Below are 112,236 nucleotides of genomic sequence, written 5' to 3'. Positions count from 1 at the left end.
CGGTGTGGTTGAGGTCCACCACGCCGGGGCTGCGTCGGTAGCTGGCGACGCAGAGCTGGCCGTCCACGGTGGCCTCGAAGCGCGAGGCCGCTTCGTTGTGGGTGACGGGGAAGGTGGCTGCGGTCATGTAGTCAGCGCTCTGAAGCGGTCCAGGGAATGTCGATCACCGGAGGAACCCGGCTGTCGGTGTCGCGCGGCACGACGCCCGCGCGGTCGATCGCGTCCAGCACGGCCTGGTCCCAGTCGGCCTGGCCGCTGGACTTGATCAGCTCGCGCGACAGGATGGTGCCGTCCGGCGCCACGCGCAGGCGCACTACCGCCGGGATCGAGCCAATGTTGCGGCCGGTGTAGACCAGCTTGGGCTTGAAGTAGGCGCGCAGGCGGCCGGCATAGCCCGCGGACGGGCCGGAGGACTGCGCGGCGTTGCCCCCACCGCTGCCGGTGCCCGGCGTGGCGCGGGACGAGGTCGGCGGCGCGGCGTCATCGCTGCCTTCGCCGAGCTGTTTCTGCAGGCGCTTGAGGTTGTCCTCGCGGGCCTTGGCGGTCTTCTCCTGCTGCGCGGCGGCTTTGGCTTTTTCGGCGGCTGCGGCCTTGTCGGCTTCCTTGGCGGCGGCCTTTTCAGCGGCTTTCTCTGCAGCTTTCTCTGCCGCCTTGCGGTCGGCTTCCTTCTGCTCGGCCTTCTCCCGCTCGCGTTCCTTTTCTTTCTCTTTTTCCTTCAGCTTGTCCTTGGCCGCCTTGTCGGCTTTGGCCGCTTTTTCGGCTTTCTCCGCCTTGTCCTGTCTGGCCTGTTCGAGCTTCGCCAGCTTCTCGGCCTCTTCGGCTTCGCGGCGGCGCTTGTCGGCCTTCTCGCGGGCGATGTCGGCCTCGCGCGGGGCGGGCGGCGGGGGAGGTTCGGCCGCTTTCGGCGCAGGGGCTGGCGGTGGGGGCGGCGGTGGCGGTTTGACGACCGGTGCCGGTGGCTCGGGCGCCGGTGGCGGAGGGACGGGCTCTGCCTTGACCCGCGGGGCAGGCGCGGGCGGCGGCGCCGCGGGGGCCGCCTGCTGCGGCACGGCCGACCACAGCTCGGCGCTGACCGTGGCGATCTCCTCGCGCTTCCACGCCACGCCGAAGGCCAGCGCGGCGATCAGCCCGGCGTGCGCCAGCAGCGCCACCGTGGTGCCGATGCGCAGGCTGTCCGCCGAGGGCGGGTGGCGGATCGGGTCGCGCAGGTGGTCCGGCGGTGGCGGTGGAGGTGACATCGGCCGGGCCATCGTCGCTCAGGCTCCGGTGGTGCGCACAGCCAGTCCCACGCGGGCGATGCCGGCCTTCTGCAGCGTGTCCATCACCTTGACGACGGCTTCATACTTCACACCCTTGTCGGCGGAGATGATGACCGGCGTCTGCGCGGCGTTGGCCCCATCGCCCTGCAGCGCCTTGATGCGCTTGGCCAGCTGCGGCAGCGCGATGCGCTCGCCCTCGGCGTCCGGGTTGCCAGCGTCGGCCTTGCCATCGACCTTGATGCGCAGCAGCTCGCCCGCATCGAGCTGCACCTCGACGATGCGGTCCGGCTGGCGCTGGGCCTTGCCGACGGTGGGCAGGTCGATCACGCCCGGTGTCATCAGCGGCGCGCTCACCATGAAGATGATCAGCAGCACCAGCATCACGTCGATGAACGGGACCATGTTGATCTCGTTGATGGTGCGGCGGCGGCCCGAGCCGCGGCTGCTCACGGCCGGCATGTCAGAGGCGGCCCGGTGCGGAGACCGGGGCAGCGGCAGCGGCGGCGCCGACCGACTGGTTGGCGTTGCGGGCCAGGATGTTGGAGAACTCTTCCATGAAGTTGTCCTGCTGCATCGCGATGCGGTCGATGTCGCGCGCGAAGCGGTTGTAGGCGATCACGGCCGGGATGGCGGCGAACAGGCCGATCGCGGTGGCCACCAGCGCCTCGGCGATGCCGGGGGCCACGGTGGACAGCGAGACCTGCTGCAGGTTCGCTAGTCCCGTGAAGGCATGCATGATCCCCCAGACCGTGCCGAACAGGCCAACGTAGGGCGATACCGAGCCGACGGTGGCGAGGAACGACAGGTGCGACTCGACGACGTCCAGCTCGCGCTGGCAGCTGGCGCGCATGGCACGGCGCGCACCGTCGAGCAGCGCGCCGCCGTCGCTGACCTTGCGCTCGCGCAGTTTCAGGAACTCGCGCATCCCGGCGGTGAAGATGCGCTCCATCGGCGCGGCGTGCTGGGCGTTGCGCTCGCTCTGCTGGTAGAGGTCGTTGACGTGGCGGCCGGACCAGAAGTCGCGCTCGAACTGGTCGTTGCCCTGGCGGACCTTCTTCAGCCCGACGATCTTGCCGAAGATCACCGCCCAGCTGGCCAGCGAAACGGTCAGCAGAATGGCCATCACGAGTTGCACCACCACGCTGGCGTGGAGGATCAGTTGCAGGATATTCAGGTCCTGGTTCATGCGGTTCCGATGGAGGCGAGGAGGTTGGAGGGAATGCGGCGCGGCCGCAGCGTCTGGGCGTCCACGCAGCCGATGCGGATGCGGCCCTCGGCCAGCACCTCGCCGCCGCGCAGCGCCTGCTGGTCGAGCGTCAGACTGGCCTTGCCCGACTCGGCCAGCCGCACGGTGACGACGACCTCGTCGTCCAGGCGCGCCGGGCGCAGATAGCGCACCGCCGTTTCGCTGACGACGAACTGCAGGCCTTCGTCGCGCCGCAGGACTTCCTGCGAGACACCCAGACTGCGGAGCCACTCGGTGCGGCCGCGCTCGAAGAACTTCAGGTAGTTGGCGTAAAAAACCACCCCGCCGGCGTCGGTGTCTTCCCAGTAGATGCGCAGGGGCCAGTGGAAGCTCGGGGGCGCGTCGGCCATGTCGGTCTCGGTGCTCAGGTGTTCAGCCACAGCATCGCCACCACCAGCAGGAGCAGCACGAGCACGGCAGCGAGCAGGGTGCTCAGGACCCAGCTGGGCCGCTCCAGGGTCGTGTCCGGCGGGTCGGGCATGGGTGCCGGGGCGATTGGTGGCGGTGGCTCTGTGCTCAGCAGCAGGGGTGCGACGGTCGATGGCGACTCGGTGAGCGCGCCGGGCGTGGCCTGCGTCGCCAGCCAGGCGCGCAACTCGCGGGCCACCGTGCCGGCGGTGCGCTGGCGCTGCACGGGGTCGATGCTGATGGCCTGCAAGGCGATGGCGGCGAGTGCGGTGGGCACCTCGGGGTTGTACTCGCGGGGTGGCCGCGGGCGGGCGGCGCGCACGGCGGCGCGGATCTCCGCCAGCGAAGTGCCGCCGTAGGGGCGATGACCAGTGAGCAGCTCGTACAGCACGACGCCCAGCGAGTACACGTCCGTGCGCGGATCGCATTCGAGGCCGTCGAACTGCTCGGGGGCGGCGTAGAAGGGCGAGCCCAGCGCCGGCCCGCCCACGGGGTCGGTCTGGTGCAGCAGCTGGGCGATGCCGAAGTCGAGCACCACCGGCCGCGTGCGTCCGACCATGAAGATGTTGGCGGGCTTGATGTCGCGGTGGACCACGCCCTTGCCGTGTGCGTAGCTCAGCGCGTCGGCCACCCGGCGCACGATCAGCGCCGCCTGCTCGGCCGTGGGGCGCCAACCTCCGCGCAGCATCTGCGACAGGTCCTTGCCCCGCAGCAGCTCCATCGCGATGTAGGCGCCGTCCGGGCTGACGCCCGCGTCATGCACCGTCACGATGTGGGCGTGGCTGAGGCGGGCGGCGGCGCGGGCCTCGTCGAGCACGCGCTCGGTGAGGTGCTTGCGCTCGTGTTCCGGCACCGCCAGCGGCAGGGTCTTGACGGCCACGCGACGGGCCAGCACGGTGTCGTAGGCGGCCCAGACCGTGCCCAGCCCGCCCGCGCCCAGCGGCCGCTCCAGCACGTAGCGGCCCATCTGGCCGCTGTAGGCGGGGGTGTCTTCGTCCTCGGCCAGCAGTGGCAGCGGCGAGGGCACGGTGTCCGGCGCCAGACCGGTCGGGTCGGTGCCGAGCAACTGGGTGGATTCGGTGGGCGCCGCGCTCCGCCGCCGCGGTGGCAGCCCGAGGGCCTCGCCGATCTGTTGCTCGAAGGGGATGCTGTCCGGCGGCAAGGCGTCCTCGCCGGCATCGGACAGGCTGCCAGGATTGGTGGGCAACCAGAGGCCGGACACGGTATCGGGCGAGAACGCGTCCGGGGCGTCAGGACGGGTGTCGTCGGGCGTGTGGATCGTCGGGGGCATCAGGCGGGTCATGGGCGGGGACGCTGGGCAGGCCCGGAGGTCGTCAGCGCCCCAGCTCGCGTTGCAGGCGCCGCACGGCCTCGTGCAGATCGCCCATCGAACTGGCAAAGGACAGGCGGGCGTAGCGGCCCGTCTCGGCGTGGCCGAAGTCGCGGCCCGGCGTCAGCGCGACGTGGGCGCGCTCCATCATGTCGAAGCAGAACTGCCAGCTGTCGGGCGCGTGGGTGGTCACGTCGAACCAGACGTAGAACGCCCCGTCCGGCTGCACCGGCACCGTCAGGCCGAGTGCGTTCAGCGCGGGCACGATGTAGTCGCGGCGGGCTTTCATCGTGGCGCGGCGCTCCTCGCACACGGCCAGCGTTTCGGGCGTGAAACAGGCCAGCGCCGCCTGCTGCGCGATGGTGGAGGCGCAGATGTAGAGGTTCTGCGCCAGCTTTTCGACCGGCGCCACCAGGGCTTCGGGCAGCACCAGCCAGCCCAGGCGCCAGCCCGTCATGCCGAAGTACTTGGAGAAGCTGTTGACGACCAGCACGTCCTCGCCCAGCGCGAGCGCGGTCTGCGCATCGGCGTCGTAGCTCAGGCCGAGGTAGATCTCGTCGACGATGGTGATGCCGCCGCGGGCGCGCACGACCTCGACGATGCCGGCCAGCGTCTCGGCGGGCACCGAGGTGCCGGTCGGATTCGACGGCGAGGCCAGCATCACGCCGCGCGTGGCCGGTCCCCAGGCGTCGGCGACCGAGGTGGCGTCGAGCTGGAAACGCTGGGCCGGTGTGGTGGGCAGCAGCCGCGCCGCGCCGCCCGACGCCGTCACGAAATGGCGGTTGCAGGGGTAGCACGGGTCGGGCATCAGGAATTCGTCGCCCGGCTCGACCAGCGCGGTGCACAGCAGCTGCAGCGCGGCCGAGGCCCCTGCGGTCACCACGATGCGGCCGGGGTCGATGTCCACGCCCCAGCGGCTGGCGTACCAGCCCGACAGCGCCTTGCGCAGCGCGGGCAGGCCGACGGCGTGGGTGTACTGCGTGCGGCCGGCGTCCAGGCAGGCCTGCGCGGCCGCGACCACCGCGGCTGGCGCCGTTTCGTCCGGCTCGCCGATGTTCAGGTAGAGCATCCGCTCGCCGCCCTGCGCGGGATCACAGGCCGCGGTGCGGGCGATGGCGTCCGCCGCCTTGGCGCACTCCATCACCCAGAATGGCTCGATGCCGGCCACGCGTTGGGCCAGGCGCAGCGGATCGGGCGTCGACGCGGGACGCACGCTCATTCGCCGCGGGGGGCCGAGCGGGCTAGGCGCTGCGCGGCCACTTCGACCGGACGCAGGTCAACCGCGGCCTTGTCCAGCACGCCGTTGACGTACTTGTGGCCATCCGTGCCACCGAAGGACTTGGCCAGCTCGACCGCCTCGTTGATGGCGACGCGGTAGGGCACGTCCACGCAGTGCTGCAGCTCGTACAGGCCGATCAGCAGCACGCCGTGCTCGATCGGCGACAGCTCGGCGATCGGGCGGTCCAGGTGCGGCGTCAGCAGGCCGTCGAGCGCGGGGGCCTGTTCGATGCAGCCTTGCAGCAGGGCGTCGAACATGGCGCTGTCGCACTTGCTGAACTCGTCCTGCTCGCGCATGTGGGAGCGCACGACGCTGGTCTCGGCGCGGCTGATCTGCCACTCGTAGAGACCCTGCAGCGCCAGTTCACGGGAACGGCGGCGGGCGGATTTGGGACGTGCAGCCCCCGGGCCGGTGGTGCCGCCGCGGGGTTTAGGGGTCGGGTTCAAGTCAGGTCTTCCAGCAAATTGGCCATTTCGACGGCGACGCGGGCAGCGTCGCGGCCTTTCTCTTCGGTGCGTGCCCAGGCCTGGGCTTCGTTCTCGACCGTGAGGATGGCGTTGGCGATCGGCACGCCGTGGTCGAGCGACACGCGGGTGACCGCCGCACCGCTCTCGTTGGCCACCAGCTCGAAGTGGTAGGTCTCGCCGCGGATGATGCAGCCCAGGGCGATCAGCGCGTCGTGGTCGTCCGAGTCGGCGAGGGCCTGCAGGGCGATGGCCACTTCCAGCGCGCCGGGCACGCCGACGTGGCGGATGTGCTTGCGCTGCACGCCGAGCAGCACCAGCTCGTTCACGCAGTGCTCCGCGAGCGCGTCGGTGATGGCCGCATTGAAGCGGGCCTGGACGATCGCCACCCGCAGGTCGCTGCCGTCGAGGCGGGGGGCCGAGCCCTTGTCTGCGCCTTGCATGGTCGGTTCCTTGGGTTGGAGGTTGGAGTTCAGATGGCCACGGGCATGAAGCCGGTGACTTCGAGGCCGTAGCCGACCATGCTGGGCATGCGGCGCTGGTTGCTGAGCAGCTTCATGCGGCGGATGCCGAGGTCGCGCAGGATCTGGGCACCGACGCCGTAGGTGCGCAGGTCCATCGTCGTGCGCGGCGGCTCGCCGGTGGGGGGCAGGGCCACGCCGAGCAAGGCCTGCGCGTCCTGCGCCACGTTCAGCAGCACGGCCACACCGCGGCCGGACTCCTGCAGCGTGGTCAGCGCCTGCGGCAGTGACCAGGAATGGCGGGCGCGGCCGATGTCGAGCAGGTCCATCACCGACAGCGGCTCGTGCACGCGCACCAGCACCTCGTCCTCGTCGGTCCAGCTGCCCGCGCTCAGGGCGAGGTGGACCTGGCCGGTGCGGTCGCGGTAGACGCGGCTGTCGAAGGCGCCCCAGGGGGTCGTCAGGCGGTCCTGGTGCAGGCACTCGATCAGCGACTCGTTGCCGCTGCGGTAGGTGATCAGGTCGGCGATGGTGCCGATCTTGATGTTGTGCTCGCGGGCGAATTCCTGCAGGTCCGGCAGGCGCGCCATCGTGCCGTCGTCCTTCATGATCTCGCAGATCACGGCGGACGGCGACAGCCCCGCCATGCGGGCCAGATCGCAGCCGGCTTCGGTGTGGCCGGCGCGCATGAGCACGCCGCCGTCCTGCGCCTGCAGCGGGAAGATGTGGCCCGGCTGCACCAGATCACGCGCCACCGAGTCCCGCGCGACCGCGACCTGCACGGTGCGGGCGCGGTCGGCGGCGGAGATGCCGGTGGTCACGCCGGTGGCGGCCTCGATCGAGACGGTGAACGCGGTGCTGTGCTTGGTGCCGTTGCGCGCCGCCATGGGCGGCAGTTGCAGGTACTCGCAGCGCTCGCGGGTGAGGGTCAGACAGATCAGTCCACGGCCGTAACGGGCCATGAAATTGATCGCTTCGGGGGTGACCAGATCGGAGGCAAAGACCAGATCGCCTTCGTTTTCCCGGTCTTCTTCGTCGACCAGGATGATCATGCGACCGGCCGCCAGCTCGGCGACCAGCTCGGGAATGGGTGAAATCGGCATCCCGCGATTGTAGGCGGCTCAGGCGGGAGAGCCGAACCCCGTTGCAGATCGTGCCATCAGTCGCACGTCGCCACCGACGCGGGTGAGGTCGGTGAACACCAGCGGCGTGGTGTCGGCCAGCGTGGCCAGCGGGCCGAAGGCGGCCATGTCGCGGCCGGCGCCGATCAGCTTGGGGGCGAGGTAGACGAGGTATTCGTCGACCAGCCCGGCCCGCACGAAGCTGCCGTTGAGGTGCTGGCCGGCCTCGATGTGCAGCTCGTTCACGCCGCGCTGCGCCAGCGCTTGCAGCACCGCCGGCAGGTCGATCCAGCCATTGCTGTCGGTCAGCACCGGCGCCAGGGTCACGTTCGAGCGCGCGAGCGCCGAGGCCCGCGTGCTGTTCAGCGCCGACGCCGCGCAGTACACCAGGGCCTCCCCGGGCGCTTCCAGCAGCCGGGCCGTCGGCGGGGTGTCGAGCCGCGCGTCGAGCACCACCCGCAGCGGCTGGTGGGCGGTCGGCACGAGCCGCACGTCGAGCCGCGGATCGTCCTCGCGCACCGTGCCGATGCCGGTCAGCACGGCGCCCGCGCGGCGGCGCCAGGCGTGGCCGTCCTTGCGGGCCTCCGGGCCGGTGATCCACTGGCTGGTGCCGTCGGGCAGGGCGGTGCGGCCGTCCAGGCTGGCGGCCACCTTCAGCCGCACCCAGGGCCGCCCGCGCAGCATGCGCGAGAAGAAGCCGATGTTGAGTTCGCGAGACGCGTCGGCCATCAGCCCGTGCGCCACCTGGATGCCGGCGGCCTGCAGGCGCGCCAGCCCCTGTCCGGCGACCAGCGGATTCGGGTCCAGCACGGCGGCGACCACCCGGCCCACACCCGCGGCCACCAGCGCGTCGGCGCAGGGCGGCGTGCGGCCGTGGTGCGCGCAGGGCTCCAGCGTGACGTGCACGGTCGCGCCGCGCACATCGTGGCCATCGGCCTGGGCGGCGCGCAGCGCCATGACCTCGGCATGCGGACCGCCCGCCTGCTGGGTGTGGCCGGCGCCGAGGATGCGGCCCCGCCCGTCGCTGATCACGCAGCCCACCCGCGGGTTGGGATCGGTCAGCCCGATGCCCAGCGCGGCCCAGGTCAGCGCCTGGGCCATCGCCACCTGGTCGTGGGCCGTGAAGGAGGAGGTCGGTGTGTCGCTCATGGCGTGATTGTCTGCGCTGGCGCCCCGCCTTCCTTCATGGTTGATGGGCCAGCGTGCTGTCGTCCACCGGATTGCCCGTGGCGAACGCACCGAAGGGGCCGGCGTCGAGCGGGCAGCGGGCCGCCGCCCGGATCACCAGGAAGTTCTGGTTGCCCAGCGCCGTGGTCACGACGCTGTAGCTGGCGGGGTGTTCGGGGTTGTCGATGCGGCCGTTGCCATCGTGGTCGGCGCTGTAGCGGCAGATGCGATAGCGCCCGGTGTTGCCCCCCGTCGCGCTGACCAGCAGCCAGTCCTGCGGCACCAGATCGAGCCGGCCGGACCAGCGGGGTGTGCCGCCCGATGCCGGAGGGACGGGCTGGACGACGCAGTGGTACGCGATCGAGGTCCGGAGCGGGTTGGCGGGGGTGGAGCTGGTCGGCCCGTCCTGCGCACACTCCCAGGCCGGGCTGGGGTGGCCGGTCGTGGTGAGCGTCAGCCGCAGGCCGGTGGCCATGGCCGGGCTGGAGGGCTGTTCGGCGTCGGTGCTGGTGAGGCTGTCGCGGTCGGTGGCGAAGCGGATGTGCCCGCTGAGCAGCAGGCCGCTGAGCGCCCGGCAGTTGCCGAGGCTGGCCGCGTCCAGCACGGACGCTGGCACGCCGACCGCGCTGTCGCAGCGGCCGTTGACCTCGCCGGAGCGGCTGTCGAACAGCCAGACCAGCGCCTCGTCGGTGCGGGGCTTGAAGGCATGGCGGCCATCGCCGAGATCGCGCGCCGCGGCGGGGATGCGCAGCGAGCGTTCCGGCGTCCCTGGCCCGGTGTTGCCCAAGGGCAGCGTGCGGTTCAGCAGCGTGGCGGCGCCCAGTGCAGGATCGAGTGCGGTGAGCGCCGTGCCCAGCGTCACGGTGTGGGCGAGGGCCTGTCGATCCTCCCAGCGCACGGTGGTGGTGATGGTGCGCAGATGCCCGGCGGCATCCGTGTGCACGCTGCGCTGCAAGGTGTAGGCGGTCGGCGTGGCCGTGATGACCGGTGCGGGGCCGGTCGCGGCGATGTCGGCCGGCCCGCTCCAGCGCAGTTGCTCCAGATCCTGCGCCGCGTGGCGGACGGCTTCGCTGCGCTGGCGGGAGAGGTCGGTGGTGCGGCGCAGTTCGAGGTGCAGTTGCAGCAGGGACGCCGTGCCCAGACCGAGCAGGGCCACGGCCACCAGCAGCTCGATCAGTGCCAGGCCGGCTCGGGTGTGTCCCTGCCTCATCGGGTGTGCGGATCGAACCAGCTGCCGGGCACAGGAACCAGCGCGCCGCCCAGTGCCATGGCACGCGCCAGCACGGCGGCATCCCGCACCACGTCGATCGGCCCGCGCAGCACGGTGCTGCCCAGACTGACGAGCCCGCCGCGGAGCAGGCTGCGCGGACTTGCCGCCACCTGCACATCGACGCGATCGGCCACGACCAGCCCTTGCACGGCCGCGTCCGGACCGATCCGCAGCGTGCCGCGCACGACCAGCAGCAGCGGTGCCTCGGCCGTGCCCCAGCGGCCATTCGCCAGCGTCAGATCGCCGTCCAGCCAGAGCGCCCGCGCCCCCTGCGCCCAGGCCGTGTCCAGCGCGCTACCGGCGCAACCGCCCGCGCAGGCGAGGACTTGCCACGACGGCAGCGCCTTCAGTGCGGCGACGTCCAGCCCGAACAGGCGCCGCCAGAGCGCGTCGCTGCCCGCAGCGAGCGGCGGGTCGTCCGCGACCAGTCCGGCCGCCGCGGGCTGCCCGGCAGGGCCGAACACCTTGGCCGGTGCCTGCACGGTGACCGTGCTGCCACTGTCGATGGCGACGCCCCCGCTGGCATGGTCGGTGTTGAGGACACCGGCCCCGTCCGCGATCGTGACTGAGCCAACGCCCGTCAGTGCAGCCAGCGGCGCCTGCACCACCTGCCCGAGTGCGGCCAGTGTGGTGCTGACGCGGTAGCGGGCGTCGGGTTCGGTTGCGCCGGCGTCGCCACAGTCCGGGCCGGGGTTCGCGCAGCCCTCGGCCGTCAGTGACCACAGCCCGGTGCGCGGGCCGTTCTGCATGGTCACGGCAAAGGCAGGCGCCTCCCGATCAGCGGCCGGAGGCGAGACCCGGCCCGCGCCGCTGTCGGGGCAGTGGCAGGACCAGTCCGGGCCGGCGTCGTCCAGCACGCAGGCGGGTTGCAGGGCCACGGCGCTGGCGAGGCTGCGGTCCCAGCGGGCGCGCAGCGCGGCGGGGGCCGCGGCGGTGTCCTGCGCGGTCGGCAGGCACCGGCTGTCCAGCGCCCGCGGGTCGTTCAGCCGGGACACGGCCCAGTCGATCCCGGCCTGCGCGGCCTCCTGCGCACGCACCGCGCGGACCTGACCGGCGCTGGCGCGCTGCTCGAACAGCAGCGCCCGGTGGCTGTAGAGCAGGCTCAGGTGGGCGATCAGCAGCAGGGTCATCACCATCGCCAGCGTGCCGAAGCCGGTGGTGCGCTGTGGCGCCTCAGACCGGGCAGGCACCGGTGACCTCGTCGTTGCGCAGGCGGGTCTCGGTGGCCAGTTGCCGCTGCACGCGGCTGTCGCGGGCATCCTGCGCGTCCAGTTCGACCCGGACCTTGCGCTGCACCCGTTCGGGCGGGCAGCCGGCCTGTCCGTTGCAGGTGGTCCGCGGACAGAGTGCAAGCAGGCTCTGCCGCTGTTCCTCGACCCGGATCGACAGGCGCGTGACACGTGCCAGCGCCGGGTCGGTCAGTGCCTGCCAGCTGTCGCGCTCGTCCGGGGCGATGGCGCTGCCGGACAGGCGCCACTCGATCACCTGGCTGGTCGTGTTCAGGCGCAGGCCGAACTTCTCCTGGTTGCTGTTGACCTGGTCCTCGGTGAGGTCGCGGCTGTAGCTGTAGCCGAGCCAGGGCGCCGCCGCGGGGCCGTTGATCACCACGCCGCGGTAGGGGTTCGTGGCGAGCGAGGCAGACGGACGGGCGCTGTCCCAGGCCCCGCCAGACACATCGGCCCAGTAGCCCGCGCGCCGGACATCCCGGGAGACCAGCTCGATCGCGGCGCGCAGGTCCTGCGTCAGGCGACTTTCCAGCAGCAGCCGGCGCTGCTCGTCGATGTGCGCCGCAGCCAGTTGCAGCAGGCCGGACAAGAGCAGCAGACCGAGGGCGATCGCCAGCATCAGCTCGACGAGGCTCCAGCCGCGTGCGCGCCGGCGGTGGCTGCTCATGATTTCCAGCATTGCCGGTTCTGCGATTCGGCGTTGCCCACCTGCGCATCCGGCCCGGACCGGTGGTGGAGCTGACCCGACTCGACGTCCAGCACGAGCCAGCGGCACAGGCGGTCATCGGCCTGGGGGCCTCTGGCGACGGCGGTGACCCGGTAGTCGCGCGGTGCGGTGTCCGGCTGGACGGAGGTGCTGACGTCGTAGTGGCCCGCGGGGCTGACCGAGGGCAGATCAAGCCCGTCCTTGCCCAGTCCGGTGGCGTAGACCGGTCGCTGCGAGCGCCAGCGTTCTTGCGCCTGCTGGAGCTGGGCCAGCGTGACGATGGCGTCGCTGCGCCGCATCCGCTGGATCTGGCTGGTCCAGCTCGGTGCGGCCAGCGTCGCCAGGACCGCGACCATGAGCAGCGTGACGACCAGCTCGATCAGGGTCATGCCGCGCTGCGGGCAGGTGCTCAGCATGCGCTGTAGCCCGTGAACTGCGGCCCCGGCGCACAGGTGCGGACGCGCCCCAGGATGTTGACGATGTGGCGCAGGGCGCTGCTGCCATCCGTGGCGGCCACATCGATGCTACCGGTGGGTGTGACGGTGCCGTGCCGGGGATCGATGCGCAGGCTCGCCACGTTCGACTGGAGCCGGATGCGCCGCGATACCGGCACGAGCGCAGCCCGCAGCAGCTCGGTGCCTGCGGTGCAGCTCACCTGCGGTTCGGACTGCGCATCGGCGCTGCAGCGGCAGGCATCGGCGTCGCCGCTGTGCAGGAGGTAGCAGGTGCCGGCGGGGGTGTCCTGGAAGCTCAGGCGCAGGATGCGGTGGCGGGTGACGGCGGCGGCGCGCAGGCTCTGCAGGTCGGCATTGAACTGCGCGGAGATGCCCAGCAGGTGCTGCCGCAGCAGCCAGTTCGAGAACGACAGCGTGGCGCCTTGCAGCAGGACGGCGGTCACTGCCACCACGACCAGCAGCTCCACCAGCGTCAGGCCATGGGCCGCAGGGGAGGTCGGTGAGTGCGCCTGTGCCGTTGTCCGGATCATCCGTGTCCCCCTTCGCCTGTGCTGGTTCGGTGGCGACCAGTCTAGGCAGGCGAGGGTGGCGGGCGCGTCCCTCCGAAGAGGGAGCGATCCGGGTATTTCGGGGGGGTCAGATTTCCCGGATGAGCTGGTTGAAGGCGTCCACGTCCTCGAAGCGCCGGTAGACCGACGCGAAGCGGACGTAGGCGACCTTGTCCAGCCGCTTGAGTTCGCGCATCACCAGCTCGCCGATGTGGGAGGTGGTGACTTCGCTTTCACCGCTGGTGAAGAGCGTGCTCTCGATGCGGGCGATCGCGGCCTCGATCAGGTCGACGCTCACATTGCGCTTGCGCAGGGCCAGCATCATCGACGCGCGCAGCTTGGCGCGGTCGAACTCGATGCGGTTGCCGTTTTTCTTCACCACCGCGGGCATGGCCAGCTCGACCCGCTCGTAGGTGGTGAAACGCTTGTCGCAGGCGCTGCAGCGGCGGCGCCTGCGCATCGCGTCGCCTTCGTCCGAGGCGCGTGTCTCGACGACCGTGGTGTCCTGGTGACCGCAATAGGGGCAGCGCATCGTCAGGACACGGTGCCGATCAGCCGCGGTAGACCGGGAAGTCGCGCGTCAGCGCGGCGACCTGCTCGCGCACACGGGCCAGCACGGCGTCGTCGGTCGGCGCTTCCAGCACGTCGGCGATCAGGTTGGCGGTCAGCACGGCCTGTTCTTCCTTGAAGCCACGCGTCGTCATCGCCGGCGAGCCCAGGCGGATGCCGCTGGTGACCATCGGCTTCTGCGGGTCGTTCGGGATGCCGTTCTTGTTGCAGGTCATGTGGGCACGGCCCAGCAGCGCCTCGGCTTCCTTGCCGGTCAGACCCATGGGGCGCAGATCGACCAGCATGACGTGGCTCTCGGTGCGGCCCGACACGATGCGCAGACCGCGCTTGGTCAGCGTCTCGGCCATCGCGGCGGCGTTCTTCACGACCTGTTCCTGGTAGGCCTTGAACTCGGGCTGCAGCGCTTCCAGGAAGGCCACGGCCTTGCCGGCGATGACGTGCATCAGCGGGCCGCCCTGGATGCCGGGGAAGATGGCCGAGTTGATCTTCTTGGCGATGTCGTCGCCGCGCATCAGGATCAGGCCGCCGCGCGGGCCGCGCAGGGTCTTGTGCGTGGTGGTGGTGACGACGTCGGCGTGCGGCACCGGGTTCGGGTAGACGCCTGCGGCGATCAGGCCGGCGTAGTGCGCCATGTCGACCATGAAGTAGGCACCGACGGCCTTGGCGACCTTGGCGAAGCGCTCGAAGTCGATGCGCAGTGCGAAGGCCGAAGCGCCCGCGATGATCAGCTTCGGCTTGTGCTCATGGGCCAGGCGCTCCATCTGCTCGTAGTCGATGTCTTCCTGGGCATCCAAGCCGTAGGAGACGACCTTGAACCACTTGCCGGACATGTTCAGCGGCATGCCGTGCGTGAGGTGACCGCCTTCGGCCAGGCTCAGGCCCATGATGGTGTCGCCGGGCTGCAGCAGGCCGAAGAAGACGGCCTGGTTGGCCTGCGAGCCGGAGTTCGGCTGCACGTTGGCGTGGTCGGCGCCGAAGAGCTGCTTCGCGCGGTCGATGGCGAGCTGTTCGACGACGTCGACGTGTTCGCAGCCGCCGTAGTAACGCTTGCCGGGATAGCCTTCGGCGTACTTGTTGGTGAGCTGCGAGCCCTGCGCGGCCATGACGGCGGGCGAGGTGTAGTTCTCGCTGGCGATCAGCTCGATGTGCTCTTCCTGGCGGCGCACTTCGGCGTTGATGGCGGCGGTGATCTCGGGATCGACGGCGGCGAGGGTGTGGGTAGCGCGGTCAAACATGGGGAGGCAGTCCTGTCGGTGATGTCCGGCCCCGCCAGCCTCGTCTGCATCGCAGGTGGAGGCGGTGGGCTGCCCAGGCGCACGGCAAAGAAACTGCTGACGAGCCCCGAAGCGGGCTGGCAGCGACCGCGCTCCCTGGTGGTTGACCCACCTCGGACCCCGGGCGGGGTCCGTGAACGCCAGTTGCGCGGTCCGCGGAGTTTACAAGATCACGTGCTCAGTAGCTGAGCGCGGCCACGCGGTCGGGCTTGCCCTGCAGGACCGGGTTGGCACCCGCGGCCGCGGACGGACGGTTGCCCTGGTTGACCGGCGTGGTCAGCGTCGGGGTCGATCCCGGCACCGGTTCGGACGACGTCGACACCGGCGGCACCGGCAGGCGCGCGGTCACGGGCACCGAGCGGCCCTTGATGAGCTGCTGCAGGAACTCCTGCTCGGCCAGCACCTTGAAGGCGTAGCCGCCGTCGTTGGCCAGGTTGGCGGCGCCAACGTAGTGCCGCAGCCCGCCTTCGACCGAACCGGCCTTGGCGATGCAGTCCTTGAGCACCTGCACGCCCACGCGCAGGTTGGTCAGCGGATCAAACGCGGCGTGGTTGCCACCGAAGGCGACGTACTTGTCGTCGTGCACCCGGGTCAGCACCTGCATCAGTCCCTGCGCGCCGACAGCGCTTTGCGCGAACGGGTTGAACGAGGACTCGATGGCGACGATGGCCAGGATCAGCGTCGGCTCCAGACCGACACGCTTGCCCAGCGACCAGGCCTCCTGGACCAGGCGGCCGACCGGCTCCGGTGCGACCTTGTAGCGGCGCGACAGCCATTGCGCGACCGCCGCCTGCTGCCGGTTCAGCTCGCTGGGGTCGACCGCGGTGGCGCGGTCCACAGCCGAGAAGTCTCCCTGGGCCAGCAGGCTGGGTTCGTCCATCTGGGTGGCTGCGGCCGAACGGGCTTCCTGGCGCTCGACGAGCCAGTCCAGTGCACGTTCTTCCAGCAGGCCCCGCACGTCGGCGCGACCGCCAATGACAAAGGTGACACTAAGGACAGCCAGACCGATGACGGCCAGACTGTTGTGGCTGACGGCCAGCAGGCCGTTGCCGAGATCCGCGATGAACACCCGCACCGATTGCGCGGTGGCGGTCTGAACTCGCTTCCAGGATCGGGGTGCAGTCATGCAACTCCTCTTTCGATCACTGCAGGCGCCGTGTGGCCATTGGCAGGCGCCCAGATAATCCCCGTTGCGCAACAGCCGGCAGCCCTCGTTCGAGTGGTCTTGCCGGGTGGTCGACCCCCTCCATGCAACGGGATCGAAGGGGGCAGCTGCGCACTTGCGGCAGGCCACAAGCCCCCTGTGTTCGAAAACGGCCGAATTTTAGAAGTCGGCCAAATAACCAGTCAACAATAAGAAATAACGTAATGAGATTGTAAAATTATGAAATACCGCGATTTGAGGGACTTCCTGGCCTTGTTGGAGCAACGTAAGGCCCTGCTTAAAGTGAAAGAATCGGTGGCGACCGAATTGGAGATGACCTGGCTGTCCGACCGCACCTTGCGCGCTGGCGGCCCGGCGCTCCTGTTCCAGAACCCCACTACCCGGGGCCAGGTTTCGTCAATCCCGGTTGTTACCAATCTTTTCGGTACGCCGGAGCGGGTAGCACTCGGCATGGGCGCCGAACACGTCTCCTCGTTACGTGAAATAGGTGAGCTTCTGGCGCGTCTCAAGGAGCCGGAGCCCCCCCGAGGTCTGCAGGACGCCGGTCATTTGTTACGAATGGCCAAGACCTTGTGGGACATGAAACCCTCCGTGGTTCGCCATCCTGCGTGTCACGAAATGATCATTTCGGGTGATGACATCGACCTGGGCAAATTGCCGGTACAACATTGCTGGCCAGGCGATGTCGCCCCTTTGATCACTTGGGGATTGGTGGTAACCCGCGGTCCACAGTCCGTTCCCCGACCCCGGCGGCGGCAGAATCTGGGGATCTACCGGCAGCAGGTGATCGGGGCGCGCCAGACCATCATGCGGTGGCTCGCCCATCGTGGAGGAGCGTTGGATTTCCGTGAATTTGCGCACGCAAATCCTGGAAAGCCCTTTCCAATGGCAGTGGTATTAGGCGCTGATCCGGCCACGATTCTGGGGGCGGTCACGCCAGTACCGGACAGTCTGTCCGAGTACCAGTTCGCAGGATTGCTGCGTGGAGGGCGCACGGAGCTGGCGGAGAGTGGCGTTGGTGAGGGCGATCTGAAGCTCCAGGTCCCTGCGTTTGCCGAGATCGTGCTCGAAGGACACATCCCGACCGCCCCACCGGGCTATGAAGGCCGCAGCGAGCAAGGTATTCCGCTGAAGGAAAAGGATGGTTACCTGCACGCCCTGGAAGGGCCGTACGGCGACCACACCGGTTACTACAACGAACAGGATTGGTTCCCGGTCTTCGAGATCAGCCGCATGACGACGCGCAAGGATCCGATCTACCACTCGACCTACACCGGCAAGCCGCCGGACGAGCCAGCCATCCTGGGGGTCGCGCTGAACGAGGTGTTCGTGCCGATCCTGCGCAAACAGTTTCCGGAGATCACCGATTTTTACCTGCCACCCGAGGGCTGCAGCTACCGCATGGCCATCGTCAGCATCCGAAAGAGCTACCCCGGCCACGCCAAGCGGCTGATGTTCGGGATCTGGAGCTTCCTGCGCCAGTTCATGTACACCAAGTTCATCGTGGTGGTGGACGACGACGTGGACATCCGCAGCTGGCAGGAGGTGATCTGGGCCATCACGACCCGGATGGACCCGGTGCGCGACACGACGCTGGTGGAGAACACGCCGATCGACTACCTGGACTTTGCCTCGCCCGTGTCGGGGCTGGGCGGCAAGATGGGGCTGGACGCCACCAACAAGTGGCCGGGCGAGACCAGCCGCGAGTGGGGGCGCACCATCGAGATGGACAAGGCGGTGACCCAGCGCATGGAAGGACTCTGGTCCCAGCTCTTCACGCCGGGCGGCACGGCGCGCTGAGCCCCCGTTGTTCAGTTGCCGGCGATCAGCCCGAGGACTTCGTGCAGCGCGGTGTGGACGAGCTGGTAGCCGTGCTGCGATGGAAGCCAGTCCAGTACCGGCAGGTCGTCGCGGGTCACGGCGGAAACCGGCGCGGGCACGATCACCATCGACTTGCCGGCGGCATCGCGGAATGCGCGCATGGCGCGCGGCATGTGCGAGGCGTGGGTGACCAGCACGATGCGCTTTATGCCGGCGCTGTCCAGCATCGGCACCATCAGGTCCGCGTTCTCGCGGGTGTCGCGCGAACGGGATTCGGTCCAGCGCAGGCTGGTGCCGTAGTCTTCCTGCACGATCTGGGAAGCGGTCTCCGCCTCGGAGCGTTCACCGATCTGCCCCCAGCCGACGCCGCCGGCGTAGGCCAGCGGCTGGCCGGTATGCCGCGCCAGCCAGACGCCGTAGCGCAGCCGCACCATGGCCTGCTGGGTGAGGTTGGAGGTGCCGTACTCGGCGGCAAGCCGGTGGCGGCCGGCACCCAGCACGACGATCGCGGTCGGGGGTGACGCCGAGGCCTGGTTCTGTCCGCGCATCAGCGCGCGGACCTGGGCGGTGCTCAGCGCCGGGGGCGGACGCAGCACGGCGTCCTGCAGCCAGTGCGCCGTCGCGAGGCAGCACATCAGCCACAGCCCGACCGTGGACAGCACGATCAGACCGCCGCCCAGGCGTGGCCGGCGTCGCATCAGCCACAGGCCCAGCAGGATCAGCAGCAGCAGGCTGGCCGGCGGCTGGAACAGCGCGGACAGCAGGGGTTTCCAGGACGGATCAAGCAGCACGGGGGGCGCGGCAGCAGCCGGGTTGGTGGGTGGTGGATCGGGGCGGGCGGATTTTGCCCGAGCCGGGCACCGTCACGGACGGGTTCAAGGGGCCAAGCGCTCGCGCAGCCAGCGGCCGTCGGCATCCTGCCGGTAGACCAGGCGGTCGTGCAGACGCGACTTGCGGCCCTGCCAGAACTCCCAGCGCTGCGGCGCGAGCCGGTAGCCGCCCCAGTGCGGCGGACGCGGCGGATGCAGGCCGTGCTGGGCGGCTGCGCGGGCGGCATTGGTGACCAGCACGGTGCGCGACGGGATCGGCTGGCTCTGCGGCGAGGCCCAGGCGCCCAGACGCGAATCGAGCGGACGCGAGGCGTAGTAGGCGTCCGACTCTTCGGCGGACACCTTCTCGACCGGCCCTTCGATGCGCACCACCCGCTCCAGTTCCACCCAGTGGAACTGCAGTGCGGCCCAGGGGTGCAGCGCCAGCTCCTGCCCCTTGCGGCTGTCGTAGTTGGTGTACCAGACCAGCCCGCGCTCGTCATAGCCCTTGATCAGCACGATGCGGGTCGAGGGGTGTCCGTCCGCGCCGACGGTGGCCACCGTCATGGCGTTCGGCTCCGGCACGCTGGCCTGCATGGCCTGCTGCAGCCACAGGTCGAATTGCTGCAGGGGGGCGCTGGCCGCGCTGTGCTCGTCGAGTTCCCCGGCTTCGTAGCTTTTGCGCAGATCGGCAATGTTCTTCATGGCGCCGAGTATAGGAATGTCCTGTGACCGGCGCACTGCTCCAGCGCAACACACCTGTCTGACGCCGGACTGATCCAGTCTGGCCAGCGTGGCTAGCAGTTCTCCTTAAGTGAAGGCACCAGTTCACTTCGGGAGCAATGTGGGTTCCCATGGCGTCATGGAAGGCCACGCCCGCGAGGGTGTGGCGAACCAGGATCAACAGGGAGGGATGGACCATGGACGCCGACGACATCGAGACGAGGAACACGACATGAGCCCCACCCGGAGCATGCCGACCGTGGTGGTGCTGGCGGCGGGTGGAGGCGCGCGCTTCGAGGGCGCCGGCCCCAAGCTCGGGCAGACGCTCGGTCCCGCCAGCGTGCTGGCCCACACCCTGGACGCCGTCGTGTCGGCCGGGCTGCCGCTGGTGGTGGTGACGGTGGCGGCGCTGGTCGACGTGGCGCGCAGCGTCGTGGCGTCCCGCGACATCGTCCTGCTGCCGCCGGTGGGTTCGGCCAGCCGGGAGCCGCTGGGCGTCGGATTCTCCATTGCCGCCGGTGTCGGAGCGCGCCCGCACGTGCCGGGCTGGCTGATCCTGCCGGGCGACATGCCGCTGGTGCGGCCGCAGACGCTGCGTGCAGTGGGGCGTGCACTGGATTCGGCCCCGGTCGCCTATGCCCAGTACCGCGGCCGGCAGGGCTTTCCGGTCGGGCTGTCGGCGGAGTTGTACTCGGAGCTGGTGCTGCTCAGCGGCGAGGAGGGCTTGCGGCGCCTGCTGGCACGTTATCCCTCGAACGCGGTCGAGGTGGACGATCCCGGCGTGCTGCAGGACATCAACACCACGGCCGATCTGGAGCGCCTGCGGGCCTCAAGCACCGTCCTCGCCTGGCAGCAGGCCGTGTCGGCGGGCCAGCCGAACGAGGCGTGACACCTCGGCGTCGTGGATGGACAGCGCCTGCAGGCACTGTGCGGTGCGGTGCAGGTAGTCCACGGTGCGGCCGTAGCGGCCCTCGGCGTGCTGGAAGATCTCCAGATGGGTGGCGTCGTCCAGCCGGCCGGTGTGCGACGGGTGGGCCGGATTGAGCGTGAAGGCCAGCGCTTCGACCGGGCCTTGCGGCGTGTGGCAGCGCAGCCAGCGCGGTGCATAGACGCCGTTGGGCATCTCGCGCTCCCAGAGGGCTTCGAGTTGCTGCACGGCGTCTTCGGAGCTGGCCCGGTGGACCTGTCCGACGCAGGAGCCGCCCGGCAGCAGCGCGAACACCAGCCCCGGGCAGTCCGGGGAGCCGCGGTTGACCCGCGAGCGCATCCGCAGCGCCCGGTGGTGGCCCCAGAGCCGCGCCGGGCGGATCTCGGCGGGATCGAACTGGGGCCGCCAGAGCAGCGAGCCATAGGCGTAGAGCCAGAACGGATCGCCCCGGTCCAGGCGCTCGATCAACTGCTGCCGGGTGGTCTGCAGCAGCTGCAGGGAATGTGCCGAACAGCCCGAAGGCGCAGCCGGCGAGGGCGGGGGAAGGCTCATGGCGCTGCAGTGTCACCGCAGTGGTGCAGGTGCGACAAGCCCGCGCTGTGACCGGATGCGTCACGCACCGGCAAGGCGCAGGCCTTTAAACTTGCGCACCTTTTAACGATGAGGAGAATTCTCCATGAGTGACGACGATCGCGACGACAGCCGCAAGGTGGGCCTTTGGGTGGTGTTTTCCAGCGTGGCCGTGCTGCTGCTGGGTGTGCTCGGCTTTGCCGTCGTGCGCACGATGAAGGGCCCGGCCGCGCCAGTCGCCCAGACCGCCGCCGCTGCAGCCAGCGCGGCCGAAGCCGCTGACGTGCTGGTGGACTACACCACCACGACCGCCGCCCTGGCGACGGTGTTCTTCGAGTCGGGCTCGGCCACGCTGCAGCCGGATGCGGACCCGTCGCTGGCCGACACCGTCAAGGCGCTGGCCGCCGAGCCGGGCAAGCGCGTGCTGCTGTCGGGCTACCACGACTCGACCGGCGACCCGGCCATGAACGCCGAACTGGCCAAGCAGCGCGCCAAGGCCGTGCGCGCTGCCCTGCAGGTGGCGGGCATTCCGCTGAACCAGGTCCTCCTGCGCAAGCCGGAAAGCACCACGGGCACCGGTACCGAGCGCGAAGCGCGCCGCGTCGAGATCCGCATCGTCGACGCCCAGTAAGTTCCCCCAGGACCGGTTTCCGCGTTACCTTCAGGTTACGGCCTGAAGGCTACCCGGCCGATTCGACACCGCAGCCCGGCGCCATGGACAGCCTCCATCGCGCCGGGCTGCGGCCATTTGGGCGGCGATTCTGGCCCGGGCGTGTTTCGCGGAAAGATTTGACGCTGTAACTTGGTTACGCTTTAATCGTCCATCGAGTTTCAAGAATGCCGCCGCCATGAAAACCCAGATCGCTGACATCACCGCCCGCATCCGTGAACGCAGCCGTCCGCAACGCGAGGCCTACCTCCGCCGGACCCGTGCGGCGGCGGCCCAGCCCCGCGGGGCCGACCGCATGGGTTGTGCCAATGTGGCGCACGCGTTTGCCGCGCTGCCGGGCGCGGACAAGTTCCGCGTGGTGGCCGAGAAGGCACCCAACATCGGCATCATCACCGCCTACAACGACCTGCTGTCGGCGCACCAGCCCTACGAGCGCTACCCCGCGCTGATCCGCGACGAGGCCCACCGCCATGGCGCGACGGTGCAGGTGGCGGGCGGCGTGCCGGCGATGTGCGACGGCGTGACGCAGGGCTTTGCCGGCATGGAGCTGAGCCTGTTCTCGCGCGACACCATCGCGATGGCCACGGCGGTCGGCCTCGCGCACGACGTGTTCGATGCGGCGCTGCTGCTGGGCGTGTGCGACAAGATCGTGCCGGGCCTGCTGATCGGGGCGCTGCACTTCGGGCATCTGCCGTGCGTGTTCGTGCCGGCCGGGCCGATGAGCACGGGGCTTTCGAACAGCGACAAGTCCAGGGTGCGCGAGCAGTTCGCGCAAGGTCTGGTGGGCCGAGAAGAGCTGCTCGAAGCCGAGTCCGCCGCCTACCACGGCGCCGGCACCTGCACCTTCTACGGCACTGCCAATTCCAACCAGATGCTGCTGGAGGCGATGGGCCTGCACGTGCCCGGCACCGCCTTCATCCACCCGCACGCCGGCCTGCGCGAGGCGCTCACCCGCGAGGCCGTGCGCACGGTGCTGTCGATCCGCAAGGGCCAGCGCTTCACGCCGATCGGCGAGCTGGTCGACGAGCGCTGCATCGTCAACGCGATGGTCGCGCTGCTGGCGACCGGCGGCTCCACCAACCACCTGATCCACTGGGTCGCCGTCGCGCGCTCGGCGGGCATCGTGATCGACTGGACCGATTTTTCCGAGCTGTCGGCCTGCACGCCGCTGCTGTCACGTGTCTATCCGAACGGCAAGGCGGATGTGAACCAGTTCCAGGCGGCGGGCGGCCCGGGCTTCGTGCTGCGTGAGCTGCTGGACGCCGGCTGCCTGCACGGCGACGTGCTGACGGTCGCGGACGGTGGCATGGCCGCGTACGGGCGCGTGCCGACACAGGGCCAGGACGGTGCGCTGGTCTGGCACGACCTGCCGGCCACGCCGATCGACGACGCCATCGTGCGCACCGCGGCGGCGCCGTTTGGCGAGTCGGGGGGCCTGAAGCTGCTCGCTGGCAACCTGGGCCGCGGCGTGATGAAGGTCAGCGCGGTGCCCGAAGACCGCCACATCATCGAGGCACCCGCCATCGTCTTCGACAGCCAGGAAGCGCTGCACGTGGCCTTCAAGGCGGGCGAGCTGGAGCGCGACTTCGTTGCCGTCGTCCGCTTCCAGGGCCCTAAAGCCAACGGCATGCCCGAACTCCACAAGCTCACGCCGCCGCTGGCCGTGCAGCAGGACAAGGGCTTCCGCGTCGCGCTGGTCACCGATGGCCGGATGAGCGGCGCGTCGGGCAAGGTGCCGGCCGCCATCCACGTCAGCCCGGAAGTGCTGGCCGGTGGTCCGCTGGGGAAGGTGCGCACGGGCGATCTGGTGCGCGTCGACGCGGTCACGGGCACGCTGGACGCGCTGGTGCCGGCCGACGAATGGGCCGCTCGCGTGATCGAGGAGCGCCCGGACGCGCTGACCGACGACGCCGGCCACGGCATGGGCCGCGAACTGTTCGGCGGGATGCGCCGCAACGTGCGCACGGCCGAAGAAGGCGCCGTGACCTGGCTGTGAGCCGCGTCCGAGCCTGCGAACCCTTTCTGAACCCGCCAACCCGACCACGCCCATGAACACCCTCGAACTCGCCGCCTGCGGCCCCGTCATCCCCGTCATCGTCATCGACCGCGTCGAGGATGCCGTTCCGCTGGCCCGTGCGCTGGTTGCTGGCGGGGTGCGCGTGCTGGAGGTGACGCTGCGCACCCCGGCCGCGCTCGACTGCATCCGCGCCATGGTCGCCGCCGTGCCCGAGGCCATCGTCGGCGCCGGCACCGTGCGGTCCATCGCCGATGCGCAGGCCGCCAAGGACGCGGGCTGCCAGTTCGCGGTCAGCCCCGGCTACACGCCCGAGATCGGCCGCGCCTGCCTGGACATCGGCCTGCCGCTGCTGCCCGGTGTCTCCACCGCCAGCGAGGTGATGATGGCCAATGCCGACGGCTACCGCTTCCTGAAACTCTTCCCGGCCACGGCGGTCGGCGGCATCAACCTGCTCAAGGCCTTCGCCAGCCCCTTCCACGACGTGGTGTTCTGCCCCACCGGCGGCATCACGCTGGAAACCGCACCGCAGTTCCTCGCGCTGCCCAATGTCAAGGTCTGCGGCGGCTCGTGGCTGACGCCGGCGGACGCGGTCCAGTCCGGCGACTGGGCACGCATCACGCGCCTGGCGGCCGAGGCGCAGGCGCTGCGCAGCTGAAGTTCTTGGGGTGGCATTCATCTTGCGTCGTTACGATCGCAGGTTGATCGAGCTTCCGAGCGCCTAGTCGCCACCCCACATGCAATTCACTGACAACACCGACGACCCCGAAGACACCGAATACTCCGCAGTGGAGCGGGCCGCTGCGGCGTCTCGCAGCACCTGGGTCAGCGTGGTCGTCAACCTGATGCTGACCGTGCTGCAGATCACGGCGGGCATCCTGGCGAAGTCCCAGGGTCTCATCGCCGACGGCATCCACTCGCTGTCGGACCTGGTGGCCGACTTCGTCGTGCTGCTGGCCAGCAGCCAGAGCCAGCGCGACGCCGACGAAAGCCACCCCTACGGCCACCAGCGCGTCGAGAACGCCGCCTCGCTGGTGCTGGGCGCGCTGCTGCTGGCGGTGGGCATCGGCATGGTCTGGTCGGCCTTCCAGAAGCTGCAGTCGCCGGAGACGGTCGCCCCGGTGGGCATCATTGCGCTGTGGGTGGCCGGTGCGGCGCTCATCGCCAAGGAAACCCTGTTCCGCTACATGCTGGCGGTGGCCAAGCGGGTCAAGTCGAGCATGCTGGTGGCCAATGCGTGGCACGCGCGCTCGGACGCCGCCTCGTCGCTGGTGGTCGGTATCGGGATCACCGGCAACCTGATGGGTTACCCGATCCTCGACCCGATCGCCGCGCTCATCGTCGGCTTCATGGTCGCGCGCATGGGCTGGGAGTTCGGCTGGGAAGCGATGCACGACCTGATGGACCGCGCCATCGACGACGAGGAAGTCGCCGCCATCCGCCGCACGCTGGTCGAGACGCCGGGGGTCAGCGGCGTGCACGACGTGCGCACCCGCAAGATGGGCGACATGATCGTGGTGGACGCCCACATCGAGGTGGATGCCATGCTGACGGTGGAGCAGGGCCACGACATCGCGGTCGACGCGCGCCACCGCGTGATGCAACTCCACCGCGTGCTCAACCTGATGACGCACGTCGATCCGTGGCACCGGCCCGACCTCGACCACGCGCAGCCGGTGGCTGGCACGAACCTCGTCGGCGGCTGAGCGGCGTCAGGACTTCAGGAATTTTCAATTCTGCTTCACCTTGGCTTCATGCCGGATGGGTTCAATGCGTTCATCGGCTTCCGGAACAGGGAGTCGATGAACCCTCAGACCCCACTTCCTCAGGAAATCTCTCATGAACAAGCTCCTTGCTCTCATCGCCGCTCTGCTGACCGCTACCGGTGCCATGGCCGGCCCCACCTGCACCGCCACCGAAGACCAGTGGATGAAGGAAGCCGACTTCAAGACCAAGATCGAAGGCCAGGGTTACACCATCAAGACCTTCAAGGTCAGCAAGGGCAAGTGCTACGAGATCTACGGCTTCGACAAGGCCGGCAAGAAGGTCGAGATCTACTTTGACCCGGTGACTGCCGCCCCCCTCGAATCCAAGTGATCGCTGTCAGACTGACACCATGAGCACTACCCCCCACACCCGCGACGGCGTCAAGGTCTGGGATCCGTTCGTGCGGATCTTCCACTGGAGTCTGGTCAGCTGTGTGCTGCTGAACTACTTTGTCATCGAGGATGGCGAGACCATTCACCAGTGGATCGGCTACGCCGCCAGTGCGCTGGTGTCACTGCGCATCGTGTGGGGTTTCATCGGCACCCGCCATGCGCGGTTTGCCGACTTCTTTCCGACGCCAGCCCGGCTGCGCGCGCATGTGTTGGCAATGCGCAGCGGGCAGGTGGAGTCCCACGCCGGGCACAACCCGCTCGGGGCGCTGATGATGCTGGCGCTGATGGCGCTGGTGCTCGGCCTCGGGATCACCGGCTTCATGCAGACCACCGATGCCTTCTGGGGCGAGGAGTGGCTGCAAGACCTGCACGGCGTGATCGGCTCCGCCCTCATTGCGCTGGCTGGCCTGCATGCGGCGGCGGCGATTCTCATGGGCCGGATCGAACGCACCAACCTCGTCGGCGCCATGATCACGGGCGTCAAGCGGCGCGGCTGACCCGCCGAAGTTGCCCGGAATGACCTGCTGAACGAAAGCCACCTGCCGTGCGACTGCTGCTCCTGGAAGACGATCCGATGCTGGGCGAGGGCCTGCGCGACTACCTGCGCGCCGAGGGCCACGTCGTCGACTGGTGCCTGCGCCTGGGCGACGCGGCCGTGCTGGTGGGTGAGCCCTATGACGCGCTGCTGATCGACTGGCAATTGCCGGACGGCAGCGGGCTCGACTGGCTGCGCCGCCTGCGCCAGCGTGGATTGACGACCCCGGCACTGATGCTGACCGCACGCGACCTGCTCAGCGACCGGGTGCAGGGGCTGGACGCCGGCGCGGACGACTATCTGGTCAAGCCCTTCGCACCGGAAGAACTCGCCGCCCGCCTGCGGGCGGTGTGCCGCCGCGCGGCGGGCAGCGGGGGCGAGCGCATCGAGTTCGGTGCGGTGCAGGTCGACCTGACGGCCAAGGCGGTCTGGCTGGAGCAGAACCGGGTCGAGCTGACTGCCCGCGAATGGGCGCTGCTGGAAGCGCTGGTGCGGCGCGCCGGGCGCATCGTGTCGCGCGGGGACCTGGATCTGCTCGTCATCGGGCAGGAGGCCGAGGTCGCCAGCAATGTGCTCGAAGTCCACATTTCCAATCTGCGCCGCAAGCTCGGGCGCGGGTTCATCGAGACCGTGCGCGGCCTGGGCTACCGGATCACCGGGGCGCCCGGCCCATGAGCCTGCTCGCCGAGCGCACGCCGGTCTCGATCCGGCGCCGGATGCTGGCGGCACTGCTCTGGACCTCGGTGGTCTGGGGGCTGGTGGCGCCGCTGATGGTGGTGCTGACCATCCGCCACGAGATCAATGAACTGCTGGACGACACCTTGCGGGCCTCGGCTGAAGCGTTGTCGGGGGTCGTGCATGCGCCACAACCGCAGAACACCGGATCCCCCGTGCCTGTGGGCGGGACGACCGTCCATCCGGCTGGCGACTATGTGCGAGGGCGCTTCGCGTGGCAGCTGATCGGGCCGGCCCGTGACGTGCTGCTCCACTCGCCGCATGCGCCGGACGGGCCTCTGGTGGCGGAACGCCAGATCGGATTTTCGGATGCAGAGTCCGGTTGGCGGGTGCTGGGTGTGCCGGTCGGCGAGGGCCAGATGCTGTACGTGGCGCAGTCGCTGGGTGAACGCTCGGAAGCCCTGCGCGATGCGGCGCTGAACACCATGCTGGCGTCGCTGGCCGTCTGGGCGGTGTGCGTGTTCTGGTTGCTGCGGCGCATGCGATCGGAGCTGGCGCAGATCTCCCGGCTGGTGTGTGACGTGCAGGAACACGATCCCATGGACCCGGCCAAGCCGCTGCCACCGGTCACCCGCGCCGAGCTGCTGCCGATCCGCGAGGCGATCGACGATCTGGGCGCCCGCCTGGCCGTGCGCGTGCGCAACGAGCGCGCCTTCACTGCCCACGCCGCCCACGCGCTGCGCACGCCGCTGGCCGGCATGGACGCACAACTCGCCGTCGCGTTGCGTGAATGCGCTCCCGAGCAACAGCCGCGTCTGCAGCGGGTCCGCGACGCGGCCAGCCGCTTCGCCCGTGTGGTCAGCGCCTTGCTGACACTGTTCCGCAGCGGCTCGGCGCTGCACCGGCAGCTGGTCGATGTGGCCGGGATGCTGGCCCGTATGCCAGTGGCGGGACTGGTGGTGCAGATGTCGGAGACCGGCGCGCCGCTGCGTCCGAACGCCGATCCGGACCTGCTGGCCGCGGCGCTGGCCAATCTGCTCGACAACGCAGCGCGGCACGGCGCCCGGCGTGTGCAGGTGGCGATCGGCGACGACCGGTTGACGCTGGACGACGACGGGCCGGGCATCGACGCGGAACGCCTGCAGACGCTGCAGCTGGCGCTGGACCGCGAGGACTACGCCGTGCTCCCCGGGCTGGGCCTGGTCCTGTCCGATCTCATCGCCCGGGCGCATGGCGGGCGACTGGGGCTGGGCCGCAGCGCGCTCGGCGGCCTGCGGGTGGAGATGACGCTGACCGCTGGACACGATCCCGCCGTGCACGCAGGCCCGGCAGTCGGCTGAATCGACAGCCAGCGCCGCAATCCTTATTTCGACCGCTTCTCCAGCACGAAATTGGCCCCGGCGTACTGCCCCAGGGTCTCGGTGAGCACCGGCATCACCTCCTGCAGCATCGAATGCAGCACGAAGGGCGGGTTGATGACCAGCATCCCGCTGCCCAGCATCCCGAAGCCACTCTGGTCCGGCTCGGCCACCGACATGCGCACATGCACCCAGCCGCGTTTGGACTGCGCGTCCGCCGCGGCCTTGAGCCGGTCGGTCATTTCCTTGGGTTCGAGGCGCTGCAGCTGCGGGTACCAGACCAGGATCACGGCATCGGCGAAGCGCTCCAGCCCGTCCCGCACGGCGCCGACCACCTTGGTGTAGTCGGTCTTGATCTCGTAGCTCGGGTCGATCAGCACCACGCCGCGGCGCGAGGGCGGCGGCATCTCGGCCTTCAGGCCCGCGAAGCCGTCCGAGTTCATCACCGCCGTCTCGCGCCGATCTTCCAGCGCGGTCTGCAGCAGCGGGAAGTCGGTCGAGTGCAACTCGTACATGCGCATCCGGTCGTCGGCGCGCAGCAGCATCTGCGCGAGCGCGGGCGAGCCGGGGTAGCGCGTCAGGCGGTCGGGCTGCGGGTTGAAGCGGCGCACCAGCGCGAGGTAGTCGTTCAGCGCGGCGGGCAGGTTTTTCTGACCGAACAGGCGGCCCACGCCGTCGTCGTACTCGGCGTGCTTGCGGGCGTGGTTGCTGTCGAGGCCGTAGCCACCGGCGCCCGCGTGGGTGTCGACGAGGGTGAAGGGCTTGTCCTTTTCCGCCATGTAGCGGAGCACCTGCGTGAAGACGAGGTGCTTGAGGACATCGGCATGGTTGCCGGCATGGAAGGCGTGGCGATAGGCGAGCATGGCGGGATTGTCGCTGCTTCCCGCCCTGATGGACATCAAGGCTTGTGCATGGCCGGATGGGGGAGGAGCTTCCTAGAATGGGCGACTGTCTCTATCAATACCAATACAAGGAATTGCCATGTCCGCCGCGCTCGACCAGTACCGCCAGAAACTCCGCACGCCCCAGGACGCCACCGCCTTGGTGCGCGACGGCGACACCGTGCTGGTTGCCTCCGCGGTGGGCGAGCCGCCGGCCTTGCTGCAGGCGCTGGCCGCCCGGCGCGCCGAACTGAACGACGTGACGCTCAGCCAGTTGCTGCCGCTCTCGCCGCAGGCCTACATGGACGTGGACAGCACGCCGCACATCCGCCACCGCTCGCTGTTCCTGAGCGCTGCGGTGCGGGCGGGCTTCAAGGCGGGCTGGGCCGATCTGGTGCCTTGTCACTTCTCGGAGATTCCGCGCCTGGTGCGGCGGGGCGAGCAGCGCTGCGAGGTGGTGATGACGATGGCCTCGCCGATGGACGCGCACGGTTATTTCTCGATCAGCCTCAGCCCCGATTTCACGATGGCGGCGATCGAGCGCACCCGCGACCTCGTGCTGGAGGTGAACCCGAACGTGCCCTACGCCTTCGGCAACTGCCATGTCCACATCTCGCAGGTCAGCGCGCTGATCGAGTCGGAGGCGCCGCTGCGCGAGGTCGGCCTGCCGCAGATCAACGACATCCAGCGCACCATCGGGCTGCACGTCGCCGAACTGGTGAAGGACGGCGACACGCTGCAGCTTGGCTACGGCAGCATCCCCGATGCGGTCGTGATGCAGCTCGGTGGCAAGAAGGACCTGGGGATCCACACCGAGATGATCGGCGACGGGCTGATCTCGCTGCTGGAGAGCGGGGCGGTGACCGGGCGGCGCAAGAACTTCCTGCCCGGCAAGATCGTCGCGACCTTCGGCATGGGCACGAAGCGGCTCTACCAGGCGATGGACCGCAACCCGATGCTGGAGATGCACCCGGTCGACTTCACCAACGACCCCGCGATTGCTGGCCAGAACGACAACCTCGTGGCGATCAACGCGACGCTGCAGGTGGACCTGTTCGGCCAGTGCGGCTCGGAAAGCCTCGGCCCGAATCCCTACTCGGGCACCGGCGGGCAGACCGACTTCATCCGCGCCGCGAACCGCTCGAACGGCGGGCGCGGGATCATCGTGCTGCCGTCCACCGCCAAGGGCGACACCATCTCGCGCATCGTGCCGACGCTGACGCCGGGGACGCTGGTCTCGACCAGCAAGAACGACGTGAACTACGTGGTCAGCGAGTACGGGGTGGCGCAGTTGCGGGGGAAGAGTCTGCGGGAGCGGGCGCGGGAGTTGATCGCGATTGCGCATCCGGCGTTTCGGGAGGAGCTGATGCACGCGGCGAAGGCGATGGCGCTGGCGTGATGGCGCCACGGCTGGCCTTCCGCCATGCACGGGCTCATCGGTCGTCCCAGGGGTTGATGACGGTCAGCCCCGCCGCCTGAAACGGGCTTGTGTCTCGTGTCGCCACGACCAGCCCGTTGGCCATGGCAATCGCGGCAATGCAGGCGTCAGCCGTCGCGATGCTGCGTCCGGCGGCGCGAACCTTCGCCAGCAACTCGGCATATGCCTTGGTGCAGGCCATGTCGAACGGTAGCACCCGCCCGGCACACAGCGGCAGCACTTGCTTCTCCAGATGCGCATGCAGTTGGGTGCGGCGCTTGCCCACCGGCATCAGCGCCACGCCCGCCCGCAGCTCGGCCACGGTGATCGCTGACAGGAAGAGCGTTTCCAGCGGCTGCGCGTCGATCCAGGCGATGACCTGGGCGGCGGGAGCCGGGCGCAGCGGCTCCGACACCACATTCGTGTCGAGCAGGATCATTCGTCGAAACTCACGGCACGGGCAGGGGAGCGGTCCCGCACGCTCTCGAAGACGGCGAACTCTTCATCGGTCAGATTGACCTTTCGCCCGATCTCGGCCAGCAGCGAACCCAGCTTGATCCGGCCTTGCGGCTTCACGGCGGCCTCCAGGATGTCGCGCATCTCGGCCTCGATGCTGCGGCCGTGCTGCGCCGCCCGCACACGGATGGCGCGATGCACCTCGTCGGGAACATTTCGAATGGTCACGGAAGTCATCTTGCAACTCTTGAGATTGATGGCAATGCTTGCATGATGAACTTTTGCAAGCAGCTTCGCAACCGAATCGACGGCTTCCAGCTTTATCGGTCGCCCTGCATCAGCGCCATCAGCTCCTCCGCTCGCAGTACGCCCGCGACTTCGCTGCCTTCGAGCACGCTGTCGGCAAGCTCCCGCTTGTCCTGGTGCAGCGCCACGATCTTCTCCTCCAGCGTCCCCGCCCGCACCAGCCGGTAGACCGTCACCGGCCGCTGCTGCCCGATGCGGTGGGCGCGTCCGCTGGCCTGGTCCTCGGCGGCTGGGTTCCACCACGGATCGGCGATCACCACATAGTCCGCCACCGTCAGGTTCAACCCGAACCCACCCGCCTTCAGACTGATCAGGAAGAAGTCCCCATCCCCGCCTTGGAAGGCGGCGACCCGCTTCGTCCGCTCCAGCGCCGGCGTGGACCCGTCGAGGTACTGATACCGCAACCCCGCCGCGTCCAGCGGCTCCTTCAGCAGCGCCAGAAAGTCGACGAACTGGCTGAACACCAGCGCCTTGTGGCCGTTGGCGGCGAGTTCGGCCGCCAGCTCCCCGAAGGCCTTCACCTTGGCGCCCACCAGCTTGATCTCCGGCGTGACGAGCCGCGGATCACACGCCGCCCGCCGCAGCTTCGTGAGCTGCGCGAGGATGTTCAGGTGCGACTGCCCCGGCTTGTCGTCCTCCATCGCCTTCTCGGCGTCGCGCAGGGCCTGCCGGCGCAGCGCCTCGTAATGCGCGTGCTCGGTCGCGTCGGCGTCCACCAGCATCGTCAGCTCGGTGCGCGGCGGCAGGTCGTCGAGCACCTGCGCCTTGGTGCGGCGCAGGATGAACGGCGCGATCAGCTTGCGCAGCGTGCGCTGCGCCCCCCGATGCCGGTCGCGCTCGATCGGCACCGCGAAGCGCAGGTTGAACGTCCCCATCGTCCCGAGCAGCCCCGGGTTGCACACCCGCATGATCGACCACAGCTCCGACAGCCGGTTCTCGATCGGCGTGCCTGACAGCGCCAGCCGGAAATCCGCCCCCAGCTCATGCACGGCCTGGCTGCGCTTGGCGGTGGCGTTCTTGATCGCTTGCGCCTCGTCGAGCACCAGCGTGTGCCACTGCCGCGCCGCGAAGGCCGCTCCGTTGAGCTGCTGCAACTGGTAGGACACGAGCACCACGTCGCCCGCCCCCAGCTCGGCCAGCAGCGCATCGCGGTCCCCCTGTGCATCGCCTTCCGCATACGGCAGCAGCCGCAGCGACGGCGCGAACCGGCGCGCCTCCGCCTGCCAGTTGCCGATCAGCGAGGTCGGCGCGATCACCAGCGCCGGCCCGCCCGCCGCCCGCGCCAGCAGCACCGCCAGCGCCTGCAGCGTCTTGCCCAGCCCCATGTCGTCGGCGAGCACGGCGCCCAGCCCCGTCTCGGCCAGCCGCATCGCCCATTGGTAGCCTTCCTCCTGGTACGGCCGCAGCGTGGCTTGCAGGGTGCGCGGCAGGACAGGCTCGAACTGCTGCGCCTCCACCAGCCGGTCGATCTGCGTGCGGAAGGCTTTGTCGCTGTCCAGATCCGCGCCCTTGAGCGTCGTGTCCAGCCACGCCGCCGCCACGGGCGTCACGCGGGCGGCGTCGGTGCGGTGGATTTCGGCGACGCTGGCCAGCTCGTCCAGCCGGCTGCGCAGCTCCTCCGTCAGCGCCAGATAACGCCCTTCGCCCATCGGGATGAAGCGACTCTTCTCGCTCGCGCTCCAGTCCAGCAGCCGGCCCAGGCTCACGACGAGCTGCTCGTTGAGCGTCACGCCGCCTTGAAGGGCCAGCCACTCCGAGCCGGATTTGACGCTGACCTTGAGCTGCCCGAGGCCGGCGGTGTCGACCCGGATCGCCTTGCCCTTGGGCCAGTCCAGCGCCATCACGGCATTCAGCGTGTGCAGCCGCTCCAGCAGCGCGAGCGCCTGGTCCGGCTGCTCGACCAGCCACGCGGCGGGCGCATCGGTCAGCGGCGGTGACAGCATCGGGCAGGCGTCCACCGTGGTCTCGAGGTGCGAGCGTTCGGCGGCGAGGTCGCGCTGGACCCCCAGCGTCTCGCCACCCACCTTGGCGATCATCCGCGCCCGGCCACTGCCGGGGTTGACGCGTGGCCCGTCTGCTCCGAAGGGCATCACCACCAGCCGCAGCGCCACGCCGTCGCCTTCCGGCGTGAGTTCGGCGCGCAGGCGCGACTCGGTGGGCACGTCACGCGCGGCGGCCGTCGTGTCGCTGTGGACCTGGAAATGCGCGCCGAGGCTGCGCAGCACCTCGTCGAGCTGACCCGCCGCCACTTTCGGCACCTCCAGCCCGGCGCCGATGAGCTGCGCCGCGCGGGTCTGTGCGGCATTCAGGCGGACCAGTCGCGCGTGTTGCGGCCCGTCGCGCAGGATGGTGAGCACGCGCAGCGCGTCGGCTTCCTTCTGCTCGGCCGCGCTGGTGATCCAGAGCTGCGGCTCCTGGCGCTCGGCGGCCGTGTCGGTCCAGCGCGGGGCAGGCTGCAGGGTGACGCGCAGACGGTCGCCCAGGTCGACGACGTCCAGCGCGGCCGGTGTCTCCGTCAGCGCGACCGCCACGTCCGGCGTGTCATCGAACGCGACATGCGGATGCCCGACCAGCGCCACGGCGGCGGCGGCCAGGTCAAAGCGCAGGCTGCGGTCGCGCGGGTTGAGGCGCAGCGTGCGGGCGACCACGGCGTCGTGCGGGGGCAGCGTTTCGTTCTTGCTGAGCTTGAGCAGCGAGGCTTCCTTCGCCTTGCCCCAGCCGCGCAGGCCGCGCTTCTGCTCCATCGGCGTGATGTCGTTGATGGCGCCGAAGTCGTTGATGACCATGACCCAGACCAGCCGGGTCTCGGCGGCGACGACCGTGGTGCCCGGGCTTTCCGCCGTTCCGCCACCGGCGATGGCGGCCAGGGCCGATAGGGCACTGCGCCAGCGCTCGCCTTCCTGCGGCGTGCTCACGAAGAAGGACGCGGGCGCCGGCTGGCCCTGGAGCACGGCCAGCGCAGCGTCGAGCTGCGCGCGCAGGTCGTGCAGCCCGCCCGCCGTCAGGCGCTCGCCCAGCAGGCGTGCGGCGTCGAGCTGCGGGGCGTTCAGCGGCTCTGCACCCGGCCGGTCTTTCAGCCAGGCGCGCACCAGCCAGCGGCTCAGGTCGAGCTGGTCGAGGTGGAACTCGTTGGTCCGGGGCAGGAAGGCTTGCAGGTCGCGCCGCGCATCGCCCAGCTTCATCTGCATCGCCAGCGCGAGCACGCCCCAGGGCGTCTCCAGCACGGGCTGGCGCTTGCCCCCTTCGGCCAGACAGAACTTGAGCGCCTTGTGCAGCGAGGCCGGCTGCGCATCGGCCAGCAGCGCGAGCACGTAGCTGAGGCCGACCGGCGGCGACACGAGCGCCTTGCGCTTGCCGGCCAGCGTGCGCATCACGTCGAGCACGGCGTCCACACCTGCGATGCAGCCCGCCCAGTCCCCGCTGCGGAAGCGGTGCACGGCCTCGTACGACGCGGCCACCGCGCGCCAGACCGGCTGGCCCGCGTCCAGGGTGGTGTCGCCGCTGGGCTGGAGCATGGTTTCCAGCGTCGGGGCCACCTCGTTGAAGCGCCCGGCCAGCATCAGGTGTTCGGCCTGCACGATGGGCAGCGTGGTCAGGCGCACGACGGCGGCGAGGGCCGGATCGGCGAGTGCCCGCCGGCGCAGGTCCTCGGTCATCGCCAGCAGCGGCAGATGGCCGGGATTGACCCAGAGCAGGTTGAGCAGGGCGAGGTTCTCGCGCAGCGTTTCGGCCTGCAACTGCGGGTGCATCCGGGGGAAGAGGACTTCGTCGAGCACGTCGTGCAGCGCGCGCTCCAGCACGGCGTCCCATTCCATGCCCCAGCGGCAAGCCTGGCGCAGCCGCTCCAGCTCCGGCGCGTCCTGGCCGCTGAACACCGCCAGCCGGGTGACGGCGCAGGCGAGTTCCATGGTGTCGAAATGCCAGTAGGCCGTGCCGAAGCGAGTGGCGGCGCGGCTGCCGTCGGCATCCAGCAGGGCGGCGCGCAACGTCTCGGCGGGCGTGCGTTTCAGCAGTGCGAGGTAGGTGGTGCTGTGGTGCCGCGGATGCACGCGCCAGTAGCCCTGGCGCTGCGGGTGTTCGACGATCAGGCCCGCGGCGGCGAGGGCGTCCATGGCCGTGCGCACCTGCTCGCCGGTGTAGCGCTTGCCGTCCCGGTTGCGCCAGCCCAGCTCGGCCAGCAAGGTCGCGATCCACGTGCGCACGCGGTAGGTGGCGCCGAGCGCCAGGGCCTGGAGGACATCGCGCTGTTCGCGCGCAGCGCCATCGGGTTCAGGAAGTGGAAGTGGGGTCTCACGCATGGCGCCACATTTTGCCTCGTTTGAGGGGTGGCACCCGGCTTGCGGGATACCGTTTGTGGCGAGGACCTATTTTTCCCGGAGCGTGCAGGGATACAAATATTGGAACTAATTGGTTTCATTTCGTGACCGTCACTCGAATATGGGGGTATTGCCTATATGGATGGACCGCTGCCGGTTCGAGGTCATCACCAGTTTGCGGGGATCGGGTGTGGAGCCCGTGTTTTACCCCCGTGTTCCCGTGGTGGCTGGTGTTTGTTTTTTTCAGATTAGCCATAACAATGGATTCCATGCGGGCAAGCCTGAACAAACAGGCAAGGGGAACAAGAATGGCAAATGAATATCAGGTGGCGATCCTGTTGCCGGTGCAAGGCACGGACGCGGCGCTCGACCGGACCGTGGCCAGCGTGCTGGCACAGACCGAAACGCGCTGGACGCTGTGGCTGATCGAGTCGGACGACGCGCGCGGTCGCGCAGCACGCTGGATCGGGGGCGATCCGCGCATTCAGTGCGTCCGGCAGATCGGGCGTGGGTGCGCTGCGGGGCTGGGTCAGGCGCTGGCCCGGTGTCCGGGCGACTACACGGTGTTCCTCGACGCGGAGCACTGCTGGGAACCGGGCTTCCTCGCGCTGACGACGGCCTTCCTGCAGTCGAATCCGCTGGAAGACGTGGTGTGCATGGACGCGGTCGAGTCGTCCGGCCCGTCGGTCGTTGCGGCCCGCCGCTCGATCTTTCGCGAACGCGGGGCGCTGCGCGATGCGCTGGACCTGCCAGCCGGCACGGTGCCCGACGCCGTGCTGGAGGGCGCCTGCTGGTACCGCGGTGAACTGGCGCAGCATCTGCGCTGGGGCCTCTACAGCCGGATGGCGGTGACGCTGATGACCGCCGATGTGGCGCTGCGGCTGGCGCCGGCACTGGGCCGTGACAGCACCGCGCTGGACTACCGCCTGCAGGCCCGCCTGGCCCGAACCTGTCCGGTGAACCTGCTGGCGCTGACGGGCGCGGTCCGGTGGCCGACACCCTGGTCTGCCGAGCAGGAGCTGCAACAGGAACGCGATGGGCTGGAAGTGTTCGACGAGATCCATGGTCGCCAGTGGGAGACCGATCCGGAAGTGGCCCGCCTGCGCCGTGAGCGCCTCTCGCGGCTCCAGCGATCGCCGTTACAGCGCCTGCTCGGCCACATGCGCGAACTGGGCTGCCAGACCGCACGCGCTGTGTTGCGGGCCAGCGGCTTGCCTGGCGTCCCCCATGCGCGCGCCTCCGCACCCATGGACCTGGGCGGCCCGCAGGTGCGCCACCAGCGCTGACGACACCCGCCGCCCGGCGGGAATCATGCACGCCGCGCCGCGATCCATGAATTAGTTTTCAAAGACTGGCTTTATCGTGTCACCTGTTCAAGCGCCCCGGGAATAAGGGGTCTTTGGGTGTCATATCTATTTCTCGGATGAATGCGTGATGTATTTTTGTTTTGGTATTTGGTTTCCCATGAATATTCGGACTGAATAGGTTCCGAAAACAATGTTGCTCACCTGGAGTAAAGAAGTGAATAAATGCGCAGCAGCCCCGGTCTGTCTTTTCGTGCACGCACGGGCGGCGTTGACGCGGCAGACCGTCGCCTCCTTGCTGACCAATCGACTGGCGGCGGACAGCGAATTGCATGTGTTTTGCGACGGCCCGCGTCCGGGCCAGGAACAGCGCGTGCGGGAGGTGCGGGCGTACGTGCGGTCGATCACCGGATTTGCCCGGGTCGTGCTGCACGAGCAGGAGGTCAATCTGGGGTTGTCGCGGTCCATCATCGGCGGTGTGTCCGAGATGCTGAAGACCCACGAGCGCGTGATCGTGCTGGAAGACGACCTGAAGCTCTCGCCCGGCTTCCTGGACTTCATGAACCAGTCGCTGCAGGCCTATGCGGCGAATCCGCAGGTGATGAGCGTGTCGGGGTATGCCTTCCCGATCCGGCACGACCGTTCACTGGCGCAGGACGCCGTGTTCGGCGTTCGGGCCTCGTCCTGGGGCTGGGCCACCTGGCGGGACCGCTGGCAGGCCATCGACTGGGAGGTCTCCGAGTACGCCCGCTTCCGCGGGAATCCGCTGCGCCGGCGCCAGTTCAACCGCGGGGGCAGTGACCTGTCCTGCATGCTGGACCGCCAGATGGCCGGCCAGATCGACTCATGGGCCATCCGGTTCTGTTTCCACCAGTTCCTCCATGGGCTGGTCGATGTCTTCCCGGTGCGCTCGCTGGTCGAGAACTTCGGCTTCGGTGCGGGTGCGGAGAACTGCAAGCAGGATGTGCGTGGCTGGACGTCCGAGATGATGGAGGCGCCGCCGACCCGGTTCCGCCTGCCGGCGGACGTCCGGACGGACCCCGGCGTGCTGCGGCAGTTCCGCAGCTTCAATAGCCTGCGCGCCCGGGCGATCCGGGTCGCGAAACGCCAGTGGCTGTCTCTGCGTGCGCGGTTCGGACCGTCTGCGTCAGCCGCCGCCGCGCCGAAAGCCGGTGGTCCGAGCCGGCTGGGTCCCCTGTCGCCGCGGTAAGCGGCGTGCCGCCTGCTGCGCGCTGCGCCAGAGCGGGCGCAGCGGTGGGCGTTGCGCCGTATCGGCATAGCGCCACTGGCTGAGCAACTCCAGCGGACGGCGAAGTTCGGTCAGATCGGCCGTGGTCGCGGTCATGGTCGCGAGATGCGCCAGCAGGCCGGTCGGTGCCAGATGGCCGGGCATCTCGTAGCCACGGCGCCGCAGGATCTGCAGCAGGCGCGCATGCCCCAGCAGCCAGGGGTCCCGCCGCTGCAGCCGTGTCCGCAGCGCCACCCAGGCAGCCCCGATGCCCACGACCGCGGCGAATGCGCCGGCCAGCCACTGGCCCAGCGCTCGGCTGTCGACACCGTCCCAGCCCAGCGCACGGAGCAGGTCCTGCTGGCGGTGGCTGGAGTAACCCAGCACCCACTGGTTCCACTGGTGCTCGGCCGCTCCCCAGAGGGCGCGTGCCTGTTCGAGCAGCTGGGGATCGAGCTGGAGCAGCGTCTGGCCGACCAGTCCGCGGGGGGCGGCCAGCCGCTCGCCACGCTCGATGCGCTCCGGCGCGACCGCGCCCGTCGGATCGAGGCGCACCCAGCCCCGGTGGCCTTGCCAGTATTCGACCCAGGCGTGCGCGTCACGCTGGCGCACCTCCAGCACGCCGTTGAGCGGATTCACCTGACCGCCCAGGTAGCCGGTGACGATGCGGGCCGGCACGCCCCAGCGGCGCAGCACCACGACGACCGCGCTGGCGTAGTGCTCGCAGAAGCCGGCGCGGCGGTCCAGCCAGAAGCTGTCCACGGGGTCTGGCCCGGACAGGCCGGGGGCGAGGGTGTAGACAAAGGGCTGCTGGCGGATGTGGTCCAGCAGCCACTGGGCGCGGCGGGCGCTGTCGGCGCGTGGCGGGCCGAGATTGGCGCCATGTTCGTCGGCCCAGGCGATGGTGCGCGGATGCTGTCCCTCTGGCACCGCCAGGTAGGGCCGCCAGCGCGGGTCGTCGGGCTGCACCGGCTGGTCCGGGGGCGTGGCGGGGTCGTGCACCGGGGTGTCGAGCACGGCGGTGGCCTGCACGCGCAGGCGCTCGGTCAGCGGGCGCTCGGGGGTCCACGCGCCTTCGGGGTCGCGCAGCCAGGAGCGGTCGGGTCCGGCGTCGGGCTGTGTCGGCGCGGTCCGGGCGTTTTCCAGCAACGGCAGCGTGCCCAGGCCCAGCGGCTCGACGGTCATCTCGTAGCGCACCTGCCGGGCCGGGGTGGCGGCCACGGCGGGATCGGTGCCCGCGGTGAACCGCCGTCGGCGCTGCCAGCCGCTGCCATCCGGCTCGCTCAGCACCGGGCCGCGGAAATACAGCTGCGAGGATGCAGGCGCCGGGCCGTCGAACTGCAGCCGCAGCGCGAGCGTGTCGTCCTGCGCCAGCTCGGCCACATCGCCCAGCGACAGGTGGTCGGACAGGCCGGTGCGGGCCGTGCCCGGCCCGGGCATCGACCACAGCGGCGCCACCCGCGGAAACAGCAGGAACAGCGCGACCACCAGCGGCAGGCCCGTCAGCAGCAGCCGGGCCGACAGGGCCAGGGCCTGCCGCAGTGGTGGCGGGGTCTGCAGGCGGTCCGGCAGGTGGGCGAGCACCAGCGCGGTCAGCAGCAGCCACACCGACAGGCCCATCGCGACGGCCATGACCAGCGACTGCGAGTGCAGGAAATTGGCCAGCACCAGGAAGAAGCCGAGGTAGAAGACGACGGTCGCGTCCCGGCGCGCGCGCAGCTCCAGCGTCTTCAGCGCCGACAGCACGACCAGCAGCGTCACGCCCGCCGACGGGCCGAGCAGCGACTGGTGGCTGATCAGCGTGCCCGCCGAGGCGCCGACCAGCGCGAGCAGCAGCAGGTGCCGCGAGGGCAAGGCCTGGCCGCTCCATGCCAGCCACGCCCGCCAGCCCAGTGCCGCATAGGCCAGCACTGCGCACCACAGCGGCACCTGCGTGCACTGCGGCAGCAGCGTCCAGGCCAGCGCCGCCAGCAGGAACAGCGTGTCGCGCGACTCGCGCGGCAGGGCGGGCCGGCTCACGGCGGGCTCCAGAGCGCGAGGGCGTCCAGACACTGGCGCCGGTGGAGCGGGCCGGTGCCTTCCGCGATCGACAGTGCGCCGAGGCTCAGCCGGTAGGGCTGCCCCAGCGCATCGGCCTGCAGCACCCAGGCGCACAGGCGGCGCAGGCGGGCTTCGGGGTCAAGGCTGGTCAGGCGGCTGCTGTCCAGATGCAGCGCGCGGGCCTGTCGCGCCGGGGGGATGTCGCGCACCAGCAGGCCGCCGCCCGCGGCCAGGCTGCGGGCCGAGCGGCGCCACAGCACCTGCGCTGGCAGGTCCTCGCGCCGCCAGGGCCGCACGCCGGTGTCCTCGCCCGGCTCGGGCTGGAGCGCGTGCGGGCGGAGCGGGGCGTCGGCCGGATCGGTGCTGCTGTCCTGGGGTATCGGCGGGGCATCGACCTCCGGCGCGGGCCAGGCCAGCGGCTGCTGGGCGATCCGCCACACGGCCCAGACCCGGAACAGTCCGAGCGGGAAGCGGCTGCTCAGTTCCAGGGCCGGGAGCGTCTGGAGACCGCGGTGCTCGAGCTTGCGGGGCAGGCGTTGCAGGGTGTCCGGGTCGGGGAGCCCGTCGATCGGCACCCCCGCCGGATCGTCCCGCCAGCGCATCACCAGCCCGTGGCGGCCGAGGCGTGTCGGGTGGCGCCAGCCGGTGGCGCTGGTCTCGTCCTGCACGGTGATCTCGATGTCGACCGCCTCGCCGACGAACCCTGCCTCGCCGACCCGCGCGCTCAGGCGCAGGCCGCTGAGCGTCGCGTGGGTGGCGTGCAAGGCCACCAGCGCGGCGCTGGCCAGGGTGAAGGTCAGCAGGTGACCGAGGTTGAGCTGGTAGTTGATCGAGCCCAGCAGCAGGCAGGCCAGCAGCACGCTGTACACCAGCCCGGAGGCGGTCGGCACGATGTAGAGCTTGCGGTGGTCGAGGTACAGCGTGTCGGTGCGGGGGTGGCGCCGGTCCCACCAGGCGCGCCAGCGCGGGCGCCATCCGGACGACAGGGGCGTGCTGCGCAAGGGACGGCGGGTCAGACGAGCCGGACCGATTCGAGCATCGCGCGCACCTGCGCGGCCCGACTGCGGCCTGCGCCGCTGCGCGGGTGCAGGCGGTGGGCCAGCACCGGCTCGGCCAGCGCCTGCAGGTCTTCCGGCGTGACATGGGTGCGGCGGGCGAGCAGGGCGCGTGCCCGCGCCGCCCGCAACCACGCGATCGCCGCCCGCGGCGAGAGGCCTTGCGTGAACCACTGGCCATTGCGCGTGGCGGCGATCAGCGCCTGCAGGTAGTCCAGCAGCGCGGGGGCGACATGGATGCGCTGCACGGCGTCCTGCGCCGCGAGCAACTCCTGCGCCGACATCACCGGCTGCAACTGCCGCACGGTCTCGCGCCGGTCGTGGCCTTCGAGCAGCGCCCGCTCGGCCGACGGGGACGGGTAGCCCAGCGTGAGGCACATCAGGAAGCGGTCGAGCTGGCTTTCGGGCAGGGCGTAGGTGCCGAGCTGTTCGGCCGGGTTCTGGGTGGCGATGACGAAGAAGGGGCTGGGCAGGGGCCGGGTCTCGCCGTCGAGGGTCACCTGGCGCTCTTCCATCGCCTCCAGCAACGCGCTCTGGGTGCGCGGGCCGGCGCGGTTGATCTCGTCGGCCAGCAGCACCTGCGTGAACACGGGGCCTTGATGAAAGACAAATCCCTCGCGTGCGCGCTCGTAGACACTGATCCCGACCAGATCACTGGGTGTCAGGTCGGCGGTGAACTGCACTCTGGAGAATTGCAGGCCGACCGAAGCAGCCAGGGTCTGAGCCAGGGTGGTCTTGCCGACACCGGGAACGTCCTCGATCAGCAGGTGGCCACCGGCGAGCAGGCAGGCCACGCTGTCGAGGATCTGTGCAGGCTTGCCGACCACCACCGATCCGATCTGCTCGACGAGGCGCTCCAGCGTCTCGGTCAAGGGCGTGGCCGGAGTCGGGGGTGTCAGGAGCGTGTGATGTGGGCGGTTCATCATCGGTGATACCTTACCCGAACCGAAACGAAGCTTGAGGGACAACACAGCGGGCGGCGGACGCCCGGTGTGCCAGACAACATGAGCACTGCCTTTTATTCCCATCCCGACTGCCGCGGCCACGACATGGGCCCCGGTCACCCGGAGTGCCCCCAGCGCCTCGACGCGATCGAGGACCACCTGCTCTCCACCGGGCTGGACATCGCGCTGCTGCGGCCCGAAGAGGTGCCGCTGGCGAAACACTCCGACCTGATGCAGGCGCACAGCGAGGGCTACCTGCTCGAACTCGACGAGTTCATGCAGCAGGCGATCCTGACCGGCGAGCACCGCGCGCTCGACCCCGACACCACCGTCGGCCCCGGCACCCGCCAGGCGATGCTGCGGGCGGCGGGCGCGGCGGTCGCCGCCACGGACGCGGTGATCGACGGCACCTACCGCAACGCCTTCTGCGCCATCCGCCCGCCCGGCCACCACGCCACGCGCTCGGAGGCGATGGGCTTCTGCTTCTACAACAACGTCTGCATCGCGGCGCGCCATGCGCTGAACGTGCGTGGCCTGCAGCGGGTGGCGATCATCGACTTCGACGTCCACCATGGCAACGGCACCGAGGACATCATCGCCGGCGACGAGCGGGTGCTGATGTGCAGCTTCTTCCAGGACCAGCTCTACCCCTACAGCGGCGGCGTGCCGATGGGCGACAACATGGTCAACGTGCCCGTGCCGGCCTACAGCCGCGGCATGGAGGTGCGCGAGCTGATCGATATGTACTGGATCCCGCGGCTGGAGGAGTTCAAGCCCGAGATGATCTTCATCTCCGCCGGTTTCGACGCCCACCGCGAGGACGATCTGGGGCAGCTCGGACTGGTCGAGGCCGACTACGCCTGGATCACGCAGCGCCTGGTCGACATCGGCGACCGCTACAGCCAGGGCCGCATCGTCTCGTGTCTGGAAGGTGGTTACGTGCTGAGTGCGCTGGCGCGCAGCGTCGCGGCCCACCTGCGGGTGCTGGCCGACGTCTGACGCCTCGCGAGCTGGTCAGCGCGAGGCGGTCTGCGTGCGCTCGTCCGTCGGTTCGGTGGCGTAGTCGACCTCGATGCGCAGCTGCGAGCGCACCGGGCGCCCGTCCAGCTCGCCCGGCGCGAAGGCGCTGCGCAGGAAGGTCTGCCGGGCGGCGTCTTCCAGCGCGGCCGGCAGCCCGCTGTCCTCCGCCTCGTCGATGCGCACCCGCTGCACCACGCCGCGGTCGTCGATGTACAGGGTCAGCACCGCGCGGAAGTGCCCGGATGGCGCCAGTTCCGGATAGAACAGGTCAATCGATTGCTGCGGTGCAGGCCCGCGGGTGAGCAGCCGGCTCGGCAGGTAGTCCGCGTCCGGATCACCCGCCTGCGCGAGCGGACCGGCGCCAGTCGGCGGAAGTTGATCCAGGTCCGGCGGAAGCGGTGCCGGAGGTTGCGACTGCGGCTGCGGTTGCCGGGCGACTGGCCGCTTCGTCGCGGCAGGCGCGGCGATCCGGCGTGTCGTGTCCGGAACAACGGCTGCGGTGCTGGTCGAACGGTGCGGCGTTTCGAGCCGGACCAGCATGCCCGGGCGCGCTGGCTGGCCAAGCGTTCCGCCAGCGTGCCCGGCCACCGAGGCCGGACCGGACAGCAGCACGCCGACGTGCAGCAGCAAGGAACCCGCCACACAACCCGCCAGCAGCACGCGCCGTCCGGCCATGTCAGTTCAGCTCTCGCCAGGCCGCGCGGCGCAGGGTGTTGGAGCGGTTGTTGATGCCGGCCCCGGCCGCCTTCAGCTGCGTGCTCTGGTCGCGCTTGGTGAAGAAGGCGCTGACCCGCCCGGTGCTGTCCATCACGCGACCGACGCCGACGATGAGCGAGTTCGAGACTTCGACATCGCGTACGTCGCCCGAAGGCAGCAGGAACTGGTACAGGTAGGAGCTGCCCCCGTTGCCGCAGGGGTCACCGTTCGGCACGGTCGATGCGAAGGCGATCAGGCCCGAGGCCAGCGGAATGCCGTCCAGCGAGACCCGCTCGCCGCTGGACTGGTTCAGGTCGACATACCAGCCGTTCTGGGCGTTCCAGTCGACGGACTGGGCCTGGTCGAGCAGGCGCTGGCTGTTCAGTTCCTGTCGCACCAGCTTGGCCTTGGGGTCGCGCAGCGGACCCAGGCTGGTGGCGCCCAGCGTGTCGCGGATCGAGTAGATCGTCTGCAGACCTGTCGAGGTCAGGTCGGCGTTGTTGAGCAGCTGTCCGGTGCCGAAGGAGACGACGGTGATGGGGACGTTGTCGTTCACCAGCTCGGTCAGCACCGGCTTGCCGGTGATGGGCTGCGGCACCAGATTCGGCCCCAGCGCCTGTCCGAGCAGCGTGGCTTCGGCGCCGGACGGCGCCACCCGGTCGTCGTGGTCGAAGCGCCACAGGTTGCCGAGCATGTCGCCGGCATAGAAGCGCAGCGCCGTGTTGTCGGCGTCGCTGGGCACCCAGGCGTTGAGGCGGCCGAGGTTGCTGGGGGTGGTGGTGTCTCCGGCTGCGGTGACGATCTCGCCCGCACTGGTGCGCAGCTTGCCGGTCAGGGCGTCCACCAGGTAGAGGCGTCCGCGGCCGTCGCCGACATTGTTGATGCCCGAGGTGAATGCGACCAGCCAGGTGCCCTTGGCGTCCTTGGTGATCACCGGGTTGCCGAAGGTCAGGCCGAGGTTGGCGTCCGAAAATTCCCAGAGCAGCGCGGGCGAAGCGGGGTTCGTGATGTCGAGTGCGTAGTAGTAGCGGCCACCGGCGCCCATGCCGCCCACGAGGATGGTGTGCCACTGGCCGTTGGCGTAGACATCGCCGATCGTCGGGGTGGCGTCGAGCAGGTTGGTGTGGGCAGCGTCGTAGGCCACGTCGGCGAGCCGGCGCAGGTGGGGCAGCACGCCGCGTGGCACGAAGGCCCACAGCTCCTCGCCGCCGGCAAGGTCGGTCTCGTTCTCGCCGACCTGGAAGGCGTGCAGCAGGCCATCGTTGGCGGGGGCATAGACCATCTTGGTGCGGTTGGCGTGGTCGGTGATGAACTGGCTGTAGCCGGCATCGCCGTACTTGAACGGCGGCTTGGCAACATAGACCGGGGCCGCATTGACAAAGTCCCCCAGGCGGGAATAACGGTTGCGGAACACCTGGTTGTCCGGGGCCACCGCACCCAGCTGGAACTGCATGTCACCGCGCAGGAAGTTGACCAGGTTCTCGCCGGTGGCCTTGTCACGCGCAGCTGGCGAGAGGCGATTGCACTGGGACAGCGGCCGCGGGCCGGTGCACAGCTCGTCGAAGTCCGAGTTGTATTGCAGGGTTACCAGATTGGCGTAGGTGAAGTCGAGCAGCGCGCCGGCACCGTTGCCGAACAGGATGCGCCGCGGACGGTCGGTCAGGTTGCGTTCGTCCAGCCGGGTCTTTGCACTCCAGACGGCCTGGCCCTTGCTGGTGTCCGGGGCGATCAGACCGGCGGTGACCGCGTCGGTGGTGAACTGGAAGGCGCGCAGGTCGCCGTACCAGTTGGGCGAGTTGCTGTAGCTCGGCAGGAAGACCCAGTTGTCGCCGGTGACGGGCGTGAGCGAGCTGGCCGATGCGGCTGCGCTGGAGCCGGTGTCCTTGCTGATCTCGTTGAGCGTGGTGCCGATGGCGTCGGACAGGGTCTGCGGGTCGGTGGCCGAGAAGTACTGGCCGCGGCCGTTGACGGCGGCGTGCCACAGGTCGTCGATGTGGGTGGCGTTGGTGGTGTTGGGCGTGGCGCTGACCGTGCCGATCGGAACCGGCCATTCCTTGCCGTTGCGCCCCGCCTGGATGTCGGCGTAGTCACCCGTGGTCAGCGAGAGGTAGTTGCGGTCGTAGGACAGGGTGCCGCGCACGCCCAGGCCAACGGTGAAGGTGTTGAGGTGCTGGTGGGTTGCGGTGTCGCGCTTGGTGACCGGCACGTTGTTGGGGAAGTCGCTGCGCAGGTCGGTGGCCCAGAAGTACTGGGCTACGTCGGCCAGTGAATCGCTGTCACCACCGCCTGCTGCGCCTGTACTGTCCTTCATCGGACGTGCTTCCGCCCCGTCTTGCTGCCCCACGCGGCTGCCGTCAACCTTGAGTGGCCCGTAGCTGGCAGTCTCCAAACCAGCATAGCCGCTTAGTCCACTATTCCAATAGCCATCAGTGGACAGCAGCGCGTAGTTGCGCTGGCAGGAGTACTGCATGGGATCCATGCGCTGGCCGGCGATCTTGTTGGCGAAGTAACGGCCGGTCTTGGACAGGGCGCCTCGCAGCGGCGTGAACCCCTCGGCGGTCTGTGCGGTGTAGAGCAGGTCGTAGAAGTCGCTGCGCTGGGCCGGGGTGAAGTCCTTGACGTCGAGGAAGCTATTGCTGGTGACGCTGCTGTCGCTGATGACGGTGAAGCCGACGCGGAAGCCTTCCCCGATGTGGCGGAAGGCTTCGCCGGTGGCGGTGCGCATCAGCAGGCGCCGCGTCCGGTAGTAGGCGTACCAGTTGGCGTATTGCTGCCGCAGCACCGCGTCCGAGGCGGTGGTGACGGTGACCCGCAGGAACTGGTCCGACGCCTCGCTGCGGCTGAGCGTGCAGTCCTTGTAGAAGGGCGTGTTCTGGTCGATGCTGCCATTGGGCAGATAGGTCCAGGACAGCGGGACCAGCTTCTTGTCGTTCTTGTAGGTGTAGTAGATGCTGCCGTCGAGCGAGGTCGATCCGGCGGACGGATTGAAGCCGTCCTCCGGCGCCGCAGTGAAGCTGGCGTCGGGAAAGGAGGTGCCGTCGGCCCGCACTGGCGGACGGTAGGGCAGCACGGGGTTGAAGGCCAGGCCATTGCAGTGGGCCGAGCGGTAGCCGTAGTTCTCGCCGATCACGCCGTCGCCGTCGTACACGCCCGCCTCGTCCGGCATGTAGGAATAGCCCATCGAGCCGGAATCGTCCAGGATGAACATGATGTTCGGCTTGACCTGGGACAGCGAGGCATTCAGCGGGACGTTGGAGACATCGACGAGCGCCGCGTGGGCGCCGCCGCCGATCATCCCGCAGGCCAGCGCCGCGGCGAGGGCCAGCCGGGCGGGAGGTTGGTGGCACAGGGTCATGGGTCTGGGTCTCATGGCGTTTCGGCTCGGTGCCTCAGAAGTGCACCAGCGTTTCGGTGGTGCTGACCGTGTTGCGCGCGCCCTGGGCACGCACGACGATGCGGTAGTACTCGGCCATCGTGGTGGAGCCGATGCGCACCGGGTTCTGGCTGTTGATCTCGCCGCGCTCGCCGGTGACTTGGCTGCTGGCGTTCAGCGGCCGCGGGCACTGGTTGGTGCCGACGGTCGAGTTGCCGTCCTCGGAGCACAGCCGCACGATCAGGAAGCGCGCCGTGATCTGGTTGGCCAGCGATTTCTCTTGGGCGGGCAGGCAGTCGACGGGCGTCGGGCCGCGCTGCGAGCGGCAGCTGTCGTTGTTCCAGTCGATGGCGACCCGGGTCGCGGAGGTGCTGGTCGACGTGGGGTCCAGTCCGGGAACGAGTTTGGCCCAGTAGCCCTGGTCGCGCTGGGTGATGTTCAGCCCGTCCGGATTGGCCTTCTGCTGTGTTTCGAGCCACCGGATGGCGAGCCGGGTGGCCTCGTCCGTGGCCAGCAGCGTGTCCTGCTTGAAGCTCAGGTTGCCGAGGATGGTGGTGCCGGTGTCGACCGAGCGGATCATCGCCACGGCCGCCAGCGACAGCGCCACCACCGTGATCATGGCAAACAGCAGCGAGGCGCCGCGCTGCCGGCCGCGGGGCAGGGTGATCGGAGTGACATTCATCGCGGGGTGGTCCATGGGCGGCTCACGCGGGCTGCCAGAGCAGGTTGCGCAGGGGAATCACGGTCTCGAAGACCTTGTAGCGGTAGTTGCGCCAGTCGTCGCCCGCACCGGGCGGGGACTTCTCGACGTGGAGCGACTCGGCCGTGGTGCCGTCCGGATACCAGATTGGCAGGCTGGACGTGACCCAGTCCGTGGCCGCCTGGTTGGGTCGCCGCTCGTTCTGCGTGCTGCGGGCAACCACGGCCACCCGCACGGCCACGACGCGCTGCCAGCCTTTGGCGGTGGTCGGCGACACGGGGGTCCAGACGTCGGCCACCTGGTCGGCGGGCACGCTGGTATCGATGCCGTAGACGGCCTGCAACTGCACGATCTGCGGATACAGGTCGTCGGCGACGCGCTGGCCGGTGCTGCTGTCGAAAGAGACCTGCCGCAGGTGATAGGGCGCCTGCGGCGCTGGCGTGTCGCACTGCGCATCGGCCAGCCCGGTGAGGCAGTAGCGCCGGCTGACCAGCGTGCCGAGGTCGAGCAGCAGGCTGCCGGCCGGATACGAGATGTCGGTGCTGTTGAGCCCCGGAAACACGGTGGTGCCGAGGTCCTGGTTCCACGGGCCGTTGGCGCCGGCGTCGTGAAAGATCTGGGCGCTGCCAACCACCGGCTCGGCGCTCACATTGAACAGGCTGCAATAGCGGGACGGGTCGGTCTGGTCCGGGGTCGGCACGGGCACGGCCAGCATCAGGTCGCCCTTGTGGTGTCCCAGGTCGGTGTTGGCACTGACGACGAAGACATTGCTTTCCTTGGTGTGGGCGCCCGCGACCCGGGTCGGGAGCGCGAAGTCCGTGTGGTTGCTCATCAGCACGTCGAGGCTGTCGGGCGCACCGTCCGCGCCATCGGTGATGACCACCGGCGCCAGCGTGCGCTCGAACTTCCCGACCACGCCGGCACGCTGGCCGACGATGCGGCAGCCGGTGGCGCCGCCTTCGGTCAGGCCGTAACCGCTGGCCTGCACGTCGCGCTGCAGGGTCTGCAGGGCCAGCGCGCCATTGACCTGGGCATCGGAGCCGGCGGTGATGGTGCGCTTGCGGCCTTCATAGACGGTGGTGACCTGCGCGATCACGAGGACGGCGAGCAGGCCGATGACCATGCCGATCATCAGCTCGATCAGCGTGACGCCGCGCTGGGCGGCCGGGGAGACAGGGGACGCGGTCATGGCGCTCGGGTCAGGGCAGGGCGGGATTCGGGTTGATCGCGGTCGTGGTCTCGAACTGGTGCTGGTCGTCGCTCGGCGCCTTCCAGGTCACCTTGACCGTGACTTGACCGGGCTCGGTCTTCGACACCAGCGCCTGGCCGACACCGGTCGGCAGGCGTTCGCTCACCCGTTCGCGCCAGCGCTGGCAGGGCGGGTGGCCGGCGCAGGCACCAGCGTCGTAGAGCGCCAGGTTGCGGCTGTCGGTCCACATCAGACCGACGAGGTCGCTGGCGAGGTAGGCGGCATCGGCGCGGTACTTGGCGCTGCTGCTGGCACGGGTCATCGACGCCTGCAGGCCGACCAGACCGAGCACGGCCAGTGCGAAGATGAGCAGCGCGATGAGCGCTTCCAGCAGGACGAAGCCGTTCGGCTTCGGGGCCGGGAGCTGGGGGCGGGGGGAGCGGCGGGGGGTCACGCGGGCCTCCTCAGTTCACCAGGCAGCGCCGGGTGTCGAGCGGATCGGTGGCGGCCGGATCGCAGGTGCGCACGGCGCCGCCGGTGTTCAGCACCACGTGCAGCGTCCGGGTGGTGCTGCTGCCGGGGTGGGAGATCACGATGCAGCGGATCGGGGCGGGATCGGCCTGCGCGCGGCCGAAGCCGTTGAACACGACCTGGGCATGGGTGGCGGCGCTCCTGCAGTTCGCGTCGCGCACCTCCACCTGGACGCCGGCCGAGCCGTCGCCGCGGGCGTGGCGCTCCACCAGCCGGGTGCCGGTCGTGGTGCCCAGTGGTTGGCCGCACTGGCCGGCCGGGCTGTCCAGACTCACGACCCACGAGGCCGAGCTGGCGGACAGGGCGCAGGAATCGTCCAGCGTGCCCGGCTGCGCGACATTGGAGACCAGGGAGAACATGACCGGTTCATTGCGCTGCACCGCGAGCGCTCGGGCGCGGCTCAGGCCGCTGCTGATCGACTCGGCGGCGTTGCGGATCTCGATGTCCAGCATCCAGTCACGCACCATCGGCGTGACGGCCAGCAGCAGCGCAGCCAGCACCGCCAGCGTCACCATCAGCTCGATCAGCGTGAAGCCGCCCGGGCTGCGAGGGGGCGCCATCGTCACCACCATGCTCAGCACTCCGACCCGCGCTTGAGCCAGCAGGCCTTGCTGACCACGTCGCCCTTGAACTTGACCGTGCCCTGCTGGCCGGCCTCGTTGAGGGTGTAGTCGTGGCCTTTGGTGTGCGGGCTGGTGCCGGTGGCGGTGAGCGTGTAGGCCTGGTTGCCGTTGGTGCCGCTGAGCTTGCAGGCGTAGCTGAACTTGGCCCCGTTGACCGGCACATCCGAGAAGCTGATCTTGCCTTCCGAGCAGGTGTTGGTGCCGTACTGGCGGTTGTCCTGGTAGTACTGCTCCATGGCCACGCGCTGGCTGGCCAGGGTGCTGAAGGCTTCCGGCAGTTCGCCGCGGCGGAGGTAGTCGCTGTACGCCGGCAGGGCGATGGCGGCCAGGATGCCGATGATGGCGATGGTCACCATCACCTCGATGAGTGTGAAGCCGCGCGAACGCGCAGCGCGCCGACCGGTGGCGGGGACAGGAGCAGAAGCGAAGGCGGGCAGGGCCATGTCGGCAGGCGACCGGGGAATCGCGCAAAAATGAAAGAGTGAGGGGATGCTAGGCGCCCCGTGCGTTCCCGTCACGCGGGCGGGCTGCCGTTGGTCGGACCCAGCCGGCCGTTCGTCGGCTGGATTGCCGCGGCATCGCTGTACCGCAGCCACACGCTTGCGGCGACAATAGAAGATTGGCAACAGACAACCTACCAAGAACTCCATGGCCCAGTACGTTTTCACGATGAACCGCGTCGGCAAGATCGTGCCGCCGAAGCGGCAGATCCTCAAGGGCATCTCGCTGTCCTTCTTCCCCGGTGCCAAGATCGGCGTGCTCGGCCTCAATGGCTCGGGCAAGTCGACGCTGCTGAAGATCATGGCCGGCATCGACAAGGACATCGAAGGCGAAGCCACCCCGATGCCGGGTCTGAAGATCGGGTATCTGCCGCAGGAGCCGCAGCTCAACCCGGACCAGACCGTGCGCGAGGCGGTCGAGGAAGGCATTGGCGGCGTGATCGCGGCCAAGAAGCGCCTGGACGAGGTCTACACCGCCTACGCCGACGAGAACGCCGATTTCGACGCGCTGGCGGCCGAGCAGGCCGAGCTGGAGTCGATCATCGCCGCGGCTGGCAGCGAGAACACCGACCTGCAGCTGGAAATCGCCGCCGACGCACTGCGCCTGTCGCCGTGGGACGCCGTGATCGGCAACCTGTCCGGTGGTGAAAAGCGCCGCGTGGCCCTGTGTCGCCTGCTGCTGTCCAAGCCGGACATGCTGCTGCTGGACGAGCCCACCAACCACTTGGACGCCGAGTCGGTCGAGTGGCTGGAGCACTTCCTGCAGCGCTTCACCGGCACCGTGGTGGCCATCACCCACGACCGCTACTTCCTCGACAACGCGGCCGAGTGGATCCTGGAACTCGACCGTGGCCAGGGCTTCCCGTACAAGGGCAACTACTCCGACTGGCTGGAAGGCAAGGGCAAGCGCCTGGAGCAGGAGCAGAAGACCGAAGACGCCCGCGCCCGCGCGATGAAGGTCGAGCTGGAGTGGGTGCGCAAGAACGCCAAGGGCCGCCAGGCCAAGAGCAAGGCGCGTCTGGCCCGTTTCGAGGAACTGAGCGACGTCGACTACCAGAAGCGCAACGAGACCAACGAGATCTTCATCCCGGTGGCCGAGCGCCTGGGCAATGAAGTGATCGAGTTCGACGGCGTCACCAAGAGCTTCGGCGACCGCGTGCTGATCGACAACCTGAGCTTCAAGGTGCCGGCGGGCGCCATCGTCGGCATCATCGGCCCGAACGGTGCCGGCAAGTCGACGCTGTTCCGCCTGATCCAGGGGGTCGAGAAGCCGGACAACGGCGACGTCAAGATCGGCAAGACCGCGCGCCTGGCCTTCGTGGACCAGAGCCGCCAGAGCCTGGACGACACCAAGACGGTGTGGCAGGACGTCTCCGGTGGTCTGGACAACATCGTGGTGGGCAAGTTCGTGATGCCCAGCCGCGCCTACATCGGCCGCTTCAACTTCAAGGGCAACGACCAGCAGAAGCTTGTTGGCAGCCTGTCGGGCGGTGAACGTGGCCGCCTGCACCTGGCCAAGACGCTGGCACAGGGCGGCAATGTGCTGATGCTGGACGAACCGTCGAACGACCTGGACGTCGAAACCCTGCGCGCGCTGGAAGAGGCGCTGCTGGAGTTTGCCGGCTCGGCCATGGTGATCTCCCACGACCGCTGGTTCCTGGACCGCATCTGCACGCACATCCTGGCGGCTGAGGGCGATTCGCAGTGGGTTTTCTTCGACGGCAACTACCAGGAATACGAGGCCGACAAGAAGCGTCGCCTGGGCGAAGAGGGCGCGCGTCCGAAGCGCTTCCGCTACAAGGCCCTCAAGTGATGCGGCTGCGTACTGGTGTTAAATTGATTCGTAACTTGACCTGCAACGCCTCCGGAGCACGCGCATGAAACAGATCACCGCCATCATCAAGCCCTTCAAGCTCGAAGAGGTCCGCGAGGCCCTGGCCGAAGTGGGCGTCACGGGCCTGACCGTCACCGAGGTCAAGGGTTTCGGTCGCCAGAAGGGCCACACGGAGCTGTACCGCGGTGCCGAGTACGTGGTCGACTTCCTGCCGAAGGTGAAGATCGAAGTGGTCGTGAAGACGGTGGACGTCGACCGCTGCCTGGAGGCCATCGTCAAGGCGGCCAAGACCGGCAAGATCGGTGACGGCAAGATCTTCGTGACCCCGGTGGAGCAGGTCATCCGCATCCGCACCGGCGAGACCGACGAAGCGGCGGTCTGAGCCCCTCGCTCAGACCATGAACCGGTGCCACAGGGCTGCGGCCCAGATGGCACCGGTCACCGCCAGGGCAAGGAAGACCGCGGCGCTGCCGAAGTCCTTCGCCCGCTTGGCGAGTTCATGCAGTTCGAAGGAAATGCGGTCGACGGTGGCCTCGACCGCCGAATTCAGCAACTCGACGATGAGCACCATCACCACACTGCCACCCAGCAGCGCCGTCTCGACCCAGGTCTGGCCCAGCCAGAAGGCCAGCGGGATCAGGACGAGGGCGAGCCAGGTTTCCTGGCGGAACGCGCTTTCACCGCGGTAAGCGCTGGTGAGGCCTTCGAGCGAGTAGCCCGCGGCGTGGCGGATGCGGTCTAGGCCGGTGCGGCCCTTGTGGGGATTGGACATGGTGGCGCGAATTGTGCCAGCGCCGCCCAGTCGTGTGCGTCGATCAGCGGCGGCGTGGCGCGGGGCGCCAGGTGACGAGCCGCGTCTGGCAGAGGCGGTCGTGCAGGAACTGCCGATCGGGCAGCAGGCGCGTCAGGGCAGCGTAGACGACCACGCCGGCCAGCAGGGCCAGTGTGTAGTCGCGGGAGCTGTGGAGATTCAGGGCTGCTGCAACCCCCAGGGCTGGCAGGAACCACAACCAGCTGAGCGCGTAGCGGGCGAGTGCCTTCGGCCACCCCAGCGGGCGCCCGTCCAGCCGGACGACCCGGACATGCCAGGTCTTCATCGCGACGGTCTGGCCGCTGTGGACCCAGAACCAGGCGAAATACAGCCCCAGCATCGCGAACAGGAAGCCTTGCAGTTCCATGCGCCCCTGGAGGGCGTGGCGCTGGTTGGTGATGGTCGAAAACAGCAGGCCGGACACCATCAGCACACCGAACAGGACCACCCCTTCATAGAGCATGGCTGCGAGCCGCCGACGCAATCCCGGTGTGGGCAGCGTGGCTGGATCGGCATCTTCAGGGGTGTAGGGCAGGGCGGTCCGGGAAGCCATCAATCAATCAGTCGGTCATGCAGGGGTCAGGGAACATCGGGTCGCGCGGCAGGCGTTGCGCCCGCACCTTGCGGACCGCGTTGGGGCAGGAGGGTGTCGTTCTGGACGAACTCCGGCGTAGCTGCAATCTTGGGCATGCCGCTCTGCTGGTGGCGCGGCGGGGTGGGCGGCTTGTTGATGGGTCTGGTGCTGGCGCCGACGCCCGCCTGGACCGTGCCGGGGGCGACCGACAGTGGTTTCACCGTCTGGGGAGTGGCCACAATGTTCGATTTGGACTGGGTGTCGCCGGAGGCCAGGGACTTGCGCGCGGCAGCCGGGGACTGCACTGCAGACGCGGCGAGAGGTCGGCTACCGGCCTGGGTGAGCAGGGCCTGGCGCGCGTCGGCGGGCAGGCTCTGGTAGGCCTCCCAGCGGGTCTGCCGCTCCGTGGCCGGCAATTTGCGCAGTTCTTCGAAATTGATGCGCGCCGCATTGCGTTGCGCCGGGCTCATCGTGGCCCATTCGACCATGCGTTCGTGCAGCCGATCCTGCTGCACGGCCGGGAGGCTGGCGTAGCGGTTCGCGACATCACGCCACTTCTGCTTGCGCAGGCTGTCGATCCCGTTCCACTGGCTCTGCAGCGGCTGAAGTGCCTGTCGTTCTCCAGCACTGAGTTCCGCCCACGTCGGCCCAGATGCCCCGACAGGCTGGCCCTGGGCGCCGACCTGCATCGAGAACGCCAGCGCCAGGGTGGCCAGCATCAGGCCCGAGACGGACCGCGCCCGCACCGATTGAAAGACCATGCTTTTCAACTCCCTGCCGATGCGAGCAGGCCGGGGCTTGCTTCTTCCGGCGTCACGATCGACACCGGTGCTTCGGGCGGACGGCGCAGGAACTCCCCAAATCCCTCGTCGAGATAGGCTGCCGGGGGCAGGTCGTCGCCGAGCAGTTCCGTGTCCATCTGTGCTGCACGCGCGATCTGCTCGCGGGACTCCCATTCGCCCATGCCGGTCAGACCGAGTGCCAGCACCAGTGTGGGCACGAGCCATCCCAGGCGGCTCCACCAGACCGACTCGCCCGGCCCGCCCATGCGTCCGAGCGTGGCCGTGCCAGTGTGCGCGTCAATGCCGACGATCGACATGCCCGAGGCCGCTTCGGTCTGCGGGCGTTTGGCCGCGACCGCCTGGTGGCGGGCCTGTGCCAGTGCCTGCATGCGTGCCACCCGCAATCGCTCGCTGATGTCGTGCGGCAGCGATTGCGCGCCGCCTTCGAGGCGGGCGGTCAGGCGCAACGCGAAGCGTGCCTCCAGGGCATCTGCTTCTGCGGGCAGTATGGTTCGTGCAGTCGACACGGTGTTCACAGTGAAATTCCCTTGGCTTTGAGCGCTTTGGCCAATGCATGCACTGCGCGGGAACAGTGCGTCTTGACACTACCTTCCGAGCAGCCCATGGCCGCGGCTGTCTCGGCAACATCCATTTCCTCCCAATAACGCATAAGGAAGGCTTCACGTTGACGAGCTGGCAGCGTCGAGACCGCTTCTTCGATGTGTTGCAAGGTCTGTACCCGTGCGAAGGCACTGTCGGCGCTTTCTGTATCGCCTGCGGTGGTTTCGGTGGCCAGATGTTCGAGCAGATCGAAGTCTGCGTCGCCATCGTGCCCTTCGAAATCGGAGAAATTCTTCAGGACGGCATTGCGCACCTTCTGGTGGCGAAACCAGTCCATCGTCGCGTTCGACAGGATGCGCTGGAACAGCATCGGCCACTCGTTCGTAGGCCGGTCTCCATACCGCTGCGCCAGGCGAATCATCGAGTCCTGGACGATGTCGAGCGCCGCATCCTCGTCGCGCACCATGTAGACGGTGCGCTTGAAGGCGCGTTTTTCGACACTTTGCAGGAAGTCGGACAGTTCTTGATCTGCGGCCAAGGAAGTTGCGCCGGAGGGTGCGGCGTGCAGCGTGAGCGGAGAGAGTCGAGGGCGGTGAGGACAGCGGCTGCAATTATGGCACCCACCGCCTTTGCATCGCGGTGCAGCATGGCCGTGCACAAGAGTGCGATAATCCCGCCTTCGCACGACGCGTGCAATGGTCTGCGCCGATCGCCCGACCCGGGAGATCGCGTGATCGACCCCCCGGCACCGATCCCACCCCACGAGGGCGCGGGGAGGCGCACCGATCGATTTTCGTCAGAGAAAACCCGAAAGGTTCATCCAAATGGACATGTCTGCTGCTGAACAAAAGCGTGCCGCCTCGTCGGCACCCGCCCCGCGCGACAACGCGCCCGCTGCCGAGATCAACGGTTCGGAAATCCTGGTCCGCAGTCTGCAGGCCGAAAACGTCGAATTCATCTGGGGCTATCCCGGTGGTTCGGTGCTCTACATCTACGACGCGCTCTACAAGCAAGAGACGATCCAGCACGTTCTGGTGCGCCACGAGCAGGCAGCCGTGCACGCGGCTGATGGCTATGCCCGCGCAACGGGCAATGTCGGTGTCGCGCTGGTCACGTCCGGCCCCGGTGTCACCAATGCGGTGACCGGCATCGCCACGGCCTACATGGACTCGATCCCGATGGTCGTGATCACCGGCCAGGTGCCCACGCCCGCGATCGGCCTCGACGCCTTCCAGGAGTGCGATACCGTCGGCATCACGCGCCCGATCGTCAAGCACAACTTCCTGGTCAAGGACGTGCGCGATCTGGCCGTGACGATCAAGAAGGCCTTCCACATCGCCCGCACCGGCCGCCCTGGCCCCGTGGTCGTGGACATCCCGAAGGACGTGTCGCTGAAGATGGCCACGTTCCAGTACCCGGAAACGGTCGAGATGCGCTCGTACAACCCGGTGCGCAAGGGCCACGGCGGCCAGATCCGCAAGGCCGTCGCGCTGCTGCTGTCGGCCAAGCGCCCCTACATCTACACCGGCGGCGGCGTGATCCTGGGCAACGCCTCGGCGGAGCTGCGCGAGCTGGTCGACCTGCTGGGCTACCCGGTCACGAACACGCTGATGGGCCTGGGCGCGACACCGTCCACCGATCCGCGTTTCCTTGGGATGCTGGGCATGCACGGCACCTACGAAGCCAACATGACGATGCAGAACTGCGACGTCCTGCTGGCGGTGGGCGCGCGCTTCGATGACCGCGTGATCGGCAACCCGAAGCACTTCGCCTCGGTCGAGCGCAAGATCATCCACATCGACATCGACCCGTCGTCGATCTCCAAGCGCGTCAAGGTCGACATCCCCATCGTGGGCGACGTCAAGGACGTGCTGCAGGAGCTGATCACCCAGATCCGCGAGCACCAGCAGCGCGCCGAGCCGGCCGCGATGAACGCCTGGTGGGCGCAGATCAACGAGTGGCGTGGTCGCGAGTGCCTGAAGTACAAGAACTCCGACGAGGTCATCAAGCCGCAGTACGTGGTCGAGACCCTGTGGAACCTGACCCGCGGCCGTGACACCTACATCACGTCCGACGTCGGCCAGCACCAGATGTGGGCGGCGCAGTACTTCGGCTTCGACGAGCCGCGCCGCTGGATCAACTCCGGTGGTCTGGGCACGATGGGCGTCGGCCTGCCCTACGCGATGGGCATCAAGCTGGCCAAGCCCGAGTCGGATGTGTTCTGCATCACCGGCGAAGGCTCGATCCAGATGTGCATCCAGGAGCTGTCCACCTGCCAGCAGTACGGCACGGCGGTGAAGGTCGTCTCCCTGAACAACCGCTATCTGGGCATGGTGCGCCAGTGGCAGGAACTGGACTACCAGGGCCGCTACTCGCACAGCTACATGGACGCGCTGCCGGACTTCGTGAAGCTCGCCGAGGCCTATGGCCACGTCGGCATCAAGATCGAGAAGCCCTCCGAGGTCGAACCGGCCTTGAAGGAAATGATCCGTCTGAAGGACCGCACCGTGTTCCTCGACGTGCGCACCGACCGGACCGAAAACGTCTGGCCGATGGTCAAGGCCGGCATGGGCATCTCCGAGATGCTGCTGGGCTCCGAGGACCTGTGACGCACAGGGGCGTCAGCCCCTTCCCATCCGACTGATTGTGGACAGGCCCATGGGGTGCGCCGGCGGTTACCGCTGCCGGTGCGCGGCCCATGGCCAGGAGACCGACATGAAACACATCATTGCCCTTTTGCTGGAGAACGAAGCCGGCGCGCTGTCGCGTGTCGTCGGCCTGTTCTCGGCCCGTGGCTACAACATCGAGAGCCTGACGGTCGCACCGACCGAGGACGCCTCGCTGTCGCGCATGACCATCGTCACCAGTGGCTCCGACGAGGTCATCGAGCAGATCACCAAGCACCTGAACCGCCTGATCGAGGTGGTGAAGGTCGTGGACCTGACCGAAGGCAGCTTCAGTGCCCGTGAGCTGATGCTCATCAAGGTGCGCGCCGTCGGCAAGGAACGCGAGGAGATGATGCGGCTGGCCGACATCTTCCGCGGCCGCATCATCGACGTGACCGACAAGAGCTACACCATCGAGCTGACGGGCGACTCCGACAAGCTCGATGCATTCATCCAGGCGGTGGACCGCACCGCCATCCTAGAAACCGTGCGCACCGGTACCAGCGGGATCGGGCGCGGTGAGCGCATCCTGCGTGTTTGATCGATCCCCGCTACAGACTCAGAAAACGGAACTCCCCATGAAGGTTTACTACGACAAGGATGCCGACCTGTCCCTCATCAAGGGCAAGAACGTCACCATCATCGGCTACGGCTCGCAAGGCCATGCCCACGCCCAGAACCTGAACGACTCGGGCGTCAAGGTCACCGTCGGCCTGCGCAAGGGTGGCGCTTCGTGGTCCAAGGCCGAGAAGGCCGGCCTGAAGGTTGCCGAGATCGCCGACGCCGTGCGTGATGCCGACGTCGTCATGATCCTGCTGCCCGATGAGCAGATCGCTTCGGTCTACAACGCCGAAGTCGGCCCGAACATGAAGGAAGGCGCTTCGCTGGCCTTCGCCCACGGCTTCAATGTCCACTACGGCCAGGTCGTGCCGCGCAGCGACATCGACGTGTGGATGGTCGCCCCGAAGGCCCCGGGCCACACCGTGCGCGGCACCTACGTGCAAGGTGGCGGCGTGCCGCACCTGATCGCCGTCTACGCCGACAAGACCGGCAAGGCGCGTGATCTGGCCCTGTCCTACGCCACCGCCAACGGCGGCGGCAAGGCCGGCATCATCGAGACCAACTTCCGCGAAGAGACCGAGACCGACCTGTTCGGCGAGCAGGCTGTTCTGTGCGGCGGTGCGGTCGAGCTGATCAAGGCGGGCTTCGAGACGCTGGTGGAAGCCGGCTACGCGCCCGAAATGGCGTACTTCGAGTGCCTGCACGAGCTGAAGCTGATCGTGGACCTGATCTACGAAGGCGGCATCGCGAACATGAACTACTCGATCTCGAACAACGCCGAGTACGGCGAGTACGTGACGGGCCCGAAGATCGTGACCGCGGCGACCAAGGACGCGATGCGCCAGTGCCTGAAGGACATCCAGACCGGCGAATACGCCAAGTCCTTCATCCTGGAGAACAAGGCCGGCGCCCCGACGCTGATCAGCCGCCGTCGCCTGACCGAAGAGCACCAGATCGAAGTCGTCGGCGAAAAGCTGCGCGCGATGATGCCCTGGATCAAGGCGAACAAGCTGGTCGACAAGACCCGCAACTGAGGCCCGCAACGGATGGCTTGAACGGGCATCCGCCATCGCGAGTTGAAAGTTCAAACGGCGCTTCGGCGCCGTTTTTCATGGCGTGTGCGGCATAGTAGGCAAAATGATGGAATTATTGGCTTAACAAGCTCTTCACCTCAAGGAGTTCATGCATGGCACAGGCTGTTCCGGTTCCGCACAGGGAAGAGTTCTATGGTTCGGACGATGTGGTCCGCCGGTACGCGCGGCAGTCGCTGCTGCAACTGCCCGAGCAGGCGATCTTCGAGCGCATCGGGCCCTCGCTGGCCGACAGCGAGTTGCTGGACCTGGGGGTCGGGGGAGGGCGGACCACGATCGCACTGGCGCAGCGCTGCCGGCGCTATCTCGGGGCCGATGTGGCGGCTCCGATGGTGGCGGCCTGCCGGGAGCGGTTCAGCGAGCTGTTGAAGAACCCGGAGATCCGGTTCGAAGTGGCAGACGCCCGGCGCATGCCCTTCGCGGCCGCCTCGTTCGACATCGTGCTGTTCAGCTTCAACGGCATCGATCTGGTGGGCGCCGATGCACGTGCCACGGCGCTGGCCGAATGCCGCCGTGTCCTGCGCCCGGGCGGGCACCTGGTCTATTCCTCGCACAACCTGAACTGGATGGACAGCCGCCGGGGCATCCGCTGGAAGGGCCTGCGCGACTTTGTCAAAACCCAGCGCTTCTGGTCGCAGATGCGGCGCATCAACCGCAGCGAATGGCCGATCGCGGAGCGTGCCTGGATCGAACTGCTCGACCCGCTGGCCGGCGGAAGCAACTACTACATCCGTCCGCAGGAACTGGTTCGGCAGACGCTGGAGCAGGGTTTCGAGGAGTTGCAGCTCTACGATCTGCGCGGCCAGCGGATCGACGATCCGCAGCAGCGCGCGCGATTGATGGACCCATGGGTGTACGTGCACGCCCGTGCTTCGCGATAATCCATCCCATGAACGATCACACATCGAACGACCGTCCCGATCCCCTTGACGAGTTGGATGGTCCGGCACCGAGCCGCCCGCGCCGCAAGGGCATCTACATCCTGCCCAACCTGTTCACGCTGGCGGGCCTGTTCGGTGGCTTCTACGCCGTCGTGATGGCCATGAACGGGCGCTTCGACCAGGCGGCGATCGGTGTGTTCTGCGCGATGGTGCTCGACAGTCTCGACGGCCGCGTCGCGCGCATGACCAACACCCAGAGTGCCTTTGGCGAGCAGATGGACAGCCTGGCCGACATGGTGTCCTTTGGCGCGGCACCGGCACTCATCGTCTACGAATGGGCGCTGCGCGGCCTGGGCAAGCTGGGCTGGCTGGCGGCGTTTGTCTATTGCGCGGGAGCAGCGCTGCGGCTGGCCCGCTTCAACACCAACATCGGCGTGGTCGACAAGCGCTTCTTCCAGGGCCTGCCCAGTCCGGCGGCAGCGGCGCTGGTCACCGGCCTGATCTGGGTGATGGACGACCTCGGCTACAAGGGCGTGCGCGACATTCCCTGGCTGACCTGGCTGGCCTTCGCGCTGACGCTGTACGCCGGGCTGACGATGGTCACCAACGTGCCGTTCTACAGCTTCAAGGACGTCAACTTCAAGCGCACGGTGCCCTTCATCGTCATCGTGGCGATTGCGCTCGGCATCGCCGTCATCACCTACCACCCGCCGCTGGTGCTGTTCGGCGTGTTCATCGTCTACGGCATTTCGGGCTACGTGGTCTATGCGGTCAAGAAGTCGCGGGGCCGACCGGTGAGCGTGATCGCGACCTCCACCGACGAGCCCGACGAAGAAGGTCTGCACCGCTGAAATGCGGTTCCTGCGTGCTATAGTGAATCGATGATCTGCGTTGTCCGCTTCTTCTCGCTGCGACTACTAGGAGTGCCCCGGGCGCGCTGATCAGTCACATCTGTACCCTTTGTGGATCAACGGCCCGCCTCAGCGCAACGCAGCGGGCCGTTTGTATTTGTGGTGCGGCGTTGCAGGATCCTCGTCTCCAACCTGACCGTCCCACCCCATGAGCATGTTGAGCAACCCCGCCGAGAAATACCGCCCGTTCGCCCCGGTGCGCCTGACCGACCGCACCTGGCCCGATGCCGTGCTGACGCAGGCGCCGATCTGGTGCAGCGTCGACCTGCGCGATGGCAACCAGGCGCTGATCGAACCGATGGACAGCGAGCGCAAGCTGCGCATGTTCGAACTGCTGGTGCGCGTCGGCTTCAAGGAGATCGAGGTCGGTTTCCCGTCCGCCTCGCAGACGGACTTCGATTTTGTGCGCCGGCTGATCGAGCAGCGCCGCATCCCCGACGACGTCACCATCCAGGTGCTGACCCAGGCCCGCGAGCACCTGATCGAGCGCACCTTCGAGGCGGTGGCCGGTGCGCCGCGCGTGGTGGTGCATGTCTACAACGCCACGGCGCCGGTGATGCGCCGTGTGGTGCTGGGGCTGGACGAGGACGGCATCGTCGATCTCGCCGTGACCCACGCGCGGATGATCCGCGACCGCGCCGCACAGCGCCCCGAGACGCACTGGACCTTCGAGTACTCGCCCGAGATGTTCTCCGGCACCGAGCTGGCGTTCTCCTGCCGCGTGGTCGATGCCGTCACCGCCGTCTGGCAGCCGACGCCCGCGCACAAGTGCATCATCAACCTGCCGTCGACGGTGGAGCACTCGACGCCGAACATCTTCGCCGACATGGTCGAGTGGATGCACCGCCACCTCGCCCGGCGTGAGGCGATCGTGCTGTCGGTCCACCCGCACAATGACCGTGGTACTGGCACTGCCGCCGGCGAGCTGGCGCTGATGGCCGGCGCGGACCGCATCGAGGGCTGTCTCTTTGGCAATGGCGAGCGCACCGGCAACGTTGATCTGGTCAACATCGCGCTCAATCTCTACACCCAGGGCGTGGCGCCGGGGCTGGAATTCTCGGACATCGACGCCATCCGCCGCACCGTCGAGCACTGCAACCAGTTGCCCGTGCATCCGCGCCATCCCTATGTGGGCGAGCTGGTCTACACCTCGTTCTCCGGCTCGCACCAGGACGCGATCAAGAAGGCCTTCGCGGCGCGGCGTCCGGACGAACTCTGGGACATGCCCTACTTGCCGATCGACCCCAAGGACCTGGGCCGCAGCTACGAGGCGGTGATCCGCGTCAACAGCCAGTCGGGCAAAGGCGGCATCGCGTATCTGCTGGAGGCCGAGTACGGGCTGGAGTTGCCCCGGCGGCTGCAGATCGAGTTCAGCCAGGCGGTGCAGGCGGTGACCGACGGCGAAGGGCGCGAGGTGAGCGCTGCCGATCTGTGGGCGATCTTCTCGCGCGAGTACGGGCTGGAGCAGCGTCCGGCCGACCTGCGCAGCCTGCAGCAGCAGGACAGTGCGCCGGATGGCTCGGTGCGTGTCAGCGCCGACTGGCACGGCCCGAACGGCTGGCAGGCATTGAGCGGGCAGGGCAACGGGCCGCTCGATGCCTTTGTCGCGGCGCTCGGTGCGGCTACCGGGCAGGCGGTCGAGGTGCTCGACTACCACGAACATGCGATCGGTGCCGGCGCGGGCGCGCGTGCGGCGGCCTTTGTCGAGGTGCGTGTCGGCCATGGCCCGGCCTGTTTCGGTGTGGGCATCGATGCCAACATCGTGACGGCCTCGATCCATGCCGTGCTGTCGGGTTGGGCCCGGGCCAGCCAGCGCCACCAGACCGCGACCCGGTTGGGGACGGCCGAAGAAACGATCTCCTGAATCCCGAATCTCGAATCCTGACGTGCTGAGGAGCCAACCACCATGACCGACAAACTGATCATTTTCGACACCACCTTGCGCGATGGCGAGCAGTCGCCCGGCGCTTCGATGACGCGCGACGAGAAGCTGCGCATCGCCCGCCAGCTGGAGCGGCTGAAGGTGGACGTGATCGAGGCCGGTTTCGCCGCCTCGTCCAATGGCGACTTCGAGGCGGTCAAGGCGATCGCCGGGGCCATCAAGGATTCGACCATCTGCTCGCTGGCCCGTGCCAACGACCGCGACATCTCGCGTGCTGCAGAGGCCTTGCGTGGCGCGAATTCGGCGCGCATCCACACCTTCATCGCCACCAGTGCCCTGCACATGGAGAAGAAGCTGCGCATGACGCCCGAGGAAGTGCTGCAGCAGGCCCGCCTGTCGGTGCGGTTTGCGCGCAACCTGTGCGGGGACGTCGAGTTCTCGCCGGAAGACGGCTACCGCTCGGACGTGGATTTCCTGTGCCGCGTGCTGGAAGCCGTGATCGACGAGGGCGCCACCACGCTGAACATCCCCGACACCGTCGGCTATGCGATCCCGGAGCTGTACGGCAACTTCATCAAGACCCTGCGCGAGCGTGTCCCGAACTCGGACAAGGCGATCTGGTCGGTGCATTGCCACAACGATCTGGGCATGGCGGTGGCCAATTCACTGGCGGGCGTGAAGATTGGTGGCGCGCGCCAGGTCGAATGCACGATCAACGGCCTGGGCGAGCGCGCGGGCAACTGCTCGCTGGAAGAGATCGTGATGGCGGTGAAGACCCGCCGCGATTACTTCAACCTCGATCTCCGCATCGACGCCACGCAGATCGTGCCGGCTTCGCGCATGGTGGCGCAGACCACCGGCTTTGTCGTCCAGCCCAACAAGGCGGTTGTCGGTGCCAACGCGTTCGCGCACGCGTCCGGCATCCACCAGGACGGCGTGCTCAAGGCGCGCGATACCTACGAGATCATGCGGGCCGAAGACGTGGGCTGGGCCGCCAACAAGATCGTGCTGGGCAAGCTCTCGGGCCGCAATGCCTTCAAGCAGCGCCTGCAGGACCTGGGCATCTCGCTGGAGTCCGAGGCCGAGGTCAACACCGCCTTCATGCGGTTCAAGGACCTGGCCGACCGCAAGAGCGAGATCTTCGACGAGGACATCCTCGCGCTCGTCAGCGACGAGAGCGTCAGCGCCGATGTGGAGCACTACCGGCTTCTGGCACTTTCGCAGCAGTCCGAAATGGGCGAGCGGCCGCACGCCAAGGTGGCTTTTTCCGCCGGTCCGACCGAATACCACGCCGAGTCCGACGGCAATGGTCCGGTGGATGCGACCCTCAAGGCGATCGAGTCGAAGCTGGCGTCCGGTGCCGAGCTTTTGCTGTATTCCGTGAATGCCATCACGTCTGGCAGCACGGAATCACAGGGTGAGGTCACGGTTCGGCTTCAACATGGCGGGCGCGTCGTCAACGGTGTCGGCTCCGATCCGGACATCGTGGTCGCGTCGGCGAAGGCCTATCTGGCCGCGTTGAACAAGCTGCACAGCAAGGCCGAACGAGTCGCTGCGCAGGGTTGACACAGGGATCGCACGAACAGGGGGATAAAACTGAAAATCATCAAGGCTTGCGGGCCTTGTAGGGAATGGTTTCCTTCACCTAGACTGAAATCAGTGTCCTGTCGTGCGGTATCCAAAGGTATTTTGTGAATCAGATCAAGTTGAGCCTGGGGCGGGCTTCGGCAACGAAGTGGGTGTCGATGGTGGTGGGGGTATCGATGCTGGTATGCGGTCTGGCTGAAGCCGCGCCGCATGCCAAAAAATCATCGGCCAAAGGCAAGGTGCACGCCAGCAAGGTGCGTCAGATGGCGCCCCGTGTCGCTCGGCCGGTCGAGGTCACGGAGCCGTTGCGGTTGTCCTTTGGCGAAGCCGGCGGTCTGCATGCGACGCGGGATCCGCTGGATCTGAAATCGAGCGTCGCGCTGGTGGTCGATCAGGACACGTCGGAGGTGCTGTTCAGCAAGAACTCCCAGGCCGTGCTGCCGATCGCCTCGCTGACCAAGCTGATGACGGCCATCGTGGTCGTGGAGTCGCGTGCCCCGATGGACGAAATCCTTCAGGTCACGGAAGACGACATCGACACCGAGAAGGGCAGTCGGTCCCGTCTGGTGATCGGCTCGCAACTCAGCCGGGGCGATCTGCTGCATCTGGCCCTGATGTCGTCCGAGAACCGCGCGGCGCACGCCCTCGGTCGCCACTATCCCGGTGGACTGCCTGCATTCGTGGCCGCCATGAACCGCAAGGCGGCCGCGCTCGGCATGTCCAGCACCCGCTACGTGGAACCCACGGGCCTGTCGAGCGACAACCAGTCCAGCGCATCGGATCTGGCCCGGCTGGTGAAGACGGCCTACAACTTCCCGCTGCTGCGGCAACTGTCGACGTCGCCGGAGCTGGAGGTGGCGCTGGGTCACCGCACGGTGCAGTTCCACAACACCAACAAGCTCGTCACCAATCCCACCTGGGAAATCGGTCTCCAGAAGACGGGCTACATCGTCGAGGCCGGGCGCTGCCTGGTGATGCAGGCGCGGCTATCGGGGCGGCACCTGATCATGGTGTTCCTGGATTCCGCTGGCAAGTACTCCCGTCTGGCCGACGCCGAACGGGTGCGCCGCTGGCTGGAAACGTCCGACATGGTCCGGCCGGTGCAACACGTGCCGACGCCGACGGCGCGTTCTGCGGCTTCGGTGTCCTGAGCGCCGGTGTCCTGGCTGCGGTCAGGGCTGCCGGTACCCGAGCGCCGTGGAAATCGCGGCGGCGGTGTCCAGCAGCTTGTCGCACCAGCTTTCTTCGAGCCGGTCGGCCGGCGCCGAGATGGACAGGCCGGCGATCAGGCGGCCCTGGTCGTCATGGATGCCGGCCGCCATGCAGCGCACGCCCAGCTCCAGCTCTTCGTTGTCCCGTGCCAGCTCGGTCTGTCGCACCCGCGTGAGTTCGCGCTCCAGCAGGGGCAGGTCGGTGATGCTGTTGCGGGTGTGGCCGGCCAGTCCCGTGCGGGTGGCGTAGCTGCGCACCCGCTGCGGATCGTCGTGTGCGAGAAACAGCTTGCCGACCGACGTGAGGTGCAGGGGCGCACGGCCACCGACCGCACGCACCACCTGCATGCCGGAACGTTCGGAATAGGTGCGTTCGATGTAGACGATCTCGTCCCCCTGCCGCACCGAGAGGTTGACGGGCTGGTGGGTCAACTTGTGCAATTCACGCATCGGCCCCAGCGCCGCATCCCGGACATCCAGCCGTGCCTTCACCAGATTGCCCAGTTCAAGAAGTCGCATTCCGAGGCGATAACTGCCCGCTTCAGGCCGGTCCACGAAGCGACCGATGGCCAGATCATTCAAGATCCGGTGTGCGGTCGACGGGTGCAGGCCGGTCTGCTCGCTGATCAGTTTCAGCGAGACAGGATCCTGGTGCGCGGCCAGCACATTCAATAGCGTGAACATGCGGTCCATCACCTGAATGGCCGGTGTCTGACTGGAACTGTCCTTTTTCGTCATGGTGACTCGTTTGAAAATCAATGCCTATTTTTGCATGGCGAAACAGTGGATGCGGGCGTCCCTGGGGATTGTTGTCTGCGGTCTGTGGATGGTGGGCGCAGAGCCAGCGTTGGCCCAGCCCGGAGATGCCGTGCCGCAGGCCGTCCCCGGCCCCGCCGCGTCGACGCCAGCGATGCGGCCGCGGCCTCTGACGCGTGTTCCCCGCGTCATCGGTCGGCTGCATGCCGCGGATCTCGGGCTGGTCATCAACATGGCTGATCCGTACTCGGTCGAGGTCGGTGAGTACTACCGGCGTGTTCGCGGCATCCCGAGCCACCATGTTCTGCGCATTGACCTGCCCGTGCAGCCCCGTCTCTCGGTGGCGGATCTGGAGCGGCTGCGCCGACGCATCGACGAGCAGTTCGACAACGGGGTCCAGGCGCTGGCGCTGGCCTGGACGCAGCCCTATGCCGTCGAATGCCAGTCGATCACCTCCGCCGTGACGCTGGGCTTCGAGGCCCAGGTGTGCGAGCAGCCCTGTGGCCGCCGCACGGCCACGCCGTATTTCAATTCGGCCTCGTCGGCCCCGTTCAAGGATCTGGGCTTGCGCCCGTCGATGCTGCTCGCGTCGTCTGACGTGGAGCGTGCGCGTCGCCTCATCGACCGCGGTGTGGCGTCCGACGATACCCTCGGTCTGGTGGGCGCAGCCCCGGTGCAGGCCCATTTCATGACGACGGCCGATGCCACGCGCAGCGTGCGGTCGGCGCTGTTCCCGCCGGCTGGCCTGCAGCGGCGCATCGGGCTGGAGAACCACCTCGGCAACGGCGACCTGCCACGCGAGACTGCCCGGGTGGTGCTCGTGCAGACCGGGGTGGCGCAGTTCCAGGGTGCCGATGCGATCGACTGGGTGCCCGGGGCGCTGGCCGACCACCTGACCTCGTTCGGTGGGCAACTCGACCGCACTGGCGGACAGAGCACGGTGCTCGACTGGCTGGATGCCGGGGTGACGGCCAGTTATGGAACTGTCAGCGAACCGTGCAACCATCTGCAGAAATTCCCCCATCCGCAGATCCTGTTGCTCCATTACCTGCAAGGCAGTACGGCGCTGGAAGCCTACTGGAAAAGCGTGGCATGGCCGCAGCAGGGCGTATTTGTCGGAGAGCCGCTGGCTGCGCCATTTGCCCGTCAGTGAGTGGTCAGTGCGTGGGCGGATAACTGGCAAACGAGCCGCAATAAGAACGAAGGAGACTGTCGTGACACACGACCACTGCAGCATCTGCTGCACCTTGGAGCATCCGTCAGAGGCGACTGTGCGTCATTTTGGCCACAACCCGTTTCGGTGCTCATCAAAACGACATCTCGGGCACCTTGCCGCAGGTGCTAAAGTCACTGGCTTGACTTTATAGGTCCTTCCCGTCCCCTTTCCTGGCAACAGCTAAGGCGGGTCGCGATCCGCCAATCGGTTTAGCCGAGTCGCGGAAGGTTGTCCAACCCATCGGAGCCCCGGATACCAGGGCGCAAGGTGAGCGAAATATGATGCAGCAATACAGGACGAACTCGTACCTCTTCGGTGGCAATGCCCCTTATGTCGAAGAAATGTATGAGGCGTACCTCGACAATCCGGGCTCGGTGCCCGACAACTGGCGCGATTACTTCGACGCGCTCCAGCACGTTCCGGCCACCAATGGCTCCGACAGCCGTGATGTGGCCCACGCACCCGTCATCGAATCCTTCGCCCAGCGCGCCAGGGCGAATGCCTTTGCACACAAGGCCAGCGAAGCCGATCTGGCGGTTGCACGCAAGCAGGTCCACGTCCAGTCCCTGATCGCCGCCTACCGCTCGCTGGGCTCGCGCTGGGCCGACCTCGACCCGCTCAAGCGCACCGAACGCCCCAAGATCCCCGAACTCGAGACGGCGTTCTACGACCTGACCGAGGCCGACATGGACATCACGTTCTCGGCCACGAACACGTACTTCACGAAGTCCGACAGCATGACGCTGCGGGAGATCCTGCAGGCCCTGCGCGAGACCTACTGCGGCACCCTCGGCGCGGAGATCATGCACATCACCGAGCCGACCGAAAAGCGGTGGTGGCAGGAGCGCCTGGAGTCGATCCGCAGCAAGCCGTCGTTCTCCACCGAGCAGAAGAAGCACGTCCTCGACCGCCTGACCGCCGCCGAGGGTCTGGAGCGTTTCCTGCACACCAAGTACGTCGGCCAGAAGCGTTTCTCGCTGGAAGGCGGCGAGAGCTTCATCGCCTCGATGGACGAGCTGGTCCAGCGTGCTGGCGAGAAGGGCGTCCAGGAAATCGTCATCGGCATGGCCCACCGCGGCCGCCTGAACGTGCTGGTGAACACCCTGGGCAAGATGCCCAAGGACCTGTTCGCCGAGTTCGACCACACCGCCCCGGAAGATCTGCCGGCTGGCGACGTGAAGTACCACCAGGGTTTCAGCTCGGACATCTCCACCCCTGGCGGTCCGGTCCACCTGAGTCTGGCGTTCAACCCGTCGCACCTGGAAATCGTCAACCCGGTGGTCGAAGGCTCCGTGCGCGCCCGCCAGGACCGCCGCGAGGACAAGATCGGTGCCCAGGTGCTGCCGGTGCTGGTGCACGGTGACTCGGCCTTTGGCGGCCAGGGCGTCAACCAGGAAACGCTGATGCTGTCGGCCACGCGGGGGTACTCCACCGGCGGCACGGTCCACATCATCATCAACAACCAGATCGGCTTCACCACGTCGGACCCGCGCGACCTGCGCTCGACGCTGTACTGCACCGACATCGTCAAGATGGTCGAGGCGCCGGTGCTGCACGTCAACGGCGACGATCCGGAAGCGGTCGTGCTGGCCACCCAGTTCGCGCTTGACTACCGCATGACGTTCCACAAGGACGTGGTGCTGGACATCATCTGCTTCCGCAAGCTGGGCCACAACGAGCAGGACACCCCGGCGCTGACCCAGCCGCTGATGTACAAGAAGATCAGCGCGCACCCCGGTACCCGCCGCCTGTACGCCGACAAGCTGTCCGCCCAGGGTCTGGGCGAGACGCTGGGTGACGACATGTTCAAGGACTATCGCTCCGCGATGGACCAGGGCCGTCACACCATCGATCCGGTGATCAGCAACTTCAAGAGCAAGTACGCGGTCGACTGGGCGCCCTTCCTCGGCAAGAAGTGGACCGATGCCGCCGACACCGCCATCCCGCTGACCGAGTGGAAGCGTCTGGCCGAGCGTCTGACGACGTTTCCCGCCAGCGTCAATCCGCACCCGCTGGTCAAGAAGGTCTACGACGACCGTGCCGCGATGGGCCGTGGCGAGGTCAACGTCGACTGGGGCATGGGCGAGCACATGGCCTTCGCCTCGCTGGTCGCCGCCGGCTACCCGGTGCGCCTGTCGGGCGAAGACTGCGGCCGTGGCACCTTCACGCACCGCCACGCCGTGATCCATGACCAGAAGCGCGAGAAGTGGGACGAAGGCACCTACATCCCCGCGCAACACGTCGCCGACAACCAGGCCACCTTCACCGTCATCGACTCGATCCTGTCGGAAGAGGCGGTCTTGGGCTTCGAATACGGCTACGCCGCGGCCGAGCCGAACACGCTGACCATCTGGGAAGCGCAGTTCGGCGACTTCGCCAACGGCGCGCAGGTCGTGATCGACCAGTTCATCGCCTCCGGTGAAGTGAAGTGGGGCCGTGTGAATGGCCTGACGCTGATGCTGCCGCACGGCTACGAAGGCCAGGGCCCGGAGCACAGCTCGGCCCGCCTGGAGCGCTTCATGCAGCTGGCCGCCGACGCCAACATGCAGATCGTGCAGCCGACCACGGCCAGCCAGATCTTCCACGTGCTGCGTCGCCAGATGGTGCGTTCGCTGCGCAAGCCGCTGGTGCTGTTCACGCCGAAGTCGCTGCTGCGCAACAAGGATGCGACCTCGCCGGTGAGCGACTTCACCAAGGGCGATTTCCGCACCGTCATCGCGGAGCAGAAGGCCGACATCAACCCGGAGAAGGTCAAGCGTGTCATCGCCTGCTCGGGCAAGGTCTACTACGACCTGGTCAAGAAGCGCGAAGAGAAGAAGTCCGGCGACGTGGCCATCATCCGCGTCGAACAGCTCTATCCCTTCCCGCACAAGGCGTTTGCCCACGAGCTGAAGAAGTACCCGAACCTGACCGACCTCGTGTGGTGCCAGGACGAGCCGCAGAACCAGGGCGCCTGGTTCTTCGTGCAGCACTACATCCACGAAAACATGCAGGACGGTCAGAAGCTCGGCTACGCCGGTCGTCCGGCCTCGGCGTCGCCGGCGGTCGGCTACGCGCACCTGCACCAGGAGCAGCAGAAGACGCTGCTCGACCAGGCATTCGGCAAGCTCAAGGGCTTCGTGCTCACCAAGTAATCCAAACAGGTTCCTACCATCATGGCCATTGTTGAAGTCAAAGTCCCCCAGTTGTCCGAGTCGGTTGCGGAAGCGACCATGCTGCAGTGGAAGAAGAAGCCCGGCGATGCCGTGGCGATCGATGAAATCCTGATCGAGATCGAGACCGACAAGGTCGTGCTCGAAGTGCCGGCGCCCGCCGCTGGCGTGCTGGTTGCACTGGTCGTCGGCGACGGCGGCACGGTTGCCAGCGAACAGGTGATCGCCAAGATCGACACCGAAGGACAGGTGGCCGTCAGCCCGCTGCAGATCGCGGCCATTCCTGCCACGACGGCAGTGGCTGCCGCGCCCGTGGCCGCCAGCAAGGGCGATGTCGCCATGCCCGCCGCTGCCAAGCTGCTGGCCGACAACGGCCTGAACGTCGGCGACGTCGCCGGCTCCGGCAAGGACGGCCGCGTCACCAAGGGTGACGTGCTGGGCGCCGTCGCCGCGGGTGCCAAGGCAGCTCCGGCGCCGGTGGCTGCTCCGGTGGCGGCCAAGCCGCTGCCGGCCGTGGCTGCGCCGGTGGCGCTGGGCGACCGCGCCGAACAGCGCGTGCCGATGAGCCGCCTGCGTGCCCGCGTGGCCGAACGCCTGCTGCAGTCGCAGTCGCAGAACGCCATCCTGACCACGTTCAACGAAGTGAACATGGCGCCGCTGATGGACATGCGCAAGCGTTTCCAGGACAAGTTCGAGAAGGAACACGGCATCAAGCTCGGCTTCATGAGCTTCTTCGTCAAGGCCGCGGTCGCTGCCCTGAAGAAGTTCCCGGTGCTGAACGCCTCGGTCGACGGCAATGACATCGTCTACCACGGCTACTTCGACATCGGCATCGCCGTTGGCTCGCCGCGTGGTCTGGTGGTGCCCATCCTGCGCAATGCCGACCAGATGACCTTCGCCGACATCGAGAAGAAGATCGCCGAATTTGGCAAGAAGGCCAAGGAAGGCAAGATCTCGATGGACGACCTGACGGGCGGCACGTTCTCGATCTCGAACGGCGGCACCTTCGGCTCCATGTTGTCGACCCCGATCATCAACCCGCCGCAGTCGGCCATCCTGGGCGTGCACGCCACCAAGGACCGCGCCGTGGTCGAAAACGGCCAGGTCGTCGTGCGCCCGATCAACTATCTGGCCATGTCCTACGACCACCGCATCATCGACGGCCGCGAAGCCGTCCTGGGTCTGGTGACGATGAAGGAAGCGCTGGAAGACCCGGCCCGCCTGCTGTTCGACATCTGATCGACACCATGTGAGTCATGAGCGCCCCTTCGGGGGCGTTCTGCCAAGTGACGCGAAGTTTTCAGGAATTGAACATGTCCAAGCAATTTGATGTCGTCGTGATCGGCGGCGGCCCCGGCGGCTACATCGCCGCGATCCGTGCAGCGCAGCTGGGTTTCCAGGTCGCCTGCATCGACGAGTGGAAGAACGACAAGGGCGGCCCCGCTCCCGGCGGCACCTGCACCAACGTCGGCTGCATCCCGTCCAAGGCGCTGCTGCAGTCGTCGGAGCACTACGAGCACGCCGCCCACCACTTCGGCGACCACGGCATCAGCCTGGACAACCTGAAGATGGACGTGGCCAAGATGGTCGGCCGCAAGAACACCGTCGTGAAGCAGAACAACGACGGCATCCTGTTCCTGCTGAAGAAGAACAAGGTCAGCTTCTTCCACGGCCGCGGCTCGTTCGCCAAGGCGGTCGAAGGTGGTTATGAAGTCAACGTCGCGGGTGCCGCCAACGAGGTGCTGACGGCCAAGAACGTCATCGTCGCGACCGGCTCCACCGCCCGTGCGCTGCCGGGCGCCGCCTTCGACGAAGACAAGATCCTGTCGAGCGACGGTGCGCTGCGCCTCAGCGCCGTGCCCGCCCGGATGGGCGTGATCGGCTCGGGCGTGATCGGCCTGGAAATGGGCTCGGTCTGGCGCCGTCTGGGTGCAGAGGTGACCATCCTCGAAGCCATGCCCGGTTTCCTGGGCGCCGCCGACGAAGGCGTGGCCAAGGAAGCGCTGAAGGCGTTCAAGAAGCAGGGCCTGAAGTTCGAGTTCGGCGTGAAGATCTCCAAGGTCGATGCGTCGGGTGATGGCGTGGTCGTGTCCTTCGCCGATGCCAAGGGCGCCGAGCAGACGCTGGTGGTGGACAAGCTGATCGTCTCGATCGGCCGGATCGCCAACACCGTCGGCCTGAACCCGGAAGCCGTGGGCCTGCAACTCGACGAGCGCGGCATGGTGGTCGTGGACGGTGACTGCAAGACCAACCTGCCGGGCGTGTGGGCGGTGGGTGACGTGGTGCGCGGCCCGATGCTGGCGCACAAGGCCGAGGAAGAGGGCGTGGCCGTGGCCGAGCGCATCGCCGGGCAGCACGGCCATGTCAACTTCGCGACCATCCCCTGGGTGATCTACACCAGCCCGGAAATCGCCTGGGTCGGCCGCACCGAGCAGCAGCTCAAGGCGGACGGCGTGGCGTACAAGGCTGGCCAGTTCCCCTTCCTGGCCAATGGCCGCGCGCGTGCGCTGGGTGACACCACCGGCTTCGTCAAGTTCCTGGCGGACGCCACGACCGACGAGATCCTGGGCGTGCACATCGTCGGCCCGATGGCCTCCGAGCTGATCTCGGAAGCCGTGGTCGCGATGGAGTTCAAGGCCTCGGCCGAAGACATCGCCCGCATCTGCCACGCGCACCCGTCGCTGTCGGAAGCCACCAAGGAAGCGGCGCTGGCCGTGGACAAGCGCACGCTCAACTTCTGATCCCTGGTGGATCGGGCGCAGGTCTGTCCTGCGTGTCAGAACCGAGGGGCGGCGCGAGTCGCCCCTTTTTCCGTTGTCCCACCCTCACGCCTTGCCGACCATGCCCACCGTCACCGAGATCTACCACCAGACCCTCGCCGAGCGCGGCTACCAGGCCGATCCTGCCCAGTTGCGCGCCGTGGCGGCTCTGCAGCGTTGCCAGGATGAATGGATCGCCTACAAGTCGCGCCGCAGCAATGCGCTGACCAAGGCGCTGATCCGGCCGCCGCTGCCGCGGGGCGTCTACATGCACGGCGGGGTGGGGCGGGGCAAAAGCTTCCTGATGGACAGCTTCTTCCAGGCCGTGCCGCTGCAGCGCAAGACGCGCCTGCACTTCCACGAATTCATGCGTGAGGTGCACCGCGAGCTGCAGGAACTCAAGGGCATCGCCAATCCGCTCGACGAGTTGGGCAAGCGCATCGGGCGGCGTTTCCGGCTGATCTGCTTCGACGAGTTCCATGTTGCCGACGTGACCGACGCGATGATCCTGCACCGCCTGCTGGACGCGATGTACGCGAACCGGGTGTCGATCATCACGACGTCCAATTTCCACCCGGACGAGCTGTACCCGAACGGGCTGCACCGCGACCGCATCCTGCCCGCCATCGAGCTGCTCAAGGCCAAGCTGGAGGTCATCAACGTCGACAACGGCACCGACTACCGACGGCGCACGCTGCAGCATGTCCAGCTCTACCACACACCGCTCGGTCCGCAGGCGGACGCCGCGATGACGCAGGCCTTCGACGAGCTGGCCGAGGTGAAGGACGAATCGCCCGAGCTGCGCATCGAGAGCCGGGTCATCCAGGCGCGGCGCAAGGCCGGTGGCGTGGTCTGGTTCGACTTCAAGCAGCTCTGCGGCGGACCGCGCTCGCAGAACGACTACCTGGAGCTGGCGACCCAGTTCCACACGCTGCTGCTGTCGGATGTGCCGATGATGCCGCCGCGACTGGCCTCGGAAGCGCGGCGCTTCACCTGGCTGATCGACGTGCTCTACGACCGGCGCGTGAAGCTGATCGTCTCGGCCGCCGTGCCACCGGAGGAGCTGTACACCGAAGGGCCGATGTCGCATGAATTCCCGCGCACCGTCTCGCGTCTGACGGAGATGCAGTCCGAGGAATTCATGGCGCTGGAGCGGCGCGACGTGGATACGTCGCTGACCTGATCCCCGGGGGCGGGGAGGCCTTCAGCCCAGCGTGTCGAGCCGGACGAGGGCGAGCGAGAGGTTGTCGCCGCCGCCCCGGGCACGCTGGCGTGCCTTGCTGATGAGCATCTTGCTGGCGTCCCGCGGCTTGAGCGCGTTGACGATGGTGCCCAGCTCGCGCGAGGTGAAGTAGTGCCAGAGGCCGTCGCTGCACACCAGCAGCGAGTCGCCCGTTTCCAGCCGGTCCATGCGGGCCACGGTGATGGGCGGGTCCTCGTCCGCGCCGAGGCAGCCGGTCAGCAGGTGGGCATGGGGATGGTCGTTGGCCTCTTCCTCGTTGATCTCGCCGTCTTCGACCATGCGCTGCACCAGCGAGTGGTCGAAGGTGCGCGTGAGCATGTTCGAGCCACGGAACACGTACACCCGCGAGTCACCCGCATGGATGATGTGGCACTCGCGGTTGGGCAGGACGAGGAAGGCGGCGAGGGTGCTGTGCGGCTCCTGTTCGGAGGTGATCGCGGTCAGCTTGATCATCAGGTGCGATTCGAGCACGATCTTGCGCAGCAGCTCGGACGCGGAGTCCTTGGCCGGCGCGAAGCGTTCGAAGAGCTGGCGGGCGATCAGCACCACCTGGTCGGCGGCCTTGCGGCCCCCGCTCTTGCCACCCATGCCGTCGGCAAGAATGGCCAGCAGGCAACCTTCGGCGCGAGGGTGTGTGAAGACCTCCACCTGATCTTGTTGATACAGTCGATCACCGCGGTCAATGCCTGTGGCCGCGAGCAGTCGATATCCAGGGGAGTCCGGTGTCATGTCGAAAACTATAAACGGTTCATCCCGCATTTCCCGTTCATGAAGCCCACGTCAGAGCGAATAGCGGCAACGAGCGCACGATCCCCGCTGCGCGCTGAGGTGGCGCAGGCGTTTGCCGCGGACGGCGAGCTGGCGCAGGCCGATCCGCGCTTCCAGGCGCGCGTGGTGCAGACGGACCTGGCCGACGCGGTCGCCGAGGCGCTGGAGTCGCGCAGCGTGCTGGTCGCCGAGGCCGGCACGGGGGTCGGCAAGACCTTTGCCTACCTGGTGCCGCTGCTGCTGTCCGGGCTGCGGGCGATGGTCAGCACGGCCACCAAGAGCCTGCAGGACCAGCTCTTCCTGCGCGACCTGCCCCGGCTGATGCGTACCTTCGGTCTGCCGGTGCAGATCGCGCTGCTGAAGGGGCGTGGCTCCTACCTCTGCCTGCACCGGCTGGAGCAGGCCCGGCACACCAGCGAGTGGCCGGACCGGCAGGCCATGCGCCAGCTCGCCCGCATCGAAGTCTGGGCGCAGGGCACCCGCACGGGGGATCTGGCCGAGCTGGACAGCCTCGACGAGCGCTCGCCCGTGATCCCGCTGGTGACGTCGAACCGCGAGAACTGCCTCGGCAGCGAGTGCCCGAAGTTCCGCCAGTGCCACGTCGTGCAGGCGCGCCGAACGGCGCTGCAGGCGGACATCGTCGTGGTCAACCACCACCTGTTCTTCGCCGACATGGCGCTCAAGGACACCGGCATGGCCGAGCTGCTGCCGACGGTGGACGCCGTGATCTTCGACGAGGCGCACCAGCTCAACGAGGCCGGTGTGCAGTTCCTGGGCAAGATGCTCGGCACCAGCCAGTTGCTCGACTTCAGCCGCGACCTGCTGGCGATCGGGCTGACCGAGGCGCGCGGCTTCGGGCCGTGGACGGAGCTGGCGGCACGCTGCGAGCTGGCGGCGCGGGAGCTGCGGCTGGCGAGCGCCGGGCCGCTGCGGGGCGCCGTGCGGCTGCGCTGGGAGGAGCGCGCCGGCCGCCCCGAGTTCACCGAGGCGCTGGAGCGTGTGCGCACAGTGAGCACCGAGACGCTGGAGCACCTGGTCGCCGTGGCCGATGGCGGCCCCGATCTGGCCAAGCTCGAAGACCGCGCGCGTGCGCTGGTGGCCCGCGTCGAAGCCTTTCTGCAGGCGCCTGCACACGACCACGTGCGCTGGATCGACCTGACCGCCCACCAGGCCCGCCTGACCGAGGCGCCGCTGGACATCCGCGAGACGCTGCGCGCGCAGGTCGAAGGCGGCAGCCGGGCGTGGATCTTCACCTCGGCCACGCTGGGTGCGGATCCGGCGCTCAGCTGGTTCACCCGCAGCGTCGGCATGGAGGAGGCGCGCACGCTGCAGGCCGGCAGTCCCTTCGACTACGCGGCGCACGCCCGCCTGTATGTGCCGACGCGCTTCCCCAAGCCGGGCGAGCCGGCGCATCCGGGCGCGGTGGCCGAACTGGCCGGACGCTGCGCGCAGGCGCTGGGCGGCCGCACCTTCGTGCTCACGACCACGCTGCGTTCGCTGCAGCAGATCGGCGCTGCCTTGCGCGAGCGGTTGGCGCCGGACGGCATCGCCGTGTTCGTGCAGGGCGAGGCGCCGAAGCGGGCCATGCTGGCGCAGTTCCTGGCCGCGCCGCGCGGGGTGCTGGTCGGCTCGCACAGTTTCTGGGAGGGCATCGACGTGCCGGGGGATGCGCTGCAGTGCGTGCTGATTGACAAGCTGCCGTTCCCGCCGCCGAACGATCCGCTGGCCGAGGCGCGCAGCCGGCAGCTGGAAGCCGAGGGCGGCAATGCCTTCAACGACTACTTCATCCCGGAAACCGCGATCGCGCTGAAGCAGGGTGCCGGGCGGCTGATCCGCAGCGAGACCGACCGCGGCCTGCTGGTGGTGTGCGACAGCCGGCTGGTGCAGATGGGCTACGGTCGGCGCCTGCGGGCCGCGCTGCCGCCGATGACGCCGCTGGCCAGCGAGCAGGAGGCGCTGGCGTGGCTGCGGGAGCTGGCTGCCGCCCACGACGCTTCGGTGTCGGGCACCTCGGCGCCGGTCTAGCCCCTGATTGGTCAGCGCCTGGAGGGGTCAGCCGATCACCACAGGCGCCACCAGCGCGCTTTCTCGTCGTAGTCGCGGCCGATCCACGCACTGCGCGGGTAGGTGGTCTTCAGCACCCGCTGCGCGTCGTCGCGCAGCGGCGCCAGCCCGAGCTTGTCGTAGCTGGCGGCCATCAGGAACAGGGCTTCTTCGGCGGCCGGCACGCCGCGGAAGTCCTGCAGGGCCTGCTGGGCGCGGTTGGCCGCGGCCAGGTAGGCGCCGCGCATGTAGTAGTAGCGCGCCACATGCACCTCGTAGGAGGCCAGTGCGTTGACGATGTACTTCATGCGCACCTTGGCGTCGGGCGCGTACTTCGACTCGGGGAAACGCTCGACGAGCTGCTTGAAGCTCTGGTAGGCGTCGCGCGAGGCCTGCTGGTCGCGCTCGGACAGGTCCTGCTTGGCGATGGAGCCGAACAGGCCGAGGTCGTCGTTGAAGTTGATCAGCCCTTGCAGGTAGTAGGCATAGTCACCGGCGGGGCTGGTCGGGTGCAGCTTCAGGAAGCGCTCCACCACGGCCAGTGCGCGCGCTTTCTCCTGCTGCTTATAGAGCAGATAGGCCTGTTCGAGCTGCGCCTGCTGCGACAGCAGGGTGCCGGCCGCGCGGCCTTCGATGCGTTCGTAGAGCTTGATTGCACGGTCGTTGGCGCCGTTGGCGGCCTCTTCCCGGGCCTCTTCGTACAATTTGGCAATGCTCTTGCCGTCATCGACGTTTTTGGGCTCCGACGCGCAACCGCCCAGTTGACAGGCCAGCGCCACTCCGAGCACAAGGGAGGCGAGGCGCAGAGCCGGTGTCGGGCAGGGCTTGAACATGGTGGTCATGGGCCGGACCCGCAGGTCGGGCCAGATTGGATACAGAGCGTGAATTATATGAACGGGCCCCAGGGCCAGCATGAAGCTTCGGAAGTTGTCGAGGACATTGAAGAGGAGAGCCCGGAGCCAGGGGGTGCAGCATCGCCTGCCGAGGTTGAATGTCGGCAGGCCGAGGTCGACCGGGCCTCCCACGGACTGCGCCTGGACAAGTGGCTCGTGGGGCTGGCGCCGGAGTTCTCGCGCAGCCATCTCCAGCAGCTGATCGAGGCCGGCCATGTGCACAGCGCCGGTCAGGTGCTGACCAGCGCGTCGCGCAAGGTGGGGGCCGGGCAGATCATCGAGGTGGCGCTGCAGCCCACGGCGCAGAGCAGTGCCTTCCGCGCCGAGGCGATCCCGCTGGACGTGGTCTACGAGGACGAGACGCTGATGGTGGTGCACAAGCCGGCGGGGCTGGTGGTGCATCCGGCGGCGGGGCACTGGTCGGGCACGCTGCTCAATGGCCTGCTGGCGCACCATGCCGGCGCTGCGTCGCTGGCGCGGGCGGGCATCGTGCACCGGCTCGACAAGGACACCTCGGGCCTGATGGTCGTGGCCAAGACCCAGCTGGCGCAGACCGCGTTGACCCGCGCCATCGCGGCGCGCGAGGTGCAGCGCGAATACCTGGCGCTGGTGCATGGCGCGGTCGATGAGGAGCCGTTCACCATCGAGGCCCCGATCGGGCGCGATCCGGTGTCGCGCATCCGCATGGCGGTCGTGACCAATGGCAAGCCGGCGCGCACCGACGTGACCTGTCTGGCGGTGCGGGACTTCGGCAAGTCGCCCGAGATCGGGCGGGTCAGTGCCGTGCGCTGCAAGCTGCACACGGGGCGCACGCACCAGATCCGCGTGCACCTGGCGCGGCGCGGGCACCCGCTGCTGGGCGATGGTGTCTACGGTGGCAAGCCGGTGCTGGGGATCACCCGGCAGGCGCTGCACGCGACGCACCTCGGGCTGGAGCACCCGCTGACGGGCGAGTGGCTGTCCTTCGATGCGGCGCTGCCGGACGATCTGGCGGGGGCGTGGAAGCAGGTCACGCAAGCCTGAACACGGGCCGGGGCACACGGCGGGCCGTTCAACGCTAGAATGTGGTCCAATCCAGCAGGAACGCGCCTTGCGCCTGCGTCCTGCGAGCCCCGACCCCACCTGGTCCGGGTGCACACCCCGAAACCCGACAGCGATCTTTCCAGACCGGCCGCCCCTGGCGATGAGCCGGTCAGGTCCGCCCAGGTACCAGACGGAATTCATGAATACACGGGATGCCAAACGCGTCCTCGAGACCGCGCTCATCTGTGCGCACCAGCCCTTGCCGGTTCGCGAACTCCGGCAACTGTTTGATGGTGCGGTCAGCGCGGACACGGTGCGCATGCTGCTGGACGGGCTGGCGCAGGACTGGCAAGGGCGCGGGGTCGAACTGGTCTGCGTGGCGAGCGGGTGGCGGTTTCAGAGCCGCCCGGAGATGCGGGTCCATCTGGACCGGCTGTATCCGGACAAGCCGGCCCGCTATTCGCGCGCCACGATGGAGACCCTGTCCATCGTGGCCTACCGGCAGCCCGTCACCCGGGGTGACATCGAAGACATCCGTGGCGTGACGGTCAGCACGCAGATAGTCCGGCAGCTCGAAGAGCGTGGCTGGATCGAAGTGATCGGGCACCGCGAGGGCCCCGGGCGTCCCGCGCTGTATGCGACGACCCGACAATTTCTGGACGATCTGGGACTGAAATCCCTGGATCAACTGCCATCCCTGGAGGCGATCGGGTCCGACCTGATCGTCGACACAAACCCTGTGCCCTCGGGACCCGATGGCGCATCGTCATCTCTCCCTGAGGCCTGAGGCCGAACGCATGAACGAACATCAAGACACCGCTGACCAGACTGGCGCCGACGCCGCTGCAGAGACCCCCGAGGCCCCGAAGAAGCGCCGAGCGCCCCGCAAGGTGGCCGCAGACGCCGTGGCCGTGGACACGGTGGCGACCGACGCACCGGAAGCGGCTCCTGCCGCGAAGAAGCCACGCGCGCCACGCAAGCCAGCGGCTGCTGCTGTGGTGGCGGTCGAGCCAGCGGGTGATGCGGTGGTCCAGGCGGTCGCTCCAGCGGTGACCGAGGCCGCTGACGTGGCCGCACCGGCCGCGCGCCCCGCACGGGCGCCGCGCAGCCGCAAGAAGGACGTGGCCGCCGAGCCGGTGGCTGCGCAGGACTCCGCTGCGGTGGACGTCGCCCCGAGCGTGGCACCGGTCGCTGAACCAGTGATGTCGGCACCGGCACCGGTGGTGGCAGAGCCGGCTGCGGACGCTGCGCCGGACGCGGGTGCTGCGGCGCCAGCGGCCGAGGAAACGGGTGGTCGCCGCCGCGACCGCGATCGCCAGCGCCGCAAGGAGCGCCGTGGCCCGCGCGAGGACGGCGCTGTTGCCGCCTCCGGTGCGCCCGCCGCTGCCGGTTTCACGGCGGATGGCGAAGAAGAATTCGAGGTGATCGTGGTCAGCGGTGGTGACGACGATCCTGTGGACGCCAGCACGCTGTTCGCCGAGGTGATCTCGGGCGACTACGACGCCGAAGTCGCCCCCGACGCGGACGACGAACTGGTCGATCCAGGCAAGCGCGTGCTGCGCCCCGAGCCCGAGGCGCCCAAGCTGCACAAGGTCTTGGCCCAGGCTGGCATCGGCTCGCGCCGCGAGATGGAGCAGCTGATCCAGGACGGTCAGGTCTCCGTCAACGGTGAAGCTGCCCACATCGGCATGCGCATCGCCCAGGGCGACCAGATCCGCATCGCCGGCCGCCCGATCAAGGTCCGCATCGCGCCGCCGCCGGCCCGCGTGCTGGCCTACCACAAGGAAGTCGGCGAGGTCGTCACGCACCACGACCCCGAAGGCCGCCCGACCGTGTTCCGCCGCCTGCCGCGCCTGCACACCGGCAAGTGGCTGTCGGTGGGTCGTCTGGACATCAACACCGAAGGCCTGCTGCTGTTCACCAACTCGGGTGATCTGGCGAACCAGCTCATGCACCCGCGCTTCGGCGTGGAGCGCGAGTACGCCGTGCGCGTGCTGGGATCCCTGTCGACCGAGCAGCGCGCCCGCCTGCTGGACGGCGTGGACATCGAAGGCCAGAAGGCGGCCTTCAAGTCGATCGAGGATGGCGGTGGCGAAGGCATCAACCGCTGGTACCGCGTTGTCATCACCGAAGGCCGCAACCGCGAAGTGCGCAAGCTTTTCGACAAGGTCGGTCTGGCGGTGAGCCGGCTGATCCGCATCCGTTACGGCACCGTGGTGCTGCCGCGTGGTCTCAAGCGCGGTGTCTGGGTGGAGCTGGACGACCAGGACGTGCGCACGATCCGCACGCTGGCCAATCCCGACCAGCCGGCCCGCGTGGTGCCGAACGATGCCCCGCGTGGCGCCCGGCCCCAGAAGGCACGAGGCCAGGACCGCCCGGAGCGCAGTGCCGAGCCGCGTGCCAACGACCGCGGTGGACGTGGTGGCGAGCCGCGCGCCGAGCGCGATCCGCAGGCGCCGCGTGGCAAGGGTGCGCAGCACGGTGGTGACCGTGGCCAGGACCGTGGTGACCGCCAGGGCGGGCGCCCGAACGGCCAGGGCGGTGCGCCGCAAGGCCAGCAGAACCGTCCGCCGCGTGGCCCGCGGCAGGATGGACCGCCGCAGGGTGGTGGTGGCTACGGCAACCAGGGTGGCGGGCAGGGCGGTGGCGGGCAGGGCGCAGGCCGCAGTCCGCGCAACGAGGGCGACGATCCGCTGCACATCCCGAATCCGCTGGAGCAGACCTTCGACAAGCGCTTCGTGTCCGGCTCCAAGCGCATCACGACTGGCTTCGGCCGTCCGACCGAAGAGCCGACGCCGGGCAGTGGTGGTGGCAACCGCAAGGGCGAGCCGCGCCAGCCGGACCCGATGGAGACCTCGGTGGGCTACATCGGTGCCGAGGCCTACTTCACCCGCCCCGGAGGCGGTAACAACAAGGGCCGTGGCGGCCGTCGGCGCTGATTGACTGACACGCTTCAACGTTAGAATGCCGGGTTTTCCCCGGCTTCGACCCCCATTCGACCGACTTTGTCCTCCCTGTTTCAAGGAAACCATTCCATGGCCATCGAACGCACCCTGTCCATCATCAAGCCCGACGCCGTCGCCAAGAACGTCATCGGCCAGATCTATGCCCGTTTCGAAGGCGCTGGCCTGAAGATCGCTGCTGCCAAGCTGGTGCAGCTGTCGCGTGCCGACGCGGAGGCCTTCTACGGCGTCCACAAGGCCCGCCCGTTCTTCAACGACCTGGTCAACTTCATGATCTCCGGCCCGGTGATGATCCAGTGCCTGGAAGGCGAGAACGCCATCCTGAAGAACCGCGAACTGATGGGCGCGACCGACCCGAAGAAGGCAGAAGCCGGCACCATCCGCGCCGACTTCGCCGACTCGATCGACGCCAACGCCGTGCACGGCTCCGACGCTGCCGAAACGGCTGCGAACGAAATCGCGTTCTTCTTCCCCGGCATGAACGTCTACAGCCGCTGATCGGCTGCTGAACCCGCGCTGACGACATGACCACCGACGCTGCCCTCGACGCTGTCAACCTGCTCGACTTCGACCTCGACGGGCTGGCTGCGCATTGCGAGCGCCTGGGCGAGAAGCGCTTTCGCGCCGTCCAGCTGTTCCGGTGGATCCACCAGCGCGGTGCGCGCGACTTCGACCAGATGAGTGATCTGGCCAAGTCGCTGCGCGCCAAACTCGCCAGCGGGTCGGTCATCCGTCCGCTGGCGATCCTTTCCGAGCACCGTTCTGCCGACGGCACCGTCAAGTGGCTGTTCGACGTCGGCGCCGGGGATGCTGTCGAGAGCGTCTTCATCCCCGAGGAAGGCCGCGGCACGCTGTGCATCTCGTCGCAGGCGGGCTGTGCGGTGGGTTGCCGCTTCTGCTCGACCGGCCACCAGGGCTTTTCCCGCAACCTGAGCACGGGCGAGATCCTCGCGCAGCTCTGGTATGCCGAACACACGCTGCGCCGCGACCTGAACCGTCCCGCTGGCGAGCGCGTGATCACCAACGTCGTGATGATGGGCATGGGCGAGCCGCTGCAGAACTACGGCGCACTCGTGCCGGCGCTGCGCGTGATGCTCGATGACCATGGCTACGGCCTGTCGCGCCGGCGCGTGACGGTGTCGACCTCGGGCGTGGTGCCCTTCATGGACCGGTTGCGCGACGACCTGCCGGTGGCGCTGGCCGTATCGCTGCATGCGCCCGATGACGCACTGCGCAACGAACTCGTGCCACTGAACCGCAAGTACCCGCTGGCCGAGCTGCTGGCCGCGTGCAAGCGCTACCTGGACACGGCGCCGCGCGACTTCATCACCTTCGAATACTGCATGCTCGACGGCGTCAACGACAGCGACGAGCAGGCGAGGGCGCTGCTGGCGCTGGTCGGGCCGAAGGGGCCGGTGGGCCGGCTGCCCTGCAAGTTCAACCTGATTCCGTTCAATCCCTTCCCGGCGTCGGGCCTGAAGCGCTCGGACAACGCCCGCGTGCAGGCCTTCGCCAAGGTGCTCCTCGAGGGCGGGCTGGTCACGACGGTGCGCAAGACGCGCGGTGACGACATCGACGCCGCCTGTGGTCAGCTCGCTGGCGAGGTGCAGGACCGCACCCGGGCGCACGAGCGCATGGTGCGCGCACCCATCCGCATCGTGCGCAGTGCGCCTCCGGCCGCGCCGAACTGACCGATCTCCCCCAGGATGACGATGACCCCACTGCGCTGGTTCGAGCGCCGCACCGGCCGGTGCGGCAGTCTGCTGCTGGCGGTGGTGCTGCTCGCTGGCTGCGTGTCCGGGCCGGCCTTGCCGGTGCCGATGGGCGAAGCCAGCCCCACCAGCGTCAATTCGCCCCGCCCGGCGGCCTCCGGCGGATCAAACGCGTCGAGCGGCTCGTCCAGCGGCCGGCGCGATTTGGTCACCGAGTCGGACGAATCCGACTCCGCCAAGCGGGCGCGCATCCGCACCGAGCTGGCCGCCGCCTACTTCGGACAGGGCCAGTACGTCACCGCGCTCGATGAAGTCAAGCGCGCCCTGTCGGTCGATCCGAACCATGTGCCGGCCCTGAGCCTGCGCGGGCTCATCTACGCCAACATGGGCGAGTACGCGCTGGCGGAGGAGAGCTTTCGCGCTGCCTTGCGGGTCAACCCCGCAGACGCCGACACGCTGCACAACTACGGCTGGTTCCTCTGCCAGCAGCGCCGCTTCGTGCCGGCACGCCAGCAGTTCGAGGCGGCGATGGCGGTGCCGCAGTACCGGGAGTCGGCGCGCACGCTGCTGGCCGCCGGCATCTGCGAAGCGCGCGCCGGCGAGTTGCAGACGGCCCAGATCATCCTGCAGCGCAGCTTCGACCAGGACCCCGGTAATCCGGCCACCGTGTTCAACCTGGCGGACGTCCTGAAGCGCCGGGGCGATCTGGAACGTGCATTTCTTTACATCCAGCGACTCAACCAGACCCCCGAGCTGGTGAGTCCTGAAACGCTGTGGCTGGCGATTCGCATCCAGCACCGACGAAATCTGACCTCGTCCGTGGAAGAATTGGGGGCATTGCTGCGTGCACGATTCCCGAAATCACGGGAGGCAGCGGCCTACGACCAAGGACAGTTCGATGAGTGAAGTGACACCGCTGCCAGCTGGCTCCCTATCGGCTGGCGCCATGCTGCGCGCCGCGCGCGAGGCACGTGGACTGGAAATCGATGCATTGGCGCAGGTGCTGAAGGTGCCCGAGCGCCGACTGGTGGCACTGGAGGCCGATCGCTATGGCGAGTTGCCCGGGATGGCCTTCGTGCGCAGTCTGGCGCAGTCGTATGCGCGTCAGCTCGGTCTGGACGCGACCAAGGTGCTGGCCGTGCTGCCGATGTCCGGGACACCGCCCCAGCAGCTCGAGAATGTCTCGCGCGGGCTGCAGACGCCATACCGCGAAGGGGTGAGCGGCAATACCTTCGGTCGAAGCGGTTCGGGGCAGCCCGAATGGCTCAAGCCGGCCTATCTGCTGCCGGCGCTGCTGCTGCTGGCGGCGCTGGCCTTCTGGTTCGCGCCGCCGATGCGCTCGGTGTTCGGCGGCCTCGGCTGGCCGGCGGCCAGCGCCCCGGCGCCTGCTGGCGGCAGCGCGAGCGCCGTGTCCGAGCTGCCGGCGACGCCGGTGGAGCCGTCGGGTGTGGCCGCATCGGGCGCTGATGGCGCCAGCCTGCAGCCGAGCGGGGTGCTGGTGTCGGCGCCGACCGCGGTCGTGGTGCCTGCGGTCGTGGCCGAGCCGGTGGTGCCTGCAGCGTCGGCTGCCGTGGTGGCCGCCCCGGTGTCCGAAACCGTGCACTCGGCGCCATTGGACGGTGCCCCCGCCGGTGCCAGCGCGCCTTCGGCGGCGACCGGCGCGGTGGTGGTGCGCACCACGGGCGAGTCCTGGATCGAGGTGCGTGACGCGCGGGGTACCGTGCTGCTGTCGCGCACGGTGTTGCCGGGCGAAGTGGTGGGTCTGGACGGCGCCATGCCGATGCGCATGAAGGTGGGCATCGCCAACGTCACCCAGGTGACCCTGCGCGGCGAGCCGTTCAGTCTCGCGCCGTTCACCCGTGGCGCTATCGCCAATGTCGTTCTGAAGTGAGTCTGACCATGAATGCTCCGCTGCCGACCTCCGAACAACCGATCCCGCTGGGCGAGCCCGCTGCGCGCCGCAGCCTGCAGGCCCGCGTGGTCTGGGGCGACCGTGTCGTGACCGTCGGCGGGGACGCGCCGGTGCGGGTGCAGTCGATGACCAACACCGACACGGTGGACGTGATCGGCACCGCCATCCAGGTCAAGGAATTGGCCCTGGCCGGCTCCGAGATGGTGCGCATCACGGTCAACACGCCCGAAGCCGCCGAGGCCGTGCCGCACATCCGCGACCAGCTCGACCGCATGCAGATCGACGTGCCGCTGATCGGCGACTTCCACTACAACGGCCACCGCCTGCTCACCGAGTATCCGGCGATGGCAGCAGCCCTGTCCAAGTACCGCATCAACCCCGGCAACGTCGGCAAGGGCGACAAGCGCGACCGGCAGTTCGGCATGATGGTCGAGGCGGCGATCCGCCATGACAAGCCGGTGCGCATCGGCGTCAACTGGGGCAGTCTGGACCAGGAACTGCTGGCCAGCCTGATGGACACCAACGCCAACCGTGCGCAACCGTGGGAGGCGCGCCAGGTGATGTACGAGGCGCTGATCCAGTCGGCGCTCGACTCGGCGGCCTACGCGGTCGAACTCGGCATGCGGCGCGAGCAGGTGCTGATCAGCTGCAAGGTCAGCGGCGTGCAGGACCTGGTGGCGGTCTACCGCGAACTCTCGAAGCGCTGCGACCATCCGCTGCACCTCGGCCTGACCGAAGCCGGCATGGGCACCAAGGGCACGGTGGCCTCGGCCGCAGCACTGGGCATCCTGCTGCAGCAGGGCATCGGCGACACCATCCGCGTGAGCCTGACGCCCGCGCCGGGCGAGGCGCGCACGCAGGAGGTGACCGTCGCGCTGGAGATTCTGCAGTCGCTGGGCCTGCGCACCTTCGTGCCGAGCGTGACGGCGTGCCCCGGCTGTGGCCGCACGACCAGCACCACCTTCCAGGAACTGACCCAGCAGATCGACCACTTCCTGCGCGCGCAGATGCCGGTCTGGCGCGCTAAGTACCCGGGCGTCGAGACGATGAAGGTGGCCGTGATGGGCTGCATCGTCAACGGCCCCGGCGAGAGCAAGCACGCCGACATCGGCATCAGCCTGCCCGGCACCGGCGAAGCGCCGGCGGCCCCCGTCTTCATCGACGGCGAAAAGGCGATGACGCTGCGCGGCGAAGGCATCGCCACCGAATTCCAGGCGGTGGTCGAGCAATACATCGAGCGTCGCTTCGGCCAGAAGATATGAGCGAAAAAATCCAGGCCGTCAAAGGCATGAACGACCTGCTGCCGCCGGACTCGGCGCGGTGGGAGTGGTTCGAAGACAGCGTGCGCGCCCTGATGCGCCGCTATGGCTACGCCAACATCCGCACCCCGATCGTCGAGCCGACGCCGCTGTTCGTGCGCGGCCTGGGCGAGGTCACCGACATCGTCGAGAAGGAGATGTATTCCTTCGAAGACAAGTTGAACGGCGATGCGCTCACCTTGCGTCCGGAAGGCACCGCGGGCGTCGTGCGCGCGGTGGTGCAGCACAACCTGCTGTACGAAGGCCCGAAGCGCCTGTTCTACATCGGCCCGATGTTCCGCCACGAGCGTCCGCAGAAAGGCCGTTACCGGCAGTTCCACCAGGTCGGCGTCGAGGCGCTGGGCTTTGCTGGTCCGGACGTCGATGCCGAGGTGATCCTGATGGCGCGCAGCCTGTGGCGCGACCTGGGTCTGACCGACGTGCGGCTGGAGATCAACAGCCTGGGCCAGCCCGACGAGCGCAAGGCGCACCGCACCGCGCTGATCGCCCACTTCGAGGCCCACGCCGACGTGCTGGATGAAGAGGCGAAGCGCCGACTGCACAGCAACCCGCTGCGCATCCTCGACACCAAGAACCCGGCGATGCAGCCCATCGTCGAAGCAGCGCCGAAGCTGATGGATTTCCTCGGCGAGGCGTCGCTGAAGCACTTCGACGCGGTGCGCGCGGTGCTGGACGCGGTCGGCCAGCCCTACCGCATCAACCCGCGTCTGGTGCGCGGCATGGACTACTACAACCTGACCGTGTTCGAGTGGGTCACCGACCGGCTTGGTGCGCAGGGCACGGTCTGCGGCGGCGGTCGCTACGACGGCCTGATCGAGCAGATCGGCGGCAAGCCGGCGCCGGCCGTGGGCTGGGGCCTGGGGGTCGAGCGGGTGCTGGCGCTGCTGGAAGACAGCGGTGTGGCTGTCCCGGTGCAGGTGTTGGACGCCTACGCCGTCGTGCCCGACGCGGCCGCGCTGGCCACGGCCACGGTGACGGCCGAGGCGCTGCGCGAGCGCGGCCTGAAGGTCGTGCTGCACGCGGGCGGCAAGGATGGTCCTGGCAGCATGAAGTCCCAGTTCAAGAAGGCCGACGCCAGCGGCGCCCGCTACGCGCTGGTGTTCGGCGGCGACGAACTCGCGCAGGGCATGGTCGCCGTGAAGCCGCTGCGCGAGGGTGGCCGCACCCAGACCCTGCGCCCGCTGGCCGACGTGGCCGCCTGGTCGGCCGAGATCGCCGACTGATCCGGCGGCGCGCCAGCGCGACCCGCATAATCCCATCCTCCACGGTTACACCTCCGACAAACGCGCATGGCATCCCATCTCGATCTCGAAGAACAGGAACAGCTCGACCAGCTCAAGCATTTCTGGGCCAAGTTCGGCAACCTGCTCACCTGGGTGCTGCTGATCGTGCTGACGGCCTACGCCGGCTGGAACGGCTGGCAGTACTGGCAGCGCGACCAGGCCGCCAAGGCCGGTGGCATCTACGATGAGCTGGAACGCTCCGCCCAGGCTGGTGACGCCGACCGGGTCAGCAAGGTGTGGGCCGATCTGCAGGCACGCTACCCGGCGACCGCGTTTGCGGAGCAGGGTGGTCTGCTGGCCGCCAAGGCGCAGTTCGACAAGGGCCAGGCCGATGCCGCGCGCGGCACGCTGGAGTGGGTCGCTGCGAACGCCAAGGAAGACGAGTACCGGGCGATCGCCCGCCTGCGTCTGGCGGGCGTGCACCTCGAAGCCAAGCGCTACGACGAGGCCCTGAAGCTGGTCTCCAGCGACGTGCCCGAGGCCTGGGCCGGACTGGCCGCGGACCGCCGCGGCGACATCCTGCAGGCGCAGGCCAAGACCGCCGACGCGGTGGCCGCCTACCAGCAGGCCTGGAAGGCGCTCGGCAAGGATGTGGATTACCGCCGTCTGGTCGAGGCCAAGCTGGTCGCGCTGGGTGCCGCGCCGCAGGAAGAGGGCGCTGCCTCGGGAGCCGCAAAATGACCATCCTGAACGCGCGCGGTCACAGCGCTGTCCGGCGCTGTCTGGTGGTGGCGGTGGCCCTGCTGATGGCCGCCTGCTCCTCGGTCGAGCGGCCGAAGCCCACGCCCCTGGAGCCGCTGACGCCCCGGATCGCCGGCAAGCAGGTCTGGCGCCAGAGCCTGGGCCGGCCGCTGGTCGGGCAGTCGGTGGCCGTGCTCGGCGACCGTTTCATGCTGGCGGGCGAAGACGGGCAGCTGCTCAGTCTGGACATCGGTACCGGGGCCGTGCGCGGTCAGGTGCGGGTCGGTGCGGCGCTGTCGGCGGGTGTCGGCAGCGATGGCCGGCATGCAGCCGTCGTCACCAAGAACAACGAGCTGGTCGTCATCGACGGCGAGCGTGAAGTCTGGCGCACCCGCCTCAATTCGCGGGTGGTCACCGCACCGCTGGTGGCGGGCGAACGTGTGTTCATCCAGGCCGTTGACCGCAGCGTCATGGCCTTCGACGTGTTCGATGGCCGTCGCCTGTGGACCGTGGGCCGCTCGGGCGAGGCGCTGTCGCTGGCGCAGCCCGGCGTGCTGCTGGCCTACCGCAACACGCTGCTGGTGGGCATGGGCGCGCGCCTGCTGGCACTCGATCCGCTCACCGGCGCGCTGCGCGCGGACAGTACCTTCGCGTCGCCGCGGGGCACCAACGAGGTCGAACGGCTGGCGGACCTCGTCGGGCCGGCTGCGCGCGGCGGTGATGTCGTCTGCGCCCGGGCCTTCCAGGTGGCCGTGAGCTGCCTCAACGCCGAACGCAATGCCGTGCTCTGGAGCCGTCCGCAAGGTGGTTTCGAGGGGCTGGCGATCGACGGGGAATTCGTGTCCGGTGCGGACGCGACCGACCGCATCAGCGTCTGGCGCCGTGCCAGTGGCGATGTGGCCTGGACCTCGGACAAGCTGCGCTACCGCGGCCTGACCGCGCCGCTGTCCGTCGGCTCGACGCTGGTGTTCGGCGACAGCGAAGGCTGGGTCCACATCCTGTCGCAGGACCACGGCGAGCCCTTGCTGCGTCTGCCGACCGACGGCAGTGCCATCGTCGCGCCGCTGGTGCGCTCTGGCCTGACGATGCTGGCCGTGACCCGCTCCGGCAACGTGTTCGCGTTCCGACCGGAATGAGCCTGCGTTCTCCAAAATAATCATTCAACTGCTACAGATCGGAACCGACCCATGAAACCCGTGATTGCCCTCGTCGGACGTCCCAACGTCGGCAAGTCCACGCTGTTCAATCGACTCACTGGACGCCGCGATGCCATCGTGGCCGACTACGCGGGCCTGACCCGCGACCGCCACTATGGCGACGGCGCCCTGGCCGGGCATGAATTCATCGTCATCGACACCGGAGGATTCGAGCCTGATTGCACCTCCGGCATCTTCCAGGAGATGGCCAAGCAGACGCGGCAGGCCGTGGCCGAAGCGGATGCGGTGATCTTCGTGGTCGACGTGCGCGCGGGCCTGTCCGCCCAGGACCACGACATTGCCCGCTTCCTGCGCACCACCAGCAAGCGTGTGCTGCTGGCGGCGAACAAGGCCGAAGGCATGAAGGATGGCCCGCAGCTGGCCGAGTTCCACGAGCTGGGCATTGGCGAGCCGCTGGCCGTCTCGTCGGCCCACGGCCAGGGCATCCGCAGCCTGGTCGAGCTGGCGCTCGAAGGCCTGGTGCCCGAGGTCGAGGAAGACGACGACCTGCCCGAAGAGGCGCGTCCGACGCGACTGGCGGTGTGTGGCCGCCCCAATGTCGGCAAGTCGACGCTGATCAACACCTGGCTTGGCGAAGAGCGCCTCGTGGCCTTCGACCTGCCGGGAACCACCCGAGACGCGATCGAGGTGCCCTTCGAGCGCAATGGCCGCAAGTACAAGCTGATCGACACGGCCGGCCTGCGCCGCAAGGGCAAGGTGTTCGAGTCGATCGAGAAGTTCTCGGTGGTCAAGACGCTGCAGGCCATCGGGGACGCCAACGTCGTGCTGCTGCTGATCGATGCGACCGAAGGCGTGTCGGACCAGGATGCGCACATTGCCGGCTACATCCTCGACGCCGGCCGCGCCGTGGTCATCGCCATCAACAAGTGGGATGCCATCGACGAGTACCAGCGCCAGACGCTGCAGCGCTCGATCGAAACGCGGCTGGCCTTCCTGAAATTCGCGCCGATCCTGCACATCTCCGCCAAGCGCCGCCAGGGCCTGGGGCCGCTGTGGAGCGCCATCGACGAGTCCTGGGCCTCGGCCAAGCGCAAGCTGCCCACGCCGGTGCTGACGCGTCTGCTGCAGGAGGCGGTGGATTTCCAACAGCCCAAGCGGGCGGGAATATCCCGCCCCAAACTGCGTTATGCCCACCAAGGTGGACAGAACCCGCCGTTGATCGTGATCCATGGCAATGCCGTGGAACACATCACCGACGTGTACAAACGCTATCTGGAGAGCCGTTTCCGCGAGCATTTCAAGCTCGTTGGCACTCCGTTGCGTATCGAGTTGCGCGCCTCGCGCAATCCCTTCACGGAAAAGGATTCCTGATCCGTCGGATCGTGGTCCCGGGCGTGTGATAACGTGCGGGCCTTCTTAGACTCCATTTCCAACACGGAGAATATCGTGAGCAACAAAGGGCAACTGCTACAAGACCCCTTCCTCAACCTGCTGCGCAAGGAGCATGTTCCGGTGTCGATTTACCTCGTCAACGGCATCAAGCTGCAGGGCCACATCGAGTCTTTTGATCAGTATGTGGTTCTCCTTCGCAACACCGTCACCCAGATGGTCTACAAGCACGCGATCTCGACCGTCGTGCCGGGCCGACCGGTGAACTTCCACGCGGCAGAATCGCCGGAAGCCAGCTGACCGCCCGCAGCGGCCAGCCAGACGCGTCAACTCGAAGCACCTTGACTGCAACGGACTCTTCCCCTCTCCCACGCGCTGTTCTGGTCGGGGTCGATTTCGGCGCAAATGCGTCTTTCGATTCGACGCTGGATGAACTGGCCCTGCTGGCCCAGTCTGCAGGCGATGAGCCGGTCGCCCGGATCATCGCCCGCCGCCGTGCCCCTGATCCCGCACTGTTCGTGGGCTCGGGCAAGGCCGATGAAATCAAGCTCGTCGTGGCCGAGCACGGTGCCCAGTGCGTGATCTTCGATCAGGCGCTGGGTCCGGCTCAGCAACGCAATCTCGAACGCCACCTCGGCGTCGAGGTGCTGGATCGCATCGCACTCATCCTGGAAATCTTTGGCGCCCGCGCGCGCAGCCATGAAGGCAAGCTTCAGGTCGAACTCGCGCGGCTGCAATACCTCTCCACCCGCCTCGTGCGCCGCTGGTCCCATCTGGAACGCCAGCGTGGTGGCGTCGGTCTGCGCGGCGGTCCCGGGGAAACCCAGATCGAGCTGGACAAGCGCATGATCGCCGTGCGCATCAAGGCCGTGAAGGAACGACTCGACAAGGTCAAGCGCCAGCGCGGCACGCAGCGCAAGGCGCGCGAGCGCCAGGGCACCTTCCGCGTCTCGCTGGTGGGCTATACCAACGCCGGCAAGAGCACGCTCTTCAATGCGCTGGTCAAGGCGCAGACCTACGCCGCGGACCAGCTCTTCGCCACGCTCGACACGACGACGCGCCAGATGTACCTCGAGGACGCCCGGCGCAGCGTGTCGCTGTCGGACACCGTGGGCTTCATCCGCGATCTGCCGCACACGCTGGTCGATGCCTTCCAGGCCACGCTGCAGGAGGCTGCCGACGCGGACCTGCTGCTGCACGTGGTGGACGCGGCCAGTCCGGTCTGGCTCGACCAGATCCGTGAGGTCCAGCGGGTGCTGCACGAGATCGGTGCCGACGACGTGGCGCAGGTGCTGGTCTTCAACAAGATGGACGCCATGGAGTCGGGGCAACTGCCGCGTGTGCCGGGCGACCTCTATGAACTCGCGCCCGGGCTGGTGGTGCCGCGCTGGTTCGTCAGTGCCCGCACTGGCGAGGGCCTGGCGGCGTTGCGCCAGGTCATCGCCGAAGCGGCCCTGAACCAGGACCGCCTGGAGGCCCCGGGCCGCTCCGATCCCCGTTTCGACCCTGATCGCAGCGATGCCGATGTGATCGAGATCGAAGACACGACGCCTGAACGGGTCGAAACCCTGCCCACGCCGCCCACGGCGTGAAGCATGCTGTAATTCCGGACATGAACAAGACGAATCCGATGGACGCTTACACGCCTGTTCGGGCCCCATGGGGGGCTGTGGCCGGTTCTGCGCTGAAGCTGGTCGCCGGGGCCGCGCGAACCCTTGTTGGTCTGCTGAGTGGCACCCGCCACGGGCCTGCCGGCGCGGACGTGATGGCCAATTCCGGTCGCAACGACGGTCCGCCGGATCTGGACGAACTCTGGCGCGACTTCAACCAGAAGCTCGGCGGCCTGTTCGGTGGCAAGACACCGGCTGGCCGTGACGGCGGTGGTTCTCCGCCGTCCGGGCGTCCGGATCCGTCGTCCGATGGCCGTCTGTTCGGCATGGGTGGTGGGCTGCTGGTGGGAGTGGCGGCGCTGCTGTGGCTCGGTAGCGGCTTCTTCATCGTGCAGGAAGGCCAGCAGGCCGTGATCCTGACCTTCGGCAAGTTCAGCCGCACGGTGGACGCTGGCATCCAGTACCGCTGGCCGTCGCCGTTCCAGTCGCACGACACCGTCAACGTCACACAGACCCGTTCCACCGAAGTGGGGCGCAACTCGGTCGTGCAGGCCACGGGGCTGCGCGACTCGTCCATGCTCACGCAGGACGAGAACATCGTCGACATCCGCTTCACGGTGCAATGGCGCCTGAAGCAGGCCAAGGACTTCCTGTTCGAGAACCGCAATGTCGAAGAGGCCGTCCTGCAGGCGGCCGAATCGGCGGTGCGCGAGATCGTCGGGCGCGGCACGATGGATTCCGTCCTGTACGAGCAGCGCGACGCGATCGCCGTGGACCTGGTCAAGTCGATCCAGGCCCAGCTCGACCGCCTCAAGGCGGGCATCCTCGTCGTCAATGTCAATGTCCAGAGCGTGCAGGCCCCCGAGCAGGTGCAGGCCGCCTTCGACGACGCCTTCAAGGCTGGCGCCGACCGCGAGCGCCTGAAGAACGAAGGCCAGGCCTACGCCAACGACATCATCCCCAAGGCCCGCGGCACGGCTGCACGCCTGGCGGAAGAGGCCGATGGCTACCGCGCCCGTGTGGTCGCCCAGGCGGACGGCGACGGGGAACGCTTTCGCAGCGTGCTGGCCGAGTACCAGAAGGCGCCAGGCGTGACCCGCGACCGGATGTACATCGACACCATGTCGCAGCTCTATGCCAATGTCAGCAAGGTGATGGTCGACTCCCGCAGCGGCAGCAACCTGCTTTACCTGCCGCTGGACAAGCTGATGCAGCAGTCGGCCGCCGCGTCGGCCAGCGCTGCGTCGGCGGTGCCGCTGGTGTCGTCCGGCAACGACGGCGCTTCGGGCAGCAGCGTGGACGTGCGTTCACGCGACGGGCAACGCGGCCGCGACCGTGACGTGCGCTGAGCAGGGGAAAATCAAATGAATCGAATCGGATTACTCGCGGTCAGCGCCCTGATGGTGCTGCTCGTCTCCATGTCGATGCTGTTCGTGGTCGATCAGCGCAACTTCGCCGTCGTCTACTCGCTGGGCGAAATCAAGGAAGTCATCGCCGAGCCGGGGCTGAAGTTCAAGCTGCCGCCGCCTCTGCAGAACGTGATCTTCATCGACCGCCGCACGCAGACGCTGGACAGCCCCGAAACGCGCCCGGTCTTCACCGCCGAAAAGCAGAGCCTGGTGATCGACTGGCTGGTCAAGTGGCGCATCACCGAGCCGCGCCAGTTCATCCGCAACACCGGCGTCGACCTGCGCAACGCCGAGGCGCGCCTGTCGCCCATCGTGCAGGCCGCGCTGAACGAGGAGGTCACCAAGCGCACCGTGCGGGCGATGCTCTCCACGGAGCGCGACAAGGTGATGCAGGGTGTGATGCAGCGCCTCAGCGATGACGCCAAGAACTTCGGCATCGAGATCGTTGACGTCCGCATCAAGCGGGTCGACTTCGCGGCGACGATCACGGAGTCGGTGTATCGCCGCATGGAGTCGGAGCGCAAGCGCGTGGCCAACGAACTGCGCTCGGAAGGCGCGGCGGACGGCGAAAAGATCCGTGCCGATGCGGACCGACAGCGTGAGGTGATCCTCGCAGACGCCTACCGTGACGCCCAGAAGGTCAAGGGCGAAGGCGATGCCAAGGCGTCTGCCATCTACGCCGACGCGTTCGGCCGTGATCCCCAGTTCGCCAATTTCTACCGCAGCCTGGAAGCCTACCGTTCGAGTTTCCGCAGCAAGAGCGATGTGCTCGTGCTCGATCCGTCGAGCGAGTTCTTCCGCGTGATGCGCAACGGCGGCGTGGGTGGCAAGTAAGTGACCCTGGACACGCTGCTGTCGGCCCTGGCGCTGGTGCTCGTGATCGAAGGGCTGATGCCACTGCTCGGTCCGCGGCGGTGGCGCAGCGTCTTCGAGCAGGTGCTCGCACTCGGAGATGGACAGATCCGTTTCATCGGTCTGATCAGCGTCCTGACCGGACTTCTGTTGCTGCTGCTCTTCAGTTGAACGCCGTGTGACCGGTTTCGGCCGGTCCTCCTGCCTGTTGTCATCATGCCGACTTGGGGCAGGGCTGCGGACGCTTCTTGTGTCGTGATGGGCGGTGAAGCCGGTGTCGCCCGGTAGAATCGCCGTTTTGATTTCCTGCACCGTTATGTCTTCTGCTTGGCTGTTGCCCGAGCACATTGCCGATGTGTTGCCTCATGAGGCTCGGCGAATCGAGGAGCTGCGGCGCATCCTGCTGGATGCCGCCCGTGGCTATGGCTATGAACTCGTCATGCCGCCGCTGCTGGAGCATCTGGAGTCGCTGCTGAGCGGCACCGGCCGTGCGCTGGACCTGCGTACCTTCAAGCTGGTCGACCAGCTCAGCGGTCGCACGCTGGGTGTGCGCGCCGACACCACGCCCCAGGTGGCGCGCATCGACGCCCATCTGCTGAACCGCGCCGGTCTGACCCGCCTGTGCTACTGCGGCCCGGTGCTGCACACGCTGCCGGCCGGCCCGGACAGCACGCGTGAGCCGCTCCAGTTCGGCGCCGAGATCTACGGGCACGGCGGCCTTGAAGCCGACCTGGAAGTGCATGAACTGGCGCTCGAGTGCCTGGGCCGTGCCCGCGTCGAGTCGCTGGTCATGGACCTGGCCGATGCCCGCTTCGTGCAGGGTGCGCTGGAGGGCGTGACGCTGTCTCCTGTTCAGGGTGATGCGCTGCGGGCAGCGCTGGCAGCCAAGGACCAGGCCGAACTGCAGGCGCTGACCGCCGATCTGCCCGCGATGAACCGCGATGCACTGCGTCTGCTGCCGTCCCTGTTCGGTGGCGACGAGGTGCTGGAACTGGCCCGGGCCCGGTTGCCGAACAACGCACTGGTCACCGCGGCGCTGGACGACGTGCAGTGGCTCGCCACGCATCTGCGGCGTGACTATCCGTCGCTGCGCCTGGGTTTCGATCTGGCCGATCTGTCGGGCTACGCTTATTACAGCGGGACCCGGTTCGCGATCTACAGTGCCGGTGGCACCGATGCACTGGTGCGCGGCGGTCGCTATGACAATGTCGGGGCCGTCTTCGGGCGCCGGCGTGCGGCGGTGGGCTTCAGTCTCGATCTGAAGTCCGTCGTGGAGCATGTCCGTTTCGACGGACGCCGCGCCGCCATCCGCGCCCCCTGGAGCGAAGACACGGCGCTTCGTGCGGCCGTGCGCCGCCTGCGCGAGACGGGCGAGGCGGTGGTTTGTGTGTTGCCCGGGCATGAGCACGAGGCAGACGAGTTCGAGTGCGACCGGGAACTGGTCGCCGTCAACGGGCAGTGGGTGGTCTGTGCGCGCTGAGCGCCGCCGCCGCTGACCGGACCTTTCCTTTCGATCGGATACTTGAGATGGATACACGCAGTGCTGCGTCTGCAGAAGTTCGTGGGCGCAATGTCGTCGTTGTCGGTACGCAATGGGGTGATGAGGGCAAGGGCAAGGTCGTCGACTGGCTGACCGACCACGCCGCCGGTGTGGTGCGCTTCCAGGGCGGCCACAACGCGGGCCACACGCTGGTGATCAATGGCGTGAAGACCGCGCTGCAACTGATCCCCTCGGGCATCATGCGCGCCGGCGTGGCCTGCTACATCGGCAACGGTGTCGTGGTCGATCCGGTCCACCTGCTGCTGGAAATCGGGCGCCTCGAAGCGGCTGGTCTGGATGTGCGCTCGCGCCTGTTCATCAGCGAGTCCTGCCCGCTGATCCTGCCCTTCCACGTCGAGGTGGACAAGGCGCGCGAAGCGCTGCGCGAAACCAGCGGCGCCGGCAAGATCGGCACCACCGGCAAGGGCATCGGCCCCGCCTACGAGGACAAGGTCGCCCGCCGCGCGCTGCGCGTCCAGGACCTGAAGCACCCCGAGCGCTTCGCGAAGAAGCTGCGCGAGTTGCTGGCCCTGCACAACTTCGCCCTCGAAGGCTATCTGAACAGCAAGGCGCTGGAGTTCCAGCCGATCTTCGACCAGGCCATGGAAATGGCCGAGCAGCTCAAGCCGATGATGGCGGACGTCGGTGTGCGCATTGATGCGGCCAACCGTGCGGGTGGCAGCATCCTGTTCGAGGGTGCACAGGGCACGCTGCTCGACATCGACCACGGCACCTATCCGTTCGTCACGTCGAGCAACTGCGTGGCGGGCAATGCGGCAGCCGGCTCCGGTGTCGGACCGCATCTGCTGCACTACATGCTGGGCATCACCAAGGCCTACACCACGCGGGTCGGCTCCGGTCCGTTCCCCACCGAGCTGCCGATGGACGAGCCGGGCTCCGTGGGCCACCACCTGTCCACGATCGGCCAGGAGCGTGGCACCGTCACCGGGCGGGCGCGTCGTTGCGGCTGGCTGGATGGCGCGGCACTCAAGCGCGCGATGCTGATCAACGGCATCACTGGCCTGTGCCTGACCAAGCTGGACGTGCTGGACGGGCTGACCGAAATCCGCATGTGTGTCGGCTACGAGCTGCATGGCGAGCGCGTGGACATCCTCCCGCTGGATGCCGACGAGATCGTCAACTGCAAGCCGATCTACGAAGTGTTCCCGGGCTGGACGGAAACGACCTTCGGCGTGACGACGTGGGAAGGGTTGCCGCTCAATGCGCAGCGGTATCTGGAGCGTGTGCAGGAATTCATCGCGACACCGATCGCGATGGTGTCGACCGGCCCCGACCGCGACCACACCATCCTGCTGCGCCACCCCTACAAGGACTGAATGTCCGCCCCGTTCAAGCAAGGAGTCAGCATGCTCACCGATGACGGCAAACACCTGTATGTGTCCTGGGATGAATACCACCTGCTGATCGAGAAACTCGCGATCAAGGTGCACCAGTCCGGCTGGGAGTTCGACCAGATTCTTTGCCTGGCGCGCGGCGGGCTTCGTCCCGGCGATGTGATGTCGCGGGTGTTCGACAAGCCGCTGGCCATCATGGCGACCAGTTCCTACCGCGCCGAGAGTGGCACGATCCAGGGTCGGCTGGACATGGCGAAGTACATCACCATGCCCAAGGGCGAACTCGCCGGCCGCGTGCTGCTGGTGGATGACCTTGCAGATTCCGGCGTCACGCTGCAGGCGGTGGTGGACCGTTTGCGTGGCATGCCTGCAATCCGCGAACTGCGCTCGGGCGTGCTGTGGGTGAAGGGTGTGTCCTGCTATACGCCGGACTATTTCGTCGAGGCGCTGCCCACGAGTCCGTGGATCCACCAGCCATTCGAGGAATATGACGCGATGCGTCCGGAAGCGCTGACCCGCAAACTGTCGGTCTGAAACGTCTGCGGCTGATCAGCCGCTTTTCAGCCAGCCCAATCAAAAATGCCCGCTGACCTCGATGAGGTGAGCGGGCATTTTTTGTTTGTGAATCTGATCGCATGCGTCAGCCAATAAAAAAGCCAGCTCGAAAGCTGGCTTTTCATGTTGGTGCCCAGGAGAGGACTCGAACCTCCACGGAGTTACCCGCTAGTACCTGAAACTAGTGCGTCTACCAATTCCGCCATCTGGGCTTCGTCGCGGTAAGGAATTTTTGTTCCCAACTGCGAAGAACGCTAGTGTAGCATCAGATAAAAACCGAACGCAAGGATTTTTCGTTGAACAACAACAGCAATTTGTCGAATGAAGTCGTGGGCACGGTGCAAGGGCACCGTGATGGTCATGGCTTCGTGGTGGTCGACGGCGGTGATGTCGACATTTATCTGGCTCCACAGGAAATGCGCGCGGTCCTGCACCACGACCGGGTTCGTGTGCGGGTCATGCGCCTCGACCGCAAGGGGCGGCCCGAGGGTCGGGTGCTAGAAATCCTGGAGCGTCGCAAGGCGCCGATCATCGGCCGCCTGCTGCTCGAGAACGGTGTCTGGATCGTGGCGCCGGAAGACAAGCGCTACGGCCAGGACATCCTGATTCCGAAGAACGCCACCGCCAGCGCCGAAGCCGGGCAGGTGGTGGCGGTCGAGCTGACCGAGCCACCGTCGCTGCACTCCCAGCCGGTGGGCCGGATCACCGAAGTGTTAGGTGACATCGACGATCCCGGCATGGAGATCGAGATCGCGGTGCGCAAGTACGAGGTGCCGCACCAGTTCTCTCCCGCGACGCTCGCGCAGACCGGCAAGCTGCCCGACAAGGTCCGTGCGGTCGACATGAAACACCGGGTCGACCTGACGGACGTGCCGCTGGTGACCATCGACGGCGAGGATGCACGCGACTTTGACGACGCGGTCTACTGCGAGCCGGCCAAGGTCGGGCGCAAGAAGGGCTGGCGCCTGCTGGTGGCGATCGCCGACGTGAGCCACTACGTCAAGCCGGGCGATCCGCTGGATGACGATGCCTACGAGCGCGCGACCTCGGTCTACTTCCCGCGGCGTGTCATTCCGATGCTGCCGGAAAAGTTGTCCAACGGCCTGTGTTCGCTCAATCCGAACCAGAATCGGCTCTCGATGGTTTGCGACATGCTCGTGGACGCCGAAGGCGAGGTGTCGGCCTACCAGTTCTACCCGGCGGTGATCTGCTCGCATGCGCGGCTGACCTATACCGAAGTGGCGGCTGTGCTGTCGAACACCCGCGGCGCCGAGGCCCAGCGCCAGGTCCACCTCGTGCCGCACCTGCTGCATCTGCACGAGGTCTATCGTCTCCTGCTGAAGCAGCGGGCGACCCGCGGCGCGATCGACTTCGAGACCACCGAAACGCAGATCGTCTGCGACGAAAACGGGCGCATCGACAAGATCATCCCGCGGGTACGCACCGAAGCGCACCGCCTGATCGAGGAGGCGATGCTCGCCGCCAATGTCTGCGCAGCCGACTTCATCCAGGCCGGCAAGCATCCCTCGCTGTACCGGGTGCACGAAGGCCCGACCCCGGAGAAGCGCCTGGCGCTGCAGAACTACCTGCGCAGCCTCGGCCTGAACCTCACGGTCAGCGACGATCCGACGCCCGGGGAGTTGCAGGCGCTTGCGCAGCTGACCCGGGACCGCCCGGACGCCACGCAGATCCACTCCATGCTGCTGCGCTCCATGCAGCAGGCGATCTACACACCCTTCAACAACGGCCACTTCGGCCTGTCCTACAGCGCGTACACCCACTTCACCAGCCCGATCCGCCGTTATCCGGACCTGCTGGTGCACCGTGTCATCAAGGGGTTGCTGGCCGGCAAGAAATACGGCCTCGTGGTGCGGGCGGCCGTTCCTGGTGCGGCGGTGCCGACACGTCGCCGGCAACCGGCCAAGGTCGAGGGGCCAGCGCCCCGCATGGAGGGCATCGCACCCCGTGACCTCGAGGTCTGGGAGGTTGCCGGGGCCCATTGCAGTGCGAACGAACGCCGAGCGGACGAGGCCTCGCGGGATGTCGAGGCGTGGCTGAAGTGCAAGTTCATGCGCGACCGCCTGGGCGAGGAGTATGGCGGCACGATCAGCTCGGTCACCAGCTTCGGTCTGTTCGTGCAGCTCGACGAGCTGTACGTCGAGGGCCTGGTCCACATCACCGAACTGGGCGGCGAGTATTTCCGCTACGACGACGTGCGCCACGAACTGCGCGGCGAGCGAACCGGGGTGCGCTATGCGGTCGGTGGTCGCATCCGGGTGCAGGTCAGCCGGGTCGATCTCGACGGACGCCGCATCGATTTCCGGATGGTGCGCGATCCGCTGACGCCCGCTGCGGTCCCGAAGCCGGCCCGCGAGCGGCACGCCACGGCGCAGGATGAGCTGGCCTCGATCCAGGAAGCGGACCGTGCCGTGCGCCGCTCCTCGCGCAAGACGGCGGCACGCAAGTCCGGCCCACATGACGGCAAGACTGCAGGCAATAACGCAGGCAAGAGCGCCGGCAAGAGCGCCGGCAAGGTCGCAGGAAAAGCGGCGGGCAAGGCGGCGGGGAAATCGTCCGGCAAGCCAGCGGCACGCCCGGCGTCGCTGCCGGTCGATCTGCCGATGGAAGCGGTCGCCCCGGCGCCAGTCATCGAAGGCCGGCGTCGGCGCAACAAGCGCTGAGGCACCTGGTCAGTGCCCGGACGGAATCAGCCGGCTGGCGACCAGGACGTCGCCAGCCGGGCTGAGCTGTTCGGCGCGCAGGCCATGCTGGTACACCGCATGGCGGGCGGCCAGCTCCGCCTCTGACCAGACCAGCGACGCATTCTTGCCGGAGCGTCCGCCCGTCAGCTGGCTCCACATCCCGGCGATCCAGCCGGCCAGCACGTCGCCACTGCCCGGCGTGGCGAGCGCGGCATTCCCGCTGGTGTTGATCCACGGGATGCTGTCCGGCGAGGCGATCAGGCTCCCGGAGCCCTTGAGCACCACGACGGCCCCCGTGCGCGCGGCCAGCGTCCGGGCTGCGACCAGGCGGTCTGACTGGACTTCGGCCGCGCTGCAACCCAGCAGGCGCGCCGCTTCCAGCGGGTGCGGCGTCAGCACGGTTGGCAGACCGTTGTCGCGGCGCTCGCGCAGGGCCTCGCCCAGTTGGGTGTCACCGGCCAGCGCGTTCAGCGCATCGGCATCCAGCACCAGCCTGGCCGCATGGCGCAGCGTGTCGGGCAGGTACGCCTGGATCGCCTGTCCGCCGCCACAACCGGCCACCACCGTGGCGTTCTGCAGGCGAGCGGCGTCCGGTGCGTCGGCCAGCATCAGCTCCGGGTGCAGTGGATCGAGCCGCTGGGCGTCGGGGTCGAGCAGGTGGGCGTAGACGCGGCCGGCGCCGACACACAGCGCGGTGCGCGCTGCCAGCAAGGGGGCGCCGGTCATCGACCGTCCGCCGCCCAGCACCCAGACATCGCCAAAGCTGCCCTTGTGCTGGGCGTGGTGCCGTGCCGGCCAGACGGAGTCGGCCCAGACCGGGCTGTGCAGCCAGGCGGCCGGTGGGGGAATGCCAGCCTGGGTCAGCGAGGCACCCAGGTCGTCCCACCAGATCTCGCCGGCGTAGTCGCGTCCGCGGGCGGTGAACAGGCCGGGCGCCAGGGTCAGCAGGGCCAGCGTCCAGCGGGCCTGGACACAGGGCGCGCCCACCTCCAGCGCGCCCGTGTCGCCGGGCAGTCCGGAGGGCAGGTCCACCGCCAGCACGGGCGCAGCATGCCCGCGCAGCAGGCGGATCGCCTCGGCCAGTTCGCCGCTCGCGGGTCGTGTCAGGCCGCGGCCCAGCAGGGCGTCGATGACCAGTTCGGAGCGGGACCACTCGGCGGTGTCCAGTCCGTCCACGATGCGGACGCCCGCGGCCTGCGCCTGCTGGCGTGACGCGGCGGCATCCGGCGGCCACGCGGTGTCCCGGCCGAAGGCGTGCACGACGACTTGTCGACCGGCCCGGTGCAGATGCAGGGCGGCCTCGTAGCCGTCACCGCCGTTGTTGCCGTTGCCGGCCAGCACATCGATGCGGCGGGCGTTGGGTGTGAGTGCCATGGCCAGCCGCGCGACGGCCTGTCCGGCGCGCTGCATCAGCGTGTGGGGCGGCAGGTCCTGTGCGGACAAGGCGTCGATCGCGCGGGAGGCCGCGCTGTCGTGGGTGGGCCAGGGGCCGGCGGCCGTCCGGATCAGTGTCGAGAGCTGGACGGGCGGTGTGCGGTTCATGGGCTGGGTACCGGTTGCATATCAGCCCACGCTTCGGGCGTGAGCACGGCGACACCCAATGGCCGCGCACGCCGTGCGAGCCGGCGCAGCGCGTGGTCCCGCGTGACGAGCCACGGCGTGCGCCGGGCAACGGCCAGGTCGATGAAACACTGGTCGTCCGGATCCGTGCAGCGCAGGCGCTCCCCATGCGGCAGCGGGCCGGGTGGGGGCACGGACCGCGACCAGGCCTGCACGGCGGCCATCGCCGGGACGTGGCGGGCGGACCAGCGCACCAGCGTCGGCAGGTACAGCAGGCGCCCGAGCACATCGACCAGCTCGTCCTGCATCGCCGGGCTGACGATCCAGCGCACCCGGCCTTCGGTGACGGCCTGGCCAATGGCGAGACCGCTGGCGTGTTCGAACACCAGCCAGTCGAGGACCACGTTCGTGTCGAGAATGATGTCCGGGGTCATCGGATGCGTCCGGGTTGCAAGGCGGTTTCGATGTCCAGCGCGGCGCCGAGCAGTGCGTCGTCGCGTCCGCCGGTGGTCCAGAGCATCAGGCCGACCGGCGCGTCGCCGTGCGGGTGGCAGGGCAGGCTGATGGCGCAGCCGTCCAGCTGGTTGACGATCGACGGATTGCGCAGCAGCAGGGCGTTGACCCGGAAGAAGGTCTCGTCGTCGGCGATCAGCGGCGCCAGCAGGGGGGCGATCACCGGCACGGTCGGGCTCAGGACGCAGTCGACGACACCGAGTTCCGCGGCCATGCGCTCGATCCAGCGCGCGCGCAGTCGGTGCAGTTCCGCGATGGCCGCCGGCGTGATGGACGCACCACGCCGGATGCGCGCCGCGACCCGCGGATCGTAGCGATCGCCGTCGCGGGCGAGCAGCTCGCGGTGCCAGGCCCAGCTCTCGGCGGCAGGCAGTCCACCGTCCTGCAGCAGGGCGGGCAGGTCGTCCAGCGCGGGCAGGGCGAGTCGGGTGATCCGTGCGCCGGCGCGGCCCAGGTCGGTCAGGCTGCGCTCGAAGGCGCGCTGGACGTCCGCGTCCATGCCGTCGAGCAGCAGCGGCTCGACCACGCCGAACTGCCAGTCCACCAGCGGCCGGCGGGTGGGTGTGCAGCGCCGGGCCGACAGCACCGCGTGCACCGCGATGGCGTCGTCCACGCTCCGGGTGATGGCGCAGGTGGTGTCCAGGCTGGGCGACAGCGGGATGCCTCCGTCCTTGGGCGTGCGGGACTGGGTATTCTTGAAGCCGACCAGGCCCTGCAGGGCGGCCGGAATGCGGATGGAGCCGCCGGTGTCGCTGCCCAGTGCGGCCCAGGCGGCGCCAGTGGCCACCGACACGGCGCCGCCCGAGGTGGAGCCGCCGGGAATGCGTGGTTCCAGTCCCAGTGCGGCCGTCACGGGATTGACGGGCGTGCCCTGGTGGGGATTGATGCCGACACCGGAGAAAGCGAACTCCGTCATCTGCGTGCGGCCGATCAGGGCCGCGCCAGCAGCGCGCAGGCGCGCCACGGCGAGGGCGTCCGTGGCGGCGGCAGGGCGGTCCGCCAGCACGATGGAGCCAGCCGTGGTGGTCTGTCCGGCCACGTCGAAGAGGTCCTTGATGCTGACGACGCGCCCGTCCAGTGGACCGATCACTGCGCCACGCTGGCGGCGCTGGTCGGATGCGTCGGCAGCGGCGCGTGCGCCGTGGCGGTCGATGTGCACGAAGGCGGGGGCGGCCTCGCCGAGCGCGATCTCCAGCGAGATTTCGATGGCTTCGCGGGCGGCATGGGCCGGGGAGATGGGTGCGGCAGGTGGCCGAACTGGATCGATGGGATTCAAGGCTGCTACAATCTCGGGGTTTTTCCGATGCCGCTTCCACAGCGGCGAGCTGTCCGGCGCATGGTGTGCTCGACAGACCCGGTGCACGGGACGGAAGAATCAATCCCGAATCCGACTGGCTGAAGGTGTTGCGCCGAGTGCGGTGTTGACTGCGCACTGCGTGCAATTCGAGTCGGATTCTAGATCCAACCTTTGGAATTTCTGGAGTTAGTCATGTCCTTCACGATGCGTGAAATGCTGGAAGCCGGCGTCCACTTTGGTCACCAGACCCGTTTCTGGAACCCCAAGATGGCCCAGTACATCTTCGGCCACCGCAACAAGATCCACATCATCAACCTGGAAAAGACGGTTCCGCTGTTCCAGGAAGCCACCAAGTTCGCCCGTTCGCTGGCTGCCAAGCGTGGCACCGTGCTGTTCGTCGGCACCAAGCGCCAGGCCCGTGACATCGTCGCCGAAGAAGCGCAGCGCGCCGGCATGCCCTACGTCGACCAGCGCTGGCTCGGCGGCATGCTGACCAACTTCAAGACGGTCAAGGGTTCGCTGAAGAAGCTCAAGGACATGCAGGCCCAGGTGGAAGCCGGCCTCGAGTCGATGAGCAAGAAGGAAGGCCTGCTGTTCCAGCGCGAGCTGGCCAAGCTGGAAAAGGACATCGGCGGCATCCAGGACATGGCTGTGCTGCCGGACGCGATGTTCGTCATCGACGTCGGTTTCCACAAGATCGCGATCGCTGAAGCCCAGAAGCTCGGCATCCCCATCATCGGCGTGGTGGACACCAACCACAACCCGGTCGGCATCGACTACGTCATCCCCGGCAACGACGACTCGGCCAAGGCCGTGGCGCTGTATGCCCGCGTGATGGCCGACGCCGTCCTCGAAGGCAAGGCCCAGTCGATGAACGAAGTGGTCGAAGCCGTCGCTGCGCCGAGTTCGGACGAATACGTCGAAGAGAACGGCGCTGCCTGAACCCCTTCGGTTCGGCGTGCAAGGGGCTGATTCAGCCCCTTTTTTTCAAGATTTCGAGATTTGAGGAGAACTTTCATGGCTGCTATTACCGCCAAGATGGTCGGCGACCTGCGCGCCAAGACCGACGCGCCGATGATGGAGTGCAAGAAGGCACTGACCGAGGCTGACGGCGACATGGTGCGTGCGGAGGAAATCCTGCGCGTCAAGCTCGGCAACAAGGCCGGCAAGGCCGCTTCCCGCGTGACGGCCGAAGGCGTCATCGCCGCGTCCGTGTCCGGCAACACCGGCGCGCTGGTCGAAGTCAACTGCGAGACCGACTTCGTCTCGAAGAACGACAGCTTCCTGTCCTTCGTGCAGTCGTGCGCCGACCTGATCGTCGCGCACAACCCGGCCGACGTGGCTGCGCTGTCGGCGCTGCCGCTGGTGATGGGCGATTTCGGCCCGACCGTCGAGGACGTCCGCAAGGGCCTGATCGGCAAGATCGGCGAGAACATGTCGATCCGCCGCTTCAAGCGCTACGCCGACGGCGGCCTGCTGGCCCATTACCTGCACGGCGTGCGTATCGGCGTGATGGTCGAGTACACCGGCGACGCCGTGGCGGCCAAGGATGCAGCGATGCACATCGCCGCCATGAAGCCGGTGGCCCTGTCGTCCGCCGACGTGCCGGCTGCGCTGATCGAAGTCGAGCGCCGTGTGGCGACTGAAAAGGCGGCCGAATCGGGCAAGCCGGCCGACATCGTCGTCAAGATGGTCGAAGGCTCGGTGCAGAAGTACCTCAAGGAGGTCTCGCTGCTCGACCAGGTGTTCGTGAAGGCAGCGGACGGCAAGCAGACCGTTGGCCAGTACTTCAAGAGCACCGGCACCACGCCCGCAGGCTTCACGATGTTCATCGTCGGCGAAGGCATCGAGAAGAAGCAGGACGACTTCGCTGCCGAAGTGGCTGCGCAAGTCGCTGCCGCCAAGGGTCTGTGATCGTCCTGCTCTAAACTCGCGATCGCCATTTTTCTGTTTCGAGGTCACTGCATGCCCGCTTACAAACGCATCCTTCTCAAGTTGTCCGGTGAAGCCCTGATGGGTGACGATGCCTATGGCATCAACCGCGCCACCATCGTGCGCATGGTGCGCGAGGTGCAGGAAATCACCCAGCTGGGATGTGAAGTGGCGGTGGTGATCGGCGGCGGAAACATCTTTCGCGGTGTCGCAGGCGGCGCGGTCGGCATGGACCGCGCCACCGCCGACTACATGGGCATGCTGGCGACTGTGATGAACGCGCTGGCCCTGTCCGACACGATGCGCCAGGAAGGCATGACCGCCCGTGTCATGTCCGCCCTGAGCATCGACCAGGTCGTCGAGCCCTATGTGCGCCCCAAGGCGCTCCAGTATCTGGAAGAGGGCAAGGTCGTCATCTTTGCAGGCGGCACCGGCAATCCCTTCTTCACCACCGACACGGCCGCCGCGCTGCGCGGCGCCGAGATCGGTGCCCAGATCGTGCTGAAGGCGACCAAGGTGGACGGCGTCTACACGGCCGACCCCAAGAAGGACCCGACGGCCACCCGCTACGCGACCCTGACCTTCGACGAGGCCATCGGCCGCAACCTGGCGGTGCTGGATGCGACGGCGTTTGCGCTGTGCCGTGACCAGAACCTGCCGATCAAGGTATTCTCGATCTTCAAGCCGGGCGCCCTCAAGCGCGTCGTCATGGGTGAAGACGAAGGAACGCTGGTCCACGTCTGACGGCGTCCGGGACCCAGCAGGAGCACCACGATGAGCATTGCCGACATCAAGAAAAACGCCGAAGCCAAGATGGCCAAGTCCATCGAGTCCTTCAAGAACGAACTGCAGAAGATCCGCACTGGCCGCGCCCACCCGGGCATCCTGGACCAGGTGCAGGTCGAGTACTACGGCTCGATGCTGCCGATCAGCCAGGTGGCCAATGTGTCGCTGATCGACGCCCGCACCATCAGCGTGCAGCCGTGGGAAAAGAGCATGGCCAAGCCGATCGAGAAGGCCATCCGCGAGTCGGACCTGGGCCTGAATCCGTCGTCGCTGGGCGAACTGATCCGCGTGCCGATGCCCGCACTCACCGAAGAGCGCCGCCGTGACCTGACCAAGGTCGTGCGCAACGCCGGGGAAGATGCCCGCATCGCCGTGCGCAACCTGCGCCGCGACGGCAATGACCAGGCCAAGCGCCTGCTCAAGGACAAGCTGATCTCCGAAGACGAAGAGCGCCGCTCGGTGGACGACGTGCAGAAACTGACCGACCGCGTGATCTCCGAGATCGACCGGCTGGTCGCGGCCAAGGAAGTCGAGATCCTGGCCGTCTGAGCCAGCACTCGCACGCCATGTTCCTACCGAACGATTTCACCGGACCCGAGGCAGGCTGCCGTGGCTGACAACGCGAACCGGATTCCCCGCCACGTTGCTGTCGTGATGGACGGCAACGGGCGCTGGGCCAACAAGCGGCTGATGCCGCGCATCGTCGGCCACAAGTACGGCGTGGATGCGCTCATCAAGGCCATCAACACCTGCGCCGACCGCGGGATCGAATTCCTGACGGTCTTCGCCTTTTCTTCCGAGAACTGGAAACGCCCCGAGGACGAGGTCTCCGGCCTGATGAACCTGGTGCTGACGGCGGTGGCCAAGTACCTGGCGCGTCTGTCGGACATCGGCGTGCGCATCCAGATCATCGGCGACCGCGCGGCGGTGTCCGAGAAGGTGCGCTCTGCCTGGGAACACGCCGAGCGGGTGACCGCCGGCAACACCCGCATCACCCTGTCGGTGGCCTTCAACTACGGTGGCCGCTGGGACATCGTGCAGGCCTGCCAGCGTGCGGTGGCCGATGGCGCGCGCGCCGAGCAGATCGACGAGGCGCTGCTGTCGAAGTACATGGCGCTGGCCTACGCGCCCGATCCGGACCTGTTCATCCGCACGGGAGGCGAGGTCCGCATCTCCAACTTCCTGCTCTGGCAGGTGGCGTACTCGGAGCTGTACTTCACCGACTGCCTGTGGCCCGACTTCGACGCTGCCGAGATCGACAAGGCCCTGGCCGACTACGCCGCCCGCGATCGCCGCTACGGTGGCGTGAAAACCGACATCTCGGCCAGCGGGCAGAAGATCACCCTGGCGCCCGACGCCTGACCTCTCCGCCCCCATGCTCAAACAGCGCATCATCACCGCAGTGCTCATGCTGCTGGTGCTACTTCCAGCGCTGTTCGCGCAGGCCGTCTGGCCCTTTGCCCTGCTGACGCTGGTGATGATCGCCGCGGCCGGCTGGGAATGGGCCCGGCTGAATGGCTTCCCCGGTGTCTCTGCGTTGCTCACGGGTGGTGTCGTGGCCGCAGGCTCGGCGCTGCTCTGGCAGGCTGGCTGGATCGGCCACACGCCGGGCGCGCTGTGGGTGCTGGCGATGCTGGTCTGGGTGCTGGGCGGTGCGCTGGTGCTTGGTCGGGGTGTGGACGCCTGGCAGCACGTGCCCCGCGTGCTTCGCCTGGTGGGCGGCGTGCTGCTGCTCTGGCTGGCCTGGCTGGCCATCGCGGAGGGCAAGGCACGCGGCCTGAACTTCCTGCTCTCGGTGTTCTGTCTGGTCTGGATGGCCGACATCGCTGCCTACTTCAGTGGCCGCGCCTTCGGCCGCCGCAAGCTGGCCCCGGCGATCAGCCCCGGCAAGAGCTGGGAGGGTGTCTACGGCGGCATGGCCGGTGTCCTGCTGCTGGCGCTGGCCTGGATCGCCTTGGATCAACGCGGACTCGCCGACAGCGCGAGTCTTTACACGCTGCTGCTGCAACGCTGGGGCTGGGCCGGTTTGCTGGTGTCCTGCCTGTTCCTGTCGAGTCTGAGCGTCGTCGGTGATCTCTTCGAGTCGCTGGTGAAGCGCAGTGCCGGCGCCAAGGACAGCAGCGCCTTGCTGCCCGGTCACGGCGGCGTGCTGGACCGCATCGACGCGCTCCTGCCCGTGTGTCCGCTGGCACTAGCCCTGGTACTTTCATGACCTTTTCTGTTCCCGCCGCTTCCGCTTCCTCCGGCACGCCGCGCCAGCGCGTGACGGTGCTCGGTTCGACCGGCTCCATCGGCACCAGCACGCTGGACGTGCTCTCGCGCCACCCCGATCGCTACGAGGTGTTCGCGCTCAGCGCGCACAGCCGCGTCGAGGAGCTGGCCGAGCAGTGCCGCGTCTGGCGCCCGCGTTTTGCGGTGCTGCCGACCGCCGAACTCGGCCGCGCACTCGTTGATCGCCTGCGCACGCTCGGCGTGTCGACCGAGGTGCTTGTCGGCCCGGCCGCGCTGGAAGAGGTCGCATCCCATCCGGACGTGGACAGCGTGATGGCCGCCATCGTCGGTGCTGCCGGCTTGCCGCCGTGTCTGGCCGCTGCCCGCGCTGGCAAGCGCCTGCTGCTGGCCAATAAGGAAGCACTCGTCGTCGGCGGCGAGCTGTTCATGCGCGCTGTGCGCGAGGGCGGGGCGCAGCTGCTGCCGATCGACAGCGAGCATTCCGCCATCTTCCAGTGCCTGCCCGAAGACCGCAGCACCTGGGCGCAGCGCATCGACCACATCGTGCTGACGGCGTCCGGTGGCCCGTTCCGCGACCGCGATCCGAAGACCCTGCGTGACGTGACGCCGGACCAGGCCTGCGCGCATCCCAACTGGGTCATGGGCCGCAAGATCTCGGTCGACTCGGCCACGATGATGAACAAGGCGCTCGAAGTCATCGAGGCGCGCTGGCTGTTCGACCTGACCCCGCGCCAGGTGAAGGTGGTGATCCACCCGCAGAGCATCATCCATTCGATGGTGGTCTGCCGCGACGCCTCGGTGCTGGCGCAGCTCGGCACGCCTGACATGCGCGTGCCGATCGCCTACGGGCTGTCGTGGCCGGCGCGGATCGAGTCGGGTGCTTCGCAGCTCGATTTCCTGACACTCAAGCCGCTGACCTTCGAGCCGGCCGACGCCGAGCGCTTCCCTGGGCTGCAACTGGCCTGGGCCGCGCTGGAGGGCCCACCCGGCAGCACCGCCGTGCTGAATGCGGCCAACGAGATCGCTGTCGAGGCCTTTCTGGAGCAGCGCCTGCGCTTCGACCAGATCCACGCCGTCAATGCCGAGACGCTGGCGCGCATCGCTGTTCCGGCGGATGCGACGGCGTCAGTGGCAGGTCTGCTCTATCTGGATGGCTCTGCCCGCCGTCTGGCCGCTGAACTTGTCGGGCGCCACGGCGTCTGACCCGGCATGAACACGCTGCTGGCTTTTCTCGTTACCCTCGGGGTGCTGATCGTCGTCCACGAGTGGGGCCACTTCCGGGTGGCACGCGCGTGCGGTGTCAAGGTGCTGAAGTTCTCGATCGGGTTCGGTCCGACCCTCTGGAAGCGGCAGATCGGCGAGACCGAATGGGCCATCAGCGCGCTGCCGCTGGGTGGTTTCGTGCGGATGCTCGACGAGCGCGAAGGGCCGGTCGCGCCTGAGGAACTGCATCGCGCGTTCAACCGCAAGTCGCTGCTGCAG

General features: G+C 68.1%; 106 protein-coding genes, 1 tRNA gene and 1 riboswitch (2 of these 108 only partly in view). Of the genes, 59 read left to right on the top strand and 48 right to left on the bottom strand.

Annotation, left to right across the window (positions count from 1 at the left end; translation table 11 throughout):
• The 19 genes from AABN02_RS01550 to AABN02_RS01460 form a co-directional block, all read right to left on the bottom strand.
• Window positions 1-127 carry the 5' portion of a GNAT family N-acetyltransferase gene (locus AABN02_RS01550; RefSeq protein ID WP_338413160.1) on the bottom strand. 158 nt of this gene lie to the left of the window's left edge, so only the first 127 of its 285 coding nucleotides appear in the window; the start codon lies at window positions 125-127; its stop codon lies beyond the left edge, outside the window.
• 4 nt (window positions 128-131) lie between these two features.
• The gene (gene tolA, locus AABN02_RS01545; RefSeq protein ID WP_338413159.1) at window positions 132-1,238 is read right to left on the bottom strand and encodes a cell envelope integrity protein TolA; all 1,107 of its coding nucleotides are present in this window, start codon (window positions 1,236-1,238) and stop codon (window positions 132-134) included.
• Between the two features lie 18 nt (window positions 1,239-1,256).
• Window positions 1,257-1,718, bottom strand: a complete 462-nt coding sequence (locus tag AABN02_RS01540; protein WP_338413158.1) for an ExbD/TolR family protein — start codon at window positions 1,716-1,718, stop codon at window positions 1,257-1,259.
• Window position 1,719: 1 nt separating this feature from the next.
• Entirely contained in the window at window positions 1,720-2,445 is a 726-nt protein-coding gene (gene tolQ, locus AABN02_RS01535; protein ID WP_338413157.1) for a protein TolQ, read from the bottom strand.
• Window positions 2,442-2,855: a tol-pal system-associated acyl-CoA thioesterase gene (gene ybgC, locus AABN02_RS01530; protein ID WP_338413217.1), complete on the bottom strand. Its 414-nt coding sequence runs from the start codon at window positions 2,853-2,855 to the stop codon at window positions 2,442-2,444. The genes tolQ and ybgC overlap by 4 nt, the downstream gene beginning before the upstream one ends.
• Window positions 2,856-2,869: 14 nt before the next feature.
• A complete protein-coding gene (locus AABN02_RS01525) occupies window positions 2,870-4,216 on the bottom strand; it encodes a serine/threonine-protein kinase (RefSeq protein ID WP_338413156.1) in 1,347 nt (448 codons plus the stop codon).
• Between the two features lie 31 nt (window positions 4,217-4,247).
• Window positions 4,248-5,462, bottom strand: a complete 1,215-nt coding sequence (locus tag AABN02_RS01520) for a pyridoxal phosphate-dependent aminotransferase (RefSeq protein WP_338413155.1) — start codon at window positions 5,460-5,462, stop codon at window positions 4,248-4,250.
• Window positions 5,459-5,968 (bottom strand): transcription antitermination factor NusB, encoded by a 510-nt coding sequence (gene nusB / locus AABN02_RS01515; RefSeq protein WP_338413154.1) that lies wholly within the window; start codon window positions 5,966-5,968, stop codon window positions 5,459-5,461. The genes AABN02_RS01520 and nusB overlap by 4 nt, the downstream gene beginning before the upstream one ends.
• Window positions 5,965-6,429 carry a 6,7-dimethyl-8-ribityllumazine synthase gene (ribH, locus tag AABN02_RS01510; protein ID WP_338413153.1) on the bottom strand — a complete coding sequence of 155 codons (465 nt, stop codon included), beginning with the start codon at window positions 6,427-6,429 and terminating at the stop codon, window positions 5,965-5,967. Before ribH ends, nusB begins: the two co-directional genes overlap by 4 nt.
• A 29-nt stretch (window positions 6,430-6,458) precedes the next feature.
• Window positions 6,459-7,550, bottom strand: a complete 1,092-nt coding sequence (gene ribBA / locus AABN02_RS01505) for a bifunctional 3,4-dihydroxy-2-butanone-4-phosphate synthase/GTP cyclohydrolase II (RefSeq protein ID WP_338413152.1) — start codon at window positions 7,548-7,550, stop codon at window positions 6,459-6,461.
• Window positions 7,551-7,568: 18 nt separating this feature from the next.
• Window positions 7,569-8,717: a bifunctional diaminohydroxyphosphoribosylaminopyrimidine deaminase/5-amino-6-(5-phosphoribosylamino)uracil reductase RibD gene (ribD, locus tag AABN02_RS01500; RefSeq protein ID WP_338413151.1), complete on the bottom strand. Its 1,149-nt coding sequence runs from the start codon at window positions 8,715-8,717 to the stop codon at window positions 7,569-7,571.
• A gap of 34 nt (window positions 8,718-8,751) precedes the next feature.
• A complete protein-coding gene (locus AABN02_RS01495) occupies window positions 8,752-9,945 on the bottom strand; it encodes a hypothetical protein (protein WP_338413150.1) in 1,194 nt (397 codons plus the stop codon).
• Complete coding sequence (locus tag AABN02_RS01490; RefSeq protein ID WP_338413149.1) at window positions 9,942-11,195, bottom strand: hypothetical protein; 1,254 nt, start codon at window positions 11,193-11,195, stop codon at window positions 9,942-9,944. The genes AABN02_RS01495 and AABN02_RS01490 overlap by 4 nt, the downstream gene beginning before the upstream one ends.
• Entirely contained in the window at window positions 11,179-11,898 is a 720-nt protein-coding gene (locus tag AABN02_RS01485) for a hypothetical protein (protein WP_338413148.1), read from the bottom strand. Before AABN02_RS01485 ends, AABN02_RS01490 begins: the two co-directional genes overlap by 17 nt.
• Complete coding sequence (locus AABN02_RS01480) at window positions 11,895-12,353, bottom strand: type IV pilin protein (RefSeq protein WP_338413147.1); 459 nt, start codon at window positions 12,351-12,353, stop codon at window positions 11,895-11,897. The genes AABN02_RS01485 and AABN02_RS01480 overlap by 4 nt, the downstream gene beginning before the upstream one ends.
• Entirely contained in the window at window positions 12,347-12,922 is a 576-nt protein-coding gene (locus AABN02_RS01475; protein ID WP_338413146.1) for a GspH/FimT family protein, read from the bottom strand. Before AABN02_RS01475 ends, AABN02_RS01480 begins: the two co-directional genes overlap by 7 nt.
• 106 nt (window positions 12,923-13,028) lie before the next feature.
• Complete coding sequence (nrdR, locus tag AABN02_RS01470; protein ID WP_338413145.1) at window positions 13,029-13,472, bottom strand: transcriptional regulator NrdR; 444 nt, start codon at window positions 13,470-13,472, stop codon at window positions 13,029-13,031.
• A gap of 19 nt (window positions 13,473-13,491) precedes the next feature.
• The gene (gene glyA / locus AABN02_RS01465; RefSeq protein WP_338413144.1) at window positions 13,492-14,745 is read right to left on the bottom strand and encodes a serine hydroxymethyltransferase; all 1,254 of its coding nucleotides are present in this window, start codon (window positions 14,743-14,745) and stop codon (window positions 13,492-13,494) included.
• A gap of 64 nt (window positions 14,746-14,809) precedes the next feature.
• A riboswitch (ZMP/ZTP riboswitch) is annotated at window positions 14,810-14,942 on the bottom strand.
• Between the two features lie 20 nt (window positions 14,943-14,962).
• The gene (locus tag AABN02_RS01460) at window positions 14,963-15,910 is read right to left on the bottom strand and encodes a lytic transglycosylase domain-containing protein (protein WP_338413143.1); all 948 of its coding nucleotides are present in this window, start codon (window positions 15,908-15,910) and stop codon (window positions 14,963-14,965) included.
• A 258-nt stretch (window positions 15,911-16,168) separates the two neighbouring features.
• Here AABN02_RS01460 and AABN02_RS01455 point away from each other — a divergent pair, with 258 nt between their 5' ends.
• Window positions 16,169-17,749 (top strand): UbiD family decarboxylase, encoded by a 1,581-nt coding sequence (locus AABN02_RS01455; protein WP_338413142.1) that lies wholly within the window; start codon window positions 16,169-16,171, stop codon window positions 17,747-17,749.
• 11 nt (window positions 17,750-17,760) lie between these two features.
• On the opposite strand, the gene AABN02_RS01450 is transcribed toward AABN02_RS01455, so the two are convergent.
• Together AABN02_RS01450 and pdxH are read right to left on the bottom strand one after the other, a co-directional pair.
• Window positions 17,761-18,561, bottom strand: a complete 801-nt coding sequence (locus AABN02_RS01450) for a YdcF family protein (RefSeq protein WP_338413141.1) — start codon at window positions 18,559-18,561, stop codon at window positions 17,761-17,763.
• Between the two features lie 84 nt (window positions 18,562-18,645).
• Window positions 18,646-19,284, bottom strand: a complete 639-nt coding sequence (gene pdxH, locus AABN02_RS01445; protein ID WP_338413140.1) for a pyridoxamine 5'-phosphate oxidase — start codon at window positions 19,282-19,284, stop codon at window positions 18,646-18,648.
• Window positions 19,285-19,534: 250 nt separating this feature from the next.
• On the opposite strand from pdxH, the gene AABN02_RS01440 reads away from it, so the two are divergent.
• Window positions 19,535-20,191 (top strand): NTP transferase domain-containing protein, encoded by a 657-nt coding sequence (locus AABN02_RS01440; RefSeq protein WP_338413139.1) that lies wholly within the window; start codon window positions 19,535-19,537, stop codon window positions 20,189-20,191.
• Here the strand turns inward: AABN02_RS01440 and AABN02_RS01435 are convergent.
• Complete coding sequence (locus AABN02_RS01435) at window positions 20,132-20,782, bottom strand: gamma-glutamylcyclotransferase (protein WP_338413138.1); 651 nt, start codon at window positions 20,780-20,782, stop codon at window positions 20,132-20,134. The two genes, AABN02_RS01440 and AABN02_RS01435, sit on opposite strands and share 60 nt — an antisense overlap.
• Before the next feature lie 124 nt (window positions 20,783-20,906).
• Between AABN02_RS01435 and AABN02_RS01430 the strand changes: the two genes are divergently transcribed.
• The 8 genes from AABN02_RS01430 (at window position 20,907) to AABN02_RS01395 (ending at window position 28,193) form a co-directional block, all read left to right on the top strand.
• Window positions 20,907-21,431 carry an OmpA family protein gene (locus tag AABN02_RS01430; protein ID WP_338413137.1) on the top strand — a complete coding sequence of 175 codons (525 nt, stop codon included), beginning with the start codon at window positions 20,907-20,909 and terminating at the stop codon, window positions 21,429-21,431.
• A 217-nt stretch (window positions 21,432-21,648) separates the two neighbouring features.
• On the top strand, window positions 21,649-23,466 hold the full coding sequence (gene edd / locus AABN02_RS01425) for a phosphogluconate dehydratase (protein ID WP_338413136.1): 1,818 nt from the start codon (window positions 21,649-21,651) through the stop codon (window positions 23,464-23,466).
• Between the two features lie 52 nt (window positions 23,467-23,518).
• Window positions 23,519-24,142 (top strand): bifunctional 4-hydroxy-2-oxoglutarate aldolase/2-dehydro-3-deoxy-phosphogluconate aldolase, encoded by a 624-nt coding sequence (locus tag AABN02_RS01420; RefSeq protein WP_338413135.1) that lies wholly within the window; start codon window positions 23,519-23,521, stop codon window positions 24,140-24,142.
• Window positions 24,143-24,221: 79 nt separating this feature from the next.
• Window positions 24,222-25,190, top strand: coding sequence for a cation diffusion facilitator family transporter (locus tag AABN02_RS01415; protein ID WP_338413134.1), 969 nt, complete (start codon window positions 24,222-24,224; stop codon window positions 25,188-25,190).
• A gap of 133 nt (window positions 25,191-25,323) precedes the next feature.
• On the top strand, window positions 25,324-25,581 hold the full coding sequence (locus AABN02_RS01410; RefSeq protein ID WP_338413133.1) for a PepSY domain-containing protein: 258 nt from the start codon (window positions 25,324-25,326) through the stop codon (window positions 25,579-25,581).
• Between the two features lie 19 nt (window positions 25,582-25,600).
• Window positions 25,601-26,140 carry a cytochrome b/b6 domain-containing protein gene (locus tag AABN02_RS01405; protein WP_338413132.1) on the top strand — a complete coding sequence of 180 codons (540 nt, stop codon included), beginning with the start codon at window positions 25,601-25,603 and terminating at the stop codon, window positions 26,138-26,140.
• A 47-nt stretch (window positions 26,141-26,187) separates the two neighbouring features.
• Window positions 26,188-26,853 carry a response regulator transcription factor gene (locus tag AABN02_RS01400; protein ID WP_338413131.1) on the top strand — a complete coding sequence of 222 codons (666 nt, stop codon included), beginning with the start codon at window positions 26,188-26,190 and terminating at the stop codon, window positions 26,851-26,853.
• Entirely contained in the window at window positions 26,850-28,193 is a 1,344-nt protein-coding gene (locus tag AABN02_RS01395) for a HAMP domain-containing sensor histidine kinase (RefSeq protein ID WP_338413130.1), read from the top strand. Before AABN02_RS01400 ends, AABN02_RS01395 begins: the two co-directional genes overlap by 4 nt.
• Window positions 28,194-28,216: 23 nt before the next feature.
• On the opposite strand, the gene rlmJ is transcribed toward AABN02_RS01395, so the two are convergent.
• On the bottom strand, window positions 28,217-29,074 hold the full coding sequence (rlmJ, locus tag AABN02_RS01390; RefSeq protein WP_338413129.1) for a 23S rRNA (adenine(2030)-N(6))-methyltransferase RlmJ: 858 nt from the start codon (window positions 29,072-29,074) through the stop codon (window positions 28,217-28,219).
• Window positions 29,075-29,192: 118 nt separating this feature from the next.
• On the opposite strand from rlmJ, the gene AABN02_RS01385 reads away from it, so the two are divergent.
• Complete coding sequence (locus tag AABN02_RS01385; RefSeq protein WP_338413128.1) at window positions 29,193-30,491, top strand: acetyl-CoA hydrolase/transferase C-terminal domain-containing protein; 1,299 nt, start codon at window positions 29,193-29,195, stop codon at window positions 30,489-30,491.
• Window positions 30,492-30,525: 34 nt separating this feature from the next.
• Here AABN02_RS01385 and AABN02_RS01380 read toward each other — a convergent pair whose 3' ends face one another.
• The 3 genes from AABN02_RS01380 to AABN02_RS01370 form a co-directional block, all read right to left on the bottom strand.
• Complete coding sequence (locus AABN02_RS01380; protein WP_338413127.1) at window positions 30,526-30,948, bottom strand: type II toxin-antitoxin system VapC family toxin; 423 nt, start codon at window positions 30,946-30,948, stop codon at window positions 30,526-30,528.
• A complete protein-coding gene (locus AABN02_RS01375; protein ID WP_338413126.1) occupies window positions 30,945-31,202 on the bottom strand; it encodes an Arc family DNA-binding protein in 258 nt (85 codons plus the stop codon). The genes AABN02_RS01380 and AABN02_RS01375 overlap by 4 nt, the downstream gene beginning before the upstream one ends.
• An 83-nt stretch (window positions 31,203-31,285) precedes the next feature.
• Window positions 31,286-35,569 carry a DEAD/DEAH box helicase gene (locus AABN02_RS01370; protein WP_338413125.1) on the bottom strand — a complete coding sequence of 1,428 codons (4,284 nt, stop codon included), beginning with the start codon at window positions 35,567-35,569 and terminating at the stop codon, window positions 31,286-31,288.
• A 326-nt stretch (window positions 35,570-35,895) separates the two neighbouring features.
• Between AABN02_RS01370 and AABN02_RS01365 the strand changes: the two genes are divergently transcribed.
• Both AABN02_RS01365 and AABN02_RS01360 read left to right on the top strand, forming a co-directional pair.
• The gene (locus AABN02_RS01365) at window positions 35,896-36,873 is read left to right on the top strand and encodes a glycosyltransferase (RefSeq protein ID WP_338413124.1); all 978 of its coding nucleotides are present in this window, start codon (window positions 35,896-35,898) and stop codon (window positions 36,871-36,873) included.
• A gap of 313 nt (window positions 36,874-37,186) precedes the next feature.
• Window positions 37,187-38,101, top strand: coding sequence for a hypothetical protein (locus tag AABN02_RS01360; protein WP_338413123.1), 915 nt, complete (start codon window positions 37,187-37,189; stop codon window positions 38,099-38,101).
• Here AABN02_RS01360 and AABN02_RS01355 read toward each other — a convergent pair.
• From AABN02_RS01355 to AABN02_RS01345, 3 genes are read right to left on the bottom strand one after another with little or no spacing between them, the layout of a single operon-like run.
• Complete coding sequence (locus AABN02_RS01355; RefSeq protein WP_338413122.1) at window positions 38,039-40,138, bottom strand: transglutaminaseTgpA domain-containing protein; 2,100 nt, start codon at window positions 40,136-40,138, stop codon at window positions 38,039-38,041. The genes AABN02_RS01360 and AABN02_RS01355 overlap by 63 nt on opposite strands.
• Window positions 40,135-41,160, bottom strand: a complete 1,026-nt coding sequence (locus AABN02_RS01350; RefSeq protein ID WP_338413121.1) for a DUF58 domain-containing protein — start codon at window positions 41,158-41,160, stop codon at window positions 40,135-40,137. Before AABN02_RS01350 ends, AABN02_RS01355 begins: the two co-directional genes overlap by 4 nt.
• 11 nt (window positions 41,161-41,171) lie before the next feature.
• Entirely contained in the window at window positions 41,172-42,137 is a 966-nt protein-coding gene (locus tag AABN02_RS01345; RefSeq protein ID WP_338413120.1) for an AAA family ATPase, read from the bottom strand.
• Window positions 42,138-42,218: 81 nt separating this feature from the next.
• Between AABN02_RS01345 and AABN02_RS01340 the strand changes: the two genes are divergently transcribed.
• Window positions 42,219-43,157, top strand: coding sequence for a histone deacetylase family protein (locus tag AABN02_RS01340; RefSeq protein ID WP_338413119.1), 939 nt, complete (start codon window positions 42,219-42,221; stop codon window positions 43,155-43,157).
• A gap of 15 nt (window positions 43,158-43,172) precedes the next feature.
• Here the strand turns inward: AABN02_RS01340 and AABN02_RS01335 are convergent, their stop codons facing one another.
• Genes AABN02_RS01335 through AABN02_RS01305 form a run of 7 tightly spaced genes read right to left on the bottom strand, consistent with a single transcriptional unit; the run spans window position 43,173 to window position 50,733 of the window.
• Window positions 43,173-43,853 (bottom strand): hypothetical protein, encoded by a 681-nt coding sequence (locus AABN02_RS01335; RefSeq protein WP_338413118.1) that lies wholly within the window; start codon window positions 43,851-43,853, stop codon window positions 43,173-43,175.
• A 1-nt stretch (window position 43,854) separates the two neighbouring features.
• Window positions 43,855-47,229, bottom strand: a complete 3,375-nt coding sequence (locus AABN02_RS01330) for a PilC/PilY family type IV pilus protein (RefSeq protein ID WP_338413117.1) — start codon at window positions 47,227-47,229, stop codon at window positions 43,855-43,857.
• A 34-nt stretch (window positions 47,230-47,263) separates the two neighbouring features.
• Complete coding sequence (locus AABN02_RS01325) at window positions 47,264-47,929, bottom strand: hypothetical protein (protein ID WP_338413116.1); 666 nt, start codon at window positions 47,927-47,929, stop codon at window positions 47,264-47,266.
• 22 nt (window positions 47,930-47,951) lie between these two features.
• The gene (locus AABN02_RS01320; RefSeq protein WP_338413115.1) at window positions 47,952-49,136 is read right to left on the bottom strand and encodes a PilW family protein; all 1,185 of its coding nucleotides are present in this window, start codon (window positions 49,134-49,136) and stop codon (window positions 47,952-47,954) included.
• A gap of 10 nt (window positions 49,137-49,146) precedes the next feature.
• Window positions 49,147-49,590 (bottom strand): pilus assembly protein PilV, encoded by a 444-nt coding sequence (locus tag AABN02_RS01315; protein WP_338413114.1) that lies wholly within the window; start codon window positions 49,588-49,590, stop codon window positions 49,147-49,149.
• A 10-nt stretch (window positions 49,591-49,600) separates the two neighbouring features.
• A complete protein-coding gene (locus AABN02_RS01310; RefSeq protein ID WP_338413113.1) occupies window positions 49,601-50,227 on the bottom strand; it encodes a GspH/FimT family pseudopilin in 627 nt (208 codons plus the stop codon).
• Window positions 50,228-50,241: 14 nt separating this feature from the next.
• Complete coding sequence (locus AABN02_RS01305) at window positions 50,242-50,733, bottom strand: type IV pilin protein (protein WP_338413112.1); 492 nt, start codon at window positions 50,731-50,733, stop codon at window positions 50,242-50,244.
• A 205-nt stretch (window positions 50,734-50,938) separates the two neighbouring features.
• On the opposite strand from AABN02_RS01305, the gene ettA reads away from it, so the two are divergent.
• Together ettA and AABN02_RS01295 are read left to right on the top strand one after the other, a co-directional pair.
• Window positions 50,939-52,603: an energy-dependent translational throttle protein EttA gene (gene ettA, locus AABN02_RS01300; protein WP_338413111.1), complete on the top strand. Its 1,665-nt coding sequence runs from the start codon at window positions 50,939-50,941 to the stop codon at window positions 52,601-52,603.
• 64 nt (window positions 52,604-52,667) lie between these two features.
• Window positions 52,668-53,006: a P-II family nitrogen regulator gene (locus AABN02_RS01295; protein WP_179635022.1), complete on the top strand. Its 339-nt coding sequence runs from the start codon at window positions 52,668-52,670 to the stop codon at window positions 53,004-53,006.
• 9 nt (window positions 53,007-53,015) lie between these two features.
• On the opposite strand, the gene AABN02_RS01290 is transcribed toward AABN02_RS01295, so the two are convergent.
• From AABN02_RS01290 to AABN02_RS01270, 5 genes are read right to left on the bottom strand one after another with little or no spacing between them, the layout of a single operon-like run.
• Window positions 53,016-53,396: a diacylglycerol kinase gene (locus tag AABN02_RS01290; protein WP_338413110.1), complete on the bottom strand. Its 381-nt coding sequence runs from the start codon at window positions 53,394-53,396 to the stop codon at window positions 53,016-53,018.
• Window positions 53,397-53,439: 43 nt separating this feature from the next.
• Window positions 53,440-53,988: an RDD family protein gene (locus AABN02_RS01285; protein WP_338413109.1), complete on the bottom strand. Its 549-nt coding sequence runs from the start codon at window positions 53,986-53,988 to the stop codon at window positions 53,440-53,442.
• A 26-nt stretch (window positions 53,989-54,014) separates the two neighbouring features.
• Complete coding sequence (locus AABN02_RS01280) at window positions 54,015-54,770, bottom strand: DUF3106 domain-containing protein (protein ID WP_338413108.1); 756 nt, start codon at window positions 54,768-54,770, stop codon at window positions 54,015-54,017.
• A gap of 5 nt (window positions 54,771-54,775) precedes the next feature.
• Entirely contained in the window at window positions 54,776-55,318 is a 543-nt protein-coding gene (locus AABN02_RS01275) for a DUF3619 family protein (RefSeq protein WP_338413107.1), read from the bottom strand.
• 5 nt (window positions 55,319-55,323) lie between these two features.
• Window positions 55,324-55,890, bottom strand: coding sequence for an RNA polymerase sigma factor (locus AABN02_RS01270; protein ID WP_338413106.1), 567 nt, complete (start codon window positions 55,888-55,890; stop codon window positions 55,324-55,326).
• 286 nt (window positions 55,891-56,176) lie between these two features.
• Here AABN02_RS01270 and AABN02_RS01265 point away from each other — a divergent pair, with 286 nt between their 5' ends.
• From AABN02_RS01265 to pbpG, 8 genes are all read left to right on the top strand, one after another.
• A complete protein-coding gene (locus tag AABN02_RS01265; RefSeq protein ID WP_338413105.1) occupies window positions 56,177-57,961 on the top strand; it encodes an acetolactate synthase 3 catalytic subunit in 1,785 nt (594 codons plus the stop codon).
• A 106-nt stretch (window positions 57,962-58,067) separates the two neighbouring features.
• Window positions 58,068-58,559, top strand: coding sequence for an acetolactate synthase small subunit (gene ilvN / locus AABN02_RS01260; protein WP_338413104.1), 492 nt, complete (start codon window positions 58,068-58,070; stop codon window positions 58,557-58,559).
• A gap of 37 nt (window positions 58,560-58,596) precedes the next feature.
• Window positions 58,597-59,613, top strand: coding sequence for a ketol-acid reductoisomerase (ilvC, locus tag AABN02_RS01255; RefSeq protein WP_338413103.1), 1,017 nt, complete (start codon window positions 58,597-58,599; stop codon window positions 59,611-59,613).
• A 152-nt stretch (window positions 59,614-59,765) separates the two neighbouring features.
• Complete coding sequence (locus tag AABN02_RS01250; RefSeq protein ID WP_338413102.1) at window positions 59,766-60,551, top strand: class I SAM-dependent methyltransferase; 786 nt, start codon at window positions 59,766-59,768, stop codon at window positions 60,549-60,551.
• Between the two features lie 8 nt (window positions 60,552-60,559).
• Window positions 60,560-61,402, top strand: a complete 843-nt coding sequence (gene pssA, locus AABN02_RS01245) for a CDP-diacylglycerol--serine O-phosphatidyltransferase (protein WP_338413101.1) — start codon at window positions 60,560-60,562, stop codon at window positions 61,400-61,402.
• A 214-nt stretch (window positions 61,403-61,616) separates the two neighbouring features.
• A complete protein-coding gene (gene leuA / locus AABN02_RS01240) occupies window positions 61,617-63,326 on the top strand; it encodes a 2-isopropylmalate synthase (RefSeq protein ID WP_338413216.1) in 1,710 nt (569 codons plus the stop codon).
• A gap of 42 nt (window positions 63,327-63,368) precedes the next feature.
• Window positions 63,369-64,910 (top strand): 2-isopropylmalate synthase, encoded by a 1,542-nt coding sequence (locus AABN02_RS01235; RefSeq protein WP_338413100.1) that lies wholly within the window; start codon window positions 63,369-63,371, stop codon window positions 64,908-64,910.
• A gap of 179 nt (window positions 64,911-65,089) precedes the next feature.
• A complete protein-coding gene (gene pbpG, locus AABN02_RS01230) occupies window positions 65,090-66,082 on the top strand; it encodes a D-alanyl-D-alanine endopeptidase (RefSeq protein ID WP_338413215.1) in 993 nt (330 codons plus the stop codon).
• Window positions 66,083-66,103: 21 nt separating this feature from the next.
• Here the strand turns inward: pbpG and AABN02_RS01225 are convergent, their stop codons facing one another.
• On the bottom strand, window positions 66,104-66,826 hold the full coding sequence (locus AABN02_RS01225; RefSeq protein ID WP_338413099.1) for an IclR family transcriptional regulator: 723 nt from the start codon (window positions 66,824-66,826) through the stop codon (window positions 66,104-66,106).
• 184 nt (window positions 66,827-67,010) lie between these two features.
• On the opposite strand from AABN02_RS01225, the gene AABN02_RS01220 reads away from it, so the two are divergent.
• The 5 genes from AABN02_RS01220 to zapE all read left to right on the top strand — a co-directional run bounded on the left by AABN02_RS01220 (window position 67,011) and on the right by zapE (window position 75,208).
• Window positions 67,011-68,051, top strand: a complete 1,041-nt coding sequence (locus tag AABN02_RS01220) for a TIGR03790 family protein (protein WP_338413098.1) — start codon at window positions 67,011-67,013, stop codon at window positions 68,049-68,051.
• Window positions 68,052-68,392: 341 nt separating this feature from the next.
• A complete protein-coding gene (locus tag AABN02_RS01215; RefSeq protein WP_338413097.1) occupies window positions 68,393-71,248 on the top strand; it encodes a 2-oxoglutarate dehydrogenase E1 component in 2,856 nt (951 codons plus the stop codon).
• Between the two features lie 21 nt (window positions 71,249-71,269).
• Window positions 71,270-72,505 carry a 2-oxoglutarate dehydrogenase complex dihydrolipoyllysine-residue succinyltransferase gene (gene odhB, locus AABN02_RS01210; RefSeq protein ID WP_338413096.1) on the top strand — a complete coding sequence of 412 codons (1,236 nt, stop codon included), beginning with the start codon at window positions 71,270-71,272 and terminating at the stop codon, window positions 72,503-72,505.
• 74 nt (window positions 72,506-72,579) lie between these two features.
• A complete protein-coding gene (gene lpdA / locus AABN02_RS01205; protein WP_338413095.1) occupies window positions 72,580-74,007 on the top strand; it encodes a dihydrolipoyl dehydrogenase in 1,428 nt (475 codons plus the stop codon).
• A 100-nt stretch (window positions 74,008-74,107) separates the two neighbouring features.
• Window positions 74,108-75,208: a cell division protein ZapE gene (zapE, locus tag AABN02_RS01200; protein ID WP_338413094.1), complete on the top strand. Its 1,101-nt coding sequence runs from the start codon at window positions 74,108-74,110 to the stop codon at window positions 75,206-75,208.
• A gap of 21 nt (window positions 75,209-75,229) precedes the next feature.
• Here the strand turns inward: zapE and AABN02_RS01195 are convergent, their stop codons facing one another.
• On the bottom strand, window positions 75,230-75,997 hold the full coding sequence (locus AABN02_RS01195) for a protein phosphatase 2C domain-containing protein (RefSeq protein WP_338413093.1): 768 nt from the start codon (window positions 75,995-75,997) through the stop codon (window positions 75,230-75,232).
• 39 nt (window positions 75,998-76,036) lie between these two features.
• On the opposite strand from AABN02_RS01195, the gene AABN02_RS01190 reads away from it, so the two are divergent.
• Entirely contained in the window at window positions 76,037-78,061 is a 2,025-nt protein-coding gene (locus AABN02_RS01190; protein WP_338413092.1) for an ATP-dependent DNA helicase, read from the top strand.
• Between the two features lie 35 nt (window positions 78,062-78,096).
• Here the strand turns inward: AABN02_RS01190 and AABN02_RS01185 are convergent, their stop codons facing one another.
• The gene (locus AABN02_RS01185; protein ID WP_338413214.1) at window positions 78,097-78,912 is read right to left on the bottom strand and encodes an outer membrane protein assembly factor BamD; all 816 of its coding nucleotides are present in this window, start codon (window positions 78,910-78,912) and stop codon (window positions 78,097-78,099) included.
• 57 nt (window positions 78,913-78,969) lie between these two features.
• Between AABN02_RS01185 and AABN02_RS01180 the strand changes: the two genes are divergently transcribed.
• From AABN02_RS01180 to AABN02_RS01085, 20 genes are all read left to right on the top strand, one after another.
• Window positions 78,970-79,995, top strand: coding sequence for an RluA family pseudouridine synthase (locus tag AABN02_RS01180; RefSeq protein ID WP_338413091.1), 1,026 nt, complete (start codon window positions 78,970-78,972; stop codon window positions 79,993-79,995).
• Between the two features lie 199 nt (window positions 79,996-80,194).
• Complete coding sequence (scpB, locus tag AABN02_RS01175; protein WP_338413090.1) at window positions 80,195-80,782, top strand: SMC-Scp complex subunit ScpB; 588 nt, start codon at window positions 80,195-80,197, stop codon at window positions 80,780-80,782.
• A gap of 10 nt (window positions 80,783-80,792) precedes the next feature.
• A complete protein-coding gene (rluB, locus tag AABN02_RS01170) occupies window positions 80,793-82,934 on the top strand; it encodes a 23S rRNA pseudouridine(2605) synthase RluB (RefSeq protein WP_338413089.1) in 2,142 nt (713 codons plus the stop codon).
• A gap of 96 nt (window positions 82,935-83,030) precedes the next feature.
• Window positions 83,031-83,456, top strand: coding sequence for a nucleoside-diphosphate kinase (ndk, locus tag AABN02_RS01165; protein ID WP_338413088.1), 426 nt, complete (start codon window positions 83,031-83,033; stop codon window positions 83,454-83,456).
• Between the two features lie 26 nt (window positions 83,457-83,482).
• Window positions 83,483-84,649, top strand: coding sequence for a 23S rRNA (adenine(2503)-C(2))-methyltransferase RlmN (gene rlmN / locus AABN02_RS01160; RefSeq protein ID WP_338413087.1), 1,167 nt, complete (start codon window positions 83,483-83,485; stop codon window positions 84,647-84,649).
• 15 nt (window positions 84,650-84,664) lie between these two features.
• Window positions 84,665-85,576, top strand: coding sequence for a type IV pilus biogenesis/stability protein PilW (gene pilW, locus AABN02_RS01155; RefSeq protein ID WP_338413086.1), 912 nt, complete (start codon window positions 84,665-84,667; stop codon window positions 85,574-85,576).
• Window positions 85,569-86,561: a helix-turn-helix domain-containing protein gene (locus AABN02_RS01150; protein WP_338413085.1), complete on the top strand. Its 993-nt coding sequence runs from the start codon at window positions 85,569-85,571 to the stop codon at window positions 86,559-86,561. Before pilW ends, AABN02_RS01150 begins: the two co-directional genes overlap by 8 nt.
• Before the next feature lie 8 nt (window positions 86,562-86,569).
• Window positions 86,570-87,844, top strand: a complete 1,275-nt coding sequence (gene ispG / locus AABN02_RS01145) for a flavodoxin-dependent (E)-4-hydroxy-3-methylbut-2-enyl-diphosphate synthase (protein WP_338413084.1) — start codon at window positions 86,570-86,572, stop codon at window positions 87,842-87,844.
• Complete coding sequence (gene hisS, locus AABN02_RS01140) at window positions 87,841-89,124, top strand: histidine--tRNA ligase (RefSeq protein WP_338413083.1); 1,284 nt, start codon at window positions 87,841-87,843, stop codon at window positions 89,122-89,124. The genes ispG and hisS overlap by 4 nt, the downstream gene beginning before the upstream one ends.
• A gap of 66 nt (window positions 89,125-89,190) precedes the next feature.
• On the top strand, window positions 89,191-89,865 hold the full coding sequence (locus tag AABN02_RS01135) for a tetratricopeptide repeat protein (RefSeq protein WP_338413082.1): 675 nt from the start codon (window positions 89,191-89,193) through the stop codon (window positions 89,863-89,865).
• A complete protein-coding gene (locus AABN02_RS01130) occupies window positions 89,862-91,001 on the top strand; it encodes a PQQ-binding-like beta-propeller repeat protein (RefSeq protein WP_338413081.1) in 1,140 nt (379 codons plus the stop codon). The genes AABN02_RS01135 and AABN02_RS01130 overlap by 4 nt, the downstream gene beginning before the upstream one ends.
• Before the next feature lie 51 nt (window positions 91,002-91,052).
• Window positions 91,053-92,393: a ribosome biogenesis GTPase Der gene (der, locus tag AABN02_RS01125; protein WP_338413080.1), complete on the top strand. Its 1,341-nt coding sequence runs from the start codon at window positions 91,053-91,055 to the stop codon at window positions 92,391-92,393.
• A gap of 75 nt (window positions 92,394-92,468) precedes the next feature.
• Window positions 92,469-92,711, top strand: coding sequence for an RNA chaperone Hfq (gene hfq, locus AABN02_RS01120; protein ID WP_179635053.1), 243 nt, complete (start codon window positions 92,469-92,471; stop codon window positions 92,709-92,711).
• Window positions 92,712-92,752: 41 nt separating this feature from the next.
• Window positions 92,753-94,003, top strand: coding sequence for a GTPase HflX (gene hflX, locus AABN02_RS01115; protein ID WP_338413079.1), 1,251 nt, complete (start codon window positions 92,753-92,755; stop codon window positions 94,001-94,003).
• Window positions 94,004-94,023: 20 nt separating this feature from the next.
• On the top strand, window positions 94,024-95,370 hold the full coding sequence (gene hflK, locus AABN02_RS01110; protein WP_338413078.1) for an FtsH protease activity modulator HflK: 1,347 nt from the start codon (window positions 94,024-94,026) through the stop codon (window positions 95,368-95,370).
• Window positions 95,371-95,385: 15 nt separating this feature from the next.
• On the top strand, window positions 95,386-96,264 hold the full coding sequence (hflC, locus tag AABN02_RS01105) for a protease modulator HflC (RefSeq protein ID WP_338413077.1): 879 nt from the start codon (window positions 95,386-95,388) through the stop codon (window positions 96,262-96,264).
• Window positions 96,265-96,453, top strand: a complete 189-nt coding sequence (locus tag AABN02_RS01100) for a DUF2065 domain-containing protein (protein ID WP_338413076.1) — start codon at window positions 96,265-96,267, stop codon at window positions 96,451-96,453. It begins immediately after the preceding gene.
• 145 nt (window positions 96,454-96,598) lie between these two features.
• Window positions 96,599-97,762, top strand: coding sequence for an ATP phosphoribosyltransferase regulatory subunit (locus AABN02_RS01095; RefSeq protein WP_338413075.1), 1,164 nt, complete (start codon window positions 96,599-96,601; stop codon window positions 97,760-97,762).
• Between the two features lie 47 nt (window positions 97,763-97,809).
• Window positions 97,810-99,159 (top strand): adenylosuccinate synthase, encoded by a 1,350-nt coding sequence (locus tag AABN02_RS01090; RefSeq protein ID WP_338413074.1) that lies wholly within the window; start codon window positions 97,810-97,812, stop codon window positions 99,157-99,159.
• A 30-nt stretch (window positions 99,160-99,189) separates the two neighbouring features.
• Window positions 99,190-99,711 (top strand): phosphoribosyltransferase family protein, encoded by a 522-nt coding sequence (locus AABN02_RS01085; RefSeq protein ID WP_338413073.1) that lies wholly within the window; start codon window positions 99,190-99,192, stop codon window positions 99,709-99,711.
• A gap of 148 nt (window positions 99,712-99,859) precedes the next feature.
• Here the strand turns inward: AABN02_RS01085 and AABN02_RS01080 are convergent.
• Window positions 99,860-99,944, bottom strand: a tRNA-Leu gene (locus tag AABN02_RS01080).
• 84 nt (window positions 99,945-100,028) lie between these two features.
• Between AABN02_RS01080 and rnr the strand changes: the two genes are divergently transcribed.
• Entirely contained in the window at window positions 100,029-102,413 is a 2,385-nt protein-coding gene (gene rnr / locus AABN02_RS01075; protein WP_338413072.1) for a ribonuclease R, read from the top strand.
• Window positions 102,414-102,422: 9 nt separating this feature from the next.
• Here the strand turns inward: rnr and AABN02_RS01070 are convergent, their stop codons facing one another.
• Genes AABN02_RS01070 through AABN02_RS01060 form a run of 3 tightly spaced genes read right to left on the bottom strand, consistent with a single transcriptional unit; the run spans window position 102,423 to window position 105,783 of the window.
• Window positions 102,423-103,976 (bottom strand): NAD(P)H-hydrate dehydratase, encoded by a 1,554-nt coding sequence (locus tag AABN02_RS01070; RefSeq protein ID WP_338413071.1) that lies wholly within the window; start codon window positions 103,974-103,976, stop codon window positions 102,423-102,425.
• The gene (locus AABN02_RS01065) at window positions 103,973-104,428 is read right to left on the bottom strand and encodes a PIN domain-containing protein (protein ID WP_338413070.1); all 456 of its coding nucleotides are present in this window, start codon (window positions 104,426-104,428) and stop codon (window positions 103,973-103,975) included. Before AABN02_RS01065 ends, AABN02_RS01070 begins: the two co-directional genes overlap by 4 nt.
• Window positions 104,425-105,783, bottom strand: a complete 1,359-nt coding sequence (locus AABN02_RS01060) for an amidase (protein WP_338413069.1) — start codon at window positions 105,781-105,783, stop codon at window positions 104,425-104,427. The genes AABN02_RS01065 and AABN02_RS01060 overlap by 4 nt, the downstream gene beginning before the upstream one ends.
• A 213-nt stretch (window positions 105,784-105,996) precedes the next feature.
• Here AABN02_RS01060 and rpsB point away from each other — a divergent pair, with 213 nt between their 5' ends.
• From rpsB to rseP, 8 genes are all read left to right on the top strand, one after another.
• Window positions 105,997-106,746 carry a 30S ribosomal protein S2 gene (gene rpsB, locus AABN02_RS01055; protein WP_338413068.1) on the top strand — a complete coding sequence of 250 codons (750 nt, stop codon included), beginning with the start codon at window positions 105,997-105,999 and terminating at the stop codon, window positions 106,744-106,746.
• Window positions 106,747-106,821: 75 nt separating this feature from the next.
• Window positions 106,822-107,718: a translation elongation factor Ts gene (gene tsf / locus AABN02_RS01050; RefSeq protein WP_338413067.1), complete on the top strand. Its 897-nt coding sequence runs from the start codon at window positions 106,822-106,824 to the stop codon at window positions 107,716-107,718.
• A 51-nt stretch (window positions 107,719-107,769) separates the two neighbouring features.
• Window positions 107,770-108,480, top strand: coding sequence for a UMP kinase (gene pyrH / locus AABN02_RS01045; protein WP_293998698.1), 711 nt, complete (start codon window positions 107,770-107,772; stop codon window positions 108,478-108,480).
• Window positions 108,481-108,510: 30 nt separating this feature from the next.
• Complete coding sequence (frr, locus tag AABN02_RS01040) at window positions 108,511-109,071, top strand: ribosome recycling factor (RefSeq protein ID WP_338413066.1); 561 nt, start codon at window positions 108,511-108,513, stop codon at window positions 109,069-109,071.
• Between the two features lie 60 nt (window positions 109,072-109,131).
• Entirely contained in the window at window positions 109,132-109,884 is a 753-nt protein-coding gene (gene uppS / locus AABN02_RS01035) for a polyprenyl diphosphate synthase (RefSeq protein ID WP_338413065.1), read from the top strand.
• A gap of 13 nt (window positions 109,885-109,897) precedes the next feature.
• Window positions 109,898-110,734 (top strand): phosphatidate cytidylyltransferase, encoded by an 837-nt coding sequence (locus AABN02_RS01030; RefSeq protein WP_338413064.1) that lies wholly within the window; start codon window positions 109,898-109,900, stop codon window positions 110,732-110,734.
• The gene (locus tag AABN02_RS01025) at window positions 110,731-111,957 is read left to right on the top strand and encodes a 1-deoxy-D-xylulose-5-phosphate reductoisomerase (RefSeq protein ID WP_338413063.1); all 1,227 of its coding nucleotides are present in this window, start codon (window positions 110,731-110,733) and stop codon (window positions 111,955-111,957) included. Before AABN02_RS01030 ends, AABN02_RS01025 begins: the two co-directional genes overlap by 4 nt.
• Window positions 111,958-111,963: 6 nt before the next feature.
• Window positions 111,964-112,236, top strand: partial view of an RIP metalloprotease RseP gene (rseP, locus tag AABN02_RS01020; RefSeq protein ID WP_338413062.1) — the start only. The gene runs 1,092 nt beyond the window's last position; 273 of the gene's 1,365 nt are visible here — the first part of the coding sequence; its start codon is at window positions 111,964-111,966; its stop codon lies off the right edge, out of view.

Source organism: uncultured Sphaerotilus sp., assembly GCF_963924895.1.
GTDB lineage: Bacteria > Pseudomonadota > Gammaproteobacteria > Burkholderiales > Burkholderiaceae_C > Sphaerotilus.
Note: the sequence above shows the minus strand (reverse complement) of the source record. Positions and strands in the feature narration are given on the sequence as shown.

Excerpts from the sequence above, each read along its gene's own strand:
- tolA (WP_338413159.1), bottom strand. The coding sequence starts at position 1,238 with ATGTCACCTCCACCGCCACCGCCGGACCACCTGCGCGACCCGATCCGC.
- AABN02_RS01540 (WP_338413158.1), bottom strand. The coding sequence starts at position 1,718 with ATGCCGGCCGTGAGCAGCCGCGGCTCGGGCCGCCGCCGCACCATCAAC.
- tolQ (WP_338413157.1), bottom strand. The coding sequence starts at position 2,445 with ATGAACCAGGACCTGAATATCCTGCAACTGATCCTCCACGCCAGCGTG.
- ybgC (WP_338413217.1), bottom strand. The coding sequence starts at position 2,855 with ATGGCCGACGCGCCCCCGAGCTTCCACTGGCCCCTGCGCATCTACTGG.
- AABN02_RS01525 (WP_338413156.1), bottom strand. The coding sequence starts at position 4,216 with ATGACCCGCCTGATGCCCCCGACGATCCACACGCCCGACGACACCCGT.
- AABN02_RS01520 (WP_338413155.1), bottom strand. The coding sequence starts at position 5,462 with ATGAGCGTGCGTCCCGCGTCGACGCCCGATCCGCTGCGCCTGGCCCAA.
- ribH (WP_338413153.1), bottom strand. The coding sequence starts at position 6,429 with ATGCAAGGCGCAGACAAGGGCTCGGCCCCCCGCCTCGACGGCAGCGAC.
- ribBA (WP_338413152.1), bottom strand. The coding sequence starts at position 7,550 with ATGCCGATTTCACCCATTCCCGAGCTGGTCGCCGAGCTGGCGGCCGGT.
- ribD (WP_338413151.1), bottom strand. The coding sequence starts at position 8,717 with ATGAGCGACACACCGACCTCCTCCTTCACGGCCCACGACCAGGTGGCG.
- AABN02_RS01495 (WP_338413150.1), bottom strand. The coding sequence starts at position 9,945 with ATGAGGCAGGGACACACCCGAGCCGGCCTGGCACTGATCGAGCTGCTG.
- AABN02_RS01485 (WP_338413148.1), bottom strand. The coding sequence starts at position 11,898 with ATGAGCAGCCACCGCCGGCGCGCACGCGGCTGGAGCCTCGTCGAGCTG.
- AABN02_RS01480 (WP_338413147.1), bottom strand. The coding sequence starts at position 12,353 with ATGCTGAGCACCTGCCCGCAGCGCGGCATGACCCTGATCGAGCTGGTC.
- AABN02_RS01475 (WP_338413146.1), bottom strand. The coding sequence starts at position 12,922 with ATGATCCGGACAACGGCACAGGCGCACTCACCGACCTCCCCTGCGGCC.
- nrdR (WP_338413145.1), bottom strand. The coding sequence starts at position 13,472 with ATGCGCTGCCCCTATTGCGGTCACCAGGACACCACGGTCGTCGAGACA.
- glyA (WP_338413144.1), bottom strand. The coding sequence starts at position 14,745 with ATGTTTGACCGCGCTACCCACACCCTCGCCGCCGTCGATCCCGAGATC.
- AABN02_RS01460 (WP_338413143.1), bottom strand. The coding sequence starts at position 15,910 with ATGACTGCACCCCGATCCTGGAAGCGAGTTCAGACCGCCACCGCGCAA.
- AABN02_RS01455 (WP_338413142.1), top strand. The coding sequence starts at position 16,169 with ATGAAATACCGCGATTTGAGGGACTTCCTGGCCTTGTTGGAGCAACGT.
- pdxH (WP_338413140.1), bottom strand. The coding sequence starts at position 19,284 with ATGAAGAACATTGCCGATCTGCGCAAAAGCTACGAAGCCGGGGAACTC.
- AABN02_RS01440 (WP_338413139.1), top strand. The coding sequence starts at position 19,535 with ATGAGCCCCACCCGGAGCATGCCGACCGTGGTGGTGCTGGCGGCGGGT.
- AABN02_RS01435 (WP_338413138.1), bottom strand. The coding sequence starts at position 20,782 with ATGAGCCTTCCCCCGCCCTCGCCGGCTGCGCCTTCGGGCTGTTCGGCA.
- AABN02_RS01430 (WP_338413137.1), top strand. The coding sequence starts at position 20,907 with ATGAGTGACGACGATCGCGACGACAGCCGCAAGGTGGGCCTTTGGGTG.
- edd (WP_338413136.1), top strand. The coding sequence starts at position 21,649 with ATGAAAACCCAGATCGCTGACATCACCGCCCGCATCCGTGAACGCAGC.
- AABN02_RS01420 (WP_338413135.1), top strand. The coding sequence starts at position 23,519 with ATGAACACCCTCGAACTCGCCGCCTGCGGCCCCGTCATCCCCGTCATC.
- AABN02_RS01415 (WP_338413134.1), top strand. The coding sequence starts at position 24,222 with ATGCAATTCACTGACAACACCGACGACCCCGAAGACACCGAATACTCC.
- AABN02_RS01410 (WP_338413133.1), top strand. The coding sequence starts at position 25,324 with ATGAACAAGCTCCTTGCTCTCATCGCCGCTCTGCTGACCGCTACCGGT.
- AABN02_RS01405 (WP_338413132.1), top strand. The coding sequence starts at position 25,601 with ATGAGCACTACCCCCCACACCCGCGACGGCGTCAAGGTCTGGGATCCG.
- AABN02_RS01395 (WP_338413130.1), top strand. The coding sequence starts at position 26,850 with ATGAGCCTGCTCGCCGAGCGCACGCCGGTCTCGATCCGGCGCCGGATG.
- rlmJ (WP_338413129.1), bottom strand. The coding sequence starts at position 29,074 with ATGCTCGCCTATCGCCACGCCTTCCATGCCGGCAACCATGCCGATGTC.
- AABN02_RS01385 (WP_338413128.1), top strand. The coding sequence starts at position 29,193 with ATGTCCGCCGCGCTCGACCAGTACCGCCAGAAACTCCGCACGCCCCAG.
- AABN02_RS01380 (WP_338413127.1), bottom strand. The coding sequence starts at position 30,948 with ATGATCCTGCTCGACACGAATGTGGTGTCGGAGCCGCTGCGCCCGGCT.
- AABN02_RS01375 (WP_338413126.1), bottom strand. The coding sequence starts at position 31,202 with ATGACTTCCGTGACCATTCGAAATGTTCCCGACGAGGTGCATCGCGCC.
- AABN02_RS01370 (WP_338413125.1), bottom strand. The coding sequence starts at position 35,569 with ATGCGTGAGACCCCACTTCCACTTCCTGAACCCGATGGCGCTGCGCGC.
- AABN02_RS01365 (WP_338413124.1), top strand. The coding sequence starts at position 35,896 with ATGGCAAATGAATATCAGGTGGCGATCCTGTTGCCGGTGCAAGGCACG.
- AABN02_RS01345 (WP_338413120.1), bottom strand. The coding sequence starts at position 42,137 with ATGAACCGCCCACATCACACGCTCCTGACACCCCCGACTCCGGCCACG.
- AABN02_RS01340 (WP_338413119.1), top strand. The coding sequence starts at position 42,219 with ATGAGCACTGCCTTTTATTCCCATCCCGACTGCCGCGGCCACGACATG.
- AABN02_RS01335 (WP_338413118.1), bottom strand. The coding sequence starts at position 43,853 with ATGGCCGGACGGCGCGTGCTGCTGGCGGGTTGTGTGGCGGGTTCCTTG.
- AABN02_RS01330 (WP_338413117.1), bottom strand. The coding sequence starts at position 47,229 with ATGACCCTGTGCCACCAACCTCCCGCCCGGCTGGCCCTCGCCGCGGCG.
- AABN02_RS01325 (WP_338413116.1), bottom strand. The coding sequence starts at position 47,929 with ATGAATGTCACTCCGATCACCCTGCCCCGCGGCCGGCAGCGCGGCGCC.
- AABN02_RS01320 (WP_338413115.1), bottom strand. The coding sequence starts at position 49,136 with ATGACCGCGTCCCCTGTCTCCCCGGCCGCCCAGCGCGGCGTCACGCTG.
- AABN02_RS01310 (WP_338413113.1), bottom strand. The coding sequence starts at position 50,227 with ATGGCGCCCCCTCGCAGCCCGGGCGGCTTCACGCTGATCGAGCTGATG.
- AABN02_RS01305 (WP_338413112.1), bottom strand. The coding sequence starts at position 50,733 with ATGGCCCTGCCCGCCTTCGCTTCTGCTCCTGTCCCCGCCACCGGTCGG.
- ettA (WP_338413111.1), top strand. The coding sequence starts at position 50,939 with ATGGCCCAGTACGTTTTCACGATGAACCGCGTCGGCAAGATCGTGCCG.
- AABN02_RS01295 (WP_179635022.1), top strand. The coding sequence starts at position 52,668 with ATGAAACAGATCACCGCCATCATCAAGCCCTTCAAGCTCGAAGAGGTC.
- AABN02_RS01290 (WP_338413110.1), bottom strand. The coding sequence starts at position 53,396 with ATGTCCAATCCCCACAAGGGCCGCACCGGCCTAGACCGCATCCGCCAC.
- AABN02_RS01285 (WP_338413109.1), bottom strand. The coding sequence starts at position 53,988 with ATGGCTTCCCGGACCGCCCTGCCCTACACCCCTGAAGATGCCGATCCA.
- AABN02_RS01280 (WP_338413108.1), bottom strand. The coding sequence starts at position 54,770 with ATGGTCTTTCAATCGGTGCGGGCGCGGTCCGTCTCGGGCCTGATGCTG.
- AABN02_RS01265 (WP_338413105.1), top strand. The coding sequence starts at position 56,177 with ATGGACATGTCTGCTGCTGAACAAAAGCGTGCCGCCTCGTCGGCACCC.
- ilvN (WP_338413104.1), top strand. The coding sequence starts at position 58,068 with ATGAAACACATCATTGCCCTTTTGCTGGAGAACGAAGCCGGCGCGCTG.
- ilvC (WP_338413103.1), top strand. The coding sequence starts at position 58,597 with ATGAAGGTTTACTACGACAAGGATGCCGACCTGTCCCTCATCAAGGGC.
- AABN02_RS01250 (WP_338413102.1), top strand. The coding sequence starts at position 59,766 with ATGGCACAGGCTGTTCCGGTTCCGCACAGGGAAGAGTTCTATGGTTCG.
- pssA (WP_338413101.1), top strand. The coding sequence starts at position 60,560 with ATGAACGATCACACATCGAACGACCGTCCCGATCCCCTTGACGAGTTG.
- leuA (WP_338413216.1), top strand. The coding sequence starts at position 61,617 with ATGTTGAGCAACCCCGCCGAGAAATACCGCCCGTTCGCCCCGGTGCGC.
- AABN02_RS01235 (WP_338413100.1), top strand. The coding sequence starts at position 63,369 with ATGACCGACAAACTGATCATTTTCGACACCACCTTGCGCGATGGCGAG.
- pbpG (WP_338413215.1), top strand. The coding sequence starts at position 65,090 with ATGGTGGTGGGGGTATCGATGCTGGTATGCGGTCTGGCTGAAGCCGCG.
- AABN02_RS01225 (WP_338413099.1), bottom strand. The coding sequence starts at position 66,826 with ATGTTCACGCTATTGAATGTGCTGGCCGCGCACCAGGATCCTGTCTCG.
- AABN02_RS01215 (WP_338413097.1), top strand. The coding sequence starts at position 68,393 with ATGATGCAGCAATACAGGACGAACTCGTACCTCTTCGGTGGCAATGCC.
- odhB (WP_338413096.1), top strand. The coding sequence starts at position 71,270 with ATGGCCATTGTTGAAGTCAAAGTCCCCCAGTTGTCCGAGTCGGTTGCG.
- lpdA (WP_338413095.1), top strand. The coding sequence starts at position 72,580 with ATGTCCAAGCAATTTGATGTCGTCGTGATCGGCGGCGGCCCCGGCGGC.
- zapE (WP_338413094.1), top strand. The coding sequence starts at position 74,108 with ATGCCCACCGTCACCGAGATCTACCACCAGACCCTCGCCGAGCGCGGC.
- AABN02_RS01195 (WP_338413093.1), bottom strand. The coding sequence starts at position 75,997 with ATGACACCGGACTCCCCTGGATATCGACTGCTCGCGGCCACAGGCATT.
- AABN02_RS01190 (WP_338413092.1), top strand. The coding sequence starts at position 76,037 with ATGAAGCCCACGTCAGAGCGAATAGCGGCAACGAGCGCACGATCCCCG.
- AABN02_RS01185 (WP_338413214.1), bottom strand. The coding sequence starts at position 78,912 with ATGTTCAAGCCCTGCCCGACACCGGCTCTGCGCCTCGCCTCCCTTGTG.
- AABN02_RS01180 (WP_338413091.1), top strand. The coding sequence starts at position 78,970 with ATGAACGGGCCCCAGGGCCAGCATGAAGCTTCGGAAGTTGTCGAGGAC.
- scpB (WP_338413090.1), top strand. The coding sequence starts at position 80,195 with ATGAATACACGGGATGCCAAACGCGTCCTCGAGACCGCGCTCATCTGT.
- rluB (WP_338413089.1), top strand. The coding sequence starts at position 80,793 with ATGAACGAACATCAAGACACCGCTGACCAGACTGGCGCCGACGCCGCT.
- ndk (WP_338413088.1), top strand. The coding sequence starts at position 83,031 with ATGGCCATCGAACGCACCCTGTCCATCATCAAGCCCGACGCCGTCGCC.
- rlmN (WP_338413087.1), top strand. The coding sequence starts at position 83,483 with ATGACCACCGACGCTGCCCTCGACGCTGTCAACCTGCTCGACTTCGAC.
- pilW (WP_338413086.1), top strand. The coding sequence starts at position 84,665 with ATGACGATGACCCCACTGCGCTGGTTCGAGCGCCGCACCGGCCGGTGC.
- AABN02_RS01150 (WP_338413085.1), top strand. The coding sequence starts at position 85,569 with ATGAGTGAAGTGACACCGCTGCCAGCTGGCTCCCTATCGGCTGGCGCC.
- ispG (WP_338413084.1), top strand. The coding sequence starts at position 86,570 with ATGAATGCTCCGCTGCCGACCTCCGAACAACCGATCCCGCTGGGCGAG.
- hisS (WP_338413083.1), top strand. The coding sequence starts at position 87,841 with ATGAGCGAAAAAATCCAGGCCGTCAAAGGCATGAACGACCTGCTGCCG.
- AABN02_RS01135 (WP_338413082.1), top strand. The coding sequence starts at position 89,191 with ATGGCATCCCATCTCGATCTCGAAGAACAGGAACAGCTCGACCAGCTC.
- AABN02_RS01130 (WP_338413081.1), top strand. The coding sequence starts at position 89,862 with ATGACCATCCTGAACGCGCGCGGTCACAGCGCTGTCCGGCGCTGTCTG.
- der (WP_338413080.1), top strand. The coding sequence starts at position 91,053 with ATGAAACCCGTGATTGCCCTCGTCGGACGTCCCAACGTCGGCAAGTCC.
- hflK (WP_338413078.1), top strand. The coding sequence starts at position 94,024 with ATGAACAAGACGAATCCGATGGACGCTTACACGCCTGTTCGGGCCCCA.
- hflC (WP_338413077.1), top strand. The coding sequence starts at position 95,386 with ATGAATCGAATCGGATTACTCGCGGTCAGCGCCCTGATGGTGCTGCTC.
- AABN02_RS01095 (WP_338413075.1), top strand. The coding sequence starts at position 96,599 with ATGTCTTCTGCTTGGCTGTTGCCCGAGCACATTGCCGATGTGTTGCCT.
- AABN02_RS01090 (WP_338413074.1), top strand. The coding sequence starts at position 97,810 with ATGGATACACGCAGTGCTGCGTCTGCAGAAGTTCGTGGGCGCAATGTC.
- AABN02_RS01085 (WP_338413073.1), top strand. The coding sequence starts at position 99,190 with ATGCTCACCGATGACGGCAAACACCTGTATGTGTCCTGGGATGAATAC.
- AABN02_RS01070 (WP_338413071.1), bottom strand. The coding sequence starts at position 103,976 with ATGAACCGCACACCGCCCGTCCAGCTCTCGACACTGATCCGGACGGCC.
- AABN02_RS01065 (WP_338413070.1), bottom strand. The coding sequence starts at position 104,428 with ATGACCCCGGACATCATTCTCGACACGAACGTGGTCCTCGACTGGCTG.
- rpsB (WP_338413068.1), top strand. The coding sequence starts at position 105,997 with ATGTCCTTCACGATGCGTGAAATGCTGGAAGCCGGCGTCCACTTTGGT.
- tsf (WP_338413067.1), top strand. The coding sequence starts at position 106,822 with ATGGCTGCTATTACCGCCAAGATGGTCGGCGACCTGCGCGCCAAGACC.
- pyrH (WP_293998698.1), top strand. The coding sequence starts at position 107,770 with ATGCCCGCTTACAAACGCATCCTTCTCAAGTTGTCCGGTGAAGCCCTG.
- frr (WP_338413066.1), top strand. The coding sequence starts at position 108,511 with ATGAGCATTGCCGACATCAAGAAAAACGCCGAAGCCAAGATGGCCAAG.
- AABN02_RS01030 (WP_338413064.1), top strand. The coding sequence starts at position 109,898 with ATGCTCAAACAGCGCATCATCACCGCAGTGCTCATGCTGCTGGTGCTA.
- AABN02_RS01025 (WP_338413063.1), top strand. The coding sequence starts at position 110,731 with ATGACCTTTTCTGTTCCCGCCGCTTCCGCTTCCTCCGGCACGCCGCGC.